Source organism: Flaviflagellibacter deserti, from assembly GCF_042652085.1.
GTDB classification, from domain to species: Bacteria; Pseudomonadota; Alphaproteobacteria; order Rhizobiales; family Methylopilaceae; genus Flaviflagellibacter; species Flaviflagellibacter deserti.
In genome coordinates, this window is sequence record NZ_JBHSJF010000008.1 from 147,061 (window position 1) to 256,410 (window position 109,350).

Genomic DNA, 109,350 nt, shown 5'->3' on the forward strand with positions numbered 1-109,350 from the left:
TGTCGACGACGCAATAGAGGCATTCGTGCTCGTGCTGCAGCGCGACGAACTTGATGATCGCGCCGAGATAATTGCCGAGATGGAGATTGCCGGTCGGCTGGACGCCGGAAAAGACGCGCGGCTGAAAAGCGCTCATGACAGGTGCTTCCGAAGGAGAGGGGCGGGTTATGACAATCCGACCGGGTTGACGCAAGGCTTGGCAGCACGCCTCGCCATCGCTAGAGCGTAGCCACCTTCCCGGAGATACCGACTAAATGACCTCTCTTCGCTTTGACGTGCTCGGCCTCGGCAACGCCATCGTCGACGTTCTCGCCCGTGTCGAAGACGATTTCCTGGTCAAGGAAGGACTGGCAAAGGGATCGATGGCCCTGATCGACGAAGCCCGCGCCAGCGAGCTTTACGGCAAGATCGGCCAGACGATCCTGATCTCGGGCGGCAGCGCCGCCAACACCCTGGCGGGCGTCGCCTCGCTCGGCGGCAAGGCAGCTTTCATCGGCAAGGTCCGGAACGACGATCTCGGCAAGAGCTTCGCCCACGACATCCGCGCCGCGGGCGTCCATTTCGAGACTGCCGCCGCGACCGATGGGCCGATCACGGCGAGCAGCACGATCCTCATCACGCCGGACGGCGAGCGGACGATGAACACCTTCCTCGGCGCGAGCCAACACCTGAAGCCGTCCGATGTCGACGCCGATCTCGTCCGCTCCTCGGGCACGATCTATCTCGAAGGCTATCTCTGGGATCCGCCGGAGGCGAAGGAAGCCTTCCGCCGCACCTCCGACATCGCGCATGAGGCCGGCCGCCTGGTCGCGCTGACGCTCTCCGACTCGTTCTGCGTCGGGCGCTACCGCGAGGAATTCCTCGACCTCATCCGCTCCGGGAAGGTCGACCTCGTCTTCGCCAACGAGCATGAAGCCAAGGCGCTCTATGAGACAGCCGACTTCGACAGCGCCATCTCCGCGCTTCGCAATGACGCTCGCTCGGCGGTCGTCACCCGCAGCGAAAAGGGCGGCCTGTTCGTCACGCGCGAGGAGACCGTCGCGGTTCCGGCGCAGCCGATCGACAAGCTGGTCGACGCCACCGGCGCGGGCGATCTCTACGCCGCCGGCGTCCTGGCCGGTTTCGCCCGCGGCCTCGAAGCGGCGGAATCGCTCCGCCTTGGCGCGCTGGCGGCGGCAGAAGTGCTGTCGCACATCGGCGCGCGCCCGCAGGTGAAACTCGCCAATCTCGCGGCGGAGAACGGCTTCCTGCAGCCGGCCTAGGCCCGGCGGACGGGGAACAACGCCCGCACGGCCGGGTCACGCAGCCACAGACCGCCCCACATGAACAGCCCGAGATAGATGCTGAAAAGCACATGGCTGAAGAGCGGGCTTCCGGCGCGGATCTGGGTCGCCATCGCGCCGCCCAGCAGTCCCATCATCAGGACCGCGCCCAGGACGCTGGTTCTCGGAATCAGGTAGAGGCCTACGAAGGCGAGTTCGAGCATCCCGATCATGAAGGCGTAGCCCGGCGGCCAGCCGAGTTGCGCCATCGTCTCCTCGGCAATCGACATGCCGAACAGCTTCGGTGTGACCGACGCACCCAGAATGAACAGCGCGAAAAGAGCGGTGAACACGCGGCCGCCCCACACCATGGTCTTCTCACTCATGGCTTGGCTCCCCAGGCAAAGACGGGAACATTCCCCGCCGCCGCAATCTGGCGCTGCATGCGAGTCCGCGCAAGTTGCGTCGGACGGCCACTCAGAGCTTCCTGAGCGCCACTTCCTCGACGCGGTGATCCTCGCCCTTGCGCATAATCAGGCTGGCACGCGCGCGGGTCGGAAGGATGTTCTCGCGCAGGTTCGGCAGGTTGATCCGACCCCAAAGATCCTCAGCCAGGGCCATTGCCTCCGAAGGCGGCACCGAGGCATAGCGCTGGAAATACGAGTTCGGGTCGCGGAACGCGGTCTCACGGAGGTGCATGAACCTATCCACGTACCAATCGTGGATCGTGTTCTCCTCGGCGTCGATGAAGATCGAGAAGTCGAAGAAGTCCGAGACGAACGGAACCGCGCGAACATCCTTGGTCCCGGCCTGTAGCACGTTCAGGCCTTCAAGGATGAGAATGTCCGGGTTCTCGACCGCGATTTCGGCGCCGGGGACAACGTCGTAAACGAGATGCGAGTAGACGGGGGCGGCCACGCGCTCCTTGCCAGCCTTGATGTCCGACATGAATTTCAGCAGCGCCGGCAGGTCGTAGCTCTCGGGAAAGCCCTTGCGCTGCATCAGGCCTTCGGCCGCCAGAACCTCGTTCGGGAACAGAAAGCCGTCGGTCGTCACCAGATCGACCTTCGGCGTGTTCGGCCAGCGCCGCAACAGCGCCTGAAGGAGGCGGGCGGTGGTCGACTTGCCCACGGCGACCGAACCGCCGATGCCGATGATGTACGGCACCTTCTTCGCACCATTGGTGTTCAGAAAGGCCCGCGTCGCCCTGAACAGGCCCTGCGTGGCCTCAACGTAGAGGGTCAGAAGGCGCGAGATCGGCAGATATATCTGCTCGACTTCCATGAGATCGAGCGGATCGTCGAGCGAGCGGAGCCGCTCGATCTCGTCCGCATTGAGCGTCATAGGCGTGTCGGCGCGGAGTTCGGCCCATTCCTCGCGCGAAAAGACGCGGTAGGGCGATTGCGGCTTACCCGCGAGTGCATCCATCGACGACGACCCCTTACTCACGTCGTGCCGCTTTTTCCTGAAGTCCGGATTGGGCGGTTCGCGATTTCAGCTCGGCCATCACGTCCTCGAGCGGGACCTGACACGAGCGAAGCAGAACGAGCAGATGAAAGAGCACGTCGGCGGCCTCTTTCGTCAGGCCCTCACGATTGTTCGTGACGGCCGCGAGGGCAGCCTCAACACCCTCTTCTCCCAGCTTTTTCGCACATTTCTCCACACCGGAGTCAAGCAGCTGCCGGGTGTAGGATTGCGACGGATCGGCCTCCGCGCGCTTGGCGACCAGCGCGTCAAGATCGGTCAGGGTAAAGCCGGTCATGCCTGCGCCCCACGCCAGGATGGATCGAGGCGAACCGGAACACCCGCCTTCGCCATATGGTTCTTGACATCCTGAATGGAAAACGCGCCGAAGTGGAAGACACTTGCGGCAAGCACCGCGCTGGCGCCGCCTTCGCGCACACCTGCGACGAAATGCTCAAGAGCGCCAACGCCTCCCGATGCCACGACAGGGACCGGAACGGCCTCGGAAATCGCCTTCGTAAGACCAAGGTCGTAGCCGTCCTGCGTGCCGTCGCGGTCCATCGAGGTGAGCAGAATCTCACCGGCACCTAGTGCGGCAACTTCACGAGCGTACTCGATAGCGTCCAGACCGGTCGGCCGACGACCGCCATGGGTGAAGATTTCCCAGCGCGGCTCCTCTCCCTCGGTGGAGAGCTTCTTTGCATCCACCGCGACGACGATCGCCTGCGCGCCGAACTTGTCCGCCGCGCGACCGACGATCGAGCGATCCGCGACCGCGGCCGAATTGATCGACACCTTGTCGGCGCCGGCGAGCATCAGATTGCGGATGTCGTCGACGGTGCGGACACCGCCCCCGACAGTGACCGGCATGAAGCAGTTCTCAGCCGTCCGCGAGACGACATCGAGAATGATCGCCCGCTCTTCATGGCTCGCGGTGATGTCGAGAAAGCAGAGCTCGTCGGCACCCGCCGCGTCATAGGCCTTCGCAGCCTCCACCGGGTCGCCGGCATCGCGCAGGTCGACGAAGCGGACGCCCTTCACGACGCGACCATCCTTCACATCGAGGCAGGGGATAACGCGGACCTTGAGCGACATCAAACCTTTGCTCCCCGGGTGAGGGCGACCGCCTCGACCTGATCGAGGCGACCGTCGTAGAGCGCCCTGCCGGTGATGGCGCCCGCAATGGCGCGGTTTTCCGGTTTCAACAGCGTCTTCACGTCTTCGATCGAGGCCAGGCCACCGCTAGCGATAACCGGGATCGAGACCGCCTCAGCCAGAGCGCGCGTGCCGTCGAAATCCAGCCCCTTCAGCAGGCCGTCGCGGCCGATATCGGTATAGATGATGGCGGCAATGCCAGCGTCCTCGAAGCGTTTCGCGAGTTCGAGCGAGGTCAATTCGGACACTTCGGCCCAGCCCTGCACCGCGACGTAGCCGCCCTTCGCGTCGATGCCGACGGCGATCTTGCCCGGAAAGGCCTTCGCTGCCGCCTTGACGAAATCCGGGTCACGCACCGCCGCCGTCCCGAGAATGATCCGGGAAACGCCGCGCCCGAGCCAGCCTTCGACCGCCGCCATTTCGCGTATGCCGCCGCCGAGCTGGACCGGAATCGACACGCTGTCGAGCACGCCCTCGACCGCCTGCAGGTTCACCGTAGCGCCCGCGAACGCGCCATCGAGATCGACGACGTGCACCCATTCGAAGCCGGAATCCTGGAAGCCGCGCGCCACCGCCGCTGGGTCGGCCCCGTAGACGGTCGCCTGGTCCATGTCGCCCTGCTTCAGCCGGACGACCTGCCCCTGTTTGAGATCGATGGCGGGATAAAGGATCACGGCGTCCACTTGATGAAATTGCGGATCAGGGTCAGACCGAGCGTCTGGCTCTTCTCCGGATGAAACTGCGTTCCTGCCACATTGTCGCGCGCGACAATGGCCGTGACAGGACCGCCGTAATCTGCCGTCGCCAGCACGTCGTCGCGGTTCTCTGGCAGGAAATGGAAGGCATGCAGGAAGAAGGCATGCAATCCATCCGAGCCGGTCTTGATGCCCTCAAGCAGGGGATGGCTCCGCGCCGTCGTCAACGTGTTCCAGCCCATATGGGGAACCTTTAGCAAGGCGTTCTTGGGCTCAATGCGTTCGACGGTACCGGGAATCCAGTCGAGGCCGTCGGCGCCTTCATGCTCCAGCCCTCTCGTCGCCAGAAGCTGCATGCCGATGCAGATACCGAAGAACGGCCGGCCGCGCCTCTTCACCGCCTCGGTCAGCGCCTGGTCGAGACCATTCACGGCCGCAAGGCCGCGGCGGCAATCGGGAAACGCGCCGTCGCCTGGTAAGACAATGCGGTCGGCCTTGGCGACACGGTCCGGATCCGATGTCACCTCGACATTCCTGGCGCCCGCGGCCTCGAACGCCTTCGCGGCCGAGCGGAGATTGCCGGCGCCATAGTCGACGAGAGCGATGGTCACCGCCCGCCCCCTGGTTCGGGGAAGAGCCCAAGAACGTCGTTCGCTTCGGCCCGGCGCTTCGGCCCAGCATAGGCGACGCTCGTCGAGCGCGACCTCGCTTCTGCCGGTAGCGAGGAGAAATAATCGATCTCCGCCTCGACGCGGCTGTCGGCGACGACGCTGCCGACCTGGACATAGCCGAGCCGCGCGAGCTTGCGTCGCCGCATGTCGTTGCCTTCGAATGCGACGTAGAGATTCCCGATCAGCCCGAGCAGAACGCCCGAGCTGTCGCTCAGCGGCAGAAGCATACCGATCGCCGCAGCGGCAACTGAGAGCAAGACATAGATCAGCGTGCCGACCCAGAGCCGCTGGATGAGCAGCCAGGGCAGCGGAAAGAACAGGCCCCACCAGGAGGAGCCATCCTTCACGAACAGGATGCCATCCGCCCGCTCGTCCGCGCTGGCCGAGGTTCCCGGTTCGTGAACGGTCCACAAACGCATGATGTCTCTCAGCCGCCGAGGCTGCCCTTGGTCGAGGGAATGATGTTCACCGTGCGCGGGTCCACGGTGAGCGCTGTCCGCAATACGCGCGCCAGGCCCTTGAAGCAGGACTCCGCGACGTGGTGCGCATTGGCACCATAGAACGTCTCGACATGCAGAGTCACAGCCGCATGCGTGGCGAAGCCCTGGAAGAATTCGCGCACCAGCTCGGTATCGAACTCGCCGACCTTCGCCGCCGGAAACTCCGTACGCCAGACGAGGAACGACCGGCCCGAAACATCGATCGCGACGCGCGTCAGCGTTTCGTCCATCGGCATTGCGACATCGGCGTAGCGGGCGATGCCTCTCATGTCGCCCAGTGCCTGCCGCACGGCCTGGCCAAGCGCGATGCCGATGTCCTCGGTCGTGTGGTGAAAATCGATATGGGTGTCGCCCTTGGCCTTCACGTCGAGGTCGATCAGGGAATGGCGGGCGAGAAGGTCCAGCATATGGTCGAGGAAGCCCACCCCGGTCGAAATCGTCCCCTTGCCCTCGCCGTCGAGGTTCACGGTCACGGTCACGTCGGTTTCGCTCGTCTTGCGGGCGATGGTCGCGCGGCGGGTCATCTTTAATCTCTGCGTCTGGAATGGCGGTGAGATACCACCATAAAAGCGTGAAGGTCCCGTCACCGGCCCGTCATGCTGGCGGCTCTTTAGCAGGCGTTTCCGTGGTATGCCAGCGGTGCTCTTTGACCGCGATCCCTGACCGCTTAAGTATGGCCCCAAACCAGTGGAGATTCCCTTGAGCGACAATACGCTCTGGCACGGCACGACGATCCTGCATGTCCGCAAGCGTGGCAAGGTCGCGATCGGCGGCGACGGCCAGGTGACGATGGGCCAGACAGTCATGAAGCACACCGCAAAAAAGGTCCGCCGCCTAGCGGGCGGAAAGGTGATCGGCGGCTTCGCTGGCGCCACGGCCGACGCCTTCACGCTGTTCGAGCGGCTGGAAGCCAAGCTGGAACAATATCCCGGGCAGCTTCTCCGCGCCTCCGTCGAACTCGCCAAGGACTGGCGGACGGATCGTTATCTACGCCGGCTGGAAGCGATGATGCTGGTCGCCGATGCCGATACGAGCCTCGTCCTGACCGGCACCGGCGATGTGCTGGAGCCTGAACATGGCATCGCGGCCATCGGTTCGGGCGGCAATTACGCCCTCGCTGCCGCTCGCGCGCTGGCCGATACGGACTTCTCCGCGGAGGAGATCGTCCGCCGCAGCATGAAGATCGCGGCCGAGATTTGCGTCTACACCAACGACCAGCTGGTCCTCGAAACGCTGGATGCAGCATGATTTCCGAGACCGCTCTGACGACGGCCATCGAACGCGGTGTTGTCACGGCCGACCAGGTCACGATACTTTGCGAGATCGAGGGCGAGCTCGCGTCAGCCAGTGCGCTTGGACCGCGCGACGAGGAGCGGCTCCGTTTCGTTTCCGGCTTTGGCGACATCTTCGTCACGATCGGCCTCGCACTCTTCCTGACTGCGCTCGGCTATTTTGGAATGGCGTTCGGCTTCAGCGGAAAATGGACGATCACAGCAGTCGCGTCCTGGGGACTCGCGGAGTTCTTCACCCGGAAACGACGGATGGCTCTGCCGAGCATCGTCCTGCTGGTCATCTTCGCATATTCGGTGTTCTCGGCGGTGTTCCTTGCGTTCTTTCCACTTGAGCTCGCAGCGCGCGCCTCGGTCTTTAATCTGGCTTACGTTCACCCGCTCGCGCTCGCCGCCGGCGGCGTAGCGGGAGCTGCTGCGGCTTGTCTCCATTACCTCCGCTTCCGCGTGCCGATCACACCGGCGGCGGGCGCCGCGGCCTTTATCGCCGCTTGCATCGGAGCCATGGGAACGCTCATCCCCGCGCTCTTCGAGACATTGGTTCGTCCCGCGCTCTTCGTTTGCGGCATCATCGTCTTCGCCTTGGCGATGCGCTTCGACGTCAGCGATCCGGACCGCCTGACCCGGCGCACCGATATCGCCTTCTGGCTGCATCTTCTCGCCGCGCCGCTGATCGTTCATTCGCTGGTCTCTGGCCTGTCCGAAGGTATTCAACCAACTCCGGCAATGGCCTGGGCCATCCTCGGTCTCTTCCTCGTCTTGGGGTTGGTCGCCGTTCTGGTGAACCGGCGCGCGATCCTCGTGTCCGGCCTGGCCTATGCGGGCTTCGCCTTCACCGAACTGATCCGGCAGAGCGGCGTCAGCGATACCGCCACGCCGCTCACGCTTCTCGCTCTTGGCGCCTTCGTGCTGTTGCTGAGCGCCGGCTGGCAATGGCTCCGCCGCATCCTCCTCTCCGCGATGCCCGCGAGCCTCACCCGGCATCTTCCATCCAGCGGACTTGCCGCTTCATGATCTCGGTCCCCGGCGGATCCGGCCCGCGCCAGCCGGTTTCCGCTTCACCACTGCATTCTCCTGGGCTTCCTGCTCGCCTGGCGGCTTCCCATATGGTTCGTGATCGGACTCGCGGTCGTCTTCGAACTCGGCACCGGCTACGTCATTCGGGACAACCTCACCCTCAACGTCATCATGCTTCTTCATCCGGTCGAGGCGATCCGGATTGGCAGTCAGGGCTTTAGTGAATGAGTGATTTCTCTCCCCGCGAGATCGTATCCGAACTGGACCGGTTCATCGTCGGCCAAGGCAAGGCCAAACGGGCGGTCGCCATCGCGTTACGCAATCGCTGGCGCCGGCTCCAGCTCAGCGAAGAGCTGCGCGACGAGGTTCTGCCCAAGAACATTTTGATGATCGGGCCGACCGGCGTCGGCAAGACGGAGATCTCGCGCCGCCTTGCCAAGCTCGCCGGCGCACCCTTCCTCAAGATCGAGGCGACCAAGTTCACCGAGGTCGGCTATGTGGGCCGCGATGTCGAGCAGATTGTCCGCGACCTGCTTGAAGTGGGTATTACACTGGTCCGCGAATCCAAGCGGAAGGACGTTCAGGCCAAAGCCCATCACGCGGCGGAGGAACGCGTGCTCGACGCGCTCGTTGGTCCGGGCGCGGGACCTAGCACCCGCGACAGCTTCCGAAAGAAGCTCCGCGCAAATGAACTCGACGACAAGGAGATCGAGATCGAGACCTCCGCAGGTAGCGGAGGCATGCCGCAGTTCGACATTCCCGGAATGCCCGGCGGCCAGATCGGGGTCATGTCGATCGGCGACCTGTTCGGCAAACTCGGTGCCGGCCAGAAGAAGACGCGCAGGATGACCGTCAAGGAAAGTCACACGGTCCTTCTCGCCGAGGAGAGCGACAAACTGCTCGACCAGGAACAGGTCGTGCTGGAGGCGATCCGCTCGGTCGAGCAGAACGGCATCGTCTTCCTCGACGAAATCGACAAGATCACCGTCCGCGAAGGCCGCGGCGGCGGCGATGTTTCACGTGAAGGCGTTCAGCGCGATCTTCTCCCTCTGATCGAAGGCACGACGGTTGCCACCAAGTATGGATCGGTGAAGACCGATCACATCCTGTTCATAGCCTCCGGCGCGTTCCATGTCGCGAAGCCCTCCGACCTTCTGCCGGAGCTTCAGGGCCGTTTGCCGATCCGCGTCGAACTCGAACCGCTGACACGCGCCGATTTCCGCCGGATTCTCACCGAAACCGAGGTTAGCCTGATCAAGCAGTCCGTCGCGCTGATGGCGACCGAAGGTGTCACGCTCGAGATCACCGACGACGGTATCGATGCCATTGCCGATATCGCGGCCGAAGTGAATTCGACGGTCGAGAATATCGGCGCGCGCCGCCTTGCAACGGTTCTGGAGCGCGTTCTCGACGAGATCTCGTTCACGGCGGCCGACCGCTCGGGCGAGGCTTTCAGGATCGATGGAGATTATGTCCGCGAGCATATCGGCGATCTGGCCAAGAACGCGGACCTGTCGCGCTTCGTGCTCTGACACTCAGCGCTCGCGGCGCAGCCTCACATAGAGCGCGCCCGAGCCGCCATGCGCGGCGGATGCCTCGGAGAAGCCGAGTACGATCGCGCGCATAGCGGGCTCCGACAGCCAGATCGGCACCTGCCGCTTCAGCACGCCGCGTTCGTCGAAGAGACCGCCGCCTCCGGTCGTACCCTTGCCGGTGATGACCAGGACGACCCGCGCCCCGTTCGACTGTGCGCGGACCAGAAAGGCGCGCAGGCGGCCATGCGCCTGATCCTGCCGCAGGCCATGAAGATCGATGCGTGCATCGACCTCGCCGCCGCGCCGGAGGCTTCTAGCGATCTTAGGCTCGATCGGAGCGAGCGGGGGATGGGCTTTCGGTTTGACCGGTGGGGCGGCCGCCGCCCGAACCGGCGTCTGCTTGTCTGGCTGCGCCGTTGCCGACGTTTCAGGTGTCGGATCGGTCGGAGGAGGTGGCACCCGTCGTCCGGGCAAAGGCTGGATCGTTTCGGCGACCTTGGCCCAGAGCGTGCGTTCGTCCGCCGTCAGGTCTCTTCGACGCCGCGAGCGCCAGCCTTCGCGCTTCATCGCCCGGCCCTTCGCGGCAACAGAACGACGAACGTCCCCGAATGCTTGAGTTGGCCCGCTTCCGCGCCCGCCTCGACGCCCGCGCCGAGGAAGATGTCGGCCCGGGCGGCTCCCTTGATCGCGGCGCCCGTATCCTGCGCGACGGTCAGCCGACGAAAATCGCCCGACGGCAAAGGCGCGTCGATCCAGACCGGAATCCCGTACGGCCAGATCTGGTCGTCGATCGCGATGCTTCGCCCGGCCGTCAAAGCGAGACCCGATCCGCCGATCGGCCCGGCCTCCGCCGCGCGTCCCGTATCCGGCCTGAAGAAGATGTAGGATTTGTTCTCCCGCATCAGCGCGCGGGCCTGATCCGGGTGGGCAGCAAGCCAGGCGCGGATGCCGGCCATATCGGCCTGCTCAAGCGTCAGCTCTCCGCGTTGAACCAGGACGCGCCCGATCGGCGTGAAGGGAAGGCCGTTCCTGCCGGCGAAGCGCACCCGGATGACCTTGCCGTCATCAAGCCTGATGCGGGCCGAACCCTGGATATGGACGAAGAAGGCATCGACGGGATCGAGCCAGACCAGTTCGAGCTTTTGGCCGGAAAACGCGCCGCCCTCGATGGCGGCACGATCCGGAGCCGGATTTCGCATTTTGCGGGGCAGAGCCAGCAGCGGCTCGGAATGTACGGCGTTCCGGCGCGGCGAACCGGTGAACTCCGGTTCGAAATAGCCCGTATAGAAGCCGTTATCCGCTCCGTTGACGACAAACGGCTCGAAATGGCGCTCGAAGAACGTACGGGTTGCCGCCGGATTTCGGATATTTTCGTGCAGAGCGGCCAAACAAGCCGCCTTGAGCGATCGCCCGGCAGGCAGGACCGGACCGGGCTTCGGTTTCCTGCAGGAAGACACGAAGGTTGCAAAAGCGGCGGACTGGTCGTCCGCCGCCCAGCCGGGCAGAGCCGCGAAGCTGACCGGCGCGAGCGAAACCCCAGAAGGTTGCGCGCCGGCGGCTGTGACCGAAGCGATCAAGATCGCCAGGGCGGCGCCCGCCGCGCGAGCGGCGGCCACCTTCAGGCTGCCTCGGTCGAGACGAGCTTCCAGTTCGGGTCGCGGGAGTGCGCGTCGCGCGCGAAGGTCCAGATGTCGATGACCTCGGTCACCGCGTCGGCGTTGCCGTCAATGACATTGCCGTCCTTGTCCCGCGTCGCCGTGACGAGCTGGGACGCGAAGCGGACCTCGATCTGGGCGCTTCCGCCGCGCATTTCGGCGTCGCGGATATCAGCCTTGTCGATCGATACGAAGCGCGATTCGACCGTTTCGCCCCGCCGTTCGCGATCGGCGATCGTCGCGGCGAAGCTGTCGAACACGTCCTTCGCCAGAAGACCCTTCAGAGTCCGGGTGTCGCCGGCGGCGAATGCCTGCACGATCATCTCGTAGGCAGCGCGCGCGCCCTGGACGAAAGAGGCAGGCTCGAACGTCGGATCGGCGGCGACGATGTCGTCGAGGCCCTTCGCAACGGGAGTTCCGTCCTCGGCGAATCCCTTCCAGCGAAGTGCGGGATCGACCGGCTCGGCCGCAGCATCGGGCCGCGGGGGCATGGGAATCACGTTCTCATTAGCGGTCTGAGGCGCGGTATCCCGGGCGTAATCGCGCGGCCGTTCGTTTCCGGTCCGGGTTCCGAGAACGGAACGAAGCCGAACGAGGATAAAGACGGCGAGAACTAGAAAGATGACCGTGTAGATATCGAACACGTCGCTCATTTTCACCTTTGGCGAGGCCGCGCACTGCTGCCCGGCGAAAGAACTATATGGGCCTATCCGCGCTGACGCGCCAGCGGGTTCATCCGGATGACAATTTATCTCAGGCTGTGGGGAGCATACTACCCCATGCCTTGCGGCCGCGTGACCCGCCGTGCTAGCCCACCGCCCGGCCGCTTGGGCCGAAGAGGGTTGAGTTGATGACGACCGCGGATGTTACTCCTGAAGCCCCCGGCACTGGTCCCGCGCTCGGCGTGCTTGCGCAGTATGTGAAGGATCTCTCGTTCGAGAACCCTCAGGCTCCGCGCTCGCTCGTCCAGCAGGGCGGCTCGCCGAACATCGAGATCGGCGTCAACGTCAATGCCCGCGGCGTTAGCGAGACCGATATCGAGGTCGAGCTGCAGATCGAGGGCAAGGCCGGAACCGGCTCCGAGACCGTGTTCCGATTCGACATCGTCTATGCGGGTCTGTTCCGGATCCAGAACATCGACGCCGGAAGCCGCCAGGCGGTCGCCCTGATCGAGTGCCCGCGCCTGCTGTTCCCGTTCGCCCGCCAGATCATCGCCGACGCTGTCCGCAATGGCGGCTTCCCGCCCCTGATGATCGATCCGATCGATTTCGCGGCGCTCTATCGTCAGCGCATGACGCAGGCGACCGAAGGCACCGCCTGAATCATTCGGCCGCTTCGGCCGTTGGCGCGTTATAGACCGCCCAGATCGGGGTTTGGCCGAGGGTTGCGACGAAGGCTCGATGGGCCGCAAGCTCGTCCGGCGTCAACCGCGGTTCGAGCGGCACGGGACGCGGCTTCACCGTCTGGCGGCGAACGATCGCCCTACCACCGGACTGCAGACTCAGTCCGAGAGTCGCCTGCCGGCCGCCCATAAGCTCCGCATAGACTTCCGCGAGGAGTTCCGCGTCGAGCAGGGCGCCGTGCTTGGTGCGCTTGGAATTATCGATGCCGTAGCGCGCGCAGAGGTCGTCGAGCCTGTTCGATGCGAAACCGTGGCGCCGGCGGGCCAGCGCCAGAGTATCGACCATCCGCTCCGGCAACAGAATCGGCTTTCCGCAACGGATCAGTTCTGCGTTCAGGAACGCAAAATCGAAGCTTGCATTGTGCGCGACGAGCTTCGCGTCATCGCCGACGAAGGCGATGAAATCCTCGACGATCTCATGGAAGCATTTGTGCTCGGACAGGAACTCGGTCGACAGGCCGTGAACGCGGAAGGCCTCGTCGGGCATATCCCGTTCGGGATTGATGTAGACGTGGAAGGTCTGCCCGGTCGGGATGTAATTGAGGATCTCGACGCAGCCGATCTCGACCACCCGATCACCCTTGTTGGGATCAAGTCCCGTCGTTTCAGTATCGAAAATGATCTCGCGCATCGCTAGGAGTTCGTACCACGCGCGGCCGAACCGCCGAAACGGCGGATCACGTCCTTCACAGCTTTGGCCGTGTGGGCGATGTCTCCGGACGTATCGATGACGACATTGGCCTGCTGTCGCTTCTCCGAATCGGGCATTTGCCGAGCGAGAATCGCCGAGAGTTTTTCCGGTGTCATTCCCGGACGCGCCAGCACTCGCTCACGCTGGACTTCTTCCGGAGCCGAAACGACGACGATCACGTTGCACCGGTCCGCGCCTCCCGTTTCGAACAGAAGCGGAATATCGAGGACGACGATGGGGGCGTTGGCTTTCCGGGCAGCGGCGATGAAAACCTGTTCCGCCTGGCGGACGAGAGGATGGACGATCGCCTCGAGCCTCTTGATCGCAGCAGGATCGCCCAAAACCGCTTTGGACAAGGCTTGGCGATCGACCACGCCATCCTTCGTGGTGCCGGGAAACACTTCCTCGATCAGCGGGACCGCTGCACCTTGATAGAGGGCATGGACGACAGGATCCGCTTCGAACACCGGCACTCCTTCGGCGGCGAACAGGCCGGCGACGGTCGATTTGCCCATGCCGATGGAGCCGGTGAGACCGAGGATGATCACGCGTGGCTCGGCGCTTCGATGTCGGCTTCGATCAGGCGCCGAAGCTCGGGCGTGACCGTCGGCCGAACGCCGAACCACTTCTCGAATCCGGGCACGGCCTGATGGAGTAGCATTCCGAGCCCGTCGACCGTTCGGAGTCCGGCCTTCCTGGCCTCGACAAGGAGTTCGGTTTGCAGCGGCACGTAGACGATATCGGACACTACGGCGGTTTTCGGAAGCCGGCCGCATATTCCCCGGCAATCCGGAAGCGGTTCGGAACCCGCCATTCCAAGGCTGGTCGTATTGATCAGGAGATTTGTTTCGGGGAGCAAACGATCGATCTCGCGCCAGGCCACGGCCTCGACCGGATTTCCGAATTCTCTGGCGAGTTGCTGCGCCCGCTGTGGAGTGCGGTTCGCCAGCCGGATTTTCGAGACGCCGCGGGTCTGCAATCCATGGATCACGGCGCGCGCCGCTCCGCCAGCACCGAGAATCAAAGTGTTGACATTGCCGGCATCCCAGCCCGGAGCGCGATCATCGAGATTGGCCATGAAACCGATGACATCGGTGTTCGTCCCCTTAAGCCGGCCCGCGTCTCGCCAGATCGTATTGACCGCGCCGATTGCCCGGGCCGTCTCGTCGACCTCGTCGAGAAGTCCCATCACGGCCTCCTTGTGGGGTACGGTGACATTGCAGCCGAGATACTCGCCAGCCGCGATCGACCGAACGAATTGGTCGAGCGTCTCGGGCTCGACCGCGACCTTCTCATAGGAACCGGCAATGCCGTGCTGGCGGAGCCAGTAGCCATGGATCAGCGGGGAGCGGGAATGGCGGATCGGCCAGCCGATCACGCAGGCTTTCTGGGACATCTCTACTCGAGCAAAAGACCGCGACGCCTCAGAACGGCGAGCAGCGGCAACAAGGGCAGGCCGAGAATGACATGGAAGTCGCCCTTGATGGAATCGAAGAGATGGATGCCTTCCTGTTCCAGCATGTAGCCGCCGACCGTGGTCGTGACCTTGTTCCCAGCGACCGCGAGGTAGCGGTCGAGGAACTCTTCCGAAAACGGCCGCATGGTCAGCCGCGCCTCGCTGACGACCGTTTCCTCGGTCCTGCCGTTGACCGCGAGCGCCCCCGCCGAGAAGAGCCCGTGCTCGCGGTCTCGGAGCCGTAACAATTGTGTGCGGGCCGCGGCGAGGCCGGACGGCTTCACAAAATATTCATGCCCTGCCGCGAGAACCTGATCGGCTCCCAGAACCAGCCGGTTGGGAAAACGGAGACTGATCGCTTCCGCCTTCGCCATGGCAAGAGCAAGCGCAACGTCTCCCGGAGACGCCTTCGCTTCGATCAGCGGCGCCTCGATCGTCCGCTCATCGAGATCGGCGGGCGAAACCTCGATCGGGATGCCGGCGTTACGAAGCATCTCGGCACGCGAGGCGCTGCCGGATGCGAGGACGAGCGGCCAAGGCTCGATCCAGAGTGGGTGGGCTAGGTCGCTCATGGCGTCAGACGGAACCCACAGGCCGTGTGGAAGACTGTGCAAAGATCGGCGAGATCGCCAACCCGGCCAACACATTGGGGGTATGTCGCAAAACGATCAACAGGCGTCGCGCGCTGGAGCGGTCTAACCGAGCTCCTGTGATGTCTGGGGACGAATCGGGTCCGCACGCTCTGGAGTCCGACGAGACCAATATCGAAGCTCGCGGTGGTTTCCTTGTGGAGCTTCCAGAACCCCGTTAATGACCCATTAAGCAATAACAGAATCTTAAAACAGAGAACTAGTTAAAGAAGGATTAACGATCCTGCCTTCGATCAGTGAGAAGCCCATCCTGAAGGTGCTTGGCGGTGAGAAGCTCGACAGGCCTCCGATATGGCTGATGCGCCAGGCCGGTCGCTATCTCCCGGAATATCGGGAGCTTCGCGCCAGGGCCGGATCGTTCCTCGACCTCTGCTATCGCCCCGATTTCGCAGCGGAGGTCACGCTTCAGCCGATCCGCCGGTTCGGCTTCGATGCGGCGATCCTGTTCTCGGACATCCTGATCATTCCCCACGCCCTGGGCCTCAAGGTCGAATTCCTCGAAGGCGAGGGCCCGCGCGTCGAGACGATTTCCTCGGCGGATGAAATCGGCAAGCTCCATCGGACACTCGACGCCGCAAAGACCGGGAAGGTCTATGAGGCAATCGGGATGATCCGGTCGCAGCTTCCGGATGAAACGACCCTGATCGGTTTTGTCGGTGCGCCATGGACCGTTGCGACCTATGTCGTCGCCGGCAAGGGTTCGAAGGATCATGCGGAAACCCGTCTGTTCGCACTGCGTGATCCGGAAGGCTTCGCCTCGTTGATCGACCGGCTGGTCGATGCGTCGATCGAACATCTCTCAGGGCAGATCGAGGCCGGCGCCGAGGTGGTACAGATCTTCGATAGTTGGGCGGGCGAGCTGCCGCCGGATGAATTCGACCGCTGGTGCGTCCGGCCGGTGGTTCGGGTCATCGAGGGCGTTCGCAAACGTCATCCGGATGTGCCGGTGATCGCGTTTCCTCGCGGCGCCGGTCCGAAGGGCGGCAAGCTTGCCTCCATCCTGGGCGTCGCCATCGGACTGGATACGAGCGAGGACATGGCGCTGATGGATCAGTCGCTTCCCAAGGGAACGCCGATCCAGGGTAATCTCGATCCCCTGGTCCTGATCGCGGGCGGTGAGGCGCTCGACCGTTCGGTGGATCGCATCGTCGCCTCGGCCGGCGATCGGCCGCATATCTTCAATCTCGGGCATGGCATCAGGCCGGAAACGCCGATCGCCCATGTCGAACGCCTTGTCGAACGCGTGCGCGGAAACGGACGGACCCGATGACCTATCTCTGGCTCAAGGCCATTCACATCATTGCTGTGATCTCCTGGATGGCTGCGATGCTCTATCTGCCGCGGCTGTTCGTCTATCACGCTGATGCGAAGCCCGGTTCGGACACCTCCGAGACGTTCAAGATCATGGAGCGCCGGCTGCTGAAGGGCATCGCGACGCCGGCGATGATCGCGACCTGGATATTCGGTCTCGCGGTCGCCTATTACGCCGATGCGTGGAGCCAGGGCTGGCTTCACGCCAAGCTTCTCTTCGTCCTGCTGCTCTCCGGCTATCATGGATTTTGCGCCAAGACGGTGCGGACATTCGCCGCCGACAAGAACACGCGGTCGAGCAAATTCTATCGCGCGATCAACGAGGTGCCTGCCCTGTTCATGGTCGCGATCGTCATCCTGGCCGTGTTGAAGCCCTTCTAAGTTTTCGTCGTACCCCTTGCGGGGCGCGCCGCGAATCCGTATTGCTGATACATCTCCTCCGCAGGCGGTCATCTCCGCGCCGTTGTTGGAACGTCCCGTCACCGAGCGAGTTGGGCCAAGTGCCTGGCCTTGCCCGACGGCTGCACCTCTCTCTTCCCCCTATGTCGCCCGAACCTATGCCGGCGACCGACTTAGTGAAGGTTCCCCATGCGGGAAATCAGACTTCAGGACCTCAAGACTAAATCTCCCCAGGAATTGCTCGCGCTCGCTGAAGAGCTCGAGGTCGAAAATGCCTCCACCCTTCGCAAGCAGGAACTGCTGTTTGCAATCCTGAAGCAGCACGCTGCCCGCGACGTCGAGATCATCGGCGGCGGTGTTGTCGAGGTTCTTCAGGACGGATTCGGTTTCCTTCGCTCACCTGATGCGAATTACCTTCCGGGCCCCGACGACATCTATGTTTCACCCTCGCAGATCCGCCGCTTCTCGCTGCGCACCGGCGATACGGTCGAAGGGCATATCCGGAGCCCCAAGGAAGGCGAGCGCTACTTCGCGCTCCTGAAGGTGAACACCCTCAACTTCGAGGATCCGGACAAGGCCCGGCACAAGGTTCACTTCGACAATCTCACTCCGCTCTATCCCGACGAACGGCTCCGCATGGAGCTCGAAGATCCGACCATCAAGGACCAGTCCGGCCGTATCATCGACATCGTTGCCCCGATCGGCAAAGGCCAGCGCGGTCTGATTGTCGCGCCGCCGCGCACCGGTAAGACGATGCTGCTGCAGAACATCGCCCGGTCGATCACCACCAATCATCCCGAGTGCTATCTCATCGTTCTCTTGATCGACGAGCGTCCGGAAGAGGTGACGGACATGCAGCGCACGGTGGATGGCGAGGTCGTATCCTCGACCTTCGACGAGCCCGCCGTCCGCCACGTACAGGTTGCCGAAATGGTGATCGAGAAGGCCAAGCGTCTCGTCGAGCACGGCCGCGACGTGGTCATCCTGCTCGATTCGATCACGCGCCTAGGTCGCGCATATAACACGGTCGTTCCGTCGTCAGGCAAGGTGCTCACCGGCGGCGTCGACGCCAATGCACTGCAGCGTCCGAAGCGCTTCTTCGGCGCAGCGCGAAATATCGAAGAGGGCGGTTCGCTCACCATCATCGCGACCGCGTTGATCGACACCGGCTCGCGTATGGACGAAGTGATCTTCGAGGAGTTCAAGGGCACGGGTAACTCCGAGCTCATCCTCGACCGCAAGGTCTCCGACAAGCGCGTCTTCCCGGCGATGGACATCACTCGGTCGGGCACGCGTAAGGAAGAACTCCTCGTCCCGCAGGACATCCTCAAGAAGATGTATGTGCTGCGCCGCATCCTGAATCCGATGGGTACGGTCGATGCGATCGAGTTCCTGATGGACAAGATGCGTCAGACGAAGACCAATTCGGACTTCTTCGACTCGATGAACACCTGATCCAACGCCGGCCGACCCTCGATAGACGGTGAATTTGGCTCCGCATGATTGTATGCGGAGCCAAATTCGTTTTGGAACCTGAGATGCCGGAGAGCTCTTCAACGATCTATGCGCTGGCAAGCGGTACTGGCCTGGCTGGAATAGCAGTGGTGCGCGTGTCCGGTCCGCGGTCGTCGGATGTTCTGATTACCCTGGCAGGAAAGCTGCCAGTGCCTCGCCGCGCGACTTTTGTTGTGCTCCGGGATCCAGCGAGCAGCGAGGATTTGGATCAGGGCCTCGTCCTCTGGTTTCCGGCGCCAGGTTCTTTCACGGGTGAGGACGTCGCGGAGTTCCACATTCACGGTGGGCGGGCGAGCGTTTCCGGACTTCTTCAGGCGCTCGGGAAGATCGAGGGCTGCCGGATCGCAGAGCCCGGGGAGTTTTCCCGACGAGCGTTCGAGTCCGGTAAACTCGATCTCGTCGAAGCCGAAGCCTTGGCCGATTTGATCGCTGCCGATACCGCGGCTCAGCGGCGACAGGCACTGCGCGGACTTTCGGCCGGGATCGGCCTGGTCGCGGATGCGTGGAGGGCGGATCTGATCCGGGCGATGAGCTTCGTCGAGGCCGAAATCGATTTCTCCGATGAAGGCGATGTCGGCGATGGCCTGTGGCGCCGGGCGGAGCCGATCATCGTTCGTCTGATCGACGACATTGAGGCGCTCCTGACCAAGGGTCGATCGGGAGAGCGCTTGAGAGAGGGCGCGGTCGTGGTCCTTTCGGGTCCGCCGAACGTCGGTAAGTCAAGTTTTCTTAACCGTGTCGCCGGCCGCGATGTCGCGATCGTGTCGGCCTACGCCGGGACGACCCGGGACATGCTTGAAGTCCACCTGGATCTCGGAGGCTATCCCGTGACGATGATCGACACGGCCGGCATCCGAGAGACGAACGATCCGATAGAGCAGGAGGCCTTGGCGCGAGCTCGGAAGCGGAGCGAAAACGCCGATCTCGTGCTCTGGTTTAGCGATGCTGGCGAGAGCGGGATTTCGCCGACCTCAAGTGATCGGATGTGGTCGGTCGTGAATAAGATCGATCTGTCTGGAAGTTTGGACAGCGAAGATGGCGTTTACCCAGTCTCGGCAAAGACAGGCGCTGGGATCGATCGGTTGTTGTCCGATCTCGGCGAATGGGCGAAGACCGCGTTTGCGCCGTCGGAATCCGCGCTCGTGACCCGCGAGCGGCATCGACTATGTTTGGGTTCGGCGGTCGACGCGCTCCGCCGTGCGCTGCTGGCGAAAGAACCGGAGTTGCGTGCGGAGGAGCTGCGCTTGTCGGCACGCGAGCTAGGGCGTATCTCGGGGCGGGTCGATGTCGAGGACGTGCTCGGCGGGATTTTCAGCGAATTCTGCGTCGGTAAATGAGATGTTTCACGTGAAACATGGTGTCAGTTCATACGATGTGATCGTTGTCGGCGGCGGACACGCCGGCACCGAGGCTGCATCGGCGGCTGCCCGTATGGGCGCAAGGACAGCGCTCGTCACGCTGAGCCGAAACACGATCGGCGCGATGTCCTGCAACCCCGCGATCGGCGGTCTCGGCAAGGGGCACCTCGTCCGCGAGATTGACGCGCTCGATGGCGTCATGGGCCGCGCGGCCGATGCGGGCGGCATTCAGTTCCGCGTTCTCAATCGTCGAAAGGGCCCGGCCGTTCGTGGGCCTCGCGCTCAGGCGGACCGCCGTCTTTACGCCGCCGCCGTCCAGGCGATCCTGGCCGAGCAGCCGCTTCTGGACACCGTGGAAGGCGAGGTCGCTGATTTCGACATACGCGACCGCCGGATTCGCGGGCTGACTCTCGCGGACGGGCGAAAGTTCACGACGGGCACAGTGGTTCTCACGACGGGCACATTCCTCTCCGGCCTGATTCATATCGGACCGAAGACCACGCCTGCCGGCCGTATGGGCGAAGCACCCTCTATCGCGCTCTCAAAAACACTTCGTGATGCAGGCTTCTCGCTCGGCCGTCTGAAGACCGGGACCCCGCCGCGGCTTGATGGGACAACGATCGACTATGCCGCTCTTGAGGAACAACGCGGCGACGATGTACCCGAACCTTTCTCCGCGATGACGTCGATGATCTCCACGCCGCAGGTGTCGTGTCACATCACCCGCACGACCCAGGCCGGCCATAAAGTCATCACCTCCAATGTCGACGCCGCGCCGATCTTCAACGGCCAAATCGGTGGTCTCGGGCCGCGCTATTGCCCGTCGATCGAGGACAAGGTCATTCGCTTCGGCGATCGCGACGGGCATCAGATCTTCCTTGAACCCGAGGGCCTCGACGATCCGACGGTCTACCCCAATGGTATTTCGACCTCGATGCCGGAGGAGGTACAACTCGCCTTTCTGGCCACCATCCCCGGTCTCGAACGGGTCCGGATGCTCCGGCCTGGGTATGCCATCGAGTATGACTACGTCGATCCGCGGGAGTTAAAGCCGAGTCTGGAAACCAAGCGGGTCGCGGGCCTGTTCTTCGCGGGTCAGATCAACGGTACAACCGGATACGAGGAAGCCGCGGGGCAGGGCTTGGTCGCCGGCATCAATGCCGCGCGCCTCGCTAGCGGTGGGGAAGCGGTGATCTTCTCGCGATCCGAAGCCTATCTCGGTGTGATGATCGACGATCTCGTGACCAAGGGCGTCTCCGAGCCGTACCGCATGTTCACATCGCGCGCTGAATATCGGCTAACGCTCCGGGCGGACAACGCTGATCAGCGGCTTACGAAGCGGGGGATCGAGATCGGGGCGGTCGGCAGCGGGCGAGAGGAAGCCTGGAGCAAAAAAGCGGCGGCGCTCGCCGACGCCCGCGCATTGACGGCGTCCCTGACTGCAACCCCGGCGCAGGCTCAGAGGGCTGGACTGGCGCTCAATCAGGATGGACAGCGCCGGACGGCCTTCGATCTCCTCAGCCGACCGGATGTCGAGTTCGCCAATCTCATCCGCATTTGGCCCGAAATGGATCGCGTCAGCCCGGTTATTGCCGAGCAGATCAAGATAGACGCTGCCTACAATGTCTATCTCGATCGTCAGCGCGCCGACATCGAGGCGTTCGAGCGGGACGAGGGGCGCTCGATCCCGGATGCCGTGGATTACGACTCGATGCCTGGGCTCTCCAATGAGGTCCGGCAGAAGCTGGTTCGCATCCGCCCGGCAACGATAGGCCAGGCGTCTCGAATAGAGGGCGTTACGCCGGCCGCGCTGACTCTGATCATGGCTCATGCAAAGCGTGCGGCACGCGGATGAGCTTGGAGGAAATTCGGGGCGCTTTTCCCAATGTTTCACGTGAAACATGGGATCGCCTAGAGATTTTTGTCGGCCTCCTGCTGAAATGGCAGAAGACCGTCAATCTGATCTCTCCCTCGACTGTGCCGGCGATCTGGACCCGGCATGTCGCCGACAGCCTTCAGCTTCTGCAGATGGCGCCTGCAGCGAAGATTTGGGTGGATCTTGGCTCGGGAGGCGGGTTTCCTGCCTTGGTTATTGCTGCCGCGTTGGTGGATAGGCTTGGCGCCAGAGTCCATTTAATCGAGAGCGACCAGCGAAAGTGCGCCTTCCTGCGCGAGGCGGTTCGTCATGCCGTCCTTCCAGCGACAATCCACAATGGTCGGATCGAGGCGGTTCTTGGCAATTGGGTCGAGCCGGCGGAGGTGATTACCGCCCGCGCGTTAGCGCCGCTGCCGCGTCTCGTCGAGCTCGCGTTTCCTCTGTTGAAAACCGGTGCCATAGGCCTGTTTTCAAAGGGTCGGGACGCTGTCGCAGAATTGACCCAGACCGCCAAAGATTGGCACATTGAGGCTGAGCTTGCGCAGAGCCTGACAGATCCCGACGGACGTATCGTCGTCGTCTCAAAGGCCGTGCCGCGCGAGGACCAGAGATAGGAAATCGCCATGGCCGACCTTTCCAAAGCCCGCATTCTTGCTGTCGCCAACCAGAAGGGCGGGGTGGGCAAGACGACGACGGCCATCAACCTCGGCACGGCCTTGGCGGCGATCGGCGAGAAAGTCCTGATCGTAGATCTTGATCCGCAGGGCAATGCCTCCACGGGTCTCGGCATCGACCGCAAGGCACGCAAGCGCTCCACCTATGACGTTCTCGTCGGCGAGGCGCGTTTCCGTCAGGTTATCCTGCCGACGGCCGTCCCGGGCCTCGATATCGCGCCGTCTACCATGGATCTGCTCGGCGTCGAGGTCGAGATCGCGTCCGACAAACAGCGCGCCTATCGTCTCCGCGATGCGCTCTCCCAACTCCAGCAGGATGGCGATGACCCATACTCCTATGTGCTCGTCGATTGCCCGCCTTCATTCAATATCCTGACGATCAACTCGCTTGCCGCGGCCCAGGCCATCCTGGTTCCGTTGCAGTGCGAATTCTTTGCCCTTGAAGGCCTTTCGCAGCTGTTGCGCACCGTGGACCAGGTCCGCGCGACGTTGAATCCGGCTCTGACCATCCAGGGCGTCGTCTTGACCATGTTCGATGCCCGCAACAATCTCTCCGGCCAGGTCGTCGCCGATGTCCGCCAGTTCATGGGCGACAAGGTGTTCGACACGATCATTCCGCGGAACGTTCGCGTGTCGGAGGCGCCGTCGCATGGCAAGCCGGTGCTTCTGTACGATCTCAATTGCTCAGGCAGCCAAGCCTATCTGAAGCTGGCGTCCGAGATCATCCAGCGCGAGCGCGCGCTGAAAGCCGCCTGACAAATTCTAGGAGAGAGAGATGGCGGAAGAGGCCTCCCGGCCGCGGTTAGGCCGTGGCCTTGCGGCGCTGATCGGTGATATCGGCGACGAAGAGCAGAATTTCGACAAGCCGAAAGCCGGCCAGCGCCGGGTTCCGATCGAGTTTCTGCGGCCGAACGCACGCAATCCGCGCAAGAACTTCGCCGAGGCGGATCTCGAGGATCTGGCGAACTCAGTCCGGGAGAAGGGCATCGTCCAACCGGTTCTGGTCCGCTCGGTGGCGAAGGAGACGGATCGTTTCGAGATTATCGCCGGCGAACGTCGCTGGCGGGCGGCTCAGATGGCCGGCCTGCACGACGTTCCGATCGTGGTTCTCGAAGTTTCTGATCGCGAGGCTCTCGAGCTGGCGATCATAGAGAACGTCCAGCGCGCGGACCTCAATGCGATTGAAGAGGCGGCGGGCTACGAAAACCTGGTCGCGACCTACAACTACACCCAGGCTGACCTCGCCAAGATCATCGGCAAGAGCCGCAGCCACATCGCGAATACGATGCGGCTCCTGAAGCTTCCGGACGACGTTCGGCAATCGGTCCTTGAAGGTCAGCTGACGGCGGGTCATGCCCGCGCGCTTCTCTCGCTTGATGATCCTTCAGCCGCAGCGAAGAAGATCATTGACCAAGGTCTGAGCGTTCGCGATGCCGAAGCGATCGGCCAGGAGGCTGCGGTCGAGAAGAGGCCAGCCAAGGCCAAGGCTGCCAAGGACGCCGATACCGTTGCGTTGGAAAAGGCGCTTGGCGATGCACTTGGGCTCGTGGTTTCGATCGACCATAAAAATCCGGGCGGCCAGATTTCGATACGGTACCGAAACCTTGAACAACTCGACGAAGTTTGCCGAAAACTTCGCAACTGAGGTACGGCCGGCCGGAAAAGATCGAGAAACTTCAGAAAAACGCGATCGAAAAATATCGATGCCCGTCAAAGACTCTAGGAGAGTCGCTGGCGGGCATTTTCGTTTCTGGGTCTCCGAGGTCCAGCGATGCCCGAAACGGCTGCCAGCGGGCTTCGTATGCAGCAACCACAGATGATAACTTCACTATCTTCGGTTGTGTCGGCGCGTTGCGATCTAAAGAGCCTCGCCTCGAAGGAGCCGGGGAGCATTTCCGGTCAGGGCGGCGGCGGATTTGATTACCGCAGATTTGAATCGAGGCGCACGATCGACGAGGCCCATTCCGGTGTCTCGGACCATTCGGGCCGCGGGTGCGGACGAGCCGAAGAGATTGATCAGGCCGTCGGTCGCGGCGAGCATCGCGACCGTGTCGAGTCGTCGCCACGAATCGTAACCTTGCAAAATTGGTTCCGAACCGATGTCGAGGCCAAGCCTGGCCGCATCGACGACGGCTTCGGCCAGGGCCGCAACATCGCGAAGACCGAAATTCATTCCCTGCCCGGCAATGGGATGCATTGCGTGGGCAGCATCGCCAATCAGCGCGATTCGGTGGCCGTGAAAGTGCTGGGCAAGGCCGAGCTTCAAAGGCCTGACGGCGCGAGGGCCAATTGGCGTGATCTCGCCGAAATCATAGCCGGCGCGCTGTTGGAGCGCTGCTTGGAATTCGTCGCCCGACAGAGCGGCCAGACGCTCCGCCTGCAGGCGCGGCTCGGCCCAGACGATAGAGGCGTGTTGGTTGGGCAAGGGCAGGAAAGCGAGCGTTCCCCGGTCGACGAAATGCTGGATGGCAATCCCATCATGCGGCTGCTCCAGCCGGACATTGCTGACGATGGCGGCATGGTCATAGTTCCAGCCTCGGAACGGGATCCGGGCAAGGCCTCGGATGTTCGACGTGACTCCATCGGCGGCGACCAGAAGCGTTGCTGCGATCTTCGAACCATCTGACAGCGAGATCGCTATCTTTCCAGCGGACTGCTCGAATCCGGCTATTCCGGTAGGCACAAGTGTTGAGCCAGCGACTTTCGCGGCGTCCAAAAGGCCGATGCGAATTGTCCCGTTCGGTGCCACATGGGCAAAAGGCTCTCCAGGCGCTGCCTCGTTGTCAAAGCGGAGCAGCACCGGCCGCATGATATCGGCCAACCGGCTGTCGGTGATACGCATTCCGTGTACGGGCTCTGCTTCGCCCGAAATTGCATCCCAAGCCCCTATGGTCTCGAACAGGCGGCGCGCGCCGGCAACGATCGTCGAGGCGCGGGGGTCGCGGAATTGTCCCACGGACCCGAAGGCGGGGTCGGCTACGGCGACGTCGAGGCCCGCTTGCGAGAGAGCCCCTGCGAGAGCAAGTCCGGCATAGCCTCCGCCGCCGATGACGACGTCGAACCGGCGCGCTTTGCCTTTTGCAGCCATTATTATTCCTCGCTTGACGCCGCCCGCGCGGGGAGGTCTCGTGGCGCCCCGCCTCCGAGAGACCACATGTCGAACGCGCTCGCAAATCTTCTGGGCATTCTTGATCTCGAACGGATCGAGGAGAATCTTTATCGCGGCACGAGTCTCGAGGGGAGCTGGGGGCGAGTCTTCGGCGGACAAGTGGTTGCGCAGTCGCTCGTCGCGGCGGGCAGAACAGCGAACGGCCATCTGCCTCACTCGCTGCATGCCTATTTCCTGCTGGCCGGCGACCCGACGATCCCCATTCTGTTCGAAGTTGACCGCATCCGGGATGGGTCGAGCTTCACCACACGGCGGGTCAAGGCGATCCAGCGGGGGCAGGCGATCTTCGCCCTCACGGCGTCATTCCATCGCGATGAAGAAGGCTACGAGCACCAGCTCGATATGCCGGACGTTCCTCTGCCCGAGCAGCTGCCGAGCGAGGCCGAGATCAAGCAGAAGCTTCTGCCCCAGATGCCACCGGCGGTGCGCGCGTATTTTGAGCGCGAGCGACCAATAGAGCTCAGACCGGTAGATCTCACCCGATATCAAGGAAATCCGCCCCGTCCGCCGAAGCAGTCGATTTGGTTCCGGGCAAGAGGAGTTCTGCCGGACGATCCGATGCTGCATCGGATCGTTCTCGCCTACGCATCGGATATGACACTGCTGGACACGTCGCTGGTGGCGCATGGAAAAACTATTTTCTCGCCTGACATCATGGCCGCCAGCCTCGACCACGCCTTGTGGTTTCACCGGCCGGTCAAAGCCGATGAATGGCTGCTTTTCAGTCAGGACAGTCCGTCTGCAGGTGCGGGACGCGGGTTCACCCGGGGACTTATTTTCGGCCTGGATGGAACGCTGGTCGCATCCGTCGTTCAGGAAGGCTTGATCCGGATTCGCCGTGAAAATCCGGCATCTGCTTAGAAATTAGGCAGCAAGCCACCCTGATTCGTGCACACAATGCATGCAAATGCCCGCCCACGGGGCGGTTAGCCTCGGTTTGTCACAGTGCAAACATAATTGGTGAAGACGCGTTAACCGCCTTTCCACCAACTGGCACGCGGCTTGAATACTAATTCGGGCCGACGAGTCCGGAGTTTCCCAATTCCTTTGTCGGCTGCGCACCCGTCGCGGGCTCCTCCGCGACGGTATGACAAGACGGGGAGCCCATTCATGAAACTCGTGATGGCAATCATAAAGCCGTTCAAGCTGGACGAGGTACGCGATGCCTTGACCGCGGTGGGGGTTCACGGCCTGACCGTGACCGAGGTCAAAGGCTACGGACGCCAGAAAGGACACACCGAAATCTATCGTGGTGCGGAGTACGCGGTGAGCTTCCTGCCCAAGCTCAAGATCGAAGTCGCCGTGCCCGCGAGCATGGTCGATCAAGTCGTCGAGACGATCACCACCACGGCCAAGACCGGCCAGATCGGTGACGGCAAGATCTTCGTGACGCCGATCGAGCATGCGGTCCGCATCCGTACGGGTGAGTCGGACGACGATGCGCTCTGACGCCCTTTCCACCGAACAATCCTTCTTTGGAGTTCCGTCCATGAACCTTTCTAAAATTGCTCGTCTGGCGGCGCCCGTGGCGCTGCTCGGACTGCTGGCGGTAGCGCCAGCATTTGCGCAGGAAGCCGCGGCGCCCGCCGCGGCGGCTCCCACGCCTCCGGTCCCGAACAAGGGCGACACGACCTGGATGCTCATCTCGAGCGTCATCGTGCTGCTCATGACCGTCCCGGGCCTCGCGTTGTTCTATGGCGGTCTCGTTCGCTCGAAGAACATGCTCTCGGTCCTGTCGCAGGTTCTCGTGATCGTCGGCGTCGTCGCCATCATCTGGGTCACCTACGGCTACAGCCTCGCCTTCACCGATGGCGGCGCTCTCAATTCCTATGTCGGCGGCTTCTCGAAGGCCTTCCTCGCCGGCGTCGACGTGACCACGGTTGTCGAGACCTTCTCGCGCGGCGTGGTCATTCCGGAACTCGTCTTCGTGCTGTTCCAGATGACCTTCGCCTGCATCACCCCGGCACTGATCGTCGGTGCTATCGCGGAGCGCATCAAGTTCTCCTCACTGCTGGTGTTCGTCGTCCTCTGGGTTACGTTCGTCTACTTCCCGATGGCCCACATGGTTTGGTGGTGGCCGGGACCGGAGTTCGCCTCGACCAACCCGGCTGACGCGACGGTCGCCGGCGCGGGCCTGATCTGGAGCTTCGGCGCGATCGACTTCGCGGGTGGCACCGTCGTTCACATCAACGCCGGTATCGCCGGCCTGATCGGCGCGCTTCTGCTCGGACCGCGTATCGGCTACGGCCGAGAGGTACTCGCCCCGCACTCGCTGACGCTGACCATGGTCGGTGCCTCGCTCCTGTGGGTCGGTTGGTTCGGCTTCAACGCCGGTTCGAACCTCGAAGCCAACGCCTACGCGGCTCTTGCTTCGGTGAACACGTTCGTTGCGACCGCGGGTGCGATGCTCGGCTGGTTGTTCATTGAATGGATCGCCAAGGGCAAGCCGAGCCTGCTCGGCGCGGCTTCTGGCGCGGTTGCCGGTCTCGTCGCGATCACCCCGGCCGCCGGCTTCGCCGGCCCGATGGGCTCGATCGTTCTCGGCCTGGTTGCCGGCGTCGTCTGCTTCTTCTTCTGCTCGGCAGTGAAGAATGCTCTCGGCTACGACGACTCGCTCGACGTCTTCGGCGTGCACTGCGTCGGCGGCATCATCGGCGCCATCGGCACAGGCATCCTCGTCAACCCGGCTCTGGGTGGCGCGGGCGTTGTCGACTACACGCTCGACAACGGCGCGGGCACAGCCGGCGCCTACGTCTTCGCGACGCAGGTCATGGCTCAGCTCAAGGGCGTCGGCGTTACGATCCTGTGGTCGGGCATCGGCAGCTTCGTCCTCTACAAGATCGTCGACCTGGTGATGGGTCTCCGCGTTTCCGCCGAGAGCGAGCGCGAGGGTCTCGACATCAACTCGCATGGCGAGCGCGCCTACAACATCTAAGTTCTGTAGCGTACTCCTCCCAAACTGGCCCGGGCGCTCGTCGCCCGGGCCTTTTCGTTCCGGCGACCCGTCAGGTCCGTGGTTAATCGGCCCTTTACCCGCTTTCGATACCGATAGACGACAAGGGTCCGTCCGTTCGGCGGATCGTTATGCGTTCCGGCGGGAGGTGTTTGGGTTGCGAGCTCTCGTTTATCGCGGCGGTGTTCGAAGCAGGCGCGCGGTCCCCGATGAGGTCCGCGATGCGCTGGGCCGACGCGCGCTGGAACTCGGCGGCCTCGCGCTGCTCACATTCGCGGTGGCGGCGACTCTTTCGCTCGCGACATGGTCCGCGCTTGATCCCTCGATCAACAATGCCGCCGAAGGCGATGTCCGCAACCTTCTCGGTCGCCCCGGCGCCTTCATGTCCGACGTCTTCATGCAGACGGTTGGTCTTGGCGCGATCGGCTTTCTCTTTCCTGTGGCCGCGTGGGGATGGCGGTTGATCACCCATCGTCGCCTCGATCGCGAAAAGCTCCGCCTGAGCGCCTGGCTCGTCGCCACATTGCTCGCGGCGGGATTTGCCGCATCATTCTCCCGCCCTTTGTACTGGCCGCTTCCTGCCGGCCTGGGCGGCATCGCCGGCGATGCGGTATTCGGCTTTGCCTCGCTCTTTCTTCCGATCAGCCTATCATGGCTCGACCCGCTCCTTACCTCTGTGCTCGGTGTTATGGCGATGGGCGGCATGCTGCTCGCTTCCGGCATCGGCTTCCGTGAGACCGCGCCCGTTCGCCCGGTCGCCAGGAAAAAGCCGACGGCCGCCCCGGTCGTGGAAGAAGAGGACGATTTCGATTTCGAGGAAGATGAGGGCAGCAGTTTCCTGCCGCTCGGACTCGTGACCCATTATTGGTTCACGATGCGGGCTGGTCTGGCCCGCAAGCTGCGGGGCGGATCTTTCTTCCAGGGCGAGAAGGAAGCCGGGCGCGCCGGTCTGCGCGAGGTCCTGCGCCGTCTCGACGAGGAAGACGACGAGGATCCGCCCTTCGTGACTCATCGCCGTTCCGAGGCGGAACTCGATGGCCCCGTCGAACCGATTCGCCGCATCGCCGAACCGGCAAGGCCTCCCAAGCCCGGCCGCCGCCTCGCCGCGGAGGCGCAGACCTCGTTGTTCAGGTCAGAAGCCTACGAGATGCCGCCGCTCGCGCTTCTCGCCGCTCCGCAGAAGAAGCCCGGCTCCGCGATGGTCAGCAAGGAGGCGCTGGAGCAGAACGCCCGCCTGCTGGAGGGCGTTCTGGAGGACTTCGGCGTCAAAGGCGAGATCATCGATGTCCGCCCCGGTCCGGTCGTCACGCTCTACGAGCTCGAACCCGCCCCTGGCATCAAGTCCTCGCGCGTGGTTGGCCTCGCGGACGATATCGCACGCTCAATGAGCGCGGTGTCGGCGCGCGTCGCCGTCATCCCCGGCCGCAACGTCATCGGTATCGAACTGCCGAACGCCAAGCGCGAGACGGTCTATCTGCGCGAACTGATGGCCTCCGCCGACTTCGAGAACTCGAAGATGAAGCTGCCGCTCTGCCTCGGCAAGACGATCGGCGGCGAGCCGGTCATCGCAGAGCTCGCGCGCATGCCCCACCTCCTGATCGCGGGCACTACCGGCTCGGGCAAATCCGTCGCGATCAACACCATGATCCTGTCGCTGCTCTACCGGCTGAAGCCGGAGGATTGCCGGTTGATCATGATCGACCCGAAGATGCTGGAACTCAGTGTCTACGACGGTATTCCGCATCTTCTCGCGCCTGTCGTGACGGATCCCAAGAAAGCGGTCGTCGCGCTCAAATGGGCCGTGCGCGAGATGGAGGAGCGTTACAAGAAGATGTCGAAGGTCGGCGTCCGCAACGTCGACGGCTTCAATGCCCGCGTCGAGGAGGCCAAGGCAAAGGGCGAGGTCATCCATCGTACCGTCCAGACGGGCTTCGACAAGCAGACCGGCGAGGCGATCTACGAGCGCGAGGAGATGGACCTCCAGCGTCTGCCCTATATCGTCGTCATCGTCGACGAGATGGCCGACCTGATGATGGTCGCCGGCAAGGAGATCGAGGGCGCGATCCAGCGTCTCGCCCAAATGGCCCGCGCCGCCGGTATCCATATCGTGATGGCGACGCAGCGTCCGTCGGTCGACGTGATCACCGGTACGATCAAGGCGAATTTCCCGACCCGCATCTCCTTCCAGGTGACATCGAAGATCGACAGTCGCACCATCCTGGGGGAGCAGGGCGCGGAACAGCTGCTTGGCCAGGGCGACATGCTGCATATGGCGGGCGGCGGCAGGATTAGCCGCGTCCACGGCCCATTCTGCTCCGACGCCGAAGTCGAAAAGGTCGTCCAGCATCTGAAAGCGCAGGGAGCACCCGACTATCTCGAGGCCGTCACCACGGACGATGAAGAAGCCGAGGGCGGAGACGAGTCGGTCTTCGACAAGGGTTCTTTCGGCGAACCGGGCGGTGAGCTGTTCGACCAGGCCGTGCAGATCGTTCTTCGGGACAAAAAGTGCTCGACGAGCTACATCCAGCGGCGGCTGCAGATCGGCTATAATCGTGCGGCATCGCTCGTCGAAAGAATGGAGAGAGAGGGCATCGTCGGTCCGGCCAACCACGCCGGCAAGCGGGAGATCCTCCTCGAATCGGACGAACGGGCGCAGAATTACTGAGGCCGGAGGCGGCACCGTTTTGTCGCCACAGACCTGCTCTATGCGGACGGGCAGGGGGATTTCCTTGATGATGTTCGGCGGTGCCCTTCGCCTTTCCTGTGCAGTTGTTCTTCTCGCGAGCGTGGCTATGCCCGTAGCGGCGCAGACGAGCGTGCCGATGCCGCAGCCAAGGCCGGCGCGGCTGACAGTGCATGCCCCGGCCGCGCTTCAGGCGCCGGTCGCCGCTCCGACTCCTGCCGCGATTCCGGTCGCGGCGGCTGAACCGGTCGCGCCGGCCGATTCGATTTCCTCGCTGTTGGGCCAGAAGACGCCGGTGGCGCCTGCGAATGTCCCAACTGTAGCGGCGCCAGCGCCCCCCGCCCCTGTCGAGGCGAAGCCTGTCGTCGCCCAGCCAGCACCGGTGCCGGCGGAGGCTACGCGATCCCACGAAGTCGCGGCCGCGCCGGTCGAACCGCCGCCGCCAGTCGATCTCATGCCATCTGAGGCTGCTGCCGGAACCAAGCTGGCAGCTGTCGATGCGACGGCACCAGAGTCCAGCGGACAGCAGGCGACCATCCGCAAGGTCAACGACTACTTCAATTCGATCCGCACCCTGGTCGGCAGCTTCACGCAGGTCGGGCCGGACGGCAGTCGCTCGAACGGCAAGTTCTTTCTGTCGAAGCCAGGCAAGGCGCGCTTCTATTATCAGCGCCCGAGCAACACCGACATCATCGCTGACGGCAGTTCGGTCGTGGTCCGCGATCGCAGTCTCGCGACCCAGGACATTTATCCACTCTCGCAGACACCTCTGAAATTCCTTCTGGATCCGAATCTCGATCTCTCGCGCGACTCCAAGGTTGTCGGCGTCAACGAGGACAAGGGCGTGATCAGCGTCCAGATCGAGGAAGAGACGACCTTCGGCGGAAAAGCGCGCGTCCTCATCGTCTTCGCCACCGAGGACCAAAAGAACTACGAGCTGAAACAGTGGACGATCACCGATGCCCAGGGGCTCGATACGACGATCGCCGTGTCGGAGCTTGATCCGAAGACCAAGCCGGACGAGAAGCTCTTCAAAGTGGATTACACGCGCTATCGCAACTGATCACGCGGTCGTGATTCGCAATTCGTTGAATCACCTAGCGATACCACCCACCTTACCAGCAAGCAGGACGCCCGATCCCCAGTGGTGCCCCCGTCTCCACAGGACGCTCCTGCACCCGCCGGCCTACCCTCCCGGCGGCACGCGAACTAAAGCGTCGGCGCCCGATCTTCCCCCAGGATCGGGCGCTTTGCGTTTGTAGGCCGCGCGAACAGGGTCTATTCCTCGCCGCCTCGCCTCAAACCTTGCAGTGACATGCCGCTGAAAATTGCCTCCTGGAACATCAATTCCGTCCGCCTGCGCATCGATCTGGTTTCACGACTCCTCGACGAGGAGCGGCCAGACGTGATCTGTCTGCAGGAGACGAAGTGCCTGGAGGGCCAGTTCCCGCTCTCGGCCTTTAACGCGCGCGGCTACACGAACGCGGCGATGACCTGCCAGAAAGGCTATCACGGCGTCGCCATCCTTTCGCGCCAGCCATTCGCCGAGATCGATCGCTACCGGTTCGGCGGCAAGGAAGATGCGCGGCATATCGCGGTGGTGTTCGGCGAGGGGCCGGCCAAAGGCATCACATTGCATAATTTCTACGTCCCGGCCGGCGGCGATATACCTGATCCGGATCTCAATCCGAAATTCGCGCATAAGCTCGCCTATCTCGACGAGATGAGAAGCTGGACGGCGGCGAAGCCTGGCGCCCAGACGATCCTCGTCGGGGATCTCAACGTGGCGCCGCTGCCGGATGACGTCTGGAGTCACAAGCAGATGCTGGGCGTCGTCAGTCATACGCCGGCTGAAACGGACCGGCTGCTCGCGATCCAGGAGCGGGGCGGCTGGGTCGATGCCGTTCGCAAGAACAAGCCGGAGCCGGAACGGGTCTACACCTGGTGGAGCTATCGCTCGCCGAATTGGGAGCTTTCGGATCGCGGCCGTCGACTGGACCATGTCTGGGTCACAGGCGACCTCGACGCGACGGTGGGGGAGACCTCCATCCTCAAGGGCGCAAGATCCTGGGAACGGCCGTCTGATCACGTACCGCTGATCGCGAACTTCGATCTCTGAAGGTCAATCGCGCTGGTCGAGCGAGTTGAGCGTGGCCCGCACGCGGTCGAGCGCCGCCTGTTCGGCGCGGACGCGGGTGACCAGCTTCTGGCGGATCGTCTCGGCGATCTCAGGGAATTCCGTCAGCACACGGCGAAAAAGCGGTCGAGGAATTGCGATCAAACGGGTGGGTTCGAGCGCGACGGCATCGCATGGCCGCTCCGTCGGGACGATCAGCGCCATCTCGCCGATCAGCGTTCCTGCACCTACCGTGCGCTCGCGGTCGGTATCGCCGGCCTTCAGCGCGATCTTGCCGTTGACGACGACATAGGCGCCTTCTGCCGGGGCACCTCGTTCGAACAACACCTCGCCCGGGCGCACCGAAACCGTTTCCACGGAGAAGGCCAGCAACCGCAACGCCTCGCCGCCGATCTCCGCAATCATCGGAGCGCGCTCTAGCGCACGAATATTCGCCTCGATACTCAATCAGGCCCCCCGGCCCCGATGGTCTTAGGGCACCAGTTTGTAGCCACCGGCCTCTGTCACGAGGAGCGCCGCATTGGAAGGGTTCTTCTCGATTTTTTGCCTCAGACGATAAATATGCGTTTCCAGCGTGTGCGTTGTCACTTCCGCATTATATCCCCAGACTTCCTGCAGAAGCTCCTCGCGGCCGATGACTTTGCCGCCCGCTCGATAGAGGTAACGAAGGATCGAGGTTTCCTTCTCGGTGAGGCGAACCTTCGAGCCCCGTTCGTTGGTCAGAAGCTTGGTCGACGGCCGGAAGGTGAAGGTGCCGATGGAGAAAACGGCATCCTCGCTCGCCTCATGACTGCGGAGCTGGGCGCGGATGCGGGCTAGGAGAACCGCAAACCGAAAGGGCTTCGTCACATAGTCGTTGGCGCCCGCATCGAGGCCCATGATCGTATCGGCCTCGGAATCGTGTCCGGTCAATACGATGACGGGACCGCGATAACCCTGCTCGCGGAGTACCCGGACCGCCTCACGGCCGTCCATGTCCGGCAGACCGACATCCATCAGCACAAGGTCAATCTGGTTATCCTTGACCGCTCTGATGGCATCAGCCGCCATATCCACGGTGATGGGCTGGAACTCGTCATGCATGGCGATCTGTTCAGCCAAGGTCTGACGGATGTCCGCATCATCCTCCACCAAGAGGATCTTGCGTGCCGTCGCCATACTATGCCTCCTGCATTGCCGAACGTACGTTGTAACGTTCTTCCACCTAGACACGGGTCCGCAACGGCGCAAGCTGCCGATAGAATTCCGTTAGAGAATCACGGGAATAGTCACACAGATGCCGCACGTCCTTCCGGAAATATACGTACGTCGTGTGGGAATGGATGCCCGGCGGGCGTATCTTTTTGCGGGATCGCTGCGATTTCCTTGCGTGTTGGGCCGTGCGGGCCGGTCCTGGAGCAAGCGGGAAGGGGACGGTGCAACGCCCATCGGCAGCATGCCGGTCCGCCGCCTGTGGTGGCGCGCGGACAAGGTGAAGCGGCCACGGACTTCCCTGCCGATGCGGCCGATCTCGGAGCACGACCTGTGGTGCGATGCGCCGGCCGACCGAAACTACAATCGCCACATCCGATCACCTTACCAAGCCTCGCACGAAAAAATGCGACGCGCCGACGATATGTACGATCTCGTGTTGGAATTGGGGTGGAACGAACGGCCGTGCATCAAAGGGCGCGGCAGCGCGATCTTCCTGCACGTCGCCCGGCCGGGATTTAGGCCAACCGAGGGATGCGTCGCGCTGCGGCGGACGGATCTTGAAAAACTGCTTCCCTGGATCGGGCCAGAAACCCGGGTCGTGGTCGAATGAGCGCCTCACCGCGCTCCGAAGATGGCGCTGCCAACCCGGACATATGTCGCGCCATGTGCGATCGCCGTTTCGAAGTCGCCGCTCATGCCCATGGATAGGCCCTTGAGGCCGTTCCGACGGGCGATTTTCTCTAGCAATGCAAAATGCGGGGCGGGGTTCTCTTCGGCCGGCGGAATGCACATCAGGCCTTCTACGGTCAGCCCCAGATCGCGACAGAATGCGATGAAGGCATCGGCCTCCAAAGGCGCTACGCCCGCTTTCTGCGGTTCCTCGCCGGTGTTGATCTGAAGGAAGACGGGCAGGAAACGCTTCTGCTTCTCCATCTCTGCCATCAGTGTCTCGGCGATCTTCCGCCGGTCGACCGAATGTATGACGTCGAAAAGCGTGACGGCTTCCCTGGCCTTATTGGACTGCAGGGGGCCGATGAGATGCACCTTGGTATCCGGATATTTCGCTCGAAGCGCCGGCCACTTTTCGGCGGCCTCCTGAACCCGGTTTTCTCCAAAAACGGTCTGACCGGCTTGCAGTACCGGTTCGATGTGCTCGGCATCGAACGTCTTGGAGACAGCCACCAGGATTACATCCGTAGCCTCACGACGCGCCGATTTCGCAGCTCTTGCGATAGCGTTCCGCACGTCGTTCAGGCGTTCGGCCGCGCCGTTCTGTCCATTGTCATTCGTCATGGCTTCGCTAAAGCATCTTCCGCGAGCTTTGCGAAGGGGTTCCAGCATTGACCCCGGTCACCTAAATCGTCACTTTCCACCCGATTTTCGCGGCTATGCCCGCATCTCTTTCCCGAAGGTATTGAGCGCAGATGACGACGGAGCGCTATGACGCCCGCGACGCCGAACCGAAATGGCAGAAGGCCTGGGCCGACCGGGGCACCTTCGCGACCAAGAACGACGATCCGCGTCCGAAATATTATGTGCTGGAGATGTTCCCCTATCCGTCGGGGCGCATCCATATGGGTCATGTCCGCAACTACGCGATGGGCGACGTCGTCGCCCGCGTGAAGCGCGCCAAGGGCTTCAACGTTCTGCACCCGATGGGCTGGGATGCCTTCGGCCTGCCGGCCGAGAATGCGGCTATGCAGAACAAGGTTCATCCGCGCGAATGGACCTATTCGAATATCGCCACCATGCGCGACCAGCTGAAGAGCATGGGTCTGTCGCTCGACTGGAACCGTGAGGTCGCGACCTGCGATCCGTCCTATTACCGCCATCAGCAGCGCCTGTTTCTCGATTTCCTCAAGGCCGGCCTCGTCGACCGCAAGCAGTCGAAGGTGAACTGGGACCCAGTGGACCAGACCGTCCTTGCCAACGAGCAAGTGGTCGACGGCCGCGGCTGGCGGTCCGGTGCGCTCGTCGAGCTGCGCGAACTGACCCAGTGGTTCTTCAAGATCTCCGACTTCTCGAACGAGCTGCTGTCGGCGCTCGATACGCTCGATCGTTGGCCGGACAAGGTCCGGCTGATGCAGAAGAACTGGATCGGCCGATCAGAGGGCCTGCATGTTCGCTTCGCACTGGCCGGCAGGTCGGTGCACGGTGTGTCGGAAATCGAGGTCTATACGACGCGGCCGGACACGTTGTTCGGTGCCGCATTCGTGGCCATGGCGGCCGACCATCCGCTTACCCGCGCTTTGTCGGAAGATGATCCCAAACTTGCAGCTTTTGCCGAGGACTGCCGACGCACCGGGACGAGCGCCGCGGCGATCGAGACCGCGGAGAAGCAAGGCTACGACACGGGCCTGCGCGTCGCCCATCCGCTCGATCCCGAGCAGACTCTTCCGGTCTACGCGGCGAATTTCGTGCTGATGGAGTATGGCACGGGCGCGATCTTCGGCTGCCCGGCGCATGACCAGCGCGATTTCGAGTTCGCCACCAAATACCACCTGCCGATCAAGCGCGTGGTCGCAAGCGGGCCCGAGGACGCCGACCAGGTGCCGATGTTCGAGGCCGATCCGGCCGAGGATGGGCGTCTCGTCCATTCGGACTTCCTGAATGGGCTCACCGTCCCGGAAGCCAAGGACGCCGTGGCTCGCCAGTTGGAGAGCCAGTCGCTCGGCAACGCGCCGCAGGGTAAGCGTCAGGTCAACTATCGCCTGCGCGACTGGGGTATCTCTCGCCAGCGCTATTGGGGTTGCCCGATCCCGATCATCCATTGCGAGGAGCATGGCGCGGTTCCAGTACCGAACGACCAGCTTCCCGTTACCCTGCCGGACGACATCACCTTCGACCGTCCGGGCAATCCGCTCGACCATCATCCGACGTGGAAGAACGTCCCATGTCCCGTCTGTGGCAAGCCTGCGCGGCGCGAGACGGACACGATGGACACGTTCGTCGATTCCTCTTGGTATTTCGCCCGTTTCACCGATCCGAAGGCGGATGCGCCGACGGTGAGGAGCGCGGTCGATCACTGGCTGCCGGTCGATCAGTATATCGGCGGCATCGAGCACGCGATCCTGCATCTGCTCTATTCGCGCTTCTTCACCCGCGCGATGAAGGTGACCGGCCATACCAGCGTCGACGAGCCGTTCGCGGGCCTGTTCACGCAGGGCATGGTCGTCCACGAGACCTATAAGGATGCCGCGGGCCAGTGGCTGTCGCCGGCCGAAATCCGGGTCACCGAGGACGGAGGGGCGCGCAAAGCGTTCCTGCCTGACGGTCGCGAGGTCGAGATCGGCCCGATCGAGAAGATGTCGAAGTCCAAGAAGAACACGGTAGACCCGACCGACATCATCCAGACCTACGGCGCCGACACGGCACGCTGGTTCATGTTGTCCGACTCGCCGCCGGAGCGCGACGTGATCTGGACCGAGGCCGGTGTCGAGGGCGCAGGCCGTTTCGTGCAGCGGCTGTGGCGTATCATCCAGGATGCCTCGGCGTTTGGCACACCGGTCGGAACCGCGAAGCCCGCGGAGTTCGGACCGGAGGCACATGCCCTGCGTCAGGCGGCCCATAAGGCGCTGAATGCCGTCTCCGAGGACGTCGACCGACTGCGTTTCAACCGATGTGTCGCGCACATCTACGACTTCTCGAACACGCTCGGTGCGGTCCTGCAAAATGCGCGGACCAAGACGCCGACGCCGGATCTCGCCTGGGCGATCCGCGAGGCCGCGGGGATCATCATCCAGCTCGTCGCTCCGATGATGCCGCATCTGGCCGAGGAATGCTGGGCGGAGATCGGCGGCCAGGGTTTGGTCGCGGAGGCCGCCTGGCCCGAGGTCGAGCCGGCGCTTCTAGTCTCCGACAGCGTCACCTATCCGGTGCAGGTCAACGGCAAGAAGCGCGACGAGCTGACTGTTGCCCTGAGCGCAAGCACGGAGGAAATCGAGGCCGAGGTGCGTAAACTCGATTCCGTGATCCGGGCAATTGGTGATAAGCCGATACGCAAGATCGTTGTCGTGCCGCAGAGGATCGTCAATGTCGTTGCGTGATCGCGGTTTTGGACGCCCGGTACTTGCCGTTCTGCTGGCGCTAGGCCTGGGCGGTTGCTTTCAGCCGATGTATGCCGCCCAGAGTCCGGCGACGGCGGTGGCAGGCGGCACGGTGTCGTCCGCGATGGCGTCGGTCGATATTCTGCCGGTCCAGACCTATGGTGACGAACGCGTCGGCCAGCGTCTCCGCAACGATCTGGTCTTCGCCATGACGGGCGGCGGTTCGCCGTTGACGCCGCCGGTCTATCGGCTCGACGTGATCGCCAACGTGGTTGGAGCGCAGACGGCGGTCGTTGATCCGGTCACCGACCGGCCCGAGCTTGAGACCGTCGGCATCGACGCTGTCTATACGCTCACCGAGATCGCGACGGGCCGGGCTGTGGCGCAGGGCAATGCGATCGGGCGCGCCACCTATACCCGGACGAGACAGCGTTATGCGAGCGAGCGCGCCAAGCGCGACGCGGAAGACCGTTCGGTTCGCCCCGTCGTGGAGCAGATCCGGGCCAATATCGCGAGCCGGCTGGCCACCGCCGGCGCAAGCTGATCCGACATGGTTGCGGTCAAGGCGGCCGGGGTCGACGCCTTTCTCGCGCGACCGGACCCCAAGACGTTCTGCATTCTTGTGTATGGGCCCGACCTTGGCCTTGTGAACGAGCGAGCCGGCGCTCTGGCCCGTGCGGCGGTGGATGATCCCGACGACGCGTTCGCGCTCGTGAAGATGGAAGGCGATGACATCGCCTCCGATCCTGAAAGACTGCTCGACGAGGCGCACACGATCCCGATGTTCGGCGGACGCCGCGCGATCTGGGTGCGCGTCGGGGGCCGGCCGATCAATGCTGCGGTGGAGAGGCTTCTGGCCGGGCCCGTTCCCGAAGCCCGGATCGTCATCGAGGCGGGCGATCTCAGGAAAGGAGCTCCGCTGAGAGCTCTTTGCGAGAAAAGTGACAAGGCTGCGGCCCTGCCCTGCTTTGCCGACAATGAAGGCGCGATCGCGAGACTGATCGATCAGGAGATCTCCAAAGCAGGCCTTTCGATCGATCCCGACGCGAAGAAGGCGCTCGTTGGCGTGCTCGGTGCCGACCGGCTGGCAACACGCCAGGAGATCGAGAAGCTTGTCCTCTACGCTCACGGCGGAGGGCGGATCACGCTCGGAGACGTCGACATGGCGGTGGCCGATGCCTCGGTTCTGGCCATGGACGACGCGGTGGATGCGGCCTTCTCTGGAAATGCTCGGGGCGTGGAGCGCGGACTGGCGGTGCTGGATGCGTCCGGCATTCCGCCATCGGCGGTCGTTGCGGCGACGCTCCGGCATGCGTTGCAGCTTCACCGCTTGAGAGCGCAGGTCGAAGGTGGGATGGGCGCCGCGCAGGTTTTGGACCGAAGCTGGGCCAATCTCCACTTCCGCCGTCGTGCGGCCGTGGAGGGCGCGCTGTCGCGGTGGACGCTCTCCCGATTGAGCTCGGCCGTCCAGCGGCTCGGTGATGCGGTTCTGGAGGGCCGAAGGTCGACCCTGATCGGCGAGACCCTGGCGTCCCGTCTTCTCGCCAGTATCGCCGAGGAAGCACGCAGGCGTTAGCCCTCGATTGAACGGGCCTCTTCCGGCAGCATGATCGGGATGCCGTCGCGGATCGGATAGGCGAGCTTGGCCGGCCGGGAGATGAGTTCCTGCTTCTCCGCGTCGTATTCCAGCGAGGCCTTGGTCAGCGGGCAGACCAGGATTTCGAGCAGCTTCGGATCAATCTGGGCGGGCGGATTTACAGTCGGCATCGCGCTCTCACTGCAATGAGGATTCGGTGTCGCTTCGGGTCTTGGCGAGCTCCATCTCGGTGACCGCAACGAGGATTTCGGCGCGGTTGCGGAGATCGGGCGCTTCAAGAAGAGCCTGTTTCTCGCGGGCGCCGTAAGGGCTCATCATCGACAGCGCGTTCACGAGGGCCTCGTTCGAGGCGCCACGAATGCCGGACCAATCCGCTTCAAGCTGGTTGGCCTCAAGGTAGGCCCTCAGCGTTTTCATCAGGGCATCGCGATCGACCGCGTCCTCCCCTGAGCCGGGGATGAGATCCTGCGTGAACTCATTGAACGATGGCTGGCACTGCCGATACGGCGTCTTGACCGGCAATTCCCGTGAAATGCGGAAGCGGCAGACGCCGGTGAGCGTCACGAGATAACGGCCGTCGCCGGTCTCCTGATAGCCGGTGATGCGGCCGGCGCAGCCGACATCGACGAGCGTCGGATGGGCTGCATCCTCATCGGCGTCGAATTCCGGCTGGATCATGCCGATCAGCCTGCTGCCAGCGAGTGCATCGTCGAACATCGCCAGGTAGCGCGGCTCGAAGATGTTGAGCGGCATCTCACCGCGCGGCAGCAACAGGACGGCCGGCAGCGGAAACAGCGGCAGCGCGTCCGGCAGATCGGACGGCGAGCGATAGACCATGTTGATGGGCATGGTCTTGAGCCTCTATGAGAACAGGACTGACGACAGTTTGCGGCGGCCGGCTATCGTCGCCGAATCCATCGGCCCCCAGGCCTCGAACAGCTGGACGAGCTGCTTGCGCGCGCCGTCCTCGTTCCATTCGCGGTCCTTGCGGACGATCGAGAGAAGGTGGTCGACGGCCTCTTCCTTGCGGCCGTCCGCGGCGAGCGCGACCGCGAGGTCGTGCCGGCTCTGGTGATCGGCCGGGTCGCGGGCGACGGCTGCCTCAAGCGCCGCGAGTTCGCCCTGATCGGGCGCGCTCTCCGCGAGTTCGATCTGGGCGCGAACGGCGGCGAACGCCGGGTCAGCGGCCTTGTCCGCCGGAACGGAGGCGAGGAGATTCCTCGCATTCTCGACGTCCCCGGCCGCGAGCTGGACCTTGATCATGCCGGCCATGGCGCGCAGTTCGTCGGGCTTGTGGGCCAGCAGCCCGCCGAAGAGCTCGGCCGCGCCGGGCAGGTCGCCGGCCGCGAGCAGCTTCTCGGCCTCGTCGAGCAGGGCCGCGGCATCGGCCGCTTCCATCGGCTTGGTGAGGCGGTCGATGAATTCGCGGATCTTGGAATCGGGCTGCGCGCCGACGAAGCCGTCCACGGGCTGGCCGTCGATGAAGGCGATGACCGCTGGGATGCTCTTGATCCCGAGCTGGCCCGCGATCGACGGATGCTCATCCGTGTTCATCTTGACCAGCTTCACCTTGCCGCCGGCCTCGGTGACGACGCGCTCGATGACCGGGCCGAGCTGCTTGCAGGGGCCGCACCACGGCGCCCAGAAGTCCACCAGGACCGGCTGATTGCGCGATTCCTGGATCACGTCGACCATGAAATCCTTGGTGGAGGTGTCCTTTACCAGACCGTTCGCCGAAGGCGGGGTGAGGTCGCTGGCAAGCATGAAAAGTCTCCGACGGGCCGTTCGCTGACGGTGCGCTACCGCTCAGTAAATGGGGCGATGGCCGTGTTCCGCAATGTGTGACAATCGCGGGTAGCCGGGATCAATACGCGCCTGTGTGGCATGCGGCAAGGCGAGGCTTGTCAAGGTCTTGGCAAGCGCGTCGAAGCGGGCTTACGCTTTGGCCATGAGCACGCTCGCGATCGATGTCCGCCCTGCCCGCACCGGAGACGGTGGTGCGATCGCGGAGGTTCATGACGAGGCATGGCTTTACGCCTATCGGGGGATCATTCCCGGCAGCCAGCTTGAGCGCATGGTCAGCCGCCGTGGCGCGAAATGGTGGGAATCGGCGATCGGGAAGGGCAGTCGCATCCTCGTCCTGGTCGCCGGTGGAGAGGAGATCGTCGGTTACGCCAGCTATGGGCGGAACCGGTCGAGCGCCCTGCCGGTTGCCGGCGAAATCTATGAGCTCTATGTGCGTCCGGCGTTCCACGGTCTCGGTTTCGGGAAGCAGCTTTTTGTCGCTTGCCGGCGCGAGATCGCCGCGAACGGTGTCGTTGGTATGGCAGTCTGGGCACTGTCGGACAATGACATCGCATGCGACTTCTATCGCGCGATGGGCGGCACAACGGTTGCGCGCGGCACCGAGAATTTCGGCGGCGTGACGCTGGAGAAGATCGCCTTTACCTGGGTCTGACGGAACCGAAGCCCGTCTGTTGAGGCTTTCCGCCGCAGCGAGGCTTCGTGGCGCGCGCCTTGCAGCCAGGCGCCTCTCGGTCTAGTGCGAGTGTGTAACATAAGGAAAAGCCATGCGTCTTGACGCCATCCCGATCGGTTTCAACCCGCCAGACGACGTCAATGTCGTGATCGAAATTCCGATTGGCGGCGAGCCGATCAAATATGAGCTCGACAAGGCGTCGGGTGCGCTGTTCGTTGATCGCTTCCTCTACACATCCATGCGTTACCCGGGGAACTACGGCTTCGTTCCTCACACGCTCAGCGATGATGGCGATCCGATCGACGTTCTCGTCGCCAACACCCGCGCGATTGTGCCGGGCGGCGTGATGAACTGCCGTCCTGTCGGTGTCCTGAAGATGGAAGACGAAAGCGGCGGCGACGAGAAGATCATAGCGGTGCCGTCCTCGCAGCTGACCCGTCGCTACGAGAAGATCCACACCGTCTCCGACATGCCGGAGATCACGCTCGAGCAGATCGCCCATTTCTTCCAGCACTACAAGGATCTGGAATCGACGAAGTGGTCGCGCTTGGTGGGCTGGGGTCAGGCAGACGAGGCCAAGCAGCTGATTTCGGAAGCGATTACCCGCGCGAGCAAGGTCGGCAAGGCCGTCGCGGTTTGATTTTCGAACTCGGGGCGCCTGGGCGCCCCGAGCGTTATTCTTTAGAATTTCGGCGGCTCGTGGCCGGCGGCAAGAGCCGCCGCTTTCAGCGTATTCGCCAGGAGGCATGCGATCGTCATGGGTCCGACGCCGCCAGGTACCGGCGTGATCGCACCGGCGACTTCCGCTGCTTCCGCATAATCGACATCGCCGACGAGCCTGGTCTTGCCTTCGGCGCCCGGCACCCGATTGATGCCAACATCGATCACGGTCGCGCCCGGCTTGATCCAGTCGCCCTTCACCATCTCCGGACGGCCGACTGCCACCACCAGGAGGTCGGCGGCGCGGCAGACCTGCTTCAGATCGCGCGTTTTTGAATGTGCGATGGTGACGGTCGCACTTTCCTGGATGAGGAGAGCCGCCACTGGCTTGCCGACGATGTTCGAGCGACCGAGCACGACGGCGTTCATGCCGGTGAGATCCGGATGGATCGTCTTGGCGAGGAGCACGCAACCTTGCGGGGTGCAGGGGACCAGCGAGTCCAGTCCCGCATTCAGCCGACCGACATTGATCGGGTGAAAGCCGTCGACGTCTTTGGCGGGATCGATCGCCTGGATCACGCGCTCTGCATCGATCTGCTTCGGCAGCGGCAGCTGAACGAGGATGCCGTGCACCGAGGGGTCGGCATTGAGCTTGGCGATCAACGCAAGGAGATCGGCCTCCGACGTATCCGCCGGAAGTTTGTGCTCGGTGCTGTTCAGGCCGGCCTCGGCGGTTTGCTTGACCTTGGACCGGACGTAGACCTGGCTTGCCGGATCGTCTCCGACGATGACGACGGTCAGGCCGGGGGTCACCCCATGATCCTTGATCAGCTTGGCGGCTTCGATGGCGATCCGGGCGCGAAGGGTTTCGGCGATGGCCTTTCCGTCGATCACTTTGGCGCTCATGCGCGAACTCCTCAAATGTCTAGAGCGCGGCGAGCGCCTGAGTGAATTTCGCGGCGAGAGCCGCGCCGTCGCCGGCAAGGTCGATGGTTTTGAGACGGGCGGTATGTCCCGACACGAGCACGGCTCTCGATCTCGGAATGCCGGCGATTTCCGCGAGCAGGGCCAGGATCGCGGCATTGGCCTCGCCATTTTCGGGCGCGGCGCGGACTCGCGCTTTCACGGCAATCGTTCCGTCCGCCAAAGCGTCGATGCCGTCGAAGGCATCACGTCCGCCCTTCGGCGTCAGCCTGACCGCGACTCGCAGCCCGGTCGGCGTGACCGACCACGCTTCGCCCGTCATAGAGTCGGAGAGACCGCCAGGCTGGCGTAGAGCTCGATGATCAGTCGGCTGAGGAAGCCGAGCAGAAGCAGGAGCACGACCGGCGAAAGGTCGATGCCGCCGAGATTGGGCAGGATACGACGGATCGGCGCCAGGGCCGGCTCGGTGAGCCTGACCAGCGTGTCCCAGATCGTGCCGACGATCTGGTTACGGGGATTGACGACGTTGAACGCGATCAACCAGCTCAGAACGGCTGATGCGATGACGATCCAGAAGTAGATGTTGATGATCGTAAGCAGTAGCCAGACGATCGCGCTCATGGAGAAGATCCCGCCCCGGAAGGAGGCCGAGTTGTACCGGCCGTTCATCCGCGCTTCAAGCCCGTGTCCTTCGCCTTGACACTCTTCGACGCCGCACCGTAAATGACGCCCTTCGTGGGGCCGTAGCTCAGTTGGGAGAGCGCGTCGTTCGCAATGACGAGGTCAGCGGTTCGATCCCGCTCGGCTCCACCAATCTTCCCAAAATCAAATCTGTCTTGTGATCTGCGCGGTTCAGGCGGTCTGAATATAGGCGAGGCCGAACGCGACCAGAAAGCTCGCGAGTACGGTCGCAACATAGACGTACTGAATTTTCGTCATGGCCGATCTCCTTGTGAGAAGCCGACGCAAGGCGTCGCTGGGCGAAGCAACAGAGCTTCTGATTTCACGCTTTCCGAACTGATGCCGAGGCTAATGCAGGGATGTCGCAGAAATTCGCCGGCGAGCAGGCGGTTTGATATCCTTTGTTGACCACCGCCCAATGAGCGATATTTCGTTACAAGTTCGCCCGCGGCGCGATCCATTTGCCGGGACTCGAAGAAAACGCCGCCGGCTGGGCCGGCGGCGTCGACGGGGGACAGCCCGGGCGGCGGGAACCGTGACCGCCCGAACGCCGCTAATCTAGGCGGCCAATGTCGCAGAGACTTCCCGCCGGAAGCCCACTTTGTCGTTGGTTGTCGCGCTGCACGAACGGGGGACGTTTTGATACAATTTTCCCCTGTACACTCGGAGAGACGGGGGTAGAGAACCTTTCAGGAGCTCTCTCATGGATGCGGTGCCACACATCGCCATTGTCGACGACCATCGCGACATCCGCGACCTAGTCGGCAAATACCTCAGCAAGCATGGCTATCGGACCAGCCTCGCCGACAGCGCGGCCGCGTGCCGTAAGCTGATCGAGCGCAACGGCATCGATCTCGTCGTGCTCGACGTCATGATGCCCGGAGAGGACGGGCTCTCCCTGTGCCGGTATATCCGTGAATCGACCAGCCTTCCGGTCATCATGCTGACCGCGATGGCGGAGGAGACTGACCGCATCGTCGGGCTCGAGCTCGGAGCGGACGACTATCTTTCCAAGCCGTTCAATCCCCGGGAACTTCTCGCTCGCATCAAGGCCGTGCTTCGCCGCGTGCAGAGCCTGCCGCCGCAGCGCGGCCAGATCAAAGCCAAGGAGGTTGCGTTCGACCGCTGGTCGCTCAATGTCGGCCGGCGCGAACTGACCGACCAGGACGGCATGATCGTGCCGCTGAGCACGGCCGAATTCCGACTTCTCAGCGTATTCCTCGATCACGGCGGCCTAGTCCTCAGCCGCGACCAGCTTCTCGATCTGACGGTGGGCCGCACCGCCGATCCGTTCGATCGCAGTATCGACAATCAGGTCAGCCGACTTCGCAAGAAGATCGAGGCCGATCCGAAGACTCCAGCGCTGATCAAGACGCATTGGGGTGGCGGCTACAGCTTCTCCGCGGAGATTTCGTCCGCATGATCAGCCTCTGGAACAAGAGCCTCGCCGCCCGCTTCATCGCGGTGATGCTGTTCGCGCTCGCTTTGTCGCAGGGCATCAGCCTGCTGCTGTTCAGCACCGAGCGCGACGAGGCTCTGTTCAGATCGGCGAAGGCCGAATTTCTTAGCCGCTGCGCCTCTGTGGCCAAGGTCCTGGAATCGACGCCATCCGATGTGCACGCGGATGTCCTTCTCGCCAGCGGCACGACCTATTCGCGATTTTGGATCTCGCATGACTTTCCCGAGGATGCGGCGTCCTGGCGCCGGGACGCCAAGGCTCGTCTCGCCGAACCCCTGCCAACTGTGCAGAAGATCGCCAATGGCGTGAGCGAGCCCGTACCACCTCATGCGCCGGAAACGGCCGGTCCCACCAGCGTTGCGACCGAACAGCTTCCTGCATGGGGCGACCTGCCAGCTCATGCGTGGCCGCTCTCCCGTTCGGCGAAGTTTCTCTATCTGAACCAGCCCCAAGGCATGGGCATGGGTCTCACCGTCCAGCTCGCTGACGGAACTTGGCTGAACACCGCCTTTTCCAAGAAGATCATCAACGGGATGTGGACGTCGCGGTCCCTGATCTCGCTGACCGTAACCGCGATCATCCTTTCCATCTGCGCCGCTTTGATCGCGCGCGGCATGACCGGCCCGATGCGCCGCCTCGCGGTTGCCGCCGAAGCGCTTGGGCGCGGCGAAAGCGTGCCACCTTTGCCCGAGCGCGGGCCGGACGACATCCGCCAGACGACGGAAGCGTTCAACCTGATGCAAGCGCGTCTGCAGCGCTTCGTCGAGGACCGCACGCGCATGCTCGCCGCCATAGGTCATGATCTGCGCACGCCGCTGACATCGCTGCGCCTGCGCGCCGAGTTCGTCTCCGACGACGAGACGCGCGAGAAGATGCTGAGCACGCTCGACGAGCTTCGGCAGATGACGGAGGCGACGCTCGCCTTCTCCCGCGACGAGGCGGTCGAGGAAGAAACGCGAAACGTCGATCTGACGGCGCTCGTCGGCAGCCTCTGCGACGACATCGCCGAAATCGGCCACGACGTGACGTTCACCGAGGCGCCGAAGATCGGCTATCGCTGCCGCGCGGACTCGCTGAAGCGCGCCGTGCGCAATCTGATCGAGAACGCTGTCCGCTATGGCGAGCGTGCGCGCGTCAGTCTCCGGGCGAACGCGGCCGCGATCAACATCATGATCGAGGATGACGGCCCGGGAATTCCGGTCGATACGGTCGAGCGCGTCTTCGCCCCGTTCTTCCGGTTGGAGGATTCCCGCAACCGCGAGACTGGTGGTATCGGGCTCGGCCTGTCGATCGCACGCGATATCGTCCGGCACCATGGCGGCGATATCGTTCTCGCCAATACCGGCACCGGACTCCGCGCGACCATCACGCTGCCGCAGACGCAGCCCGTCGATAAAGCCCGCAAGGCTTCAAAGGCGGAACCCGTTCCTAACCAGCCGCTTGCCTGGGGTAATTCGCCGGCCGAATGATCCGACCGTTATTTGTATCAAAGTTTGGCCGAAGCTTCTTTCCGCGACATTCGCTGACACTTCGCGATCCAGGTGGCAAAGTTTAGAGGCCTTCCAAGTGCACACTCCGCGCCGGTTATCGGAGTGTCCAAATGAGCCTCAGGCTTTTCGCTTCAGCTCTAGTCGTCTCAAGTTTCAGTATCGGCTCGGCGCAGGCGCAGGACGCCTCGGCTGACGGCCAGCGTCTTTTCCAGCAGCGCTGCGGGACATGCCACAGCGTCCAGCCCGGCCAGACCCGGGTCGGCCCAAACCTGTCGGGCGTGTTCGGCCGGAAAGCTGGCACCGTTGAAGGCGCCCGCTACTCCGATGCTCTGAAGAATGCAGGCATCGTGTGGAGCGACGAGACGCTGAACGCCTATCTCGATGATCCCCGCAAGCTCGTTCCCAACACCACGATGACGATCAGCCTGCGCGACCAGACGCAGCGCGGCGCGATCGTCGCCTATCTGCGCGGTCTTTCCTCGCAAACACCAGCAGCCCAGTGACAGCCGAACTCAGGAGGAGATCAACATGGCTCGACTGACGATTAATGGCGAGGCACGCGACTTCGATGTCGATCCCGAAACGCCGCTACTCTGGGTGATCCGCGAGCAGGCCGGGTTGACCGGCACCAAGTTCGGCTGCGGCATCGCTCAGTGCGGCGCTTGCACGGTTCACATCGACGGAATCGCGACGCGCTCTTGCGCGATGCCCATCAACGCAATCGCTCCGGAGCAGAAGATCGTCACCATCGAGGGCCTGTCGCCGGACGGCTCCCATCCGGTGCAGAAGGCCTGGCTCGCGCTCGACGTGCCGCAGTGCGGCTATTGTCAGCCCGGCATGATCATGGCGGCGGCCGGTCTGCTTCAGCAGAATCCGAATCCGAACGACGAGGATATCAGCGCCGAGATCACCAATATCTGCCGCTGCGGGACGTACAATCGTGTCCGCGCCGCGATCAAAGAGGCCGCCAAGGGCGGCTCCACCCAAGCCGGTTGAGGGAGGCGGACATGACGATCGCAACCAAGGTTTCGCGCCGCAATTTCATTGTCGGCTCCGCCGCCGCAGTCGGCGGCTTCTCGCTCGGCTTCCACATCCCGTTCACGCCTGAGGCCCTGGCCCAGGGCGCGACCATTCCGGAAGTGAATGCCTGGGTGGTCATCAAGCCGGATGAGACGGTGGTCATCCGCATCGCCCGCTCGGAAATGGGGCAGGGCACGTTGACCGGTCTCGCCCAGCTCGTCGCCGAGGAACTGGAATGCGACTGGTCGAAGGTCACGACGGAATATCCGTCGCCCGGCCAGAATCTCGCCCGCAACCGTGTCTGGGGCAATTATTCGACAGGCGGCAGCCGCGGTATCCGGGAGTCGCACGACTACGTGCGCCAGGGCGGAGCCGCCGCGCGTGAAATGCTGGTCGCCGCCGCCGCTGCCGAGTGGAAGGTTCCGCGCTCGGAGTGCTCGGTCTCAAAGGGTGTGATCACTCACAATCCGAGCAAGCGCACCACGACCTACGGCAAGGTCGCCGAAGCTGCCGCGAAGCAGACGCCTCCCGGTAATATCGCGCTGAAGGATCCGAAGAACTGGACGATCGCGGGCAAGCCGCTGCCCCGCCTCGATACGGCCGACAAGTTGACGGGTAAGCAGGTCTATGGCGCCGACCTGAAATTCCCCGGGATGCTGAACGCTGCCGTTCGGGCCTGCCCGCATTTCGGCGGCAAGGTCGCGAGTTTCGATGCGGCTGCCGTCTCCGGCATGCCCGGCGTGAAGAAAATCGTGAAGATCGACGACACCACGGTCGCGGTCATTGCCGATACCTGGTGGCGGGCGAAGACCGCGCTCGATGCCCTCCCGGTGACCTGGGACGAGGGTCCGAACAAGGATGTCTCGACCGCTTCTATCGCCGAAATGCTCAAGGCCGGTCTCGATGCCAACGACGCCTTCGTGTCGACCAAGGTGGGCGACGTGCAGGCGCAATTCTCCGGTGGCGGCAAGGTGGTCACCGCGACCTACGCCTTTCCGTACCAGAACCACGCCACGATGGAGCCGATGAACGCCACGGCGCTCTATACGCCCGATCGCTGCGAAGTCTGGGTGCCGACGCAGAACGGTGAATCGAGCCTCGCAGTTGCGGCCGAAGCCGCCGGCCTGCCGGTGCAGAAGTGCGACGTCCACAAAGTGCATCTTGGCGGCGGCTTCGGTCGGCGCGGCAATTTCCAGGACTATGTCCGGCAGGCCGTGCTCCTCGCCAAGGAGGTTCCCGGCACGCATGTGAAGCTGCTCTGGACGCGTGAGGAAGACATGCTCCACGGCGCCTACCATCCGACGACGCAGTGCAAGATGACCGGCGCGCTCGACGCGCAGGGCAATCTGACGGCGCTGCATATGCGGATTTCCGGCCAGTCGATCCTTGCGACGGTGCGGCCGGAAGGCATGCAGGGCGGCATGGATCCGGTCGTCTTCCAGGGCCTCACCGCGAGCAGTCCGGAAGGCCATCTCGGCTACACGATCCCGAACCTCGTGATCGACCATGCGATGCGCAATCCGCCGATCCCGCCGGGCTTCTGGCGCGGCGTCAACCTCAACCAGAATGCGATCTACGTGGAATCCTTCATGGACGAACTGGCCCATGCGGCCGGCGTCGATCCGCTGGAATTCCGGCGCAAGCTGATGGCGAAGCACCCGAAGCACCTCGCGGTGCTGAACGCGGTCGCCGAGGGCGTCGGCTGGGACAAGGCCCCGCCGCAGGGCGTTCATCGCGGCCTCGCCCAGATCATGGGCTTCGGCAGCTATGTCGCCGCCGCCGCCGAAGTGTCGGTGACCGACGGGCGTCTCAAGATCCACCGCATCGTCGCGGCCACCGATCCGGGCCACATGGTCAATCCGGCGCAGATTGAACGGCAGGTCGAGGGCTCGTTCGTCTACGGCCTTTCCGCCAGCCTCTATGGCGAATGCACGGTCAAGAACGGCCGGATCGAGCAGGAGAATTTCGACACCTACGACGTGCTCCGCATGGCCGAGATGCCGGCGGTCGAGACGATCATCCTGCCGTCGGGCGGTTTCTGGGGCGGCGTTGGCGAGCCGACGATCGCGGTCGCGGCTCCGGCGGTTCTCAATGCGCTCTTCGCGGCGACGGGCAAGCGTATCCGCACCCTGCCGCTGAAGAACCACGATCTGGCCTGAGCGGGATCGTGGCGAGTCCAGGCGGCAGATCGATGCGCCGCGAGCTTCTCCTGCTCGCGGTGCTCGGCGTCGTTGCAGCGATGCCTGTAGCCGCCGAAGCGCCGGCCGGTGCAACAGCATGTGCAGGATGCCATGCGCCGGCCGGTCGTGACCTGCCCGTTCCGACCCTTTCGGGCCGGACGCCGGAATCGATCGTCGCCGACATGCAGGCGTTCCGGTCCGGCAGCCGTCCTGCGACGGTGATGGACCGCATCGCCAAGGGTTTCTCGGACGGGGAGACGCGCGCCATCGCCAACTGGCTCGCGAGTAAAGACCATGCGTCAGCCAAGCCGTAGGACGGTCCTTCAGGGCGTCGCCGCCTCCGGCGCGGTCGCCGCGCTCGGCGCTCCGCCAGCCATCGGACAGGCGCAGAGCCGCGTGGTCGTCATCGGCGGCGGTTTCGCCGGCGCGAGCTGCGCCCGCGCGCTGAAACAGGAGGATCACAATCTCGCGGTGACCCTGGTCGAGCCGCAGACGCTCTATACGGCCTGTCCGTTCAGCAATGAGGTGATCGCCGGCCTGCGCGAGATCGAGGCGCAGCAGTTCACCTATGACGGCGTGCGCCGCGACGGCATCGAGGTCGTGCATCAGGCCGCAACCGGCGTCGACCATGCTGCCCGCAGGGTTCGTCTCGCCGACGGAGCCGAGATCGAGTATGCGCGCCTCGTCGTGGCGCCGGGCGTCGATCTCCGGTTCGACGCCATCCCCGGCTATTCCGAAACCGCTGTCGAGGCGATGCCGCATGCCTGGAAGGCCGGTGGCCAGACCGTGCTCCTGCGCCGCCAGCTCGCGGAGATGGCGGACGGCGGCACAGTGGTCATCTCATCGCCGCCGAACCCGTTCCGCTGTCCGCCGGGACCCTACGAGCGCGCCAGCCTGATCGCGCACTACCTCAAGCTCTCGAAGCCGAAGTCGAAGCTGATCATCCTCGACGCCAAGGACCAGTTCTCGAAGCAGCGCCTGTTCCAGGCTGCATGGCAGGAGCTCTATCCCGGTTTAATCGAATGGGTGTCGCTGTCCATGGGCGGGCGCGTCACCGAGGTCGACCCGTCGACGAAGACGCTCATCACGGAGTTCGGCAACCACGAGGCCGATGTCGCGAACGTCATCCCGCCGCAGCGTGCCGGAGCCATCGCCGCGATGGCCGGCGTCGCCGACCAGACCGGCTGGTGCCCGATCGATCCGGTGACGTTCGAATCGAAGCTCCAGCCGGGAATTCATGTCATTGGCGATGCCGCCATTGGTGGCGCGATGCCCAAATCGGCCTTCACCGCCAACGCCCAGGCGAAGGTCTGCGCCGCGGCCGTGATCTCGCTCCTGCGTGACCGGAAGCCGGCCGAGCCGAAGCTGATCAACACCTGCTATAGTCTCGTCGCGCCGGACTACGGTATTTCCATTGCAGGCGTGTATCGGCCGAAGGACGGTCTGCTGGCGGAGGTCGAAGGGGCGGGCGGCACGAGCCCGCTCAGCGCTCCCGCATCCGTGCGGGCCGCCGAGGCGGTCTACGCGGACAGCTGGTTCCGCACGATCACGGGCGAGGTTTTCGCGTGAAGACCCTTGTCCTCGCCGCTATGCTGGGCGTCACGCCTGCCGCGGCGCAGAATGGTCCGGTGCCGTATGCCGTCAGCGGCGACACGATCCCGGTCTCGCTCACCGGCCGGCCTGGCGATCCGGCCAACGGCTTGCGGCTGATCATGGATCGCCACCGCTCGCTTTGCGTTCTCTGCCATATGGGTCCGTTCCCCGAACCGCATCTACAGGGAAATCTCGCGCCAGATCTGACCGGCGTGGGGTCGCGACTTTCGGAGGCACAGATCCGCCTTCGTGTCGTCGATGCGAAGGCGCTCAACCCGGCCAGCCTGATGCCGTCCTATCTCAAGACCACCGACAATCCGGGCACGGCGCCGGCATGGCGCGGCAAAACCATCCTCGACCCCGCTGAAATCGAGGATATCGTCGCCTATCTCGTGACGTTGAAGGATTAATGATGTCCGGTCCGACCAGCATCCGTCTCGCAAGGCGCGACCTCATCTTCGGTGCGGGTGCCGGGCTCGTCGTGCTCACGTTGCCCCGAGCGGTCCTTGCCCGCCCGACGCTGGATGACGCGATCCGGGGTTTCACCGGCGGCAAGGCTCTGAACGACGGCCGGGTGAAGCTCGACATTCCGCCGTTGCTCGAAAACGGCAACGCGGTGGGCGTCACGATCGATGTCGAGAGCCCGATGACGGCCGAGGATCATGTCCGTCGCATCGCGCTGTTCAACGAGAAGAATCCGCAGGCCGACATCGCCATCTTCCACCTTGGTCCGCGCTCCGGCCGGGCCCGCGTCTCGTCGCGCATCCGCCTCGCCACGTCGCAGACGGTCGTCGCGATCGCCGAGCTGACGGACGGCAGTTTCTGGTCGAGCCGGGCAAGCGTCATCGTCACGCTCGCCGCCTGCATTGAGGACTTGTCATGACCGCCCGCGCGCTCATCAATGCGCCGAAGACGGCGCGCAAGGGCGACATCATCGAGATCAGGGCGATGATCGCGCACAAGATGGAGACCGGCTACCGGCAAGGCCCGAACGGCCAGATGATCCCGCGCGACATCATCAACCGCTTCGTCTGCACCTATGGCGGCGCGGAGATTTTCTCCGCAGATCTGTTCCCTGCCGTATCGGCCAATCCGTTCATCGCCTTCTCGACGGTCGCGACCGAGAGCGGCACGATCACCTTCGCCTGGACTGGTGACGACGGCCAGACGCAGACGGCGACGGCCGAAATCGCGGTGAACTGATGGTGTGGCGAAAGCCTGGCCTCGCGGTTTTCGCGATCATTTTTGGTGGCGGTGCGATGGCGGAGATCGCGGGAGAAGAAAAGAAGTCAGGAAGCGGATTCATGTCGAGGGAGACACAGGCGATGCAGGCGGACGATACGAGCAATCCGGGGATGTTCTCGGTGCTCGACGGCGAACGTCTGTGGCGGGAGCCGGTCGGTCCCGCGATGAAAAGTTGCGCCTCCTGCCACGGCGATGCCGAGGTCAGCATGCGAGGCGCCGCCGCCCGTCATCCGGCGTTTGACGAGACGTCCGGCAAGGCGATCGATCTCGCGGGCCGCATCAAGCTTTGCCGCCGGGACAAGCAAACGGCCGAACCGTTTCCGCGCGGAAGCGAGGAACTTCTCGCGCTCACCACCTATGTCGGCACTCAATCGCGCGGAATGCCCGTCGCGCCGCCCGTCGACGAGCGGCTGACGCCGTCGCGGGAAAATGGCAAACGCCTGTTCGAGGCGAGGATCGGCCAGCTCGATCTCTCCTGCGCGTCCTGTCATGACGACAATTGGGACAAGCGCCTCGGCGGCAGCCCGATCACGCAGGCCCATCCGACGGGCTATCCGATCTATCGCCTGGAATGGCAGTCGGTCGGCTCGCTCCAGCGCCGCATGCGTAATTGCATGGTCGGCGTCAGGGCCGAGCCTTACGAATTCGGTTCGCAGGAATTCATCGATCTCGAAGCTTATCTTAATACGCGCGCGTCCGGCCTTGCGGTCGAGACGCCGGGAGTAAGGCCATGATGGAAGAAACCGGTCCCGTCATCGGAAGTCCGCAGGATGACTGGCCCCTGTTCGGTCTGGTCGACGACATCCGCCCGGCGCTCCGGGCCGAGCTGGATCGCAATCGCGCGGTGGCGCTCGTCACTTTGTTCGCGGCCCAGGGCGGCGCTCCTCGTGGCGTCGGCGCCCAGATGCTCGTCACCTCGGACGGCGCGTCCGGCTATCTGTCCGGCGGCTGCGTCGAGGCCGATATCGTGCTTCACGGCCGCGCCGTCATCGCCGACGGCCAGCCGCGCTGGCTGGTCTACGGCCAGGGCGGCCCGATCGATATCCGCCTGCCATGCGGCGGACGGATCGAGGTCCTGATCGAGCGCGTATTGCCCGACGACCCGGCGGCGGCCCGGCTCATCACTCTCACCGAAGCCCGGCAGCCCGCGCTGTGGCTGACCAATGGGCGCGAGCGCATGTGCCTGACCGAGCAGGGCCAGCGGCCGGCGACGGGAGACGACGATGTCGTCGTCCGCCGGTTCGACCCGCGCCAGCGCGTCGTCGTTCTCGGCGCCGATCCGATGTCGCTGGCTCTGTGCGCGCTGGCGACCCAGGCTGGCGCGGAAGTCATGCTCGTTCGGCCGAACGGTCCGCTCTCGCCGCCGCCGGTGGCGGGCATAGCCTATCATCGCTCGTCGCCTTCCGAGGCGCTGGCCACGATCGGCCTCGATCCCTGGACCGCCGTCGTCATTGCGCTCCACGACGAAATCCACGATCACGCATCGCTGATGGCGGCGCTTCCCTCCGCCGCCGGTTATGTCGGACTGCTCGGAAGCTCGCGCCGCCTGCCGGGGAAACTGGAGCGTCTGCGCATGGCGGGATTGTCGGACGACAATATCGCCCGCCTGAAAGCCCCGATCGGCCTGTCGCTCGGCGGTCGTGCCCCGTGGGAGATCGCGACGGCGATCTATGCGGAGATCATCGCCACAGCGCATGCCGCGCAGCACCAGCGGACTGTCCGTTCCGAGCCTGCCAATCGGATCGACACGGTGCCGGCGGTGTCGGCCTGAGCCTATGACCACTGCGAGGGACGTCCACGCCCTCGTCCTCGCGGGTGGGGCTGCGACACGCTTCGGTGGACGCAAGTTGCTCGCGCCTTGGCAGCAAGGCGTGCTCCTCGACGGAGCCATCGATGCGGCGCTGGCCTCTCCCGCGCTAACGATCGTTCTCGTCACGGGAGCGAATCGTAAAGAGGTGGAGCGCGCCGCCAAGCGTCATGGAGGCCGTATCTCAGCCATCCACGCCGCGGACCATGGGCACGGCCTGTCCGCCAGCCTGAGGGCCGGCATCAAGGCTTTGCCGGCATCGGCCGACGCGGTTTTCGTGTTCCTGGGAGATATGCCGCGAGTGCCTCACTCGATGGCCGCCGATCTGCTGTCGACCATCGGGTCGCGCCCGGCCGCCGTCCCGGCTTTCCAAGGGCAATGGGGGCACCCTGTGCTTCTTCGCCGTTCCCTGTTCGACGAGGTCGCATCGCTAAGCGGCGACATTGGAGCCCGGGCCATCCTGAAAGCTTTGGGCACGAACCTAGCGGTCGTCGATACCGACGATCCGGGCGTGCTCCTCGACGTCGATGAGCCGAACGATCTTGAGGCGATGCGCCACCTGGACCCCTGATCCCGCTTCGGATTCCGGCGTCAGACGAGCCGCGGTCGTCATCGGCCTACTGGGGCGGATGCTCAAGACGGAGCTGCTGCGCTCGAACCAGCTTTCGGGCGGCAATCTCCTCTACATCATTCATAGGCCGGCGGCATTGGCGATCATCGCGATGATGGTGTTCTCGCTGGCGATGACGTTCATCGGAAAGCGTCGTCAGGCACGGATCGAGGCTGAGGAGAACGCCCCGTTTGCAGGACATGAACGGGCAGGCGGTCAGTCACCCCTGACCATCGATAACGGAGCGCGGACGGGCGTTGCCCGCGCCGCCTGGGTAGCGGCGAAGCGCCGCGCGATATTCGATCCGGCATGCCCGTCGGACACGAGCGTCGGGATCGCGACGCGGCCCTGCTCGTCGCAGGCCTCGATGACGACGTTCGTCGTTGCGCCATTGGTCGCGTGGACGAGTTCGACGTTCCAGCGCGAGCGCGTCGAAGTCACCTGCAGCGAGCCTATCCGCCATTGGGTTGCGAGAAGCGCGGTTGCTTTCCCTGGGGGCCCGCGACGGATGATGATGCCGAGGGCGCCTGTGCTTTCCGCCGACCGCTGCAACCGTCGCAACGCCGTCGTGGTCAGCGCCGCCGTTTCAATAACGACCGAACCGAACGCGCCGGACGAAAGGGCGGCTTCCGCGCGGCTGACCAATTCCTTGTGGCTGCCGGCCTCGACATAGCTCAGGCGCGACGTGGCGAGCCCCGCCTGCCCCGTGGCCGGCGCGAAGAGGTCCGGCTTGCCGACGCACCACAAAACTGCGCCTCCGGCCCTCGCCACGATTCCCTCGGCGAACAACGTGGCAGCGGCGCCATCAACGACGTTGTCGCCATTGTCTGCAATCTCGTGCAGCGCGCCGCGAGCCAGTCCGCCGTCTGCCAGATGTGAATCGAGAGCCGAAACGCCGAAAGCCAGCGGAAGTCGTGGACGCGTCTCGGCGGTGAGAGAGCGAGGCTCCTCATCGGGTTGTGAGACTTCGCGCAATGCGGCGTTTGATCTGCGGATCATGTTCTATATTTGTTCTCATAATCCGCCTCTTCGTCAAGCAGCAGTGATCGTTCTCAACCTGTGGCGAGCAGCGGACCCGGGGATCCGTAGAAGTCGCCCTGCAGGTAGCTGGCGCCGAGCTCCGTGAGGACCTTGGCGATCTCCTCAGTCTCGACGCTCTCGGCGACCGTTTCGAAACCGATTTCGCGCGCCAGTTCGACGATCGCGCGGACGAAGGCGCGGTCTTCCGTCGAATTGGCTAGGCCCCTGACGAACGCGCCGTCGATCTTGACCAGATCGACGCCCAGGCCACGCAGGGTACGGAACGAGGTCTGACCGGCGCCGAAATCGTCTATCGCGACCTGGACGCCGGCCTCGCGTAGCGTCTTGACGAACTCGGTCGTCTCTTCGAAATCGCCGAGCGCCGCGGTCTCCGTGATCTCGACGTGAAGCCGGCCCGCAATTGCCGGCTTCACCTTGAGCAGGTGAAGAACGCGATCGCGCCATTCCGGATCGACGGCGGTGTCCGCGGAGACATTTACCGCGATGACGGCGTGGGGGTTGGCCTCGAGCGCGGCGACGACGAGGTCGAGAACGCGACGGTCGAGAAGATGGACGAGGCCGAGCTTCTCCGCCGCCTCGATATGAGCGCTGAGAGAGGCCTGGTCTCCGGCTACTTCGAGGCGGGCAAGGGCTTCATGCCAGATGACGGCGCCGTCCCTGGCGCGAACCACCGGTTGAAAAACCAGAGACACCTTGTTTGTGTTCAGCGCGGCCATCAACTCGTCCGCGAGTTGGACGTAGCGACGGCGGCGGTCGTCTCGAGCCTGACTGGGCGCGAAAGGCATGAATGCGCCGCGCCTCTTGCGACGGGCCTCGGCGAGCGTTTCCGAGACCCGGGCGACCATTTCGACCTGGCTCTGGGCGTGGCGAGGACCGACGATGCCGGCTCCGGTGACGCGGACGCCGACCGGACCGGCGGAGGTTTCGATGGGCTCCTCGTGGACCGCATCCATGAAGCGGCGGGCGGCGACGCCGAGTTCCGTCAGCCCGCAATTGGCAAGCGCGAGGCCGAAGATCGTGGTCGAGAAGCGGCCGAGCGCGTCGCCGGTGCGCATCCTGGACCGGAGGCGCTTGGCGACGCCCGCGATGATCTCGTCCGGAGTCGTGTCTCCGTACGCCTCGTTCAGCGCGCCGATGTTCTCGACGGCGAGAAGGAGGAAGGAACAGGAGGTCCGATAGCGCTTGCCGTCGGCCAGCATGCTTTCCAGCACGTCGAGCAGTTTCAGCCGGTTCAGCGTACCCGTGAGCGGGTCGAACCGGGTCTGGATCGCGAGGCGCTGCTCCGCCTCGTGCCGTCCCGTTACGACACGGATCATGCCGCGGGCGCGCGCAGGCAAGCCGTCGGCGCCAGCATACCAATGGCCGACATCCTCGATCCAGACATGCCGTGGACCGTCCCGGCCGTCGATGCGGACCGGATATTCCAGTTCATACGCAACGCCCTCGCCCTCGTCGCGAGCGGTCGAACCGAAGATCGCGGTGTGACGGGACGTCATGGCATCGGGGTCGGTGGAGGCGGCCCAGGCCTGGCCGCTCGAGAGATCGCGTCCCGAGAGGGCGGGCGGAGGTTTCGGGAACCAGGTCAGGGTGTCGGAAGATACGGTCCATTCGTAGACCGCGGCCTCGATCTCGCTGAGAAGTTCCGGGGCGGCGAGTTCGGCCAAGCGACGGGTTCCCAACCAGATTCCGGGCCGAGCTTGCCCCGCGCACCGAGCGTAGCGCAAGACCGTTAACGAAAACTTACCAAACCGGACCTTTCCCGCCTATTCTGGCATTGAACTTGCGTGAATCGGGTTGTCGGGAGCAGGAGCGTCCCGAAATGGGACGTCGGTGCCAGTGTCGAACGATGCGTATCAGGACAATTCGTGGAGCGGCGGCGGCACGGCGCTTGTCGTGCTCGATGCCGCGCCGTCCGAACATGCTGGGACGGCGACGTTGACCAGCGCTCCGCTGATCGCGCAGCTCATCGCCACGCGGCTCGACATGCCGCAGACGCGGGCTCGCCGCCGCATCGCGGGTTCAGAGGGTTTTTCCGCCTACGGCGCGGCGTCGGACATCATCCGCGCCGGCCACCGCGAGCCGGGCCTGAGCTGGGTCGCCTGAAGCTCGGTCACGGGCAACAAAAAAGCCGGCCACGAGGGCCGGCTTTTTGATTCAAACCGTTGGCCTGGGTCAGGCTTCGGCCTTCGGCGTCAGAACCTGGCGACCGCGATACATGCCGGTCTTGAGGTCGAGGTGGTGCGGACGGCGCAGCTCGCCCGAGTCCTTGTCCTCGATATAGGTCGGAGCCTTGATCGCGTCTGCGGAGCGGCGCATGCCGCGCTTGGACGGCGAGGTCTTTCGTTTCGGAACGGCCATTTGCGGATACCTCAAAAAGCTGCGACGCGACCGTTTCCAGTCGCGTCGGCGAAAAGATTGGCGGTGCTGATAGCACCGGTTGCCGAGAAACGCCAGAGGCTATCAGCGCGAGAGGCAGGAGGTATCAGCCCCGCGTGAGGAAATGCCCGCGGCGCGGCGCATCTGCAGGCGCGTCGGCTTCGCTGAATTGCGCACGATCGGGTTCGGCAGCGCGGCTGCGAGGATGGCGGACTCGCCCGCGTTGAGGTTCGCGGCGGGCTTCCGGAACGCCTTGCGGGCGATCGCCTCGGCGCCGAAGACGCCGTTCGGGCCCCATTCGACGATGTTGAGATAGACCTCCATCGTCCGGCGCTTCGACCAGACGAGGTCGATCCATGTCGCGAGCACGATCTCGAACGGCTTGCGGAGGTAGCCGCCTCCCGGCCAGAGAAACAGGTTCTTCGCCACCTGCATCGTGATCGTCGAGGCGCCGCGCGACGGGCCGTCTTCTCCCGCTTCCTCGATGACGAGCCAAAGCGCGTCCCAGTCGACGCCCCAATGGCTGCAGAACCGGGCGTCCTCGGACGAGATGACGGCGCGCGCGAGGGACGGGTTGATGCGCTCGAACGACACCCAGTCGCGCTCGACGGGCTGCAGGGTCAGCCAGCGGCCAAGCATCAGCGTCGAGACCGGCGGGACGACGGTGTAGACGACCGTCAGGACAAAGGGCAGGGCGATGATCGCCGCGATGATGCGGACGATCTGGCGACGCCGGCGCTTTCGCATGTCTGGCGCGGGCTCCGGCTCGGCGGGCGGCAAGGGGCTATAGGGCGAGGGCTCCGTCCGCGCCTCTTCCCGCTCCAGTCCGAAATCGAGTGACATCAACAACGCCCCGCACACATGCGGGACACCATAACCAGCGATGCCCGTCGGGCGAAGTCGGAAGTGCTTACTCGGCGGCCTGGTTCGGGGCGACGCCGAAGCGGCGCTGGACGTAGTCCTCGACCATCTGCGTGAAATCGGCCGCGAGCGTCGGGCCGCGCAGGGTGGTGACCTTCTGGCCGTCGACGAAGACGGGAGCCGTCGGGCTTTCGCCGGTGCCGGGCAGCGAGATGCCGATATCGGCATGCTTGGACTCGCCCGGTCCGTTGACGATGCAGCCCATCACCGCGACGTTCAGCGTCTCGGCGCCGGGATAGCTTTTCTTCCACTCCGGCATGCGGGTGTGGATGTAGCCCTGGATCTCCTGGGCGAGCTCCTGGAACGTCGTCGACGTGGTGCGGCCGCAGCCCGGGCAGGCCGCGACGAGCGGCACGAACGTCCGGAAGCCCATCGTCTGCAGAATTTCCTGGCCGACCTTCACCTCGCGGGTGCGGTCTCCGCCCGGCTCCGGGGTCAGCGAGATGCGGATCGTGTCGCCGATGCCTTGCTGCAGGATGACGCCGAGAGCGGCCGCCGAGGCGACGATGCCCTTGGAGCCCATGCCGGCCTCGGTCAGGCCGACGTGGAGCGCGTAGGGTGTGCGGGCGGCGAGGTCTTCATAGACCGCGATCACGTCCTGGACGTTCGAGATCTTGGTCGAGATGATGATCTTGTCGGCGCCCATGCCGAGTTCCTCGGCGCGGGCGGCGGAGAACAGAACCGAGCGGATCAGCGCCTCGCGGGTGACCGCGCGGGCGTCCAGCGGGTTCGGGCTCAGATTGTTCTCGTCCATCATCGCGGTGAGCATCTCACCGTCGAGCGATCCCCAATTGCCGCCGATGCGCACAGGCTTGTCGTGCTTCAGCGCCATTTCGATGATCTGCGAGAACTGCTTGTCCTTCTTGTCCTTGAAACCGACATTGCCCGGATTGATCCGGTACTTCGACAGCGCCTCGGCGCAGCCTGGATGGTCGGCAAGCAGCTTGTGGCCGATGTAGTGGAAGTCTCCGACGAGCGGGACGTCCACGCCCATCCGGTCGAGCTTCTCGCGGATATGCGGGACGGCGGCAGCGGCCTCGTCACGGTCGACGGTAATGCGGACGATCTCGGAGCCAGCGCGGGCGAGATCTGCGACCTGCTTGACCGTGCCGGCGATGTCGGCGGTGTCGGTGTTGGTCATCGACTGGACGACGACCGGGGCACCGCCGCCGACCGTCACATTGCCGACCCGAACCGCCACCGAGCGGCGGCGACGATCTCTCAGACCCAAGTCCATCACGTCCTCATAGAAGTCTTGTCGGACGGTACACCGCCCAGAGTTTCGAAAAGCCTATAGCAGACAATCATGTTTGCGTCGCCCGACAGGCGGCACATTCGCCGGCGACCTCGACGAACTGGCCGCGCGGGACGAAGCCGGCATCCGCCGCGAGCGCCGCGATGTTGGCGCCGACATCGGCCCCGGAGGCCTCGACGGCCGCACCGCAACGCTCACATAGCAGGAAAACTACGACATCGGCGTGGCTATGCGCATGATCGCAGGCGACAAAGGCGTTCTTGCTCTCGATACGATGGGCGAGACCCTGACCGAGCAGGAAGTCGAGAGCACGGTAGACTGTGATGGGAGCCGGGCGGTCGCCCTCGGAGCCGATCTTCTCGATGAGATCATAGGCGCCGAGCGGCTGCTGGCTCGCGGCGAGCAATGACAGCACCTGCGCGCGCATAGGCGTCAGTTTAACGCCTCGCTCGGCGCAGAGATGCTCGGCCCGGGCGACAGCGCGCGCCGGGGCGGGCTCGTGCGAATGGGCGTGATGGGGCGCGTGCTCAGCCATGTGATAGGCGACATTTAACAATGCTGGCGGGGGTTTGCCACCCCGGGATTCTCTAAGCCTTTTCGGCGGCGATCGCGGCGCATCCGGTCAGCGCGGGCTGCGGTGAGGTGATCAGCTTCGTCGAGATGTTCGATACGAGCTTCTGATGCGGCGCCTTGTTGGAGAAGGCGTCTCGAAATTTCACAACATCCATCAGGTCGGCGTTCTTCTGTGCCACGCCTCCATAAATGTAGACGCCACCCTGTGCGAGGAAGGAGAGCGCCATATCGCCGGCGAAACGGGCAAGTGCGGTGAAGAAGATGTCGACCGCCTCCTTTGCCGTGACGTCGCCCTCGCGGGCGGCGATCGAGACATCCTGACCCTTGCGGGTTTCGGTCGGGACGCCGTCGATCAGCGAGATCGCCTGATCGAGCCGCGCGAGGCCTGGCCCAGAAAGCACAGATTCCGCGGAGACGCGTCCGAAATCCGCACGCACGGCGGCGAAGATCGCCTCTTCTCGCGCTGTGGTGGCTGCAAGCTCGACATGGCCCGCTTCGCTAGGAACGATGACCCAGCGCCCGTTGTCGTAGAGCAGCGCAGCAACGCCGAGTCCGGTTCCGGGGCCGAGCACGACCTTGGTGGCGTCGGATCGCGCCTCGCCTTCGCCGAGGGGCTCGAGTTCGTCGGCCCGCAGATGGGGTAGGGCCCATGCGATTCCGGCGAAGTCGTTGACGACCTCGACGCGCGACATCCCGAGATCACGCGCCAACTCCTCGGGCTTGAACGACCAGCCCCGTCGATTGGTGAGATGGACCGTGCCGTCCTTGATCGGACCGGCGATCGCGAGAACCGCGCGGTTCGGCTTGACGCCGACATGTTCGAGATAGCCCGGGATCGCCTCGCCGAGGCCGTTGAAATTGTCGTTGTCGAGCGTCGACACCGCTTCGGGCGTCATACTGCCCGCCCGGACAATCCCGAAGCGGCTGTTGGTGCCGCCGATATCTGCCACCAGAACGAAGTCGGAATTGCTCATGAAAATTGTCTCGCGCGGAAAGATCACAGCGACGTTACATTTGAGTCGGCCAAATCAGTAAGTCGTGCGTTATGCCGAAGGTTCCTGTTCACAGAAGGCCTTTTAATGAGTGTGCTGATCCTGCTGAATTCGCGCGCGGGCGCACTTTATTCGGGCGGCATTACCGATCCGGCCGGTATCGTCGAAAGGGCTTTTGCGACCGCTGGCCAAGATGCTGAGGTCGCGCTGATCGAACCCAAAGAACTCGATCAGGAACTCGAACGAGCGCGCGAGTCGAGGCACGAGACCGTGATCGTTGGCGGCGGTGACGGCACGTTCTCCAATGCTCTGGGCAAGCTCGCGGACAGCGGCAAGACCTTGGGCCTTCTGCCTCTCGGTACGATGAACCTGCTCGGTCGCGATCTCGGCTTTCCCGCAGACGATCTTGAGATCATGGCGGAGGCCCTGGCTCATGGCGAAGTCCGCAAGATCGATCTCGCCACGATCAACGGCCGGCCTTTCCACACGCTTGCTGGTATCGGCTATTTCAGCAGGGTGGCGCGCAACCGTGAACGGACGCGGCTGAGCATCCCGCTCGGCCGCCTGATCAGCGTGATGCTCTCTGTCTGGAGATCGGTGACGCAGACGGGCCGCATCTCGATGGACATCACGTTAGACGGCAAGGAGATGCAAGCGCACGCCTACGCCGCGCTCGTAACATCGAACCGGATCGGCAATGACTGGAGACGCCCGCATCTCGATGAAGGCCTGCTGGAGCTGCACCTGATGCGGCAGACCCATCTTGCCGGACGGGCAAAGGCGGGACTCGAACTCATTTCGGGCCGGTGGCGAGAAGGCGACTCGATCGAGTCGATCGTCGCGAAGGAGATCGACATCAGGATGTCGCGCCCCCGGGTCTGGCTTGCCGTCGACGGCGAGCTCTGGCGAGAGCCCACGCCGCTGCACTTCCGGATCGAGAAGGCGAAGATATCGATGTTGACGCCAAGGAGCGCCTAAAGTCAGGCGCCGAGCTCGACTCGGCCTGGATGGTCCTGGCTCGCGGCCTCGATGGCGAACGCGATGCAAACGGTGTCGTCGTTCGGCGTGTCAAAATCAGCGGAAAGCTGCGCCTTGTACGCCTTGGTCAGGCGTGCCGCGAGGCCCATGACCGGAACGGCTTCTGCGAGGTTGGGGCTGATCATCTCCAGCTTCACGCGGCCCGGCCCGGTGTGAAGAATGCGGACGTCGATCGGTCCCGTGGCCGCGTCGGCGCGGTCGAGCGCCGAACTGATGATCTCGGAAAACAGAAGGCCGAGTGGGACCGCGCGGTCGAGATCGAGTCGGACCAGTTCGCCTTCCGCGGTGAGTTGGATCACCGGTGCGCCGAGGCCGAAGCTCTGGCGGAGCTGGCCGGCGATGTCGCGAAGAAGCTCGGCCATACCGACGCGTCCGATTTCGCCCGTCGCGTAGGATGCCTTATAGGCCGACGCCATCGCCAGGACACGATCTTCCGGAACCCGGAGCAGCGTGCGGAGCCTCGTGGGCAGTTCGCGCCGCTGCATGGCGAGCAGGCTCGCGATCATCTGGAAATTGTTCTTCACCCTGTGATGAAGTTCTTTCAGCAGCGCGTTTTTCCCCGACAACGCCACTTCGAGCGCATGCGAGCGTTCTTGGATGCGCTCGGCCATCGTGTTGAAACTCGCGCCGAGGTCGGCGAGTTCAGACGGCGCGCGGTCGAGATGTTCGAGGCGCGGTGCATAATTGCCGATCGTATAGGCGGCGCTGACCGCACGAAGCCTCGTGATCCAGCGCAGGACGAGGCGCTCGACGCCGGAATAGATCGCGAGGATGCCGAAAATCAGCATCAGCAGGGGTGCCCCGACGGCGGTCACGAAACGCGGCCAGTCCGTTTCGTCGAGCGTCGCGAGCGGGGTCGCCAGAACGACGGTTGAGAGCGTTCCGCGCACCGGTGCCACGGCATAGTGAAATTTCATGCCCTCGGCATTTGCAAAAATGAGGCTTTCCGGGGGGTCATTCTGATTACCTACGGGAAGTGGGATCGTTGGCTTCCAGTCGAGACTGCCACGGGTGAACTCGGAAACGATCTGCCCGCCGCTTCGGATCAAGGCAAGCGTAGCCTCATGCACCTCGCCTTGCGGACTGAATATCGCGTCGAAGGCATGGCGGCGGAGCAGCAAGCCCACCGCGCGCCGCGAACCGTCGGAGACCTGGAACGGCCGCGATATGAGGACCACCTTATCGCTGGGCTGGATCTGTTCAGGCAGGAAGACGGTGTCGCCCGTAACGCCGGTACTGGCGATGGCGCGGGTCAGCGACGTGCGGATCGAGGATGTGATATCGGCATCGCCGGCGGAGCAAATGGTCTGCCCGGTGGCGTCCGAAACGATGATGCCGTCATAGTCCGGGCGCATCGACAGCGCCGCTCCAAGCAGCGTCGAGCAGTTGGGACCGGCGCTTGCAACCTCGACATTGGTCGCCAGCGTATCGGCCACCCCTTCCGCGATGCCGAGCGTCAGTCCCGCTCGCGTGGCGATCAGTTCCGCTCTCTGGACGACTGAATGAACGCGAGCTTCGGTGGTGGCGCCGTGGCTCCTCCAGGCCGCTCCGACGGCGAGGGCGGCCGCGGGCAGGTTCGCCAGGATAAGCAGGATTGCGAGGCGGCTTCTGAGACTGCGGGTCACAGGTCCTCTCGTCTGGTCCTGCCCCTCAACTGCCGGAGCCGGCGGTGGTGATCATCGCGGCCTGAAGCGTGGGTTCGGGGCCGAATTCGCCTGTCCCTTGAACGGAAAGTGCACGGGTAAGTGCGCTGCGTGCGCGATTGACGCGGCTCTTGATCGTGCCAACCGCAACGCCACAGATACTCGCAGCTTCCTCATAAGAGAAACCCGAGGCGCCGACCAGGATCAAGGCCTCGCGTTGATCCGGGGGGAGATTTGCAAGCGCTTCCCGGAAATCCTGAAGATCCATGTGGCCGATCTGCGATGGGTGGACGACCAGACGTCCAGAGAAGACGCCGTCGACGTCCTGCACCTCGCGGCGGCGCTTGCGATGCTCGGAATAATAAACGTTGCGCAGGATGGTGAAGAGCCAGGCACGCATGTTCGTGCCCTCGGTGAAACTGCCAAGGCTCGACCAGGCTTTGACCAGCGCTTCCTGAACAAGATCGTCCGCCTTGTCCATTTGGCCGCACAGCGAAACTGCGAAAGCGCGGAGACTTGGAATCTGCGCTAGAAGTTCGTCACGAACCGACGGGCTGCCGCTCATCAAGCGCCGCCTTTCGAGCCGGACTGGCCGCTCTCCTTTGCTTCGAGAGCCTTCAGCAGATCGATGAAACGGTCCGGAACGCTCTGATCGAGAATGTCTTCGTAAGCGGCTTTGAGGTGGCGACCGATATGGGCCTGGAGCTCGGAGTCGAGCTCCGCACCCGGCTTTGGCTCCTGAATGTTCTGCACATTCCCCTCGACTTTCGCTTTATTGCCGCTTCCTGCCCCCGGCCGATGCTGCATAACTACCAACCCTTTCGCGCCGTGATCCCAGCACGAGCGCGTAAAAACATCATGTGAGAACGCGAGTTTACGAAAGTAGTTCCGAACTGAGTGAAACTTTTTGGCTCGCCGGAACGTTCTGGGGGGTGATACCGTCGCGGTCACGCGGCGAATAGGGGGTTTTGTACGTATGCAGATCACACCCATCGTAGCGGCTCAGTTGCCGTTTCTGCGCCGTTACGCGCGCGCCCTCACGGGCAGTCAGCACAGCGGCGATACTTATGTGACGGCCGCTTTGGAAACCTTGGTTCAAGACCCGTCGCTGTTCCCTCGCGATATCGAACCCCGCATCGCGCTTTACCAGGTCTTCTCCCTCATCTGGTCGTCGATCCGGGTCAATCTCGAGGACGAGAGCTCCGGCGGGCATCTTGCGACCGCCAACCGCACACTCGAGGCTCTCGCGCCGTTGTCGCGTCAGGTCTTCCTGCTCGTCTCCGTCGAAGGTTTCTCCGTCGAGGATACCGCGCGCATTCTCGGTATCTCCGAGACGGAAGTCACGCTCGCGATCGATGAAGCCGGGCGCGAACTGGCCGATCTGGTTGCGACCGACGTCCTCATCATCGAGGACGAGCCGATTATCGCGATGGATCTGGAAGCTCTGGTCGAAAGCCTCGGTCATCGGGTTTGCGGCGTTGCCCGCACGCAGACCGAAGCTGTCGCGCTTGCCAACAAGACGAAACCCGGTCTCGTCCTGGCAGATATCCAGCTCGCCGACGGCTCGTCCGGTCTCGATGCCGTCAACGACATCCTCACGCTCTTCGACGTGCCGGTGATCTTCATCACCGCCTACCCGGAGCGTCTGTTGACCGGCGAGCGCCCTGAGCCGGTGTTCCTGATCTCCAAGCCTTTCCAGACTCAGACGGTGAAGGCGATCGTCAGCCAGGCGCTGTTCTTCGGGACCCGTGCCAGAAAGCGGGCTCGCGCTACCGCCTGATCCGTTGTTCTTCAGACCAAAAAAGCCGGGCTTTCGCCCGGCTTTTTCATTTTTGTTCTGCCTGTTACTTCGCCGCGGTGGGTGCCGCCGCATCCGGGGCCTTGAGGTTGAGGCCGCCGGCCGCCGATTTCAGGCCGATCTGCGGATCGCCTGGCGAGCCGCCAAGATCGAGGTCGGCGAATGCCACTTCGGCGACTTCGGAGCTCGTGGCGCCCTTGTCGATGAGGACCTTCGAGATCTTGTTGCCCTCGAAGCGGAGATCCTGAATCTCGGCCGCGCTGTCGGTGTTCGTCAGATTGGCGCCCACGATTGAGCTTGCTGGCCATGCGTCAGACGCAGCTGCGGCGGACGGCGCCGGAGCGGGCGTGGCCGGTTCAGCCGGCGCCGACGTGCTCGCGGCGCCCGTGGTGGACGCGCGGCCTGTCTCGGTTGCCGACGGATATTCGTATTCCGGCAGGCCTTCCAGCGAGGCCGTCGAAAGCTGGGTGATCTTCACCTTGCCGTCATCGAGTGCCGGAAGCTCCGACACGTCGTAGAGACGATAGGTCTGGCCGATGCCGACAATGCCGCCATGGGCGATCACGAGCTGACGCGCGGTGCCATCCGGGCTCAGGAGCACGTCGGCCAGGCTGCCGATCGATGCATCGTTCTCGCCGAGGACATCGGCGCCCTGCATCGAGGTGAAGAGGTTCGGATCCTCCTGGGTCTGGGCGTCCGCGGCCACGCCGGCGGGGGAGTTGTCGGCTGGAGCGGCGGGACTCGTGACCGCCGGGGGAGTGCTGGTGTCGGCGGGGGCCGGGGACTGAGCCTGGGCTACAGCAGCGGTGGCCAGCGCCGAGAGCGCGGCACTCGTCAGAAGAAGTCGCTTCAACATGCATTGCCTCCGTTGATAGGGGTGATGCGCGGGCGGCTGCGCGCCGATTTCACGCCTCGTTCCACCAACGCCCATTCCCCCGGAAGGTTCGCTACGAAATCCGTATTTCGCCTGATACAGCGGGCATGTTCACCGTCTGTCCGGCAAATTTTGAAATTCACTTGGTTGACCCGCAACGGGCGCCCGCTTTATGCCCGGAACGCTTCATGTCCGACATCATCGCCATCGTCCTGCCGATTTTCGCTCTGATCGGGCTTGGCTTTCTCGCGGCCAAGATAGGCCTGATGTCCGAACGTGCTGGCGACGGTCTCGCGGACTACGTCTTCGCCCTTGCGGTGCCCGCCCTCATTTTCCGCATGTTGTCAGAAAGCACCGCGCCGCTGAATTCGAGCCCTTGGGGGTATTGGGTCACCTATTTCGCGGCGGCCGCGGTCGTATGGGCGGGCGCAATGCTCATTTCCAGCCGTGTGCTTCATCGTGAACAGCGCGAAGGCGTGATCCACGGCTTCTGCTCGGCCCAGTCCAACACGGTGTTTCTCGGTATCCCACTGATCCTGCGCGCCTATGGTGATGCCGGCGCGGTGCCGCTGTTTCTGCTCCTTGCCATCCATCTGCCGATCATGATGGGCGTCGCGGCGATCCTGATCGAGGCGGCCGACCCTGAACGCAGCGGCGGCGGGCTAAGGCGCTTTTTCAAGACGCTTCTCACCCACCCGATCCTGCTTGCTCTCGCGGCCGGCGTCGCGGCGCAGCTGACGGGTGTGAAGGCCCCAGCCTCGATCAAGCCAATCCTCGACGCTCTTGCGACGTCGGCTTCTCCTGTGGCCCTCGTCTCGATGGGCATTGCGCTGGCCCGCTACGGTTTCCGCTCCGATCCGGAAGCGGCGTCGATCTCAGCCTTCCTCAAACTGATGGTCCACCCGGCTCTGGTGTTCGTCATCGGCACCTGGGTATTCGCGCTGGAGCCGGTTTTTACTGGGGTCGCCGTACTGTTCGCGGCCCTGCCCTCGGGCATCAACGGCTACATGATTGCCTCTCGCTACAAGATCGCCGAAGGCTTTGCCTCAAATGCTATCGCATTCTCGACAGCGTTTTCGGTGTTCACGGTCGCGATCTGGCTCTGGGTGCTCGGCGTCGGCTAGAGGCCGACGAGGCGTCGGATGTCGGCGACCCTGGCGGCGTCCGACCGGAGCACATGGAGGGCTTCGGAGCCGGCACTCTTCGACAGTTTCCTGCCGTCGGCGCCCAGGATCAGGCGATGATGGTGATATATCGGCTCCGGCAGGCGGAGGAGGGTCTGCAGGACGCGATGAACCGCAGTGGCGGCGTACAGATCCTGCCCCCTTACGACATGAGTCACGCCCTGCAGTGCGTCGTCGAGGGTGACCGAGAGATGGTAGCTAGTCGGCGTGTCGCGGCGAGCCAGCACGACATCTCCCCAGGCGGCGGGGTCGGCCATTATGGTCTCCGTCGATCCGTCAGCGCGGATCTCGGTCCAGGCGAGAGGTCCTGTTTCCTCGATCGCTTTCGTCATATTTAGGCGCCATGCGGGCTCGCGATCGACAAACATGGCGCCGGGCGGCGGCCGGCAGGTGCCGGGATAGATCGGCGTGCCATCGGGGTCGTTGGGCCATCCAGACTTCCCGTCAATCGCCGCTCGTATCTCCCCACGCGTGCAGGTACACGGATAGACCAGCCCTCGCGCCTTCAGCGTTTCCAGCGCCTCGACGTATTCGCGGAAATGCTCGGACTGACGGCGAACGGGCCGTTCCCAGCGCAAGCCAAGCCACGAAAGATCATCGAGGATCGAGGCTTCGAATTCGGGGCGGGAGCGCTCGGTGTCGATATCCTCTATACGCAGCAGAAATCGGCCTCCCATCTCCTCGGCCATGTCGCGGTTGAGCAGCGCCGACAGTGCGTGACCGAGATGGAGCGGGCCGTTCGGGCTTGGCGCGAAGCGAAAGACAGGCTGGGTCATGCCGGCGTTATCGGGTTGCGCTGGAGCGGGATCGATCGCATCTGACGCCTGTGCTTACCGCTCTCTCCCGTACAATCGCAAACGAAGACGATCTTGCCGCCCATATCGGGGCACTCGTTCGCGTCGACTCCCACATGGGGAAGGTCGCCGACGCAGCCGGCCATGTGCCTCTTCGCTGGATGGAGCACGGCTTCGCCGGCCTGGTCTGGGTCATCATGGGCCAGCAGATCTCGACCTCGGCCGCACGGGCGATCCACGACCGACTGGAGACGGCGCTCGGCACGATTACTCCAGAGACAGTGCTTGCCGCGAGCGACGAGGCGCTTCGGGTGGCTGGCCTTTCGATCCAGAAGATCAGGACGATTCGCGCATCGGCGCAGTACGTACAGGACGGCTTCGACCTGACCTCGCTCGTCGACATGGACGCCGAGGATGCCGTTACCGCGTTGACCGCGATCAAGGGCGTGGGGCGCTGGACGGCCGAGGTCTATCTGCTGTTCGCGCTCGGTCATACGGACATCTTCCCGGCGGGTGATCTTGCACTCCAGGAAGCGGCCAGAGTCGCGCTCGAACTGGATGAACGGCCGAAGGAAAAGGCCGTTCTCGCGCTGGCGGAGGCGTGGCGGCCGCATCGTTCGGCGGCGGCGCGGCTGCTTTGGGCCTATTATCGTGTTCTGAAGGGCGGCCGCGATGGCGCGCCCGTGTAGGGGATCTGAATGAAACTTCTGCTTCTCGCGGTTTGTCTGGCTCTGTTCGCGCTTCCCGCCGCGGCGCAGGACGATCCCGATCTCATCTTCAAGAAAAGCACCGTTTGGCGCTTCCTGTCGCCCGACGCGAAGCTGGCCGTCTACGCGATCGACGACCCGCTTGTCGACGGCGTGACCTGCCATTTCACCCTGCCGGAGATCGGCGGCTGGAAGGGGTGGGCGGGTCTCGCCGAAGAAGCGTCGGATGTCTCGATCGCTTGCCGTCAGTACGGACCGATCAAGATCAAGGGCAAGTTCGAGCAGGGCGCCGAAGCCTTCCGCGAGCGCCGCTCTTTCTTCTTCAAGAAGGTGCAGATCGTGCGCGGCTGTGACGCAAAGCGGAATGTGTTGGTCTACCTTGCCTATACGGACAAATTGATCGAAGGCTCGCCGAAGAACTCGACATCGAGCGTTCCGATCATGCCGTGGGGTGCCGAGCAGGGGCCTCGCTGCGCCGACTATCTGGAGTAGACATGGCCCTCGACGGACCCCGATTGCCCGCGCAGAGCGGCACGACCAAGTCGCTTGTCATCTTCCTTCATGGCTACGGGGCGAACGGCGACGACCTGATTGCGATCGGTAACGAATGGGCGAGCGTGCTTCCGGATACAGCATTCGTCTCGCCGCATGCGCAGGACGAGATGCCGCTCCATCCGGGTGGACGCGAATGGTTTGACCTCAGCGTCCGCAGCGACGAGAACCGCTGGCAGGGCGTCAATACGGCCGGTCCCGGCCTCGACGCCTTCATCACCTCGGAAATGGAGAGGCACGGCCTCCCAGCCAGCAAGGTCGGATTGGTCGGTTTCAGCCAGGGCACGATGATGTCGCTTCACGTCGGTCTGCGGCGCGCCGAATCACTCGCAGGCATCGTCGGATATTCCGGAACGATCGCCGGCGGCGAGCATCTGAAAGCCGAGATCAAAACCAAACCACCGGTCTTTCTGGCCCATGGCACGGCCGATCAGGTGATCCCCGTCGATGCGCTGGTCCACACCGTGGAAGTGCTTGCGGAATCAGGTGTTCCTCGCTCCTGGCACGTCGCGCACGGCATGGCCCATGGCATCGACCGCACGGGGCTGGCGAAGGGCGCGCAGTTCCTGAAGCAATGCTTTGGTTGAGTGCGTCCGTTAGGACCTTCACAAGCGTGACACAGAACCGTTAGACTGTCCGCACGCGTCGGATAAGGGCCGACGTCGTAAGCGGAGTTTGGCGTGACGGTTCACGTGTCTCCCGATTCCTGTCCCGCGCTTGTGCTGAACGCGGATTACCGGCCCTTGTCCTATTACCCGCTGTCGTTGTGGTCATGGCAGGATGCCATCAAGGCCATCTTCCTCGATCGGGTGAACGTTCTTTCTTCCTACGATCGCGTAGTCTCGAGCCCGAGCTTCGACATGCCGCTGCCGTCGGTCGTCTGCCTCAAGAGCTATATCAAGCCGTCGCGCAATCCGGCTTTCACCCGGTTCAACGTCTTCCTGCGCGACCGTTTCACCTGCCAATATTGTGGTTCGCGCGACGACCTGACCTTCGACCATCTGATCCCGCGCTCGCGGGGCGGCCAGACGACGTGGGAAAACGTCATCACCGCCTGTTCGCCCTGCAATCTCAGGAAGGGCGGACTCTTGCTGCAGTATTGCGGCCTGCACCTGAACCGGGCACCGTTCGCGCCGACGGTTCACGACCTGCACCAGAACGGCCGCCTGTTCCCGCCGAATTACCTGCACGACAGCTGGCTCGACTATCTCTACTGGGATACCGAACTGGAGCCTTGATCCTGTATCCCGGCCAACCGCGCGAAGCGCGTGCAGATCCGGGACCCAGCGTTTACTCGCGAAGCTCTTCAGCTATTGAGCGCCTGCGGCGCGCTTGTGCGCTGGACCCCGGATCACGCGATGCAGCTTCGCTGCACGCGGTCCGGGGAACGCCTAGCGGCGCTTTAATCCAACGAACGCGATCCCAGCCAGCACCGCGCTCACGACGACATTCCATCCCGCGAATGACAGGCCGAGAAACCGCCACGAAGCCGCGTCGCACGGCACGATCCGCGTCGCCTTGAGATCGTCAAGAAGATTGCCGCTTGCCGGCCCCGCCGCGCCGGGGCTGCATGTCGCCGGGCCGGGCCAGAACTTCCACTCGATGCCAGAGTGATAGACGCCAATGCCGGCGTTGACGACGAACAGGAGCGCCAGGACGGCGACGCCAGCCTTCAGGGCCGAAGGCGGCAGACTCTTGCCGGTGACCGCCAGGATCAGCGCAAGCGGGATGCCGATATAGTACGGCCAGCGCTGCCAGAGGCAGAGCGCGCAGGGCACATAGCCGTAGCCGTATTGGAACACATAGGCAGTTCCGAGGGCGGCCACGCCGCCGAGCGCGACAAGCGCGGCGGACCTCTGGGTGGTCAGATCGAGCATCAGACCACGTATTTGATGACGACGAAGCCGAGCACAAGGACGACCAGGAAGACGAGCGTGACGAGTTCGAGCCGCTTCTCGATGAAGTTGCGGATCGGCTCGCCATAGACGCGCAGGAGGCCTGCGATCAGGAAGAAGCGGGCGCCGCGCGTGATCACCGACAGGATGACGAACCATAGGAAATCGTAGCCGGCGAAACCGGAGGCGATCGTCACCAGCTTGTAGGGGATCGGCGTCAGGCCCTTGATCAGGATGATCCAGGCGCCCCATTCGGCATAGGCGTGTCGGAACGTGTCGAGCTTGTCCTGATAGCCGTAGAACTGGATCAGCCATTGCCCGACCGAGTCGAACAGCAGCGCGCCGATCGCATAGCCGACCATTCCGCCGAGCACGGATGTGATCGTGCACCACAGCGCGATGGTCCAGGCCTTGTCGCGATTGGCCAGCACGACCGGGACCAGGATGACGTCCGGCGGGATCGGGAAGAACGAACTCTCCGCGAAGGAGATGGCGCCGAGGGCGGGAATGGCTCGGCGGCCGGCCGCCAGCCTCATCGTCCAGTCGTAAAGCGGGCGAAGCATCAGACCCCCAGCGAAGTGCGCTCTCGTGTAGATGCTTGGCAGCCTAGCGTCCATCGGTGCGGATACCGATGCGACGAAAGGGCAAGGAGGCGGGCGGCGGCTCTAGACGCGCGGAGGGTGAATATGGCAATTGGCCATCCACCGCTGCGGGCGTGGCGGAATTGGTAGACGCAGGGGACTCAAAATCCCCCGTCCTCACGGATATGTCGGTTCGAGTCCGACCGCCCGCACCACTATGCCTATCAAGTGGCTTTCGATGGCTCGGTCGCCACGGCCGGATAGGCAACGGTTTTTGCGAACAGCCTCCCACGCGCCGCCAGTATCACAGTGCCGACCGCCACCAGACCGACGACAACGTTGGCCGCGACGAAAACCACGGGCGCGATAGCCTCGATCGCGCCGCTGTCTCCTCTGTCGAGCAATCGCAACGGCGCGGTCGCGAGAGCGGTGATTCCGAAGGTAAAGGCCCAGAACGACGGCGCGAACCCGCCCTCGCGGATCCACGGCATCAGTCGGAGCAGGACCAGCGATTGAAGCAGGCCGTAGCCGATAAGGGCATGGGCCAGCGCATCGGGTGCCCCCTGCGTCGCGCTGAGATAGGCGACGGCTCCGACCGGAGCTGGCGCGAGTTGAATTCCGAGGGTCGGCCGAAGGGCCGCCGCCATTTCCGGTGCCGTCAGCATGCGGTTGAGAAGTACCGATTCGATCGCCAGCCAGGAAAACAGGCCCGCGCCAAAGAACAGCTGGCCCCAGTCTGGATGGCCCAGCGCGGAGACGACCGTCGCGGTCACGAAACTGCCGGCGACAGTCGGGAGATAAAGGACCGCGGTCGTCGTGGTGTGGTCACGCTCTCCGTGCCAAAGGCCGCCCGTGCGCCAGACGGCGAAAGCGAGCGCAAAGATGGAGCCCAGCGCGAAAAGCGCGACTGCCAACCCGAATGAGTAGGGGAGTATGCATCCGCCCGCGAGCATGGTCGCGACGCCGATTAGGCCAACGAAGCAGCACTGCACCGGATGCGCGATTTCGGCCAGCGCCTCGTCACGGGCAACAAGCCACTTGGCGATGTAGAGCGCGATCAGGGCAACCCAGACGGCGATTGCGAGGAAGCAGATCGCTTCACCGATTGAGGCTGGCACGCTCCACACCTTCTGTGCCCAGCGCCAGGCCACGCCCAGCCCCGAAAGACCGAGCACCATACCGAAATACGCCGCTGGAACGACGGGCACCCTGATCGACATCGCAAAGCCTCCAACCCGGCGCAAAACTAAGGCTGGATCGCGGCTTCGGACAACCTATCCTAAGATGTTAACGCTAAGCCGAGATCGCACGCAGCCGCTCGATCTCGGCTTCCAGCTCCTTGATCTTCTCGTCCCGCACAGCGAGCGCCGCCGCGACGTCGGTGGCCTCGAAGCGCTGGGGAATGTGTTGCGGGCAATTGCCGTCCCAGGCGTTCACCGTGAACAGCAGCGCCTGCTCCGGCCTAGCGCGGTAGTTCGCCGGCATCAGATGGGCGACGAGATCGTCGTCGCCCTCCACCACGCGCGCCTCGCCCCAGAGCTTCACCCGACGGCGGTTCGCATAGTCGATCAGGAACAGGAAGGCCTTCGGATTGTCGGCGAGATTGCCCTGCGTGATGTACTGCCGGTTCCCTCTGAAATCGGCGAAGGCGATCGTGTGATCGTCCAGCACGCGGAGGAAGCCGGGCGGCCCCCCGCGATGCTGGATATAGGGCTGGCCGTCGGCGTTCACCGTGCCGAGGAAAACGCTGATCTGGGCGTCGATGAATGCCGCGAGATCAGGGGTGATCTCCGTCTGCCAACCATGGCTCGCTTCCATCGCCGCATAGCCTGTCCGCGAGCCCTTGCGGTCCTGGATGTCCTTCACCGAGGGGGTGAAGGCGACGTCGCTTGGATAGACGTGCGCGGTCATGGTCAGAGTCCGAGTTCGCTCAGCGACGGGTGATCGTCGGGGCGGCGGCCGAGCGGCCAATGGAACTTGCGGTCCTCGTCCTTGATCGGAAGGTCGTTGATCGAGGCATGGCGCTCACGCATCAGGCCTTCCTCGTCGAATTCCCAGTTCTCGTTGCCATAGCTACGGAACCATTGGCCGCTGTCGTCGCGCCATTCATAGGCGAAACGCACGGCAATGCGGTTACCCTGCCAGGCCCAGACTTCCTTGATCAGGCGGTACTCGATTTCCTTCGCCCATTTGCGAGTCAGGAAGGCTTCGATCTGGTCGCGGCCGTTGATGAACTCGGCGCGGTTACGCCAACGGCTGTCGATCGTATAGGCTTGGGCGACGCGGGCGGGATCGCGCGAGTTCCAGGCGTCCTCGGCGGCTCGGGCCTTTTGGGCAGCAGTTTCGGCATTGAACGGGGGCAGTGGTGGGCGGGCCATGATGCTGTCTCGGTGGGTTCAGTCAGGTGGAAGTCAAATAAGACCTTCCGGAAATCGCCGATATCCGGCAGATTGTGAAATCACCCTTCCAAAAATCGAGAGGGAAATTGGACCGACTCGATGCGATGACCGTCCTGCTTGCGGTAGTCGATGAAGGGAGCCTGTCCGCCGGCGCGCCCGCAGGCTCCGCACGCCGCTTGCGACCGTGAGCCGGAAGGTCGCCGAACTCGAAGCCCATCTCGGCACGAAGCTTCTCGTCCGCTCCAGCCGTCGCGTTTCGCTTACCGAAGCCGGGCAATCTTATATCGAGGCGTGCAAGAGAATTCTGGAGCAGGTGTCAGAAGCGGAACGCGCCGCCGCGGGCGAATACACCGAGCCGAAGGGCGAGCTTACGATCACCGCGCCGGTCGTGTTCGGGCGCCTTCATGTCCTGCCGGTGGTCGTCGATTTTCTGAAGATCTACCCGGAGATCAATCTGCGCCTCATCCTGGCCGACCGGGTGATGAACCTCATCGAAACCCATGTCGATCTGGCCGTGCGCATTGGCGACTTACCGGACAGCGGCCTCCTGGCGACCAGGCTTGGCGCGGTTCGCCGGGTCATGTGCGCGGCCCCCTCCCTCCTCGATGTCATAGGCAGGCCGCGAAAGCCGGAAGATCTCGAAGGGCAGGATTGCATCGCAACCGTCGAGGGGGTCGCCTCAGTCCGCGCCTATCGTTTCCGTACACCGAAGGGTGAGATCAGCGTACCGATGCGCTCGCGCCTGAAGGTCAGCGAAATAGAGGCGGCCATCGACGCCTGCGAGGCTGGGCTCGGCCTGATGCGTGTTTTGTCCTATCAGGTCGTAGCCGCTCGGCGAGAGCGCAGGCTTGAACTGGTGCTTGAGGATTTCGAGCCGGAGCCCTGGCCGGTCCATATCGTCTATCTCGGCCAGGGTCTGCTTCCGCTGAAGCTAAGGGCCTTCCTCGATTTCGCCACGCCGAGGCTGCGGGCGTCTCTGTCCGCAGCCGGCTAGGATTTAGTGGGGCGTTCTCTTATATATGATGGCAAACATCTATCGAGGTTTGCATCATGCCGCGCGCATCGCGTGAAGACGCCGAAAGGCACCGGGAAGAAATCATCGACGCCGCCTCCCGCCTGTTTCGCGAAAAAGGAATCGAGGGCGTCAGCGTTCCGGAACTGATGGCGGCGGTCGGGCTGACCCATGGCGGGTTCTACAAGCAGTTCAAATCCAAGGATGCGCTGGCGGCCCTCGCCTTCGAGCGCGCATCGACCAAGATCGTCGGCGAACTGCGCGAGCGGATCGCGGCAGCCGCGGGGACGCTCGAGGCACGGCAGGTCTTTCTCGATGCCTACCTCGCGCCGGAGCATCGCGACAATCCGGCGATGGGATGCGTTCTGTCGTGCCTGGCCGGCGATCTCGGGCGCGACAGCGATCAGGGGCTCCGCGACGCCTTCATGCGCGGCATGGGGCGCATGATCGAGCGGCTGGAAGCGGTGGAGGATCCCGCGCCGCTCGCCACTCTGTCCACCCTGATTGGCGCGGTCGCGCTGTCGCGGGCGACGATGGGAACGCCTCTTTCCGACGAAATCCTCGACGCGGTGAAGGACTCGCTCAGCACGCAAAAATAATTTCGCGCCGCCCCTTGGCGTCAATAGATTATGACCATAATCTATCTTCAGTGCTGCTGAGGCAGCTGATTGATGGAGAGTGTCATGAGCGGTTCATCCAAGGGGAAAGTTGTTGTCACCGGCGCATCGGCCGGCATCGGTGCGGTCTATGCGGATCGCCTCGCCAAGCGGGGATATGATTTGGTTCTGGTCGCCCGCAACGAAGAGCGGCTGAAGGAGCTCGCCGCCCGTATCACAGCCGAGACCGGCCGCAAGGTCGAGGTCGTGAAGGCGGACCTGACGTCGAAGGCCGATACGGCGCGTGTCGAGGCGGTTCTCCGCAACGATCCGGATGTCACGGGCCTGGTCAACAACGCTGGCATGGGCGTACAGGGCACGATCCTGGAGGCCGATGTCGAAAAGCTCGACACCATGATCCAGTTGAACGTGACGGCCCCGACGCGCCTCGCTTCGGCGGCTGCCGCCGGCTTCGCCTCGCGAGGCAACGGCACGATCATCAATATTGCTTCCGTGCTCGCTCTCGCTCCTGAACTTTTCAACGGCGTCTACAGCGGTACCAAGGCCTACGTATTGAATCTCACGAAGTCGATGCAGCGCGAACTCGCCGACAAGGGCGTGCGTGTTCAGGCCGTGCTGCCGGGCGCGACCCGCACCGAGATCTGGGAACGCGCGGGCATCGATGTCGAGGAATTCCCGGCGGAAATGGTCATGGGCGTCGACGAGATGGTCGATGCGGCGCTCTCCGGCCTCGACCAGGGCGAACCGATCACCGTGCCGCCGCTGCCCGACATGAAGGATTGGGATGCCTATGAGGGCGCCCGTCTGGCGCTCCAGCCGAACCTGTCGCGTCAGCACGCGGCCGAGCGATATCGCTCGAAGCAGGCGGCGTAAGGATATTCAAAGGCCCGCTTCGGCGGGCCCTTCCATGTCAGCGGGCGGTGCTCGCCGCGATCAGGTGATCGGCGCATTCCGCCGCGGCGCTGGCGGGCCCTTCGCCATGGAAGAGCTGGCTCGTCGCGTAGCTGCCCTCGATCAGGAGCATCAGCCCGTCGCCGAGCCTTGCGGCATCCCGGGCGCCCATCTCGGTCGCCATCTGGCGAAGTTTCGCGCGGAGCGCCGTCTTGTTTGCCTCGGCGACCTTGCGGGCCGGGTGCTCGGCCTCGGGATATTCGACGGCGGCGTTCGTCAGCCCGCAACCGCGATAGGCCGGAAGGCGGGCACGCTCGCCCAGCCGCGTCAGGAATTCGACGATCTGCTTGCGCGGATCGCCCGGATGGGCATCCACCGCCTCGTTGAACTTCGCCCAGAATCGCGCGTCGTAGTCCTGCAGGTAGGCCACCGCGAGGTCATCTTTTGACTGGAAGCTGCGGTAGAGGCTCGGCTTGGTAACGCCCGCGCGGGAGACGATCTCCTCGACGCCGACCGCGCGAATTCCCAGGCGGTAGAACAGATCGCGCGCGGTTTCGCGGATCCGATCCTTGGCTCTCGGAGGCGGCGCATCAGGCGAGTTGATGGGCATGACCACAAACCGTGACTTGACAATGTTACCGACCGGTACGTAGTTGTTGGGCTCCACGTACCGGTCGGTAACATGCATATAGCTCGCCTCCGCGCCCTTGGCCAGAACTACGCCTTCATTGTCGTCGGCGTCATCTTCCTTTGCCTCCTCGTTTCGGCGGGCACGCGCGGAGCGCCGGGCGTTCTTCTGACGCCGCTTGAGCAGGCCTTCGGCTGGAGCAAGGCGACGGTCTCGCTGTCGGCCGCGATCGGCATTTTCCTCTATGGCCTCGTCGGTCCGTTCGCCGCCGCGCTGATGGACAAGGTCGGCATGAGGCGGACCCTCGTCGGCGCGCTGGCGCTGATGTCGGTCGCGACCGGGTCGAGCTATTTCATGACCGAGCCCTGGCATCTGGTCGCGACCTGGGGCGTGTTCTCGGGCCTCGGCTCGGGCTGTATCGCGGTGGTCCTCGCCGCGACGGTCTCCAACCGCTGGTTCGCCACCAATCGCGGCCTTGCGATGGGCGTGCTGACGGCCTCGACCGCCACCGGCACCCTGATCTTCGTCCCGGCGCTCGCCGCTCTCTCGGAGGCGTTCGGCTGGCAGGCGGTGGTTCTGGCCGTCGCGGTCGGTCCGCTGGTCCTGATCCCGCTCGTCCTCCTGCTTGTCCCCGAGCGGCCGTCCTCAATCGGTCTACGCCGTTATGGCGCGACCGAAGACGAGCCCGCGCCTGCACACAATGGCGAGGGACCGCTGCAACTGGCCATCGGCAGCCTCGTTCTAGCGTCGAAGACCAAGGTGTTCTGGCTCCTGTTCGCCACCTTCTTCGTCTGCGGCTTCACCACCAACGGCCTCGTCGGCACGCATCTGATCTCGCTCTGCATCGACCAGGGAATCCCGGAGGTCCGGGCTGCCGGCCTGCTCGCGCTGATGGGAATCTTCGATCTGATCGGAACCACGCTCTCGGGCTGGCTGACCGACCGCTACAATCCGCGCGTGCTCCTGTTCTTCTATTACGGCCTGCGCGGCCTTTCGCTGATGTATCTGCCGTTCTCGGACTTCTCGTTCTACAGCCTGACCTTCTTCGCGGTGTTCTATGGCCTCGACTGGATCGCGACCGTCCCGCCGACGCTTCGGCTGACCAATGAGGCGTTCGGAAACCGCATCGGCCCGGTCGTGTTCGGCTGGATCGTCGCCGGCCATCAGCTCGGTGGTGCGAGCGCGGCCTTCTTCGGCGGCTATATGCGGAGCGTACAGGGCGATTATTTCGCGGCCTTCTTCATCGCCGGCATGACCGGTCTCGTCGCTGCTGTTATCTCGCTGATGATCGGCCGCAAGCGCTCGGAAGCGCAGACGCTGCAGCCGGCCTGATCGGAGGCGGGATATCGGACAAGGTGATCGCGTCGCTCGCGTCGGATCGCGGCGGCAATATCACCGGCCAAAGCATCCGTATCGACGGCGGCATTACATATTCGGTCTGAATCCTTCTGGGCGGCAGCGCGTTACGTAGCGAAGGGATTGCGGCGTAGCCCGTGATCCCCACATACGCGCCGAAGGGATTCATGCCGATGACAACCGCGACCGCTGGCCGCAAATATCGTTCGTTCACCTCCCGCCCGATCAGCCATTCCGATCGCGTCGCCCGCCTGGAGCGGCTGGCCTGGATCATGGACGGCGCGATTGCTATCCCCGGCACCCGCATCCGCCTCGGCGCCGACGCTGCCATCGGTCTCGTTCCCGGCGTGGGCGACGTGCTCGCACAGGCCATCGCCGCTTACATGATCTATGAAGCGCACCGAATGGGTGTGCCGAAGCACAAGCTCCTGCGCATGGGCGGCAATATCGTCGCCGACATGGTGTTCGGCGCGATCCCCCTATTCGGCGACGTGTTCGACGTGTTCTGGCGCGCGAATAGCCGCAACCTGAAAATCCTGCGCGATCATATAGATCGTCAGGCTCCGGCACGGTCCGCCCGATAAGGCAGTCGAAGGTCTCGCATCATCGCGGCTCGCGAATTGGCGGCCTTTTCGCTAGAAGGAATGCGATACTGCCTTCGATCACCCCGAAAACAGGACCCAATGCCCGTCTTTGAAATTGCGATCATCCTGTTCCTCATCATCCTGAATGGCTTCTTCGCGATGTCGGAACTGGCGGTCGTTTCTGCCCGTCACGCACGTCTGCAGGCGCTGGCGAGGGACGGCAATCAGAAGGCGCAGCGGGCCATCAAGCTGGCTGAGGATCCGAGCCGGTTCCTGTCTGCGGTGCAGATCGGCATCACCCTGATCGGCATCCTGACCGGCGCCTTCGGCGGCGCGACCATCGCCGAGCGGCTCGGCGAATGGCTGGGGACGATCCCGGCGATCGCCCCCTACGGCAATCCGATCGCCGTGGCGGTCGTGGTTATCGCGATCACCTATTTGTCGCTGATCCTCGGCGAGCTCGTGCCGAAGCGCATAGCGCTCTCGGCGCCGGAGCGCATCGCCATGATGGTCTCGGGCCCGCTGCTCGTCCTGTCGTCGGTCGCGAAGCCGTTCGTCTCCCTGCTCAGCGTTTCCGGCAGTCTTGTCCTCGCGGTGCTGCGCATCCGCGAGAGCGACAAGGACCACGTGACGGAAGAAGAAGTCCGCACCGTCATCGCTGAGGGCACGGCCTCGGGCGTCATCGACCCTGTCGAGCACAAGATGCTCGAGGGGGTGCTCCGCCTCGCAGATCGGCCGGTGGCCGCGATCATGGTCCCTCGCCCTGACATCGCCTGGATCGACCTCGATGACAGCGAGGAGGATATCCGCAAGGAGCTGATGACCGGCTCCGCATCGCGGATCATCGTGGCGCGCGGCGGCAATGTCGATGAGCCGCTCGGCATCGTCCGCAAGAAGGATCTTCTCGCTCAGATGATGCGCGGCGAGCCGATGAACATCGAAGCGGTGATGCTGCAGCCGGTCTATGTGCCGGAAGGAATTTCGGTCCTTCGTCTGCTGAACATGTTTAAGACCTACCCGGCGCATATCGCTCTTGTGGTCGATGAGTTCGGTTCGCTCGAAGGCCTCGTCACGCCGACCGACGTGCTTGAGGCGATCGCCGGAGATCTGGCAACCGCGACGCCTGACGAGTTCCGCGAGATATTCCCCCGCGAGGACGGGTCGTTCCTCGTCGATGGCGCGACCTCGGTGGATGATCTAGAGCAATCGCTCGGCATCAAGGTCGGCGAGGACGAGGACTTTCACACGGCGGCGGGTCTCGTTCTATCGGTCCTCGGGCGTATTCCATCGACCGGTGACCGGCTGCGGGTCCAGAACTGGACGGTCGAGGTCGTCGATATGGACGGACGTCGCATCGACAAGCTGCTCTTCACCCCTGCGGAACCCGCCGAGCAGTAACAGAATTGCTCAGATTGTAGGCAAATGCTGCGCGGTTGGGCCGTTCCTGCCGCCTCAATCTGCTTGTGCTCAAATAAGAGCCTTCTAAGCTGAAGCCAATGTTCCTGTACGGCCGGATGCCGGTGAGCGTCGACATCATCAAGTTTCCCTTCCCCGAGATTGCTGGCGGCCTTGCGCCGGATGGGCGGACTCCATGAGCAGCCCACATTTCGACGAGATGTCCAGCAGCGCCAACGGCGGCTGTCGGGACGCTTACAAAATCTTCAAGAACTGGCTGAAGGACGCGCCTCCCGCTCTCCTCGAAGGGCGCAGGGAAGAGGCGGAATTGTTGTTCCGCAAGGTAGGCATCACCTTCGCGGTCTATGGCGACAATGAGGGTGAGGAGCGGCTGATCCCGTTCGACATCGTGCCCCGCATCATCGCTGCGGTCGAATGGGCGAAGCTTTCTCGTGGTCTCGAACAGCGCGTCCGGGCGCTGAACATGTTCCTCAAGGACATTTACGGCCAGCAGGAGATCCTGCGTGCCGGGATCGTTCCCGAGGACCTCGTCTACCAAAATCCCTACTACAGGCCGCAGATGAGCGGCATCGACCTGCCAGGTGGAGTCCACGTGCAGGTCGCAGGCATCGATATCGTCCGTACCGACGACCAAGACTTCTATGTTCTGGAGGATAATCTCCGTACTCCGTCCGGCGTGTCCTACATGCTGGAAGGCCGCGAGATCATGATGCGGCTGTTCCCCGATCTGGTGGCGCAGCAGCGCATCCTGCCGATCGACAATTACGCCAACGAACTGCTCAACACGCTGAAGTCGATGGCGCCGAACGGCACCAAGGCCGATCCGACCGTCGTCGTGCTGACGCCCGGCCAGTACAACAGCGCCTATTACGAGCACTCCTTCCTGGCTGACCGGCTTGGCGTGCGCCTCGTCGAGGGTCGCGACCTCATGGTCCGTGACGACATCGTCTACATGCGCACGACGCAGGGGCCGCAGCGCGTCGACGTCATCTATAGCCGCATCGACGACGACTTCCTCGATCCGCTGATGTTCCGACCGGATTCGGCGCTCGGCGCTCCCGGTTTGATCGGGTCGATGCGCGCCGGCAATGTCGCGATCTGCAACGCTCCCGGCACCGGCGTCGCTGACGACAAGGCGATCTATTCGTACATACCCGACGTCGTGAAGTTCTACCTCGGCGAGGAGCCGATCCTGAAGAACGTCCCAACCTGGCGCTGCCGCGAGGACGAGGGCCTCGCCTATGTCATCGACCGGCTGGACGAACTCGTGGTGAAGGAAGTCCACGGCTCCGGCGGCTACGGCATGCTGGTCGGACCCCACGCGACCAGGGAGGCGCGCGAGGACTTCAGGAAGCGCATTCTCGCCAAACCCGCGAACTACATCGCCCAGCCGACGCTGTCGCTGTCCACCTGCCCGGTCCTGGCGAATGGCGGACTCGAACCGCGCCATGTCGATCTGCGCCCCTTTGTTCTCACCGGTACACAGGGAATACGCATTGTGCCGGGCGGCCTGACCCGCGTCGCGCTCAAACCCGGCTCGCTGGTGGTCAATTCCAGCCAGGGCGGCGGAACAAAGGACACCTGGGTGCTCAGCGAATGAATTTCGAGGTCTTCTTGTGCTGAGCCGCGACGCCGAAAGCCTCTACTGGCTTGCCCGCTATGTTGAGCGCGCGGAGAACACCGCACGCATCCTCGACGTTGCCTACCGGCTGTCGTCGATGCCGGTCTCGTACGGCCACGACCACACCAATGAATGGGAATCCGCGCTGCTCACCGCGAGCGCCTATGATCAGTTCAAGGCGGTCTACAGCGAGGTGACGCCGGAGAACGTCATCGAATTCCTTGCGGTTTCCGATGCGAACCCATCCAGCATCCGCGCCTGCCTCGAAACCGCCCGCCACAATGCGCGTTCGATCCGCGGCTCGCTGACCTCCGAGATGTGGGAGGCGATCAACGGCGCCTGGCTCGACATGCGGAAGTTCAAGCCGAAGGACTTCCGGCTCGAGGAACTGCCGACCTTCCTGAACTGGGTGAAGGAGGCCTCGCTCCGCTTCGATGGCTCGGCCGCGCGGACCATGCTCCGCAACGACGCGTTCTGGTTCTCCCGTATCGGCGTCTACATCGAGCGGGCCGACAACACCGCCCGTGTGCTCGACGTGAAGTACCACGTGCTCCTGCCCCGGGAGGCCGAGGTTGGCGGCGGCATCGACTATTACCAATGGGCCGCGATCCTGCGCTCGGTCTCGGCGCTGGTCAGCTATCAATGGGTCTATCACCAGAACCTGAAGCCCTGGCTGGTCGCCGATTTCCTGATCCTGAAGGAGCAGATGCCGCGCTCGCTGGCGGCCTGCTATGCGGAGCTGACGCGCCACCTCGACAACATCTCGAACGATTATGGCCGCGCGGGCCCCTCGCAGCGTCTGGCCCGCCAGGTTTATTCACGTCTCGGTAACGGCCGCATCGAAGACATCTTCCAGGGCGGCTTGCACGAGTTCATCAAGGCTTTCATAGAAGACAACAACAGGCTCGGTAACGCCGTCGCCGACCAATATCTTCTGTGATTCCAATGCGCATCCGGATCGCCCACGACACCGTCTACCGTTACGGCGCGCCCATAAAGTCGGCGATCCAGCTGCTGCGCCTCACGCCGCGCAATCACCACGGACAGTTCGTTGCCGATTGGCAGATCCACCTCCAGACCGAAGCGCGGATGACCCGCCGTGACGATTGGTTCGGCAACATCACGCATAGCCTGACGATCGACGGGCCGCTGACCGAGATCCATGTCCGGGTCGAAGGCGCCGTCGAGACCGATGACCAGGCCGGTGTGGTTCGCGGCACCGTCGAGCGCTTTCCGCCCGCACTGTTTCTTCGCCCGACCAATCTGAGCGCGGCGGACCCGGCGATCGTCGATTTCGCGCAGGCGACCGCGGCCGGCTCCGAAAATCCGCTGAATCGCATGCATGCCCTGATGCACGCGATCCACGATCTCGTGACCTTCGACACCGGCGCCACTGTCGTCACGACGACCGGGGCAGAGGCGTTCGCAGCCGGTCATGGGGTCTGTCAGGACCTGGCTCATATCTTCATCGGAGCCGCGCGGGCTGTCGGCATTCCGGCGCGTTACGTGTCCGGCTATCTCTACAAGCCGGGCGATGCGCAGCAGGATGCGAGCCATGCCTGGGCCGAGGCCTATATCAAGGATCTCGGCTGGGTCAGCTTCGACCCGGCGAATGCGATCTGCGCCACAGAGGGCTATGTGCGCGTCGCCGTCGGCCTCGATTATCTCGACGCGGCGCCGATCCGCGGCTCATTCTATGGCGGTTCGACGGAGAGCATGGACGTTCGTCTGAGGATCGACGACGCCCGACAGGCGCAAGCCTGATAAAACATGAACAACAGGGGCTTGGGGGCGCCGGCAATGACCTATTGCGTGGGAATTCTGGTCTCGGGCGGCCTCGTCATGATCGCCGACACGCGGACCAACGCGGGCATCGACAACATCGCGACGTTCCGCAAGCTGCATGTGTTCGAGACGCCGGGCGAACGCGTCATCGGTGTCGCGACCAGCGGCAATCTCTCTATCAGCCAGTCGGTTCTGGCCTTACTCCAGGAAGGCATCCTCAATCAGGAGACAGGCCAGATCGAGAACCTGATGAACGTGCAGAGCATGTTCCAGGCGGCTCACCTCGTCGGCCGGGCGATGCGGCGCGTCTACGAGATGGATGGCCAGGCGCTCGAGCAGCACGGGCTGACCTTCGACATGAAGGTGCTGCTCGGCGGTCAGATCGGCGATGCGCCGATGCGGCTCTATCACATCTATTCCGAGGGCAATTCGATCGAGGCGACGCCGGATACGCCCTATCTGCAGATCGGCGAGCCGAAATACGGCAAGCCGATCCTCGACCGCGCGATCTCGCACGATGTCGAGGTGCGCGACGCGCTGAAGATCGGGCTCATCTCGATGGATTCGACGCTCCAGTCGAACTTGAGTGTCGGCCTGCCGATCGATGTGCTCGTGGTTCGGCGCGATGAACTGGAGGCGGCCGTCTCGCACCGGATCGGCGATGACGACGCCTATTTCCGCGATCTGCGCGACCGCTGGTCGAAGGCCCTCCGGGCCGCGCACCAGTCGATCCCGCATCCGCCTTACGCGGAGCTGCTGTAGTGACGTCGTCCTCCGGCTTGACCGGAGGACCCATAGGGCGCTGACAATGCATCCTCCGGTCAAGCCGGAGGATGCCGACTATCCGGATCGCTCTCTTACGAAGCGCGCCACTTGATCGGCGATCGGGATGCGCTTTTGCAGCGGGCCCACGAACGCCAGCGCGGGCCCGAGATGGCCGAGCTTCGGATAGACGATCTCCTCGGCGAACCCGCCCTCGTCGCGGACTCGTCTTGCGAACCGTGCCGTATTGCCGGGATCGACGCGGATGTCCTGTCCACCCGTGATCAGTAAGGAGGGCGGCGCGGCGCTCGTGACGAAATTGATCGGATGCGTGTCCGACCGGTCGTCGCCCCCGAAGATCGTGATCAGCACATCCTCGGTGAGCCGGCCGAAATCATACGGGCCGGAAAGCCCGATCAGTCCGCGTATGTCGCGCACCGGGTCCAGCTTGGACGGTTTCAGCCATTTCGGATCGAGCGCGATCATCGCTGCGTTATAGGCGCCGGCGGAATGGCCCATCAGGAACAGCTTCTCCGGATCGCCTCCGTAAGCGGCGATGTTGGCCTTTGCCCACGCGAAGGCCGAGGCGCAATCCTCGACGAAGGCGGGAAAGCGGACTTTGGGGTAGAGCCGATAATCGGCGATGACGCTGACGATCCCGCGTGCCGCCATCGCGTGGCCGAGCGCCCGGTAGAACTGGCGGGCGCCGGTCTGCCAGGAGCCACCGTAGAAGAAGACGACAACGGGAGCCTTGTCCGCGTTCTGGGGTGAATAGACGTCGAGCTTGTGTCGGCCGTCCGGTCCATAGGCGATCCCAGGCACGGAAATCGCACCGCCGCTCGGGGTGATCGCGGCGAGAAGAGGCGTGCGGGCCGCGAACCGGGTCACGGCGAGAGCGGCACGGGCGAACAGAGGATTCAACGAGAGAGCCATGCGAGTCGCGATCTTCAGGTATTTCGAGTTTAATCGAACTATTCTGTCGCAGGGGATTGCCGCGAGCGGAGCCGGCCCTCATGTCTAGCACCCACTCCTGAGGAAATTCCATGTCTGACGATCCGCTTTTCCAGCCGGCCCAGGTCGGCGACATCTCCGTGAAGAATCGTATCGTAATGGCGCCGCTGACCCGCAGCCGCGCCGCGGCCCGCGAAGTGCCGAGCGATCTCGCTCCAACCTATTATCGCCAGCGCGCCGGTGCAGGCCTTATCGTCACCGAAGGCACGCAGATCCGCCCGGACGGACAAGGCTATGTCTCGACACCCGGCATCTATTCGCCCGCTCAGCTCGACGGCTGGAAGAAGGTGACCGACGCCGTGCATGAGGCGGGCGGCAGGATCGTCGCCCAGATCTGGCATGTCGGCCGCATCTCGCATCCGGATCTGATCGGCGGCGCCCAACCCGTTGCTCCTTCCGCGATCCGCGCCAATTCCAAGACCTTCCTGCCGAACGGCGATTTCGGCCCGGTCGGTGAGCCCCGTGCTCTCACGCTCGACGACATCAAGGCGGTCGTCGAGGATTTCGGTAGGGCAGCGAAGAATGCAGTGTCTGCCGGCTTCGACGGTGTCGAGATCCATGGGGCCAACGGCTATCTGATCGACCAGTTCCTGAAGGACGGCGCCAACAAGCGCACTGACGAATATGGCGGTCCGATCGAGAACCGTGTGCGCTTCATGACAGAGGTCGTCGACGCCACGGTCGTGGCAATCGGCGCCGGCCGTGTCGGTATCCGTCTGTCGCCGGTCACGCCGTCGAACGACATTTCGGAATCGAATCCGCAGCCGTTGTTCGATCTTGCGGTCTCGGAGCTGTCCAGGCGCAAGATCGCCTTCATCCACATGGTCGAAGGCGCCACGCAGGGGCCGCGCGATATCGTCCCGGATTTCGATTTCGCCAAGCTTCGCAATCTGTTCGGCGGTACGTACATCGCCAATAACGGCTACAACGGCGAATTCGCCCGTGAGCGTGTCGCGAACGGCGAGGTCGATCTCGTGGCCTTCGGCCGCTATTTCATCTCGAATCCGGACCTCGTCGAGCGTATCCGCCGGAATGCACCGTTCGCCGAGCCTGACCGCGCGACCTTCTACGGCGGCGGTGAGAAGGGCTACACCGACTACCCGACACTCGAAGTGGCGTAATCATGACCCGGCGCGAGGAGCTCGAAGCCGCTTTGCGGCACCTCGCGCCGGATATTCCCCCGCATGAGTTCGACGCGGTCGTCGACCACGCCATGTCGAGTCCCGGCCTTCGCGCGTCGAACCCAGAAACCGCGCTCTGGCTGTCGATGACGGCCTATATCCGTCACACTTTCACCGACTATGACGCGCTTCTCGGCGACGGCTACGATCGCGCCAGCGCGCGGCATTTCGTGATCGACAATACCAACGAGATTTTGGCAGGCTGGGGCGTCAAGCGTCGCGTGGCGGACACCGAATAAGCCGAAAAGAAAACGTCCTTTGCCTTGTCCGGTCGCCGGAAAGGCAGCATGCTCCGCGTCCCCTATGAGACAGAGCCCATGACAATTTCAGCTGCGACCAAGAACGAGCTCGATCTTTCGAACTACTGGATGCCCTTCACCGCGAACCGCCAGTTCAAGGCCGCGCCGCGTATTCTCGCCGCGGCCGAGGGTATGCATTACACGACGGACGATGGTCGCAAGCTGATCGATTCCTCCGCCGGCCTCTGGTGCGTGAACGCCGGCCATAGCCGCAAGGAAATCGCCGACGCCGTTCATCGTCAGCTGCTGACACTCGACTACGCCCCGCCGTTCCAGATGGGCCAGCCGGGCGCGTTCGATTTCGCCGCGAGGGTCGCTCGTCTCGCGCCTCAGGGCCTCGACCGGATATTCTTCACGAATTCCGGTTCGGAGGCGGTCGACACGGCGCTGAAGATCGCGCTGGCCTATCATAAGGCGAAAGGGGATGCCGGCCGCACCAAGTTCATCGGCCGCGAGAAGGGTTATAATGGTGTCGGTTTCGGCGGCATCGCCGTTGGCGGTCTCGTCAACAACCGTCGACAGTTCGCGGGACAGCTTCTGCCCGCCGTCGACCACCTGCCGCACACTTTCGATCTTGCGAAGAATGCCTTCAGCCGCGGTCAGCCGGAGCACGGCGTGGACAAGGCGGAGGCGCTGGAAGCTATCGTTGCGCTGCACGGAGCGGATACGATCGCGGCGGTCATCGTCGAGCCGGTCGCGGGTTCTGCCGGGGTGCTTCCGCCGCCGAAGGGCTATCTCGAGAAGCTTCGCGAGATCACCTCGAAACACGGCATCCTGCTGATCTTCGACGAAGTCATCACCGGCTTCGGCCGCCTCGGCGCGCCGTTTGCTTCGACCTATTTCGGCGTCACGCCCGATCTCTTCACCGCCGCCAAGGGCATCACCAATGGCGTCGTGCCGATGGGCGCGGTGTTCGCGAGCCGGGCGGTCCACGACGCGTTGATGGTCGGGCCCGAGAGCGCAATGGAGCTGTTCCACGGCTACACCTATTCCGGCCATCCCGTGGCCTGCGCGGCCGGGATGGCGACGCTCGACATCTACGAGCGCGAGGGCCTCCTGACGCGTGGTGCAAAGCTTGCCCCGCATCTCGAAGAGGCGGTGCACAGTCTGAAGGGCAAGCCGAACGTCATAGACATCCGTAATATCGGCATGATGGCCGCGATCGAGCTCGCTCCGCGGGCTGACGGCGTCGGCAAACGGGGTTATGACCTGATGGTCGATTGCTTCAAGAACGGGCTTCTTATCCGCGTTTCGGGAGACATCATCGCGATGTCGCCGCCGTTGATTGCAGAGACCCCGCATATCGACGAGATCATCGAGAAGCTCGGCGCGGCGCTGGACCGCCTCGCCTGACAGGACCCAAGTTCATGAAAACCTATGGTCATTTCATTGGCGGCCGGCACGTTCCCGGACGCTCCGGCGCGTTCGGTGACGTCTACTGGCCGATGACCGGCGAGGTCGCGGCCAAGGTCGCCCTCGCCAATCAGGCCGATGTTCGCGAGGCGATCGAGAACGCCAAGGCGGCGCAGCCTGCCTGGGCCGCGACCAATCCGCAGCGCCGTTCGCGCGTGCTGATGCGCTTTCTCGATATCGCCAATCGCGAGATCGACAGCCTGACCGATCTCCTCGCCCGCGAGCACGGCAAGGTCTTGGCCGACGCCAAGGGCGACATCCAGCGCGGCCTCGAAGTGATCGAGTTCGCCTGTGGTGCGCCGCATCTTCTGAAGGGAGAGTTCACCGAGGGCGCTGGTCCCGGCATCGACGTCTATTCGATGCGCCAGCCGCTCGGCATCGTCGCCGGCATCACGCCGTTCAACTTCCCGGCCATGATCCCGATGTGGAAGTTCGGGCCTGCCATCGCCTGCGGCAACGCCTTCATCCTGAAGCCGTCCGAGCGCGATCCCGGAGTGCCGCTTCGCCTTGCCGAACTGATGATGGAAGCGGGCCTCCCTGCCGGCATCCTCAATGTCGTCAACGGCGGCAAGGAAGCGGTCGATGCGCTGCTCGACGATCCGGACGTTTCCGGCATCGGCTTCGTCGGCTCGTCCGATATCGCGCAATACGTCTATGGACGCGGCGCGGCGCATGGAAAGCGTGTCCACGCCTTCGGCGGTGCCAAGAACCATATGATCGTGATGCCCGACGCCGACATGAACCAGGCGGTCGACGCGATCATGGGCGCGGCCTACGGCTCGGCTGGCGAACGCTGCATGGCGATCTCGGTCGCGGTGCCGGTCGGCCCGGTCGCGGCGGAGAAGTTCCTCGACAAGCTCGTTCCGCGCGTCGAAAGCCTGAAGATCGGTCCGTCGACCGACGCCCAGGCCGACATGGGGCCGCTCGTCACCCGCGCGCACATGGAAAAAGTCCGCGGCTATGTCGATCGCGGCGTCGAGGAGGGCGCGAAGCTTCTCGTCGACGGCCGTAACTTCAAGATGCAGGGCTACGAGGACGGCTTCTATCTCGGCGGCTGTCTGTTCGACGAGGTGACGCCGGACATGGACATCTATAAGGCCGAGATCTTCGGGCCTGTGCTCTCCGTCGTCCGCGCCCACGACTACGACGAGGCGCTTCGCCTGCCGTCGGAGAACGAATACGGCAACGGTGTCGCGATTTTCACTCGCGACGGCGACGCGGCACGCGATTTCGCGTCCAAGGTCAATGTCGGCATGGTCGGCGTGAACGTGCCGCTGCCGGTGCCGCTTGCCTATTACACATTCGGCGGCTGGAAGCGTTCCGGCTTCGGCGATCTCAACCAGCATGGCCCGGACGCCTTCAAATTCTATACGAAGATGAAGACCGTCACCGCGCGCTGGCCGTCCGGAGTCAAGGAAGGCGCCCAGTTCTCCATGCCGACGATGGATTGATCAGGGCACGGCCGGACCCAGAGATTCGGGTTCGGCCGCCTCCCGCCGCCGTTTCGCCGAGATGCGCGCGAGGCTGATTTGCAGCCGGTAGGCGGCGACGCCGAGAGCCACTCCCGATCCGAAATTAATTACGGTCTGCAGGCCGCGCGGAACGTCGAGTTCGTCAGTCAGAAAATGCGGCGCGATGTTGTGGAACAGGTAGATGTGGTAGCTCGCCGCGCCGATCGCGATCAGCGCCGAGGTGGCCCGCCACGGCATCCGGATGCGCGGCACCCAAAGCAGCAGTGCCCCCGTCCCGAGCACGCAGGCGAGCTTGATCTGCAGGAAATCGTAGCGCGGCGGATCGGCGATCGGGAAGACCATGAGGCCGAGCAGGCTGAGAGCGATCTTCTGTCGGACCGTCTTGGCGAAATAGATGCACCAGCCGAAGGCGAAGATGTAGATCACCGCGGGCGTCGCGAAGACGCGCAGCGAATCGCCGGCCCAGACCGTCCGGATAGTCCAGCGTGAGGTGAGCGCGGCTCCCAGCAAAACCAGGCCGAAGGCCAGAGGGTCCCGTGCCGCCCAGCGCCGGACTGCGGGTATCATGAACAGGATCGCGAAACCCACGACGATTTGCGCATAGGCTTCCACGAACCAGTAGATGACGTGGAACGTGCCTGCCGGCGTGTAGCCACCGATACCGAGATTGCCGACCAGCAGCCATTTCTGCCACGGCACATTGCCCTCGATGCTGGCGAACAGCGCGAGCACCGCGAAATAGGGAATGGCGTTCCGGAGCAGCGTGGCGAGCATCGGTCGGATGCGCCCGGCAAAGAGGTTCACGCCTTGAAAGCGGGCGAGGCTGTAGCCCGCGAGAAGCAGCATCATCGCCGCCCCGCCGACATATGGCCCTTGGGACGCGTGGTGCAGGACGACGAAAAGCGCCGCCGGACCGCGCAATGCGAGATGGGTATCGAGCGCAGCGGTATTCGGCGCTTCCTTGTCGACGGTCAACGCCGAGATCGGCCGCTGTTCCCATCCTTCGGGCAGGCGACCGAGCAATTCCTCTAGCGTCATCGACAACTGGACGAAGGCCAACGAGTCGCCGCCGAGAGAGACGAAGCTGTCCGCCGGCCTTACGGGGCGCGGATAGAACACCTCCTCGAATGCCGCGAGAACGCCCGTGGGCATGCGGCGGCCACGACCGAGACGCTCGAACGCACGTTCGCGCAACACCGGGACATCGATCTTTCCCGAGGAAAAGCGCGGGATGTCGGCGATCGTCACGCTTTCCGCATGCCCGCGCGGCAGGCCGGTCGCGAACATCAGTGCATCGCGCGCATCGCGTTCCCGATCCTCGTCGGAGACGACCGCGACCATGATCGTATCGTCGCCGACGACCACCGCTTCGACACCTTCGGCGGCCAGTTTCCGCTCAGCGTCCTCGTGGCCGAGGCGAAGGCCGGCAATCTTCGAGAAGCGACTTTTGCGGCCCGTGATGCGGAACGAACCGCCCGTCGCACGCTCTGCGAGATCGCCGGTTCTGAGGAACTCAACCTCGTCTCCGCGTGCGAGGTCGGACGCGGTTTCGGCATAGCCCATCATTACGTTCGGGCCGCGATAGACGAGTTCGCCATCGTCCAGGGAAAGATTCCCGCCCGGCACTGCTTCGCCGATTTCCTCTGGAAACGCCTTCGCCCGGTCGGGCGGCAGGATCGCGATGCGCGCGGTCGCCTCGGTCTGGCCGTACATTGCGAAGAAGCGGCCGCCGCGCCGCTCCATAAAATCCGCATAGGTGCGGACCAGGTCCGGCGGAAGGCGTCCGCCCGCCGAGGTCATCATACGCAGGCTGTCCGGAGTCCGCTCTCGAAGGCCGATACGTTCATAGAGATCGTAGCTGTAGGGAACGCCGGACAGGTTTGTGCATCCGTCGATGGCATCGACGAATCCGGGATCCAGCACCGGCGTGGCGACGAGCTTGACGCTTCCGCCGACAAACAGGTGCGAATTCAGGATCGACAGACCGTAGGAATAGTGGAGCGGCAGCGTCAGCGCTCCGCGATCGCCGGATGTCAGGCCGAGTGCCGCGACGATCGACCTGGCATTCGCCTCGATGTTGCGGCGCGAGAGTCGGACCAGCCGCCCGGTGCCGCTCGTGCCGGACGTCGTCATCAGTAAAGCGAGGTCGGGATGAAGGTCCGGCCCGCGTGCCGCGATGCGGGTCGGTTCGCCGTTCCGCATCACGATCTGCGGCCGGAATGCGTCGACCAATTCGTCGGAGCGGCTGCATCCGGGCTGGACGAGGATCGCCGGATGGCCGCCCGAAAGCGCTGCGAGATAGGCCGTTATCGAGGGAATGTCCTGGCCGAATTCGAGAAGGATCAGCCGGCGTTCGGCGCCAAGCCTCGACCTCATGGCCATGACCTTCCCGGCCAGCTCGCTGTAAGAGATCGTCCGCCCAGCCTTTTCAATCAAGACTGGAAGTGTTCTAAACTGTTGAAGCTGCTCGATAATCTGCACGCACCGCTCCTCGGTCGAGCCTTAGAACGGAATGTCCGGGATGGCCATACACGGATGCGTGCTGCGGCGTCGCGCCCTTTGGCCGTCAGGGACTTGGCACGTCCCCTGCATAAGATTTCAGCATAATGCGTCTAGGGTTCCGGCTCGCTTCGAGCGCTGGTCCGAGAGATCGCACTCCCGCCCGAGAGGCGGAGCCACGGCGGGATAAAAGCCCGGGAGATCCGAAGCCGCGAGGGACAGTCGAGTCTGTCTCACGGGCGGGGTCTCGACTGAGGAACCGGCCGTGTGACAGCCCCAACCAATCGCCATCGCGGCGCACTTTGATTGGACGGGGAGTTCGACATGCGAACTGCGAACAAGACCTGGTGCGGATTTGCCTTGGCCGTTGCTGCGTTGGCGCTGATGCCCTTCGCTTCGGCCGAGGCCGCACCGAAGAAGGATTTCAAGATCGCCTGGTCGATCTATGCGGGCTGGATGCCGTGGGGGTATGCGGCGGACAGCGGCATCATGAAGAAGTGGGCCGACAAATACGGCATCACTGTCGAGATCACGCAGATCAACGACTACGTGGAATCGATCAACCAGTACACGGCCGGCGGATTCGACGGTTGTGTCATGACCAACATGGACGCGCTGACCATTCCGGCGGCGGGCGGCGTCGATTCGACCGCGCTGATCTCGGGCGACTTCTCCAACGGCAATGACGGCATCGTCATGAAGAAGGGCAAGACGGTCGCGGACCTGAAGGGCGAGAAGATCAATCTCGTCGAACTGTCGGTCTCACACTACCTGCTCGCCCGTGCGCTCGACTCGGTGACGCTCTCCGAGAAGGACGTCACGGTCGTGAACACGTCCGACGCCGACATCGTCTCGGTGTTCACCGGCAGCTCGGACGTGACCTCGGTCGTGACCTGGAACCCGCAGCTTTCCGAGGTGAAGGCGGTGAAGGGCGCGACGGAAGTCTTCGACAGCTCGAAGGTGCCGGGCGAGATCATCGATCTGATGATCGTCAACTCCGCGACGCTCAAGGACAATCCGGACCTCGGCAAGGCGCTGACCGGCGCGTGGTACGAGATCATGGGCCTGATGACTTCCGGCACGCCCGAAGGCGAGAAGGCGCTGAAGGCGATGGCCGATGCCTCGGGCACCGACCTCGACGGCTACAAGGCGCAGCTCAAGACGACGAAGATGTTCTACACGCCGAAGGACGGCGTCGCGTTCGCGACCGATCCGGCCCTCGTGAAGACGATGGACCTCGTCCGCAGCTTCTCCTTCGATCACGGCCTGCTCGGCGAAGGCGCCAAGTCCAAGGACGTCGTCGGCATCGCCTTTCCGGGCGGCGAGACGCTCGGCAACAAGGACAATGTAAAGCTCCGCTTCGATTCCGAGTTCATGAAGCTCGCGGCCGACGGCAAGCTCTGACATGGGTCGCCGGATCATCAACCGGCACCCGGCAAGGGGCAGCGCGCTCGTTCTAGGCGTGCTGCCCTTTCTTGCGCTGGCGGTGCTCTACGTAACCTTCTCCTCGCTCCGTCTTGCGGAAAACCCCGACGATAAGCTCCTGCCCGCGCTCTCCAGCATCGGCGACGCCATCCATCGGATGGCATTCGAGCCCGACCAGCGTAGCGGCCGCTACCTGCTCTGGGCCGACACTGCGGCCAGCCTGACGCGGCTCGCCTGGGGTCTCGGCATCGCAACCCTGATGGCCCTTGTGACCGGCATTGCCGTGGGCCTCGTCCCTTACGTGCGGGCCTGGCTCGCCCCGCTGATTGGCGTCATCTCGCTCGTCCCGCCGATGGCGATCCTGCCGATCCTTTTCATTGTCTTTGGTCTGGACGACCTATCGAAGGTGGTTCTGATCGTCATCGGCATCGCGCCGTTCCTCATCCGTGACATGTCGATGCGAGTGATGGAGATGCCGAACGAACTCCTCATCAAGGCGCAGGCGCTCGGCGCATCGACCTGGCAGATCGTGGTTCGCATCATTCTGCCGCAGATGCTGCCCCGACTGATTGACAGCGTCCGGCTCTCGCTCGGGCCGGCATGGCTGTTCCTGATCGCGGCGGAAGGCATCGCCGCGACGGAGGGGCTCGGCTACCGCATCTTCCTCGTCCGCCGCTATCTCGCGATGGACGTCATCCTGCCCTATGTCGCCTGGATCACTTTGATCGCCTTCCTGATGGACTGGGGGCTCCGCCGGCTCAGCCGGCGCATATTTCCCTGGATCTCGCGAGGCATGGCATGAGCCTGCTCATCGACAATGTCTGGAAGGAATATGGCGACCAGATCGTGCTGGAGCGCCTGAACATGGAAATCCCGACTGGCGAGTTCTGCGCCGTCGTCGGGCCGTCCGGCTGCGGCAAGACCACGTTCCTGCGCATGCTGCTCGGGATGGAGAAACCGACGCGCGGCGCGATGCTGCTCGACGGCAAGCCGCTCCCCGACGAGCCGGGGCCGGACCGCGGCATCGTCTTCCAGCGCTATTCCGTCTACCCGCACCTCACGGTGCTGGACAATGTGATGCTGCCGCTTGAGTTCGAGCGCTCGAGATTCTTCGGCCGCTTCTTTGGGGCCGAGCGTCGCCGCGCGATCGGCGACGCCCGTTCATGCATCGCCTCGGTCGGCTTGGAGCACGCGATGGACAAATACCCGTCCGAACTGTCCGGCGGAATGCAGCAGCGCCTCGCTATCGCCCAGACGCTCGTCCGTCGGCCGAAGATCCTGCTGCTGGACGAGCCGTTCGGTGCGCTCGATCCCGGCACCAAGTCGCAGATGCACGACCTCCTGCTGAAGCTCTGGCAGGAGGAGGGCATGACCGTGTTCATGATCACCCACGACCTGCACGAGGGCTTCAAGCTGGCCACTCGGGTGCTGTCCTTCGACAAGACGCGGCGCGACCCGCAGGCGCCGGGAGCCTACGGCGCGACGGTGATCTACGACCTGCCGCTCGACGACAAGGCGGAGCGGAAGCCGATCGTCGAGAAGTGGAAGCGACGGACTTTGGAGACGCAGGCGGGGATGGTGCATTGAAGCGCCGTCGTCCTCCGGCTCGACCGGAGGACCCATTAGGGCCATGCCGCGTTGTGTGGATCCTCCGGTCAAGCCGGAGGATGACGACGCCCCAAGATCAACGCGACGCCAGATAGGCCTTCCAGCCACCGAATTTCGTAATGTTTTCGGCGCCATCCACCGCATGCGCCTCGCAGACGAAGCCCTTCACCGAAGTCCCATCATCCAGCGCAAGCGTGCCGATGCCGAGCGGGGCCGGGATTTCGGCGACAAAGCTGCCGAATTCCGACACCGGAACCGACCAGATCTCGACCTCGATGCCGCCGGCGCCCGAGCCGTCGAACACAAGGCCGGGTTTGGGCGGCACCGTGCCGGCCAGCGCATAGAAGCTGTAGCCGGTGGCGGTCTTTGCCGTCCGGACGAAACGCGCATCGCGGTCGGTCAACTGCCGGTGCAGCGGCAGTCCCTTCAGGTGCGCGCCGACGACCGCGACGTCGATGCGGCCGCCGCCCTTGGCCTCCAGCGGTTTACCCGGGAGCGGCCGGCCGGTACCGCCGAGGGTGGCGGTTCCCAGCGCGCGATGGAGGCGGTCGGCAAATCCGGCGATCTTGCCGTCCTCGAAGGCGTGACCGACCAGGGTCACGCCGAAAGGCAGGCCGTCAGTGCGGAAGCCGCCCGGCACCGCGATCGCCGACAGGTCCATCAGGTTCACGAAATTGGTGTAGGTGCCGAGATTCGAATTCAGCCGCACCGGGTCCGCCAGCATGTCGGCGATCGTGTAGATCGTCGGCGCGGTCGGCAGCAGCATGACGTCGATCTCTTCCCAGACCGGCTTTACCTGCTGGATGAATGCCGCGAGCCTGTACTGGCCCTCGAATGCGTCGACCGCCGAATAGCGCGCCCCGCCAAGCACGATTTCGCGGACGACGGGGTGGATGCTGTCCGGTCTGGTCTCGGCGAAGCCCTTGATGGCGGCCAGCCGCTCGGCGACCCAGGGGCCGGCGTAAAGCAGCAGAGCCGCGTCACGGAACGGCGTATAGTCGAACGTGACCTTTATTCCGCCAAGCCGCTCCAGCCGCGCGATGGCCGCATCGAACAGTTCGGCCGCTTCATCGTCTCCGCAGAATTCTGGCTTCTCCGGCACACCGAAGCGGAAGCCTTCCGGCCAGTTGCCGGGCGCGAAGCTGCCCTTCGGCGCGGCGCGAGAATAGGCGTCTTCGGCGTCATAGCCGGAGGCGATCTCGGTGATCTTCAGCGCATCGCCGACGGTGCCGGCAAAGATCGAAACGCAGTCGAGACTGCGACAGGCCGGAAGCACGCCGCGGGTTGAGATCAGCCCCCGGCTAGGCTTCAGGCCGACAAGATTGTTGAACATCGCCGGCACTCGACCCGAGCCGGCGGTGTCGGTGCCGAGCGCGAACGTCACCAGTCCGGACGCCACCGCGACCGCCGATCCGGAACTCGATCCGCCGGAGACATAGCGGCTGTCGAATACCGATGCCGGCTGCCCATAAGGCGAGCGCGTGCCGTTCAGGCCGGTCGCGAACTGGTCGAGATTGGTCTTGCCGATGACAATGGCGCCGGCCGTTTCGAGGCGCTCGATGACCGCCGCGGAGCGTTCGGGCGTGAACTCGAAATCCGGGCACGCTGCGGTGGTCGGGACGCCGGCGACGTCGATATTGTCCTTGGCGGCGAAGGGCACACCGTAGAGCGGCAGCGCCTCTCCCGCAGCCTTGCGGCGCTCCAGGTCGGCCGCGCGGGCAAGTGCCTCTTTTTCAGGCACGAGATTGATCCAGACCGGGCGCTCGCCGGTTTCCCGGATCGCCGCATGGATTTCGGTCACGAGCGCCGTGGGTGTCAGGCCTTCGGCATAGGCGGAGGCGAGCGAGGTGAGGTCTAGCGCGCGCATCAGTTCGCCTCCGGCATGAGCACTGCGAGCGTCTGGCCGAGGCCGACGGCACGTCCCTCGACGCACCGAAGTTCCGTCACCACGCCGTCCTCGGGAGCGGCGACCTCGAATTCCATCTTCATCGACTCCACCACGATCAACGGGTCGCCCGCTTTGACGCGCGCGCCCTCCCTTACATTCAGTTTCCAGACCGAGCCGGGAATCGGGCTCGCAACAGCCATGCCGCCGGCCGGGATGTCGTCTTCGCTGACCTCGATGGTCTCCGCGAAGTCAGCGCCGTAGCCGATCTGGCCGGACGCCTCCCAGCGCGCCCGCTCTTCCCCGAACGCCTGCTGCCGTTGCGCGGTGAAAGCAGTGATGCTTTCGGCGTTTTCGGCCAGAAACCGGCGATAATCGGCGAGGCGGAAGCGCTCCGTCTCGATGCGGACCTTCGCCTTTCCGTGCGGAAAGTCGTCGCGGAAACGCATCAGCTCGTCGTGGCTGACCTCGTGGAAGCGTATCTGATCGAAGAAGCGCAGTAGCCAGGGCTTGCCGGCCTCGAAGGTTTCGGTCGAGCGGAAGGCGTTCCACATCTGGCAGGTGCGACCGACGAACTGGTATCCGCCCGGTCCCTCCATGCCGTAGATGCACAGATACGCGCCACCGATGCCGACAGCGTTTTCCGGCGTCCATGTGCGGGCTGGATTGTACTTCGTCGTCACCAGCCGATGGCGCGGATCGAGCGGCGTGGCAACCGGCGCGCCGAGATAGACATCGCCGAGGCCGAGAACGAGATAGCTTGCCTCGAAGACGATCCGCTTTACCTCGTCGATGGAATCGAGCCCGTTGATCCGGCGGATGAACTCGATGTTCGACGGGCACCACGGTGCGTCGGGACGCACCGACTGCATGTATTTCTGGATCGCGAGCTGCGTCTGCTCGTCGTCCCACGACAGCGGCAGATGGACGATCCGGGTCTCCACCTCCATCTCGTCAATCGAGGGAAGCTCTGCCTCGATCTCTCGCAGCAAGGCCAGCAGGCGGCCGAGCGGAAGATGCCCGGGGTCGTAATGAATCTGCAGCGAGCGGATACCCGGCGTGAGGTCAACCAGTCCGCCAAGCTTCCGATCCTGGACCGCCAGCATCAGCGCGTGGATGCGAAACCGCAGTTCGATGTCGAGGACCAGCGGGCCGTATTCGACCAGGAGATAGCGGTCGCCCTGCCGCCGATAGACGACGCGCGGTCGGTCGTCGGAGGCGGGGATCTCGCCAAGCACGGCGTCGTTCGGTCCGGCATTGCTGACGGGCGGTGCCTGGACGGAGGAAAGGGCCTTGATGCTCGCCGACTGATCGGCCTCGGCCTGGTCGGCGACGCGCGGATCGAGCCGGATGAACTTCACCCGGTCGCCGGGGCGGAGCTGGCCCGTCTTCCAGATTTCGGCCTGGACGATCGTCACCGGGCAGACGAAGCCGCCGAGGCTCGGGCCGTCCGGACCCAGGATCACCGGCATGTCGCCGGTAAAATCGACCGCGCCGATCGCATAGGCGTTGTCATGGATGTTCGACGGGTGGAGACCCGCTTCGCCGCCGTCGGTCCGCGCCCATTTCGGTTTCGGGCCGATCAGGCGAATGCCGGTGCGGTTGGAGTTGTAGTGGACCTCCCAATCGGCGGCAAAGAAGGCGGCGATGTCCTCGTCGGTGAAGAAGTCCGGCGCGCCGTGCGGCCCGTAGAGCACGCCGATCTGCCACGACCGGTCCATCTCCGGGATGAGGCTCGGTGGCACCGGCAGTCCGGTTGGATCCGCATCCGGATCGAGATGGAGGACATCTCCCGGCAAGAGGGCTCGGCCGCCATGACCGCCGAACTTGCCGAGCGTGAAGGTGGCTTTCGAACCCAGGTAGTCGGGCACCTGAAAGCCACCGGAAACGGCAAGATAGGCGCGCGCGCCGGCGCCCGATACCCCGGCGATTTTCAGCACTTGCCCGGCCTTGACCGCGATCGGTTGCCAGAACGGAATGGCCCGCCCGTCGAGCGTCGCCGGCATCGCGGCACCGGTCAGGCAGATCATGGTCGGCGCATCGAATCTCAGCGTCGGGCCGGACAGAGTGATTTCGAGCGCAGCCGCGTCCGGATCGTTGCCGAGTGCCCGGTTGGCCAGCCGGAACGACAAATGGTCCATTGGTCCGGACGGCGGCACGCCGACGTCCCAATAGCCAAGCCGACCGGGCCATGCCTGCACCGTGGTCTGTGTGCCGGGCGACACGACCTCGATTGTCGCGGGGCGATAATCGAGACGCTCCAGCGTCCGCGTCGTAATCTCGCCCGCCGCCAGCTCCGGCCGTGCCGCGAGCCAGAGGAGATAGTCGCGATTGGTCTCGATGCCCGCGAGTTCGGTGCCGCGCAGGGCCGTCTGAAGCTTTGCCAGCGCGTCGGTGCGGTCGCTGCCCGTCACGATCAGCTTGGCGATCATCGGATCGTAGAACGGCGGTACCTCCGAACCGCTTTCGACCCAGGTTTCGATCCGGGCATCCTCCGGAAATTGGACATGCGTCAGGAGCCCAGCACTCGGGCGGAAATCACGACCCGGATCCTCCGCATAAAGTCGGACCTGGATCGAGTGGCCCTCGGGCTTGGGTCGTTCGAGCGGCAACACCTCGCCCGCCGCCTGCCGCAACATCCATTCGACGAGATCGACGCCCGTCACCTGCTCGGTGACGCCGTGCTCGACCTGAAGGCGGGTGTTCACTTCGAGGAAATAGAACTGGTCGCCATCGACGTCGTACAGAAACTCGACCGTGCCGGCGTTTTCGTAGTTCACCGCCGCGCCGAGGCGCTCGGCGGTCGCCAGCAGGTCGGCGCGCGTCTCGTCCGAGATGTTCGGCGCGGGCGTCTCCTCGACCACTTTCTGGTTCCGGCGCTGGGCCGAGCAGTCGCGTTCGCCGAGGGCCAGGACCTTGCCCTTGCCGTCGCCGAAGATCTGCACCTCGATGTGGCGGCCACGGGCGATGAACTTCTCGAGGAAGATGCCGGCATCCTTGAAATTGTTGGTCGCGAGCCGCTGGACGCGCTCGAACATCGGCACGATTTCCTCGGCCGAACGACAGAGCTGCAGGCCGATGCCGCCTCCGCCCGCCGTGCTCTTGATCATCACCGGATAGCCGATCCGCTCGGCCTCCGCCCGCGCGGCCTCGGCGGTTGGGATCAGGCCGCCGCCGGGCGCAAGCGGAACGCCCGCTTCCTCGGCGATTTCACGCGCCTGGTGCTTCAGGCCGAAGGCACGCATGTGCTCCGGGCGCGGACCGACGAAGGCGATGCCGGCCCTGGTGCAGGCCTCGGCGAAATCCGGGTTCTCCGACAGGAAGCCGTAGCCGGGATGGATCGCCTCCGCCCCGGTCTCCTTCGCCACCTCAAGGATGCGGGTAGCATCCAGATAGCTCTGCGACGCCGGAGGCGGGCCGACGCAGACGGCTTCGGTCGCCATCTTCACATGCAGCGAATGGCGGTCCGCCTCCGAATAGACGGCGACGGACGCGATTCCCATGCGGTCGAGTGTGCGGATGACGCGGCACGCGATGGCGCCGCGATTTGCGATCAGGACCTTCTTGAACATCTCGCCCTCACGCCGCGTCCCAGATCACGACCTCGATCGGGGTCGGGTTGTAGGCGTTGCAGGGATTGTTGAGCTGCGGGCAGTTCGAGATCAGGACGATGACGTCCATCTCGGCGCGCATCTCGACATATTTCCCTGGCGCGGAGAGCCCGTCGGCGAAGGTCAGTCCGCCGTCGGCCGTCACCGGCACGTTCATGAAGAAATTGATGTTGTGGGTGATGTCGCGCTTGGTCAGCCCGAATTCCGGACGCTCGGCGACCGCGAGCATCCACGAATCCCGGCAGGCATGCATGGTGCGCTTTTCGAGATCGTAGCGGACGGTGTTCGACTCTGTCGCGCAGGCGCCGCCCAGCGTATCGTGCCGCCCGACGGTGTCGGCGGTGATCGTCAGCATGACATTGCCGTCGTTGGACATCAGCTTCGTGCCGAGGCCGAGGAAGACATTGCCCTGCTCGCGGATCGTGTCCATCGCGCTGTAGCGTTCGGCCGGATCGGCCGCGGAGAAGAACAGGGTATCGGCGGCCTGATTGCCTTCCAGGTCGACGATGCGGAAGGTCTGGCCCTCCCTGACGATCTCCATCCAGTAATCGCCGGCGGGCACGGTCTTCGTGTAGACGGCGTCCTTGTTCTCGAGGGTGCTCATGAGAGTTCTCATCGTGCACCTCCGCAGCCGCAACCGATGTGATAGAGCCGGTTGTTCTCGAAGCCGCGCCCGTTCTCCGGCCGCGATAGCCGGCATTCGTCATCGTGCGCCGCCGCATGCACCTCCTTGATCTCCAACCCTATGGGTTTCACGGGATATTCGGCCGAAGGATCGAGCGGGTGCGGACAGGTATGGAGAAGGATCAGAGTGTCCATCTCGAACCGGAGTTCGACGCTGTCCCCGGCCTTTGAGTTGCTCGGCACGTAAGCCAGGACGCCTTCGTCATCGACCGCCACCCGGGCAAACCAGTTCACGTTCATCGCAAGATCGCGTTTTCCGAGACCGTATTTCGCGGCCTCCACCAGGAAGGCGTCACGACCGTTCTGTTTCCAGCCGTTTCGGTCGTTCTGGTAGTCGCGGGCGCCCCATTGCCGTTCGACGATCGCCTTGGTCGAGGTACCGGAAACCGTGTCGTGCCACCCGACGTCGTCATGCGTCACCGAGCAGAAAATCCGCCCCATATCGGAGTAGAGGCAATTGCCGCGTGTTAATTTAAAGGTGTGCTGGCATTTGAGCGTATCGGGCGCGTTGTAGCGCTCCAGCATGTCCTGCGGATTGTAGAACAGCATGCCGACCGAGGCGCCGCCTTCGAGGTCGGTCAGGCGTAACGCCGTGTTGGCGCGCATGGTCAAGGACCAGTGCTTTCCGCCTTCGAGTTCAGTCGAATAATGCAGGATTCCGGGTGAATTGACGGGCGATCTCAAGAGCTTCTCCTCCTGTTCGAGGAGAACGCCGGACGGGAAACCAACCCCCGCGGCATTCTCCGCTGGTCGATCTCCCGGGCTTTTGTCCCGCCGTGTGCCCGCCGTTTATGCGACGGGTTGCTGCTCTCGGACCAGCCGCCGCGATCATGGATCGCGACCGGAACCCTAGCGGCGCCCATGTCCTAGCAAGCCGCGCGCCAAACGGCCAGCCTCACGATTATTGCATACAATTTACATAAATCTCTCGGAGAATAATCGACGGCATGTTTAACCGGCACTGGTAGGTCTGTGGCGGGGACCGACAGAGTCGGATGGGATGCTCTTAAGCCTGCAGAACGCAATTCTCGAGATGATCGCCCGGGGGGAAGACCTCAAGGCGACGGCGGATTTGCTCTGCCGCGAGATCGAGAAGCTCGTTCCGGAACTGGCCTGCTCCGTTCTGACGATCGATGCCGGCGGGCTGCTGCGGGTGCTCGCCGCGCCGAGCCTTCCGGTGAGTTATTCGAAAGCGATCGATGGCTTCGCCATCGGCCCGAATGCCGGTTCGTGCGGAACGGCCGCTTTCCGGTGCGAACCGGTGACCGTGACCGACATAGAGACCGATCCCCTCTGGGAAGGGTATCGCGAACTGGTGCTGCCGCTCGGCTATCGCGCTTGCTGGTCGAGTCCCATCATGGCGCGCGATGGCAATGTGCTCGGAACCTTCGCTTTCTACTATCGCACGCGGCGTGGTCCGAGCGCGCTGGAACAGCAGATCGTCAACCGCTGCGTGCACCTTTGCGCCATCGCGATGGAGCGTGAGGCCGTGGAAGCGCGCAATCGCAAGCTCGCCTTCTTCGATCCGCTCACCGGCCTCGGCAACCGCGCAAGTTTCGCGGCGGCCATGTGCCAGACGCGCTGGGCGGTGCCGGATCAGTTCGGTCTGATTCTGATCGACATCGATCATCTGAAGGCGGTCAACGATACTTCCGGCCATGCGACAGGCGATGTTCTGATCCAGGAGGTCGCAGCGCGCATCGCGAGCGTCGCGCAACCTGGTCGTGCCTATCGCATCGGCGGCGACGAGATCGCGGTCGTCGTGATCGGCGATTGCGCGTCCCTTGCCGTAGGACGATGCGCCGCCGATATTCTCGCGGTCATGGGCGTCCCTTTCCAGACCGGCGGCCAGACCATCATCCCATCCGTCACCATCGGCAGCGCAGTCTACGATCGTGACGGCGGTGACGCCGAGACGCTTCGGCAGAACGCCGACGTCGCGCTCTACCATGCCAAGGAAAACATCCGAGGTGGCTACGCTGCCTACGAATCCAGTCTCGGCACCACGATCACCCAGCGGTTCAATGCGATCCGCCGTGTCTCGACCGCGCTCGAGGATGCCCGAGTCGAAGCGCATTATCAGCCGATCGTCCGCCTGGATAACGAGGAAGTCGTCGGTGTCGAAGCGCTCTGTCGCCTGCGCGAGGCGGAGGGAAGGCTGATCCCGGCCAAGGATTTCTTCCAGGCGATGAGCGATGCCCAGGTCGCATGTCACCTTACGGATCGAATGCTCGCGCATATCGCCGCCGACGTTCGCGCCTGGCTGGATATGGGCCTGCCGTTCCAGCATGTCGGCATCAACGTCACCTCCGCCGATTTCCAGCGTGGTGACATCGATCACCGTATTCTGGCGGCTTTCGAGAAGCACAAGGTGCCGCTGCATCATGTGATCCTCGAAGTCACCGAGTCCGTTTACATGGGCGAGGGTAACGACCGGATGGTTGCGAAGTCGGTCGAGGCGCTCCGGGCGTCGGGCATTCGAGTTGCGCTGGACGACTTCGGAACGGGCTATGCCTCGCTCACGCACCTGCTCGACTTCCCGGTCGACATCATCAAGATCGACAAGAGCTTCGTCGATCGGCTGACGCCGGGCGATGCGGGTCTCGCCATCGTCGAAGGCGTGATCGGCATCGCGGAAAAGCTCGGCATCCGCATCGTTGCGGAAGGTATCGAGACCGCGGCACAGGCAACCGAATTGCTGCGCCTCGGATGCGTGCTCGGGCAGGGCTATCACTACGCCCGCCCGGCAGACGTCCGGATGATCACGCCGATTCTTCAGCGCCGCATGCAGTTTTCCAAGACGGCGGGGGCGCTGTCCGCAGCATGATCGCGTCACCGCCTTGCGGTTGAGTGCGGTGTTCGGTTAGCTCTCACTATGCTAACGGCGAAGGCGAAGTACGGATTGAAGGCGATGGCGCACCTTGCGGCGCTGCCTCCCGGCCGTTCGGCGCTGATCGCCGATATTGCGACCCAGCATGGCATCCCCAAGAAGTTTCTCGATGCGATCCTGAACGAGCTTCGGCAGGCGGGCTTCCTGAGGAGCAAGCCGGGGCGCGGCGGGGGCTACATGCTCGCCATCCCGGCCGACCGCATCATCGTGGGCGATATCATCCGCAAGCTTGACGGCCCGCTCGCGGCTGTGCCCTGCGCGAGCCGGAATTTCTATGCCCGCTGCCAGGACTGCGCCACCGAGGAGAACTGCAAGGTCCGGCTGCTAATGCTTGAGGCCCGCGAGGCCCTGGCGCAAGTTCTCGACCGCAGGACGCTCGCGGACATGGAGCGGATGGGCCGCAATCCGATGGACGATTTCGTCTACGAGATCTAGGCGGCGTTCTCGCTCGCGACTTCGGAAGGATCGTAATTGAGGTTCGGCGCGAGCCAGCGCTCGACCTCGCGAACCTCCATGCCCTTTCGGACAGCATAGTCCTCGACCTGGTCGCGCTCGATGCGGCCGACGCCGAAATAGGCGGCGTCCGGATGGCTGAAGTAGAAGCCCGAAACCGCTGCGCCCGGATACATCGCCATGCTCTCGGTGAGTTCGAGGCCAGCGTTGCTCTCGGCATCGAGCAGGCGGAACAGGGTTGTCTTCTCTGTGTGATCGGGGCAAGCCGGATAGCCCGGCGCCGGGCGGATGCCGCGATATTTCTCGGCGATCAGGTCGTCGTTCGACAAATGCTCGTCCTGAGCATAACCCCAGAATTCGGTACGGACGCGCTCATGCAGCCGTTCGGCGAAGGCCTCCGCAAGACGGTCGGCCAGCGCCGATACGAGGATGGCGTTATAGTCATCCTTCTGCGCCTTGAACTCCGCGACGATCTCATCGACGCCGATGCCGGCATTGACGGCGAAGCCGCCCAGATAGTCGGCCACGCCGGTCTCTTTCGGCGCAATGTAGTCCGACAGCGCGAAATTCGGCCGGCCATTGTCGCGCAGCATCTGCTGGCGGAGCGTGTGGTTGACCGCGACCTGCTCCTTGCGGGCTTCGTCGGAATAAATCGCGATATCGTCGCCGATCGCGTTGGCCGGCCAGAAGCCGATCGCGCCGCGTGCCTTCAGCCGCTTCTCGGCGATCAGCTTCTTCAGCATGGCCTGAGCGTCGGCGTAGAGCGGTCGCGCGGCCTCGCCGACCACTGCATCGTCGAGGATCGCCGGGAACTTGCCGGCGAGTTCCCACGACTGGAAGAACGGCGTCCAGTCGATCCTCTCGGCGAGTTCCGCGAGATCGTAATCGTCGAAGGCGCGAACGCCGAGAAATGACGGCTTGGGCGGTTGATAGCTGGCCCAATCGAGCTTCGCCTTGTTGGCCCGCGCGCCGGCGAGTGTCTGGCGCGGACCAGTGCGCTTGGAGCGGCCGTGCTTCTCGCGCATCTCGCGATATTCGCGCTTCACGTCAGCAGCATAGCCTTCGCGCGCGGTTTCGCTCAAGAGATTGCCAACGACGCCCACGGCGCGGCTCGCATCCGGC

The 109,350-nt window shown here is 63.9% G+C and carries 114 protein-coding genes, 2 tRNA genes, 4 pseudogenes and 2 riboswitches (2 of these 122 cut by a window edge); of the genes and pseudogenes, 69 read left to right on the forward strand and 51 right to left on the reverse strand.

The genetic code is table 11. The annotated features are described in order from the left end of the window. Nucleotides 1-136, reverse strand: the beginning of a protein-coding gene (trpS, locus tag ACFPFW_RS16340; protein WP_114956383.1) for a tryptophan--tRNA ligase. 902 nt of this gene lie to the left of the window's left edge; only the first 136 of its 1,038 coding nucleotides appear in the window; it begins with the start codon at nt 134-136; the stop codon falls past the left edge of the window. A 118-nt stretch (nt 137-254) separates the two neighbouring features. On the opposite strand from trpS, the gene ACFPFW_RS16345 reads away from it, so the two are divergent. Further along, the gene (locus ACFPFW_RS16345; protein ID WP_114956382.1) at nt 255-1,262 is read left to right on the forward strand and encodes an adenosine kinase; all 1,008 of its coding nucleotides are present in this window, start codon (nt 255-257) and stop codon (nt 1,260-1,262) included. Here ACFPFW_RS16345 and ACFPFW_RS16350 read toward each other — a convergent pair. The 8 genes from ACFPFW_RS16350 to hisB all read right to left on the reverse strand — a co-directional run bounded on the left by ACFPFW_RS16350 (nt 1,259) and on the right by hisB (nt 6,271). Then, nucleotides 1,259-1,648, reverse strand: a complete 390-nt coding sequence (locus tag ACFPFW_RS16350; RefSeq protein ID WP_114956381.1) for a DoxX family protein — start codon at nt 1,646-1,648, stop codon at nt 1,259-1,261. The genes ACFPFW_RS16345 and ACFPFW_RS16350 overlap by 4 nt on opposite strands. 91 nt (nt 1,649-1,739) lie before the next feature. Beyond that, nucleotides 1,740-2,690 carry a type I pantothenate kinase gene (coaA, locus tag ACFPFW_RS16355; protein WP_114956380.1) on the reverse strand — a complete coding sequence of 317 codons (951 nt, stop codon included), beginning with the start codon at nt 2,688-2,690 and terminating at the stop codon, nt 1,740-1,742. A gap of 13 nt (nt 2,691-2,703) precedes the next feature. Beyond that, nucleotides 2,704-3,024 (reverse strand): phosphoribosyl-ATP diphosphatase, encoded by a 321-nt coding sequence (locus ACFPFW_RS16360; protein WP_114956379.1) that lies wholly within the window; start codon nt 3,022-3,024, stop codon nt 2,704-2,706. After that, the gene (gene hisF, locus ACFPFW_RS16365) at nt 3,021-3,821 is read right to left on the reverse strand and encodes an imidazole glycerol phosphate synthase subunit HisF (protein WP_114956378.1); all 801 of its coding nucleotides are present in this window, start codon (nt 3,819-3,821) and stop codon (nt 3,021-3,023) included. The genes ACFPFW_RS16360 and hisF overlap by 4 nt, the downstream gene beginning before the upstream one ends. Next, the gene (hisA, locus tag ACFPFW_RS16370; RefSeq protein ID WP_114956377.1) at nt 3,821-4,564 is read right to left on the reverse strand and encodes a 1-(5-phosphoribosyl)-5-[(5-phosphoribosylamino)methylideneamino]imidazole-4-carboxamide isomerase; all 744 of its coding nucleotides are present in this window, start codon (nt 4,562-4,564) and stop codon (nt 3,821-3,823) included. The genes hisF and hisA overlap by 1 nt, the downstream gene beginning before the upstream one ends. Further along, nucleotides 4,552-5,187 (reverse strand): imidazole glycerol phosphate synthase subunit HisH, encoded by a 636-nt coding sequence (gene hisH, locus ACFPFW_RS16375; RefSeq protein ID WP_114956376.1) that lies wholly within the window; start codon nt 5,185-5,187, stop codon nt 4,552-4,554. The genes hisA and hisH overlap by 13 nt, the downstream gene beginning before the upstream one ends. Beyond that, nucleotides 5,184-5,666 carry a DUF2628 domain-containing protein gene (locus tag ACFPFW_RS16380; RefSeq protein WP_114956375.1) on the reverse strand — a complete coding sequence of 161 codons (483 nt, stop codon included), beginning with the start codon at nt 5,664-5,666 and terminating at the stop codon, nt 5,184-5,186. The genes hisH and ACFPFW_RS16380 overlap by 4 nt, the downstream gene beginning before the upstream one ends. Before the next feature lie 8 nt (nt 5,667-5,674). Next, nucleotides 5,675-6,271, reverse strand: a complete 597-nt coding sequence (hisB, locus tag ACFPFW_RS16385) for an imidazoleglycerol-phosphate dehydratase HisB (protein WP_114956374.1) — start codon at nt 6,269-6,271, stop codon at nt 5,675-5,677. Between the two features lie 169 nt (nt 6,272-6,440). On the opposite strand from hisB, the gene hslV reads away from it, so the two are divergent. The 4 genes and pseudogenes from hslV (at nt 6,441) to hslU (ending at nt 9,585) form a co-directional block, all read left to right on the forward strand. Next, nucleotides 6,441-6,995 (forward strand): ATP-dependent protease subunit HslV, encoded by a 555-nt coding sequence (gene hslV / locus ACFPFW_RS16390; protein WP_379771785.1) that lies wholly within the window; start codon nt 6,441-6,443, stop codon nt 6,993-6,995. Further along, nucleotides 6,992-8,050 (forward strand): hypothetical protein, encoded by a 1,059-nt coding sequence (locus ACFPFW_RS16395; RefSeq protein WP_114956372.1) that lies wholly within the window; start codon nt 6,992-6,994, stop codon nt 8,048-8,050. The genes hslV and ACFPFW_RS16395 overlap by 4 nt, the downstream gene beginning before the upstream one ends. 54 nt (nt 8,051-8,104) lie before the next feature. Beyond that, nucleotides 8,105-8,274 (forward strand): annotated as a pseudogene (locus ACFPFW_RS16400) (DUF2585 family protein); the annotation flags it as partial. A gap of 3 nt (nt 8,275-8,277) precedes the next feature. Further along, the gene (gene hslU, locus ACFPFW_RS16405; protein ID WP_114956370.1) at nt 8,278-9,585 is read left to right on the forward strand and encodes an ATP-dependent protease ATPase subunit HslU; all 1,308 of its coding nucleotides are present in this window, start codon (nt 8,278-8,280) and stop codon (nt 9,583-9,585) included. 3 nt (nt 9,586-9,588) lie between these two features. On the opposite strand, the gene ACFPFW_RS16410 is transcribed toward hslU, so the two are convergent. Genes ACFPFW_RS16410 through ACFPFW_RS16420 form a run of 3 tightly spaced genes read right to left on the reverse strand, consistent with a single transcriptional unit; the run spans nt 9,589 to nt 11,896 of the window. After that, complete coding sequence (locus ACFPFW_RS16410) at nt 9,589-10,155, reverse strand: Smr/MutS family protein (protein ID WP_114956369.1); 567 nt, start codon at nt 10,153-10,155, stop codon at nt 9,589-9,591. After that, the gene (mltA, locus tag ACFPFW_RS16415) at nt 10,152-11,204 is read right to left on the reverse strand and encodes a murein transglycosylase A (RefSeq protein ID WP_379771612.1); all 1,053 of its coding nucleotides are present in this window, start codon (nt 11,202-11,204) and stop codon (nt 10,152-10,154) included. Before mltA ends, ACFPFW_RS16410 begins: the two co-directional genes overlap by 4 nt. 2 nt (nt 11,205-11,206) lie before the next feature. Further along, nucleotides 11,207-11,896 (reverse strand): Tim44/TimA family putative adaptor protein, encoded by a 690-nt coding sequence (locus tag ACFPFW_RS16420; RefSeq protein WP_162799622.1) that lies wholly within the window; start codon nt 11,894-11,896, stop codon nt 11,207-11,209. Between the two features lie 197 nt (nt 11,897-12,093). Between ACFPFW_RS16420 and secB the strand changes: the two genes are divergently transcribed. Then, nucleotides 12,094-12,564, forward strand: a complete 471-nt coding sequence (gene secB / locus ACFPFW_RS16425; protein WP_114956367.1) for a protein-export chaperone SecB — start codon at nt 12,094-12,096, stop codon at nt 12,562-12,564. A 1-nt stretch (nt 12,565) separates the two neighbouring features. Here secB and dnaQ read toward each other — a convergent pair whose 3' ends face one another. From dnaQ to ACFPFW_RS16445, 4 genes are read right to left on the reverse strand one after another with little or no spacing between them, the layout of a single operon-like run. Then, entirely contained in the window at nt 12,566-13,276 is a 711-nt protein-coding gene (gene dnaQ, locus ACFPFW_RS16430) for a DNA polymerase III subunit epsilon (protein ID WP_114956366.1), read from the reverse strand. Nucleotides 13,277-13,278: 2 nt separating this feature from the next. Beyond that, a complete protein-coding gene (coaE, locus tag ACFPFW_RS16435; RefSeq protein ID WP_114956365.1) occupies nt 13,279-13,884 on the reverse strand; it encodes a dephospho-CoA kinase in 606 nt (201 codons plus the stop codon). Further along, nucleotides 13,881-14,732 (reverse strand): shikimate dehydrogenase, encoded by an 852-nt coding sequence (locus ACFPFW_RS16440; RefSeq protein WP_114956364.1) that lies wholly within the window; start codon nt 14,730-14,732, stop codon nt 13,881-13,883. Before ACFPFW_RS16440 ends, coaE begins: the two co-directional genes overlap by 4 nt. Nucleotides 14,733-14,734: 2 nt before the next feature. Continuing rightward, entirely contained in the window at nt 14,735-15,364 is a 630-nt protein-coding gene (locus ACFPFW_RS16445; protein WP_114956363.1) for a Maf family protein, read from the reverse strand. 328 nt (nt 15,365-15,692) lie between these two features. Between ACFPFW_RS16445 and hemE the strand changes: the two genes are divergently transcribed. The 8 genes from hemE (at nt 15,693) to ACFPFW_RS16485 (ending at nt 24,220) form a co-directional block, all read left to right on the forward strand. Further along, complete coding sequence (gene hemE, locus ACFPFW_RS16450) at nt 15,693-16,712, forward strand: uroporphyrinogen decarboxylase (protein ID WP_379771787.1); 1,020 nt, start codon at nt 15,693-15,695, stop codon at nt 16,710-16,712. Then, complete coding sequence (gene hemJ / locus ACFPFW_RS16455) at nt 16,709-17,134, forward strand: protoporphyrinogen oxidase HemJ (RefSeq protein ID WP_114956361.1); 426 nt, start codon at nt 16,709-16,711, stop codon at nt 17,132-17,134. Before hemE ends, hemJ begins: the two co-directional genes overlap by 4 nt. 207 nt (nt 17,135-17,341) lie before the next feature. Then, nucleotides 17,342-18,607, forward strand: coding sequence for a transcription termination factor Rho (gene rho, locus ACFPFW_RS16460; protein WP_114956360.1), 1,266 nt, complete (start codon nt 17,342-17,344; stop codon nt 18,605-18,607). An 83-nt stretch (nt 18,608-18,690) separates the two neighbouring features. Next, a complete protein-coding gene (gene mnmE, locus ACFPFW_RS16465) occupies nt 18,691-20,004 on the forward strand; it encodes a tRNA uridine-5-carboxymethylaminomethyl(34) synthesis GTPase MnmE (RefSeq protein WP_114956359.1) in 1,314 nt (437 codons plus the stop codon). Nucleotides 20,005-20,014: 10 nt separating this feature from the next. Then, entirely contained in the window at nt 20,015-21,880 is a 1,866-nt protein-coding gene (gene mnmG / locus ACFPFW_RS16470; protein WP_379771616.1) for a tRNA uridine-5-carboxymethylaminomethyl(34) synthesis enzyme MnmG, read from the forward strand. Continuing rightward, nucleotides 21,877-22,515 carry a 16S rRNA (guanine(527)-N(7))-methyltransferase RsmG gene (gene rsmG / locus ACFPFW_RS16475; RefSeq protein ID WP_114956357.1) on the forward strand — a complete coding sequence of 213 codons (639 nt, stop codon included), beginning with the start codon at nt 21,877-21,879 and terminating at the stop codon, nt 22,513-22,515. The genes mnmG and rsmG overlap by 4 nt, the downstream gene beginning before the upstream one ends. A 9-nt stretch (nt 22,516-22,524) precedes the next feature. Further along, nucleotides 22,525-23,331, forward strand: coding sequence for a ParA family protein (locus tag ACFPFW_RS16480; RefSeq protein WP_114956356.1), 807 nt, complete (start codon nt 22,525-22,527; stop codon nt 23,329-23,331). A gap of 19 nt (nt 23,332-23,350) precedes the next feature. After that, complete coding sequence (locus tag ACFPFW_RS16485; protein ID WP_114956355.1) at nt 23,351-24,220, forward strand: ParB/RepB/Spo0J family partition protein; 870 nt, start codon at nt 23,351-23,353, stop codon at nt 24,218-24,220. A gap of 213 nt (nt 24,221-24,433) precedes the next feature. Here the strand turns inward: ACFPFW_RS16485 and ACFPFW_RS16490 are convergent, their stop codons facing one another. After that, a complete protein-coding gene (locus tag ACFPFW_RS16490; RefSeq protein ID WP_114956354.1) occupies nt 24,434-25,663 on the reverse strand; it encodes an FAD-dependent monooxygenase in 1,230 nt (409 codons plus the stop codon). A gap of 66 nt (nt 25,664-25,729) precedes the next feature. On the opposite strand from ACFPFW_RS16490, the gene tesB reads away from it, so the two are divergent. The 6 genes from tesB (at nt 25,730) to ACFPFW_RS16520 (ending at nt 33,499) form a co-directional block, all read left to right on the forward strand. Further along, a complete protein-coding gene (tesB, locus tag ACFPFW_RS16495) occupies nt 25,730-26,605 on the forward strand; it encodes an acyl-CoA thioesterase II (RefSeq protein WP_114956353.1) in 876 nt (291 codons plus the stop codon). A gap of 249 nt (nt 26,606-26,854) precedes the next feature. Then, complete coding sequence (locus tag ACFPFW_RS16500; protein WP_114956352.1) at nt 26,855-27,193, forward strand: P-II family nitrogen regulator; 339 nt, start codon at nt 26,855-26,857, stop codon at nt 27,191-27,193. Between the two features lie 40 nt (nt 27,194-27,233). Beyond that, nucleotides 27,234-28,679 (forward strand): ammonium transporter, encoded by a 1,446-nt coding sequence (locus tag ACFPFW_RS16505; RefSeq protein WP_114956351.1) that lies wholly within the window; start codon nt 27,234-27,236, stop codon nt 28,677-28,679. A gap of 175 nt (nt 28,680-28,854) precedes the next feature. After that, nucleotides 28,855-31,362, forward strand: a complete 2,508-nt coding sequence (locus ACFPFW_RS16510) for a DNA translocase FtsK (protein WP_379771619.1) — start codon at nt 28,855-28,857, stop codon at nt 31,360-31,362. 127 nt (nt 31,363-31,489) lie between these two features. Continuing rightward, nucleotides 31,490-32,443 carry a LolA family protein gene (locus ACFPFW_RS16515; protein ID WP_379771621.1) on the forward strand — a complete coding sequence of 318 codons (954 nt, stop codon included), beginning with the start codon at nt 31,490-31,492 and terminating at the stop codon, nt 32,441-32,443. 252 nt (nt 32,444-32,695) lie between these two features. Then, the gene (locus ACFPFW_RS16520) at nt 32,696-33,499 is read left to right on the forward strand and encodes an exodeoxyribonuclease III (protein WP_114956348.1); all 804 of its coding nucleotides are present in this window, start codon (nt 32,696-32,698) and stop codon (nt 33,497-33,499) included. A 3-nt stretch (nt 33,500-33,502) separates the two neighbouring features. On the opposite strand, the gene ACFPFW_RS16525 is transcribed toward ACFPFW_RS16520, so the two are convergent. Continuing rightward, nucleotides 33,503-33,922, reverse strand: coding sequence for a cyclic nucleotide-binding domain-containing protein (locus ACFPFW_RS16525; protein ID WP_114956347.1), 420 nt, complete (start codon nt 33,920-33,922; stop codon nt 33,503-33,505). 66 nt (nt 33,923-33,988) lie between these two features. Beyond that, complete coding sequence (locus ACFPFW_RS16530; protein WP_114956346.1) at nt 33,989-34,675, reverse strand: response regulator transcription factor; 687 nt, start codon at nt 34,673-34,675, stop codon at nt 33,989-33,991. Nucleotides 34,676-34,793: 118 nt separating this feature from the next. On the opposite strand from ACFPFW_RS16530, the gene ACFPFW_RS16535 reads away from it, so the two are divergent. Then, a complete protein-coding gene (locus tag ACFPFW_RS16535) occupies nt 34,794-35,321 on the forward strand; it encodes a L,D-transpeptidase family protein (RefSeq protein WP_114956345.1) in 528 nt (175 codons plus the stop codon). 5 nt (nt 35,322-35,326) lie between these two features. On the opposite strand, the gene ACFPFW_RS16540 is transcribed toward ACFPFW_RS16535, so the two are convergent. Then, nucleotides 35,327-36,004 carry a YggS family pyridoxal phosphate-dependent enzyme gene (locus tag ACFPFW_RS16540; protein ID WP_114956344.1) on the reverse strand — a complete coding sequence of 226 codons (678 nt, stop codon included), beginning with the start codon at nt 36,002-36,004 and terminating at the stop codon, nt 35,327-35,329. A gap of 131 nt (nt 36,005-36,135) precedes the next feature. Between ACFPFW_RS16540 and leuS the strand changes: the two genes are divergently transcribed. From leuS to holA, 3 genes are read left to right on the forward strand one after another with little or no spacing between them, the layout of a single operon-like run. Continuing rightward, nucleotides 36,136-38,757 carry a leucine--tRNA ligase gene (gene leuS / locus ACFPFW_RS16545; protein ID WP_114956343.1) on the forward strand — a complete coding sequence of 874 codons (2,622 nt, stop codon included), beginning with the start codon at nt 36,136-36,138 and terminating at the stop codon, nt 38,755-38,757. Next, nucleotides 38,744-39,301: a hypothetical protein gene (locus ACFPFW_RS16550; RefSeq protein ID WP_114956342.1), complete on the forward strand. Its 558-nt coding sequence runs from the start codon at nt 38,744-38,746 to the stop codon at nt 39,299-39,301. Before leuS ends, ACFPFW_RS16550 begins: the two co-directional genes overlap by 14 nt. A 6-nt stretch (nt 39,302-39,307) precedes the next feature. Then, on the forward strand, nt 39,308-40,333 hold the full coding sequence (gene holA, locus ACFPFW_RS16555; RefSeq protein WP_114956341.1) for a DNA polymerase III subunit delta: 1,026 nt from the start codon (nt 39,308-39,310) through the stop codon (nt 40,331-40,333). On the opposite strand, the gene ACFPFW_RS16560 is transcribed toward holA, so the two are convergent. From ACFPFW_RS16560 to trxA, 3 genes are read right to left on the reverse strand one after another with little or no spacing between them, the layout of a single operon-like run. Continuing rightward, on the reverse strand, nt 40,330-40,524 hold the full coding sequence (locus ACFPFW_RS16560; protein ID WP_114956340.1) for a Trm112 family protein: 195 nt from the start codon (nt 40,522-40,524) through the stop codon (nt 40,330-40,332). The genes holA and ACFPFW_RS16560 overlap by 4 nt on opposite strands. 7 nt (nt 40,525-40,531) lie before the next feature. Further along, a complete protein-coding gene (locus tag ACFPFW_RS16565) occupies nt 40,532-41,203 on the reverse strand; it encodes an LON peptidase substrate-binding domain-containing protein (RefSeq protein ID WP_114956339.1) in 672 nt (223 codons plus the stop codon). Nucleotides 41,204-41,215: 12 nt separating this feature from the next. Beyond that, the gene (trxA, locus tag ACFPFW_RS16570) at nt 41,216-42,118 is read right to left on the reverse strand and encodes a thioredoxin (RefSeq protein WP_114956338.1); all 903 of its coding nucleotides are present in this window, start codon (nt 42,116-42,118) and stop codon (nt 41,216-41,218) included. Between the two features lie 184 nt (nt 42,119-42,302). Here trxA and ACFPFW_RS16575 point away from each other — a divergent pair, with 184 nt between their 5' ends. Together ACFPFW_RS16575 and ppa are read left to right on the forward strand one after the other, a co-directional pair. Then, entirely contained in the window at nt 42,303-42,812 is a 510-nt protein-coding gene (locus tag ACFPFW_RS16575) for a GNAT family N-acetyltransferase (protein WP_114956337.1), read from the forward strand. A gap of 112 nt (nt 42,813-42,924) precedes the next feature. Then, complete coding sequence (gene ppa / locus ACFPFW_RS16580) at nt 42,925-43,473, forward strand: inorganic diphosphatase (RefSeq protein WP_114956336.1); 549 nt, start codon at nt 42,925-42,927, stop codon at nt 43,471-43,473. A gap of 41 nt (nt 43,474-43,514) precedes the next feature. Here ppa and folD read toward each other — a convergent pair whose 3' ends face one another. Genes folD through ACFPFW_RS16595 form a run of 3 tightly spaced genes read right to left on the reverse strand, consistent with a single transcriptional unit; the run spans nt 43,515 to nt 45,038 of the window. Then, nucleotides 43,515-44,399, reverse strand: a complete 885-nt coding sequence (folD, locus tag ACFPFW_RS16585; RefSeq protein ID WP_114956335.1) for a bifunctional methylenetetrahydrofolate dehydrogenase/methenyltetrahydrofolate cyclohydrolase FolD — start codon at nt 44,397-44,399, stop codon at nt 43,515-43,517. A 19-nt stretch (nt 44,400-44,418) separates the two neighbouring features. Further along, nucleotides 44,419-44,739 carry a DUF167 family protein gene (locus tag ACFPFW_RS16590; RefSeq protein WP_114956334.1) on the reverse strand — a complete coding sequence of 107 codons (321 nt, stop codon included), beginning with the start codon at nt 44,737-44,739 and terminating at the stop codon, nt 44,419-44,421. Further along, nucleotides 44,736-45,038: a YggT family protein gene (locus ACFPFW_RS16595; RefSeq protein ID WP_114956449.1), complete on the reverse strand. Its 303-nt coding sequence runs from the start codon at nt 45,036-45,038 to the stop codon at nt 44,736-44,738. Before ACFPFW_RS16595 ends, ACFPFW_RS16590 begins: the two co-directional genes overlap by 4 nt. Nucleotides 45,039-45,154: 116 nt before the next feature. Between ACFPFW_RS16595 and ACFPFW_RS16600 the strand changes: the two genes are divergently transcribed. The 14 genes from ACFPFW_RS16600 to ACFPFW_RS16665 all read left to right on the forward strand — a co-directional run bounded on the left by ACFPFW_RS16600 (nt 45,155) and on the right by ACFPFW_RS16665 (nt 56,463). Next, nucleotides 45,155-45,230 (forward strand) — tRNA-Ala (locus ACFPFW_RS16600). 571 nt (nt 45,231-45,801) lie between these two features. Beyond that, on the forward strand, nt 45,802-46,521 hold the full coding sequence (locus ACFPFW_RS16605) for a response regulator (protein WP_114956333.1): 720 nt from the start codon (nt 45,802-45,804) through the stop codon (nt 46,519-46,521). After that, entirely contained in the window at nt 46,518-48,026 is a 1,509-nt protein-coding gene (locus ACFPFW_RS16610; protein ID WP_114956332.1) for an ATP-binding protein, read from the forward strand. Before ACFPFW_RS16605 ends, ACFPFW_RS16610 begins: the two co-directional genes overlap by 4 nt. A 131-nt stretch (nt 48,027-48,157) precedes the next feature. Then, nucleotides 48,158-48,550, forward strand: coding sequence for a c-type cytochrome (locus tag ACFPFW_RS16615; RefSeq protein WP_114956331.1), 393 nt, complete (start codon nt 48,158-48,160; stop codon nt 48,548-48,550). Between the two features lie 25 nt (nt 48,551-48,575). Further along, the gene (locus tag ACFPFW_RS16620; RefSeq protein ID WP_114956330.1) at nt 48,576-49,043 is read left to right on the forward strand and encodes a (2Fe-2S)-binding protein; all 468 of its coding nucleotides are present in this window, start codon (nt 48,576-48,578) and stop codon (nt 49,041-49,043) included. A gap of 11 nt (nt 49,044-49,054) precedes the next feature. Continuing rightward, nucleotides 49,055-51,226, forward strand: coding sequence for a xanthine dehydrogenase family protein molybdopterin-binding subunit (locus tag ACFPFW_RS16625; RefSeq protein ID WP_114956329.1), 2,172 nt, complete (start codon nt 49,055-49,057; stop codon nt 51,224-51,226). Nucleotides 51,227-51,258: 32 nt separating this feature from the next. Next, nucleotides 51,259-51,561: a c-type cytochrome gene (locus ACFPFW_RS16630; RefSeq protein WP_114956328.1), complete on the forward strand. Its 303-nt coding sequence runs from the start codon at nt 51,259-51,261 to the stop codon at nt 51,559-51,561. Next, nucleotides 51,542-52,816, forward strand: coding sequence for an FCSD flavin-binding domain-containing protein (locus tag ACFPFW_RS16635; RefSeq protein WP_114956327.1), 1,275 nt, complete (start codon nt 51,542-51,544; stop codon nt 52,814-52,816). Before ACFPFW_RS16630 ends, ACFPFW_RS16635 begins: the two co-directional genes overlap by 20 nt. Then, the gene (gene soxX / locus ACFPFW_RS16640) at nt 52,813-53,250 is read left to right on the forward strand and encodes a sulfur oxidation c-type cytochrome SoxX (RefSeq protein WP_379771629.1); all 438 of its coding nucleotides are present in this window, start codon (nt 52,813-52,815) and stop codon (nt 53,248-53,250) included. Before ACFPFW_RS16635 ends, soxX begins: the two co-directional genes overlap by 4 nt. Beyond that, the gene (locus ACFPFW_RS16645; protein WP_379771631.1) at nt 53,250-53,723 is read left to right on the forward strand and encodes a SoxY-related AACIE arm protein; all 474 of its coding nucleotides are present in this window, start codon (nt 53,250-53,252) and stop codon (nt 53,721-53,723) included. The genes soxX and ACFPFW_RS16645 overlap by 1 nt, the downstream gene beginning before the upstream one ends. Then, on the forward strand, nt 53,720-54,043 hold the full coding sequence (gene soxZ / locus ACFPFW_RS16650) for a thiosulfate oxidation carrier complex protein SoxZ (protein ID WP_114956326.1): 324 nt from the start codon (nt 53,720-53,722) through the stop codon (nt 54,041-54,043). Before ACFPFW_RS16645 ends, soxZ begins: the two co-directional genes overlap by 4 nt. Further along, on the forward strand, nt 54,043-54,819 hold the full coding sequence (gene soxA / locus ACFPFW_RS16655; RefSeq protein WP_114956325.1) for a sulfur oxidation c-type cytochrome SoxA: 777 nt from the start codon (nt 54,043-54,045) through the stop codon (nt 54,817-54,819). The genes soxZ and soxA overlap by 1 nt, the downstream gene beginning before the upstream one ends. Continuing rightward, nucleotides 54,816-55,856: an XdhC family protein gene (locus tag ACFPFW_RS16660; RefSeq protein ID WP_379771633.1), complete on the forward strand. Its 1,041-nt coding sequence runs from the start codon at nt 54,816-54,818 to the stop codon at nt 55,854-55,856. The genes soxA and ACFPFW_RS16660 overlap by 4 nt, the downstream gene beginning before the upstream one ends. 4 nt (nt 55,857-55,860) lie before the next feature. Further along, a complete protein-coding gene (locus tag ACFPFW_RS16665; protein ID WP_114956324.1) occupies nt 55,861-56,463 on the forward strand; it encodes a nucleotidyltransferase family protein in 603 nt (200 codons plus the stop codon). 255 nt (nt 56,464-56,718) lie between these two features. On the opposite strand, the gene ACFPFW_RS16670 is transcribed toward ACFPFW_RS16665, so the two are convergent. After that, a complete protein-coding gene (locus ACFPFW_RS16670; protein ID WP_114956323.1) occupies nt 56,719-57,501 on the reverse strand; it encodes an ImuA family protein in 783 nt (260 codons plus the stop codon). 53 nt (nt 57,502-57,554) lie between these two features. Beyond that, complete coding sequence (locus ACFPFW_RS16675) at nt 57,555-59,207, reverse strand: EAL domain-containing protein (RefSeq protein ID WP_114956322.1); 1,653 nt, start codon at nt 59,205-59,207, stop codon at nt 57,555-57,557. Nucleotides 59,208-59,379: 172 nt separating this feature from the next. On the opposite strand from ACFPFW_RS16675, the gene ACFPFW_RS16680 reads away from it, so the two are divergent. Further along, complete coding sequence (locus tag ACFPFW_RS16680) at nt 59,380-59,646, forward strand: hypothetical protein (RefSeq protein ID WP_114956321.1); 267 nt, start codon at nt 59,380-59,382, stop codon at nt 59,644-59,646. A 69-nt stretch (nt 59,647-59,715) separates the two neighbouring features. On the opposite strand, the gene rpmF is transcribed toward ACFPFW_RS16680, so the two are convergent. The 5 genes from rpmF to glk all read right to left on the reverse strand — a co-directional run bounded on the left by rpmF (nt 59,716) and on the right by glk (nt 63,642). Then, the gene (gene rpmF, locus ACFPFW_RS16685; protein ID WP_114956320.1) at nt 59,716-59,901 is read right to left on the reverse strand and encodes a 50S ribosomal protein L32; all 186 of its coding nucleotides are present in this window, start codon (nt 59,899-59,901) and stop codon (nt 59,716-59,718) included. Between the two features lie 102 nt (nt 59,902-60,003). Next, nucleotides 60,004-60,762, reverse strand: coding sequence for a monofunctional biosynthetic peptidoglycan transglycosylase (gene mtgA / locus ACFPFW_RS16690; protein WP_114956319.1), 759 nt, complete (start codon nt 60,760-60,762; stop codon nt 60,004-60,006). A 67-nt stretch (nt 60,763-60,829) separates the two neighbouring features. Further along, nucleotides 60,830-62,077: a flavodoxin-dependent (E)-4-hydroxy-3-methylbut-2-enyl-diphosphate synthase gene (gene ispG, locus ACFPFW_RS16695; protein ID WP_114956318.1), complete on the reverse strand. Its 1,248-nt coding sequence runs from the start codon at nt 62,075-62,077 to the stop codon at nt 60,830-60,832. A gap of 67 nt (nt 62,078-62,144) precedes the next feature. Continuing rightward, entirely contained in the window at nt 62,145-62,630 is a 486-nt protein-coding gene (locus ACFPFW_RS16700; RefSeq protein WP_114956317.1) for a transcriptional repressor, read from the reverse strand. A 52-nt stretch (nt 62,631-62,682) separates the two neighbouring features. Beyond that, nucleotides 62,683-63,642: a glucokinase gene (glk, locus tag ACFPFW_RS16705; RefSeq protein WP_114956316.1), complete on the reverse strand. Its 960-nt coding sequence runs from the start codon at nt 63,640-63,642 to the stop codon at nt 62,683-62,685. Nucleotides 63,643-63,747: 105 nt separating this feature from the next. Between glk and ACFPFW_RS16710 the strand changes: the two genes are divergently transcribed. Further along, nucleotides 63,748-64,638, forward strand: a complete 891-nt coding sequence (locus ACFPFW_RS16710) for a diacylglycerol/lipid kinase family protein (protein WP_114956315.1) — start codon at nt 63,748-63,750, stop codon at nt 64,636-64,638. 2 nt (nt 64,639-64,640) lie between these two features. Here the strand turns inward: ACFPFW_RS16710 and ACFPFW_RS16715 are convergent, their stop codons facing one another. Genes ACFPFW_RS16715 through ACFPFW_RS16725 form a run of 3 tightly spaced genes read right to left on the reverse strand, consistent with a single transcriptional unit; the run spans nt 64,641 to nt 67,094 of the window. Continuing rightward, nucleotides 64,641-66,323, reverse strand: coding sequence for a sensor histidine kinase (locus ACFPFW_RS16715; RefSeq protein ID WP_114956314.1), 1,683 nt, complete (start codon nt 66,321-66,323; stop codon nt 64,641-64,643). A 25-nt stretch (nt 66,324-66,348) separates the two neighbouring features. Next, the gene (locus ACFPFW_RS16720; RefSeq protein WP_114956313.1) at nt 66,349-66,906 is read right to left on the reverse strand and encodes a sigma-70 family RNA polymerase sigma factor; all 558 of its coding nucleotides are present in this window, start codon (nt 66,904-66,906) and stop codon (nt 66,349-66,351) included. Next, nucleotides 66,906-67,094 (reverse strand): NepR family anti-sigma factor, encoded by a 189-nt coding sequence (locus tag ACFPFW_RS16725; RefSeq protein ID WP_379771639.1) that lies wholly within the window; start codon nt 67,092-67,094, stop codon nt 66,906-66,908. Before ACFPFW_RS16725 ends, ACFPFW_RS16720 begins: the two co-directional genes overlap by 1 nt. Before the next feature lie 223 nt (nt 67,095-67,317). Between ACFPFW_RS16725 and ACFPFW_RS16730 the strand changes: the two genes are divergently transcribed. After that, the gene (locus ACFPFW_RS16730; protein WP_114956312.1) at nt 67,318-68,121 is read left to right on the forward strand and encodes a response regulator; all 804 of its coding nucleotides are present in this window, start codon (nt 67,318-67,320) and stop codon (nt 68,119-68,121) included. A 64-nt stretch (nt 68,122-68,185) separates the two neighbouring features. On the opposite strand, the gene ACFPFW_RS16735 is transcribed toward ACFPFW_RS16730, so the two are convergent. Then, on the reverse strand, nt 68,186-68,995 hold the full coding sequence (locus tag ACFPFW_RS16735; protein WP_162799619.1) for a PRC-barrel domain-containing protein: 810 nt from the start codon (nt 68,993-68,995) through the stop codon (nt 68,186-68,188). A 206-nt stretch (nt 68,996-69,201) separates the two neighbouring features. Between ACFPFW_RS16735 and ACFPFW_RS16740 the strand changes: the two genes are divergently transcribed. Then, entirely contained in the window at nt 69,202-70,137 is a 936-nt protein-coding gene (locus tag ACFPFW_RS16740) for an AEC family transporter (RefSeq protein ID WP_114956310.1), read from the forward strand. Here the strand turns inward: ACFPFW_RS16740 and gluQRS are convergent. Then, complete coding sequence (gene gluQRS / locus ACFPFW_RS16745; protein WP_114956309.1) at nt 70,134-70,973, reverse strand: tRNA glutamyl-Q(34) synthetase GluQRS; 840 nt, start codon at nt 70,971-70,973, stop codon at nt 70,134-70,136. The two genes, ACFPFW_RS16740 and gluQRS, sit on opposite strands and share 4 nt — an antisense overlap. 50 nt (nt 70,974-71,023) lie before the next feature. On the opposite strand from gluQRS, the gene ACFPFW_RS16750 reads away from it, so the two are divergent. The 4 genes from ACFPFW_RS16750 (at nt 71,024) to ACFPFW_RS16765 (ending at nt 73,488) form a co-directional block, all read left to right on the forward strand. Beyond that, entirely contained in the window at nt 71,024-71,680 is a 657-nt protein-coding gene (locus tag ACFPFW_RS16750) for a DNA-3-methyladenine glycosylase family protein (protein WP_379771641.1), read from the forward strand. Nucleotides 71,681-71,689: 9 nt separating this feature from the next. Then, complete coding sequence (locus ACFPFW_RS16755) at nt 71,690-72,190, forward strand: CreA family protein (protein ID WP_114956308.1); 501 nt, start codon at nt 71,690-71,692, stop codon at nt 72,188-72,190. Between the two features lie 2 nt (nt 72,191-72,192). Further along, nucleotides 72,193-72,837 (forward strand): alpha/beta hydrolase, encoded by a 645-nt coding sequence (locus ACFPFW_RS16760; RefSeq protein ID WP_114956307.1) that lies wholly within the window; start codon nt 72,193-72,195, stop codon nt 72,835-72,837. 93 nt (nt 72,838-72,930) lie between these two features. Then, nucleotides 72,931-73,488 carry an HNH endonuclease gene (locus ACFPFW_RS16765; RefSeq protein WP_114956306.1) on the forward strand — a complete coding sequence of 186 codons (558 nt, stop codon included), beginning with the start codon at nt 72,931-72,933 and terminating at the stop codon, nt 73,486-73,488. A 153-nt stretch (nt 73,489-73,641) separates the two neighbouring features. Here the strand turns inward: ACFPFW_RS16765 and ACFPFW_RS16770 are convergent, their stop codons facing one another. Together ACFPFW_RS16770 and ACFPFW_RS16775 are read right to left on the reverse strand one after the other, a co-directional pair. Beyond that, nucleotides 73,642-74,127 (reverse strand): disulfide bond formation protein B, encoded by a 486-nt coding sequence (locus ACFPFW_RS16770; RefSeq protein ID WP_114956305.1) that lies wholly within the window; start codon nt 74,125-74,127, stop codon nt 73,642-73,644. Beyond that, a complete protein-coding gene (locus ACFPFW_RS16775) occupies nt 74,127-74,708 on the reverse strand; it encodes a YqaA family protein (protein ID WP_114956304.1) in 582 nt (193 codons plus the stop codon). Before ACFPFW_RS16775 ends, ACFPFW_RS16770 begins: the two co-directional genes overlap by 1 nt. Nucleotides 74,709-74,854: 146 nt before the next feature. Between ACFPFW_RS16775 and ACFPFW_RS16780 the strand changes: the two genes are divergently transcribed. Continuing rightward, a tRNA-Leu gene (locus tag ACFPFW_RS16780) sits at nt 74,855-74,941 on the forward strand. A gap of 9 nt (nt 74,942-74,950) precedes the next feature. Here the strand turns inward: ACFPFW_RS16780 and tehA are convergent. From tehA to ACFPFW_RS16795, 3 genes are all read right to left on the reverse strand, one after another. Then, on the reverse strand, nt 74,951-75,946 hold the full coding sequence (tehA, locus tag ACFPFW_RS16785) for a dicarboxylate transporter/tellurite-resistance protein TehA (protein WP_114956303.1): 996 nt from the start codon (nt 75,944-75,946) through the stop codon (nt 74,951-74,953). A 73-nt stretch (nt 75,947-76,019) separates the two neighbouring features. Further along, nucleotides 76,020-76,637, reverse strand: coding sequence for a pyridoxamine 5'-phosphate oxidase family protein (locus ACFPFW_RS16790; RefSeq protein WP_114956302.1), 618 nt, complete (start codon nt 76,635-76,637; stop codon nt 76,020-76,022). A 2-nt stretch (nt 76,638-76,639) separates the two neighbouring features. Beyond that, entirely contained in the window at nt 76,640-77,104 is a 465-nt protein-coding gene (locus ACFPFW_RS16795) for a nuclear transport factor 2 family protein (RefSeq protein ID WP_114956301.1), read from the reverse strand. 107 nt (nt 77,105-77,211) lie between these two features. On the opposite strand from ACFPFW_RS16795, the pseudogene ACFPFW_RS16800 reads away from it, so the two are divergent. The 3 genes and pseudogenes from ACFPFW_RS16800 to ACFPFW_RS16810 all read left to right on the forward strand — a co-directional run bounded on the left by ACFPFW_RS16800 (nt 77,212) and on the right by ACFPFW_RS16810 (nt 79,627). Continuing rightward, nucleotides 77,212-78,119 (forward strand): annotated as a pseudogene (locus tag ACFPFW_RS16800) (LysR family transcriptional regulator). 56 nt (nt 78,120-78,175) lie between these two features. Further along, nucleotides 78,176-78,736, forward strand: coding sequence for a TetR/AcrR family transcriptional regulator (locus ACFPFW_RS16805; protein ID WP_114956300.1), 561 nt, complete (start codon nt 78,176-78,178; stop codon nt 78,734-78,736). Nucleotides 78,737-78,820: 84 nt separating this feature from the next. Beyond that, entirely contained in the window at nt 78,821-79,627 is an 807-nt protein-coding gene (locus ACFPFW_RS16810) for an SDR family NAD(P)-dependent oxidoreductase (protein ID WP_379771645.1), read from the forward strand. A gap of 37 nt (nt 79,628-79,664) precedes the next feature. On the opposite strand, the gene ACFPFW_RS16815 is transcribed toward ACFPFW_RS16810, so the two are convergent. Further along, entirely contained in the window at nt 79,665-80,255 is a 591-nt protein-coding gene (locus ACFPFW_RS16815; protein WP_114956443.1) for a TetR/AcrR family transcriptional regulator, read from the reverse strand. A 72-nt stretch (nt 80,256-80,327) separates the two neighbouring features. Here ACFPFW_RS16815 and ACFPFW_RS16820 point away from each other — a divergent pair, with 72 nt between their 5' ends. The 8 genes and pseudogenes from ACFPFW_RS16820 (at nt 80,328) to ACFPFW_RS16855 (ending at nt 87,797) form a co-directional block, all read left to right on the forward strand. Next, a complete protein-coding gene (locus tag ACFPFW_RS16820; protein ID WP_114956298.1) occupies nt 80,328-81,605 on the forward strand; it encodes an MFS transporter in 1,278 nt (425 codons plus the stop codon). Between the two features lie 20 nt (nt 81,606-81,625). Next, nucleotides 81,626-81,715 (forward strand): annotated as a pseudogene (locus ACFPFW_RS16825) (SDR family oxidoreductase); the annotation flags it as partial. Between the two features lie 81 nt (nt 81,716-81,796). Continuing rightward, complete coding sequence (locus ACFPFW_RS16830; protein ID WP_379771647.1) at nt 81,797-82,213, forward strand: DUF4112 domain-containing protein; 417 nt, start codon at nt 81,797-81,799, stop codon at nt 82,211-82,213. Nucleotides 82,214-82,312: 99 nt separating this feature from the next. Continuing rightward, the gene (locus tag ACFPFW_RS16835) at nt 82,313-83,611 is read left to right on the forward strand and encodes a hemolysin family protein (RefSeq protein WP_162799618.1); all 1,299 of its coding nucleotides are present in this window, start codon (nt 82,313-82,315) and stop codon (nt 83,609-83,611) included. 193 nt (nt 83,612-83,804) lie between these two features. Next, the gene (locus tag ACFPFW_RS16840) at nt 83,805-85,229 is read left to right on the forward strand and encodes a circularly permuted type 2 ATP-grasp protein (protein ID WP_114956297.1); all 1,425 of its coding nucleotides are present in this window, start codon (nt 83,805-83,807) and stop codon (nt 85,227-85,229) included. A 16-nt stretch (nt 85,230-85,245) separates the two neighbouring features. After that, nucleotides 85,246-86,190, forward strand: a complete 945-nt coding sequence (locus tag ACFPFW_RS16845; protein WP_114956296.1) for an alpha-E domain-containing protein — start codon at nt 85,246-85,248, stop codon at nt 86,188-86,190. A 5-nt stretch (nt 86,191-86,195) separates the two neighbouring features. Next, nucleotides 86,196-87,014: a transglutaminase family protein gene (locus ACFPFW_RS16850; RefSeq protein ID WP_114956295.1), complete on the forward strand. Its 819-nt coding sequence runs from the start codon at nt 86,196-86,198 to the stop codon at nt 87,012-87,014. Between the two features lie 36 nt (nt 87,015-87,050). Beyond that, nucleotides 87,051-87,797 carry a proteasome-type protease gene (locus ACFPFW_RS16855; protein ID WP_114956294.1) on the forward strand — a complete coding sequence of 249 codons (747 nt, stop codon included), beginning with the start codon at nt 87,051-87,053 and terminating at the stop codon, nt 87,795-87,797. 78 nt (nt 87,798-87,875) lie between these two features. Here the strand turns inward: ACFPFW_RS16855 and ACFPFW_RS16860 are convergent, their stop codons facing one another. Continuing rightward, the gene (locus ACFPFW_RS16860) at nt 87,876-88,730 is read right to left on the reverse strand and encodes an alpha/beta hydrolase (RefSeq protein ID WP_114956293.1); all 855 of its coding nucleotides are present in this window, start codon (nt 88,728-88,730) and stop codon (nt 87,876-87,878) included. Between the two features lie 110 nt (nt 88,731-88,840). On the opposite strand from ACFPFW_RS16860, the gene ACFPFW_RS16865 reads away from it, so the two are divergent. The 4 genes from ACFPFW_RS16865 to ACFPFW_RS16880 all read left to right on the forward strand — a co-directional run bounded on the left by ACFPFW_RS16865 (nt 88,841) and on the right by ACFPFW_RS16880 (nt 93,152). Then, nucleotides 88,841-89,929 (forward strand): alkene reductase, encoded by a 1,089-nt coding sequence (locus ACFPFW_RS16865; RefSeq protein ID WP_114956292.1) that lies wholly within the window; start codon nt 88,841-88,843, stop codon nt 89,927-89,929. 2 nt (nt 89,930-89,931) lie between these two features. Further along, complete coding sequence (locus ACFPFW_RS16870; RefSeq protein WP_114956291.1) at nt 89,932-90,228, forward strand: DUF2293 domain-containing protein; 297 nt, start codon at nt 89,932-89,934, stop codon at nt 90,226-90,228. 78 nt (nt 90,229-90,306) lie between these two features. Further along, the gene (aptA, locus tag ACFPFW_RS16875; RefSeq protein ID WP_114956440.1) at nt 90,307-91,641 is read left to right on the forward strand and encodes an omega-aminotransferase AptA; all 1,335 of its coding nucleotides are present in this window, start codon (nt 90,307-90,309) and stop codon (nt 91,639-91,641) included. Between the two features lie 14 nt (nt 91,642-91,655). Continuing rightward, nucleotides 91,656-93,152: a CoA-acylating methylmalonate-semialdehyde dehydrogenase gene (locus tag ACFPFW_RS16880; protein WP_114956290.1), complete on the forward strand. Its 1,497-nt coding sequence runs from the start codon at nt 91,656-91,658 to the stop codon at nt 93,150-93,152. On the opposite strand, the gene ACFPFW_RS16885 is transcribed toward ACFPFW_RS16880, so the two are convergent. After that, on the reverse strand, nt 93,153-95,549 hold the full coding sequence (locus tag ACFPFW_RS16885) for an AMP-binding protein (protein WP_162799617.1): 2,397 nt from the start codon (nt 95,547-95,549) through the stop codon (nt 93,153-93,155). Nucleotides 95,550-95,774: 225 nt separating this feature from the next. Continuing rightward, nucleotides 95,775-95,875: riboswitch (guanidine-I (ykkC/yxkD leader) on the forward strand. A 121-nt stretch (nt 95,876-95,996) separates the two neighbouring features. Between ACFPFW_RS16885 and ACFPFW_RS16890 the strand changes: the two genes are divergently transcribed. Genes ACFPFW_RS16890 through ACFPFW_RS16900 form a run of 3 tightly spaced genes read left to right on the forward strand, consistent with a single transcriptional unit; the run spans nt 95,997 to nt 98,684 of the window. Beyond that, nucleotides 95,997-97,076, forward strand: coding sequence for a putative urea ABC transporter substrate-binding protein (locus tag ACFPFW_RS16890; protein WP_114956288.1), 1,080 nt, complete (start codon nt 95,997-95,999; stop codon nt 97,074-97,076). Nucleotide 97,077: 1 nt separating this feature from the next. Then, complete coding sequence (locus ACFPFW_RS16895) at nt 97,078-97,899, forward strand: ABC transporter permease (RefSeq protein WP_114956287.1); 822 nt, start codon at nt 97,078-97,080, stop codon at nt 97,897-97,899. Next, nucleotides 97,896-98,684, forward strand: coding sequence for an ABC transporter ATP-binding protein (locus ACFPFW_RS16900; protein WP_114956286.1), 789 nt, complete (start codon nt 97,896-97,898; stop codon nt 98,682-98,684). Before ACFPFW_RS16895 ends, ACFPFW_RS16900 begins: the two co-directional genes overlap by 4 nt. Before the next feature lie 97 nt (nt 98,685-98,781). Here ACFPFW_RS16900 and atzF read toward each other — a convergent pair whose 3' ends face one another. The 4 genes from atzF to ACFPFW_RS16920 are packed head-to-tail and all read right to left on the reverse strand — an operon-like array spanning nt 98,782 to nt 105,569. After that, entirely contained in the window at nt 98,782-100,572 is a 1,791-nt protein-coding gene (gene atzF, locus ACFPFW_RS16905; protein ID WP_114956285.1) for an allophanate hydrolase, read from the reverse strand. After that, nucleotides 100,572-104,162: an urea carboxylase gene (uca, locus tag ACFPFW_RS16910; RefSeq protein WP_114956284.1), complete on the reverse strand. Its 3,591-nt coding sequence runs from the start codon at nt 104,160-104,162 to the stop codon at nt 100,572-100,574. Before uca ends, atzF begins: the two co-directional genes overlap by 1 nt. 7 nt (nt 104,163-104,169) lie before the next feature. Then, nucleotides 104,170-104,805 carry an urea amidolyase associated protein UAAP2 gene (locus tag ACFPFW_RS16915; protein ID WP_379771653.1) on the reverse strand — a complete coding sequence of 212 codons (636 nt, stop codon included), beginning with the start codon at nt 104,803-104,805 and terminating at the stop codon, nt 104,170-104,172. Nucleotides 104,806-104,813: 8 nt separating this feature from the next. Further along, the gene (locus tag ACFPFW_RS16920) at nt 104,814-105,569 is read right to left on the reverse strand and encodes an urea amidolyase associated protein UAAP1 (protein ID WP_379771655.1); all 756 of its coding nucleotides are present in this window, start codon (nt 105,567-105,569) and stop codon (nt 104,814-104,816) included. Nucleotides 105,570-105,638: 69 nt separating this feature from the next. Then, nucleotides 105,639-105,749: riboswitch (guanidine-I (ykkC/yxkD leader) on the reverse strand. 136 nt (nt 105,750-105,885) lie between these two features. On the opposite strand from ACFPFW_RS16920, the gene ACFPFW_RS16925 reads away from it, so the two are divergent. Together ACFPFW_RS16925 and ACFPFW_RS16930 are read left to right on the forward strand one after the other, a co-directional pair. Beyond that, a complete protein-coding gene (locus ACFPFW_RS16925) occupies nt 105,886-107,712 on the forward strand; it encodes a bifunctional diguanylate cyclase/phosphodiesterase (RefSeq protein ID WP_114956282.1) in 1,827 nt (608 codons plus the stop codon). Between the two features lie 48 nt (nt 107,713-107,760). Further along, nucleotides 107,761-108,210, forward strand: coding sequence for an RrF2 family transcriptional regulator (locus tag ACFPFW_RS16930; RefSeq protein ID WP_114956281.1), 450 nt, complete (start codon nt 107,761-107,763; stop codon nt 108,208-108,210). On the opposite strand, the pseudogene metH reads toward ACFPFW_RS16930, so the two are convergent. Then, nucleotides 108,207-109,350: pseudogene (gene metH / locus ACFPFW_RS16935) on the reverse strand (methionine synthase) (it continues 2,590 nt past the right edge of the window). The gene ACFPFW_RS16930 and the pseudogene metH overlap by 4 nt on opposite strands.

What these genes read in the sequence shown, in the direction of transcription:
- ACFPFW_RS16740 (WP_114956310.1), top strand. Translation starts at nt 69,202, where the DNA reads ATGTCCGACATCATCGCCATCGTCCTGCCGATTTTCGCTCTGATCGGG.
- ACFPFW_RS16490 (WP_114956354.1), bottom strand. Translation starts at nt 25,663, where the DNA reads ATGGCTGCAAAAGGCAAAGCGCGCCGGTTCGACGTCGTCATCGGCGGC.
- ACFPFW_RS16890 (WP_114956288.1), top strand. Translation starts at nt 95,997, where the DNA reads ATGCGAACTGCGAACAAGACCTGGTGCGGATTTGCCTTGGCCGTTGCT.
- ACFPFW_RS16925 (WP_114956282.1), top strand. Translation starts at nt 105,886, where the DNA reads ATGCTCTTAAGCCTGCAGAACGCAATTCTCGAGATGATCGCCCGGGGG.
- ACFPFW_RS16635 (WP_114956327.1), top strand. Translation starts at nt 51,542, where the DNA reads ATGCGTCAGCCAAGCCGTAGGACGGTCCTTCAGGGCGTCGCCGCCTCC.
- ACFPFW_RS16770 (WP_114956305.1), bottom strand. Translation starts at nt 74,127, where the DNA reads ATGCTCGATCTGACCACCCAGAGGTCCGCCGCGCTTGTCGCGCTCGGC.
- rpmF (WP_114956320.1), bottom strand. Translation starts at nt 59,901, where the DNA reads ATGGCCGTTCCGAAACGAAAGACCTCGCCGTCCAAGCGCGGCATGCGC.
- ACFPFW_RS16815 (WP_114956443.1), bottom strand. Translation starts at nt 80,255, where the DNA reads ATGCCCATCAACTCGCCTGATGCGCCGCCTCCGAGAGCCAAGGATCGG.
- rho (WP_114956360.1), top strand. Translation starts at nt 17,342, where the DNA reads ATGCGGGAAATCAGACTTCAGGACCTCAAGACTAAATCTCCCCAGGAA.
- ACFPFW_RS16595 (WP_114956449.1), bottom strand. Translation starts at nt 45,038, where the DNA reads ATGAGCGCGATCGTCTGGCTACTGCTTACGATCATCAACATCTACTTC.
- ACFPFW_RS16755 (WP_114956308.1), top strand. Translation starts at nt 71,690, where the DNA reads ATGAAACTTCTGCTTCTCGCGGTTTGTCTGGCTCTGTTCGCGCTTCCC.
- ACFPFW_RS16560 (WP_114956340.1), bottom strand. Translation starts at nt 40,524, where the DNA reads ATGCCGACTGTAAATCCGCCCGCCCAGATTGATCCGAAGCTGCTCGAA.
- soxA (WP_114956325.1), top strand. Translation starts at nt 54,043, where the DNA reads ATGGTGTGGCGAAAGCCTGGCCTCGCGGTTTTCGCGATCATTTTTGGT.
- holA (WP_114956341.1), top strand. Translation starts at nt 39,308, where the DNA reads ATGGTTGCGGTCAAGGCGGCCGGGGTCGACGCCTTTCTCGCGCGACCG.
- trxA (WP_114956338.1), bottom strand. Translation starts at nt 42,118, where the DNA reads ATGCTTGCCAGCGACCTCACCCCGCCTTCGGCGAACGGTCTGGTAAAG.
- ACFPFW_RS16345 (WP_114956382.1), top strand. Translation starts at nt 255, where the DNA reads ATGACCTCTCTTCGCTTTGACGTGCTCGGCCTCGGCAACGCCATCGTC.
- ACFPFW_RS16645 (WP_379771631.1), top strand. Translation starts at nt 53,250, where the DNA reads ATGATGTCCGGTCCGACCAGCATCCGTCTCGCAAGGCGCGACCTCATC.
- glk (WP_114956316.1), bottom strand. Translation starts at nt 63,642, where the DNA reads ATGAGCAATTCCGACTTCGTTCTGGTGGCAGATATCGGCGGCACCAAC.
- hslU (WP_114956370.1), top strand. Translation starts at nt 8,278, where the DNA reads ATGAGTGATTTCTCTCCCCGCGAGATCGTATCCGAACTGGACCGGTTC.
- ACFPFW_RS16480 (WP_114956356.1), top strand. Translation starts at nt 22,525, where the DNA reads ATGGCCGACCTTTCCAAAGCCCGCATTCTTGCTGTCGCCAACCAGAAG.
- ACFPFW_RS16760 (WP_114956307.1), top strand. Translation starts at nt 72,193, where the DNA reads ATGGCCCTCGACGGACCCCGATTGCCCGCGCAGAGCGGCACGACCAAG.
- tehA (WP_114956303.1), bottom strand. Translation starts at nt 75,946, where the DNA reads ATGTCGATCAGGGTGCCCGTCGTTCCAGCGGCGTATTTCGGTATGGTG.
- leuS (WP_114956343.1), top strand. Translation starts at nt 36,136, where the DNA reads ATGACGACGGAGCGCTATGACGCCCGCGACGCCGAACCGAAATGGCAG.
- ACFPFW_RS16850 (WP_114956295.1), top strand. Translation starts at nt 86,196, where the DNA reads ATGCGCATCCGGATCGCCCACGACACCGTCTACCGTTACGGCGCGCCC.
- hemJ (WP_114956361.1), top strand. Translation starts at nt 16,709, where the DNA reads ATGACCTATCTCTGGCTCAAGGCCATTCACATCATTGCTGTGATCTCC.
- ACFPFW_RS16540 (WP_114956344.1), bottom strand. Translation starts at nt 36,004, where the DNA reads ATGACGAATGACAATGGACAGAACGGCGCGGCCGAACGCCTGAACGAC.
- ACFPFW_RS16575 (WP_114956337.1), top strand. Translation starts at nt 42,303, where the DNA reads ATGAGCACGCTCGCGATCGATGTCCGCCCTGCCCGCACCGGAGACGGT.
- ACFPFW_RS16445 (WP_114956363.1), bottom strand. Translation starts at nt 15,364, where the DNA reads ATGAGCGACCTAGCCCACCCACTCTGGATCGAGCCTTGGCCGCTCGTC.
- ACFPFW_RS16565 (WP_114956339.1), bottom strand. Translation starts at nt 41,203, where the DNA reads ATGCCCATCAACATGGTCTATCGCTCGCCGTCCGATCTGCCGGACGCG.
- ACFPFW_RS16855 (WP_114956294.1), top strand. Translation starts at nt 87,051, where the DNA reads ATGACCTATTGCGTGGGAATTCTGGTCTCGGGCGGCCTCGTCATGATC.
- aptA (WP_114956440.1), top strand. Translation starts at nt 90,307, where the DNA reads ATGACAATTTCAGCTGCGACCAAGAACGAGCTCGATCTTTCGAACTAC.
- ppa (WP_114956336.1), top strand. Translation starts at nt 42,925, where the DNA reads ATGCGTCTTGACGCCATCCCGATCGGTTTCAACCCGCCAGACGACGTC.
- dnaQ (WP_114956366.1), bottom strand. Translation starts at nt 13,276, where the DNA reads ATGCGCGAGATCATTTTCGATACTGAAACGACGGGACTTGATCCCAAC.
- ACFPFW_RS16380 (WP_114956375.1), bottom strand. Translation starts at nt 5,666, where the DNA reads ATGCGTTTGTGGACCGTTCACGAACCGGGAACCTCGGCCAGCGCGGAC.
- ACFPFW_RS16410 (WP_114956369.1), bottom strand. Translation starts at nt 10,155, where the DNA reads ATGAAGCGCGAAGGCTGGCGCTCGCGGCGTCGAAGAGACCTGACGGCG.
- ACFPFW_RS16900 (WP_114956286.1), top strand. Translation starts at nt 97,896, where the DNA reads ATGAGCCTGCTCATCGACAATGTCTGGAAGGAATATGGCGACCAGATC.
- ACFPFW_RS16870 (WP_114956291.1), top strand. Translation starts at nt 89,932, where the DNA reads ATGACCCGGCGCGAGGAGCTCGAAGCCGCTTTGCGGCACCTCGCGCCG.
- ACFPFW_RS16530 (WP_114956346.1), bottom strand. Translation starts at nt 34,675, where the DNA reads ATGGCGACGGCACGCAAGATCCTCTTGGTGGAGGATGATGCGGACATC.
- ACFPFW_RS16515 (WP_379771621.1), top strand. Translation starts at nt 31,490, where the DNA reads ATGCCCGTAGCGGCGCAGACGAGCGTGCCGATGCCGCAGCCAAGGCCG.
- ACFPFW_RS16860 (WP_114956293.1), bottom strand. Translation starts at nt 88,730, where the DNA reads ATGGCTCTCTCGTTGAATCCTCTGTTCGCCCGTGCCGCTCTCGCCGTG.
- ACFPFW_RS16775 (WP_114956304.1), bottom strand. Translation starts at nt 74,708, where the DNA reads ATGCTTCGCCCGCTTTACGACTGGACGATGAGGCTGGCGGCCGGCCGC.
- ACFPFW_RS16710 (WP_114956315.1), top strand. Translation starts at nt 63,748, where the DNA reads ATGAGTGTGCTGATCCTGCTGAATTCGCGCGCGGGCGCACTTTATTCG.
- ACFPFW_RS16665 (WP_114956324.1), top strand. Translation starts at nt 55,861, where the DNA reads ATGACCACTGCGAGGGACGTCCACGCCCTCGTCCTCGCGGGTGGGGCT.
- ACFPFW_RS16630 (WP_114956328.1), top strand. Translation starts at nt 51,259, where the DNA reads ATGCGCCGCGAGCTTCTCCTGCTCGCGGTGCTCGGCGTCGTTGCAGCG.
- ACFPFW_RS16505 (WP_114956351.1), top strand. Translation starts at nt 27,234, where the DNA reads ATGAACCTTTCTAAAATTGCTCGTCTGGCGGCGCCCGTGGCGCTGCTC.
- ACFPFW_RS16790 (WP_114956302.1), bottom strand. Translation starts at nt 76,637, where the DNA reads ATGACCGCGCACGTCTATCCAAGCGACGTCGCCTTCACCCCCTCGGTG.
- coaA (WP_114956380.1), bottom strand. Translation starts at nt 2,690, where the DNA reads ATGGATGCACTCGCGGGTAAGCCGCAATCGCCCTACCGCGTCTTTTCG.
- ACFPFW_RS16520 (WP_114956348.1), top strand. Translation starts at nt 32,696, where the DNA reads ATGCCGCTGAAAATTGCCTCCTGGAACATCAATTCCGTCCGCCTGCGC.
- ACFPFW_RS16350 (WP_114956381.1), bottom strand. Translation starts at nt 1,648, where the DNA reads ATGAGTGAGAAGACCATGGTGTGGGGCGGCCGCGTGTTCACCGCTCTT.
- mnmE (WP_114956359.1), top strand. Translation starts at nt 18,691, where the DNA reads ATGCCGGAGAGCTCTTCAACGATCTATGCGCTGGCAAGCGGTACTGGC.
- ACFPFW_RS16525 (WP_114956347.1), bottom strand. Translation starts at nt 33,922, where the DNA reads ATGATTGCGGAGATCGGCGGCGAGGCGTTGCGGTTGCTGGCCTTCTCC.
- ACFPFW_RS16590 (WP_114956334.1), bottom strand. Translation starts at nt 44,739, where the DNA reads ATGACGGGCGAAGCGTGGTCGGTCACGCCGACCGGGCTGCGAGTCGCG.
- ACFPFW_RS16485 (WP_114956355.1), top strand. Translation starts at nt 23,351, where the DNA reads ATGGCGGAAGAGGCCTCCCGGCCGCGGTTAGGCCGTGGCCTTGCGGCG.
- ACFPFW_RS16835 (WP_162799618.1), top strand. Translation starts at nt 82,313, where the DNA reads ATGCCCGTCTTTGAAATTGCGATCATCCTGTTCCTCATCATCCTGAAT.
- ACFPFW_RS16930 (WP_114956281.1), top strand. Translation starts at nt 107,761, where the DNA reads ATGCTAACGGCGAAGGCGAAGTACGGATTGAAGGCGATGGCGCACCTT.
- hisB (WP_114956374.1), bottom strand. Translation starts at nt 6,271, where the DNA reads ATGACCCGCCGCGCGACCATCGCCCGCAAGACGAGCGAAACCGACGTG.
- ACFPFW_RS16535 (WP_114956345.1), top strand. Translation starts at nt 34,794, where the DNA reads ATGCCGCACGTCCTTCCGGAAATATACGTACGTCGTGTGGGAATGGAT.
- ACFPFW_RS16625 (WP_114956329.1), top strand. Translation starts at nt 49,055, where the DNA reads ATGACGATCGCAACCAAGGTTTCGCGCCGCAATTTCATTGTCGGCTCC.
- ACFPFW_RS16805 (WP_114956300.1), top strand. Translation starts at nt 78,176, where the DNA reads ATGCCGCGCGCATCGCGTGAAGACGCCGAAAGGCACCGGGAAGAAATC.
- ACFPFW_RS16730 (WP_114956312.1), top strand. Translation starts at nt 67,318, where the DNA reads ATGCAGATCACACCCATCGTAGCGGCTCAGTTGCCGTTTCTGCGCCGT.
- ACFPFW_RS16865 (WP_114956292.1), top strand. Translation starts at nt 88,841, where the DNA reads ATGTCTGACGATCCGCTTTTCCAGCCGGCCCAGGTCGGCGACATCTCC.
- ACFPFW_RS16550 (WP_114956342.1), top strand. Translation starts at nt 38,744, where the DNA reads ATGTCGTTGCGTGATCGCGGTTTTGGACGCCCGGTACTTGCCGTTCTG.
- atzF (WP_114956285.1), bottom strand. Translation starts at nt 100,572, where the DNA reads ATGCGCGCGCTAGACCTCACCTCGCTCGCCTCCGCCTATGCCGAAGGC.
- ACFPFW_RS16615 (WP_114956331.1), top strand. Translation starts at nt 48,158, where the DNA reads ATGAGCCTCAGGCTTTTCGCTTCAGCTCTAGTCGTCTCAAGTTTCAGT.
- ACFPFW_RS16735 (WP_162799619.1), bottom strand. Translation starts at nt 68,995, where the DNA reads ATGTTGAAGCGACTTCTTCTGACGAGTGCCGCGCTCTCGGCGCTGGCC.
- rsmG (WP_114956357.1), top strand. Translation starts at nt 21,877, where the DNA reads ATGAGCTTGGAGGAAATTCGGGGCGCTTTTCCCAATGTTTCACGTGAA.
- hisF (WP_114956378.1), bottom strand. Translation starts at nt 3,821, where the DNA reads ATGTCGCTCAAGGTCCGCGTTATCCCCTGCCTCGATGTGAAGGATGGT.
- secB (WP_114956367.1), top strand. Translation starts at nt 12,094, where the DNA reads ATGACGACCGCGGATGTTACTCCTGAAGCCCCCGGCACTGGTCCCGCG.
- ACFPFW_RS16420 (WP_162799622.1), bottom strand. Translation starts at nt 11,896, where the DNA reads ATGAGCGACGTGTTCGATATCTACACGGTCATCTTTCTAGTTCTCGCC.
- ACFPFW_RS16810 (WP_379771645.1), top strand. Translation starts at nt 78,821, where the DNA reads ATGAGCGGTTCATCCAAGGGGAAAGTTGTTGTCACCGGCGCATCGGCC.
- ACFPFW_RS16820 (WP_114956298.1), top strand. Translation starts at nt 80,328, where the DNA reads ATGCATATAGCTCGCCTCCGCGCCCTTGGCCAGAACTACGCCTTCATT.
- ACFPFW_RS16915 (WP_379771653.1), bottom strand. Translation starts at nt 104,805, where the DNA reads ATGAGCACCCTCGAGAACAAGGACGCCGTCTACACGAAGACCGTGCCC.
- gluQRS (WP_114956309.1), bottom strand. Translation starts at nt 70,973, where the DNA reads ATGACCCAGCCTGTCTTTCGCTTCGCGCCAAGCCCGAACGGCCCGCTC.
- ACFPFW_RS16395 (WP_114956372.1), top strand. Translation starts at nt 6,992, where the DNA reads ATGATTTCCGAGACCGCTCTGACGACGGCCATCGAACGCGGTGTTGTC.
- ACFPFW_RS16885 (WP_162799617.1), bottom strand. Translation starts at nt 95,549, where the DNA reads ATGAGGTCGAGGCTTGGCGCCGAACGCCGGCTGATCCTTCTCGAATTC.
- ACFPFW_RS16500 (WP_114956352.1), top strand. Translation starts at nt 26,855, where the DNA reads ATGAAACTCGTGATGGCAATCATAAAGCCGTTCAAGCTGGACGAGGTA.
- ACFPFW_RS16360 (WP_114956379.1), bottom strand. Translation starts at nt 3,024, where the DNA reads ATGACCGGCTTTACCCTGACCGATCTTGACGCGCTGGTCGCCAAGCGC.
- ACFPFW_RS16830 (WP_379771647.1), top strand. Translation starts at nt 81,797, where the DNA reads ATGCCGATGACAACCGCGACCGCTGGCCGCAAATATCGTTCGTTCACC.
- ACFPFW_RS16880 (WP_114956290.1), top strand. Translation starts at nt 91,656, where the DNA reads ATGAAAACCTATGGTCATTTCATTGGCGGCCGGCACGTTCCCGGACGC.
- folD (WP_114956335.1), bottom strand. Translation starts at nt 44,399, where the DNA reads ATGAGCGCCAAAGTGATCGACGGAAAGGCCATCGCCGAAACCCTTCGC.
- ACFPFW_RS16720 (WP_114956313.1), bottom strand. Translation starts at nt 66,906, where the DNA reads ATGAGCGGCAGCCCGTCGGTTCGTGACGAACTTCTAGCGCAGATTCCA.
- tesB (WP_114956353.1), top strand. Translation starts at nt 25,730, where the DNA reads ATGTCGAACGCGCTCGCAAATCTTCTGGGCATTCTTGATCTCGAACGG.
- mtgA (WP_114956319.1), bottom strand. Translation starts at nt 60,762, where the DNA reads ATGTCACTCGATTTCGGACTGGAGCGGGAAGAGGCGCGGACGGAGCCC.
- ACFPFW_RS16620 (WP_114956330.1), top strand. Translation starts at nt 48,576, where the DNA reads ATGGCTCGACTGACGATTAATGGCGAGGCACGCGACTTCGATGTCGAT.
- ACFPFW_RS16795 (WP_114956301.1), bottom strand. Translation starts at nt 77,104, where the DNA reads ATGGCCCGCCCACCACTGCCCCCGTTCAATGCCGAAACTGCTGCCCAA.
- ACFPFW_RS16670 (WP_114956323.1), bottom strand. Translation starts at nt 57,501, where the DNA reads ATGATCCGCAGATCAAACGCCGCATTGCGCGAAGTCTCACAACCCGAT.
- soxZ (WP_114956326.1), top strand. Translation starts at nt 53,720, where the DNA reads ATGACCGCCCGCGCGCTCATCAATGCGCCGAAGACGGCGCGCAAGGGC.
- uca (WP_114956284.1), bottom strand. Translation starts at nt 104,162, where the DNA reads ATGTTCAAGAAGGTCCTGATCGCAAATCGCGGCGCCATCGCGTGCCGC.
- ACFPFW_RS16440 (WP_114956364.1), bottom strand. Translation starts at nt 14,732, where the DNA reads ATGTCCCAGAAAGCCTGCGTGATCGGCTGGCCGATCCGCCATTCCCGC.
- ACFPFW_RS16895 (WP_114956287.1), top strand. Translation starts at nt 97,078, where the DNA reads ATGGGTCGCCGGATCATCAACCGGCACCCGGCAAGGGGCAGCGCGCTC.
- ACFPFW_RS16700 (WP_114956317.1), bottom strand. Translation starts at nt 62,630, where the DNA reads ATGGCTGAGCACGCGCCCCATCACGCCCATTCGCACGAGCCCGCCCCG.
- ACFPFW_RS16660 (WP_379771633.1), top strand. Translation starts at nt 54,816, where the DNA reads ATGATGGAAGAAACCGGTCCCGTCATCGGAAGTCCGCAGGATGACTGG.
- ispG (WP_114956318.1), bottom strand. Translation starts at nt 62,077, where the DNA reads ATGGACTTGGGTCTGAGAGATCGTCGCCGCCGCTCGGTGGCGGTTCGG.
- ACFPFW_RS16605 (WP_114956333.1), top strand. Translation starts at nt 45,802, where the DNA reads ATGGATGCGGTGCCACACATCGCCATTGTCGACGACCATCGCGACATC.
- ACFPFW_RS16840 (WP_114956297.1), top strand. Translation starts at nt 83,805, where the DNA reads ATGAGCAGCCCACATTTCGACGAGATGTCCAGCAGCGCCAACGGCGGC.
- ACFPFW_RS16610 (WP_114956332.1), top strand. Translation starts at nt 46,518, where the DNA reads ATGATCAGCCTCTGGAACAAGAGCCTCGCCGCCCGCTTCATCGCGGTG.